Origin of the sequence: Lentisalinibacter sediminis (genome assembly GCF_040706615.1) — a bacterium.
GTDB lineage: Bacteria > Pseudomonadota > Gammaproteobacteria > Steroidobacterales > Woeseiaceae > Lentisalinibacter > Lentisalinibacter sediminis.
This window is the reverse complement of sequence record NZ_JAPDRF010000008.1, coordinates 1-115,343: the sequence shown is the minus strand read 5'-3', so window position 1 is coordinate 115,343 and position 115,343 is coordinate 1. Positions and strand designations below refer to the sequence as shown.

Sequence of the window (115,343 nt, the reverse complement as noted above, 5' to 3'; positions counted from 1 at the left end):
TGCCTACGAAGTCGGTTTCCTGCCGGACTCCATCGCGCTGAGCGCGGACGCCTCGGTGGCCGTGGTCGCGAACGAGGGCGAGCCTCTGGACGACTATTCGGTGGACCCGGAGGGCTCGATCTCGGTGATCGACCTGTCCGCCGGCGTGGCCGGCGCCACGGTGACCGAACTCGGCTTCACCGACTTCAACGCCGGCGGCAGCCGCGCGGCGGAACTGGACCCGTCTGTGCGCATCTTCGGACCCGGTGCCAGCGTGGCCCAGGATCTCGAACCCGAGTACGTGGCCATCGCGCCGGACGGCGCCACAGCCTACGTGACGCTGCAGGAGAACAATGCGGTGGCGGTCGTCGACCTCGCCACGCCTGCCATTGCCGCCATCGTCGCGCTGGGCGCCAAGGATCACGGCGTCATCGGCAACGAACTGGACGCGAGCGACCGGGACGGCGGCATCAACATCCGCAACTGGCCGGTAAACGGCTGGTACATGCCGGATACCATCGCCACCTACGAGTTCCAGGGGCAGACGCTGCTGGTGACCGCCAACGAAGGCGATACCCGCGACTACGACGGCTACTCGGAAGAAGCCCGCATCGGCGATCTCACCCTTGACCCGACGGCCTTCCCGGATGCCGCCACCCTGCAGCTGGACGAAAATCTCGGCCGCCTGCTCACCTCCACGGCGGACGGGGATATCGACGACGACGGCGACGTGGACGTGCTGTATTCCATCGGCGCGCGCTCGTTCGCCATCTGGGACGGCGCCACCGGCGCGCTGCTCTACGACAGCGGCAACGACTTCGAGCGCATCACCGCGAACCGGCTGCCCGCTCACTTCAATGCGGACAACGACGAGAACGACCGGGATACCCGCAGCGACGCGAAGGGACCGGAGCCGGAGGCGGTGGCCGTCGGCAACATCGGCGGGGCCACTTTCGCCTTCATCGGCCTGGAGCGGATTGGCGGCATCATGGTCTACAACGTCTCGAATCCGCAGAGCCCGCGCTTCGTCGAGTACCGCATCGACCGGGACTTCGCCGAGGAGCCCAGCCTCGGCGACACGGACGGCGATGGCATCGATGAGAGCAATCCCGCGGCCGGCGACCTCGCGCCGGAAGCCATCATCTTCATTCCGGCGGCCGACAGCCCGAGCGGCAACGACCTGATCGTGGTCGGGAACGAGGTGAGCGGCACGCTCACGCTCTATCAGGTGAACGTCGTGCCGGAATAGCCTTTCCTCTGCGTACCGTCAGCCGCGGTACCACGGCCGGCGTCGGGTTTCTCCCGGCGCCGGCCATTTTTTTATCCCCCGCCCGCCCGGCGTATACTCCCGGCCTTCCCGCAAGACCTGCCCGATCGCAGACCATGACCTGCCGCCGCCCATGACCGATCTGCCGACCGCCACCGATATCGTGCGCGCCATCGCGGCGAACGAGCTCACCGCGACCGAAGCGGTCGAGGCCTGCCTGGCAGTGATCGACGGCAGTGAGGGGCAGATTCATGCATTCGCCCACGTCGGGGCGGAACCGGCGCGGGAGCGTGCGCGGGAGATCGACGAGGTCTCCCCGGGCGGGCTGTTGCGCGGCGTGCCGGTGGCCGTCAAGGACGTCATCGATACGGCGGACATGCCGACCGAATACGGCTCGCCGCTGTATGCCGGTCATCGGCCGTCCCGGGACGCGGCGTGCGTTGCGATACTGCGGGCGGAAGGCGCCGTGATCCTGGGCAAGGCCCAGACCGTGGAATTCGCCTCCCTCGGACGTACGGCGGAGACGGTGAATCCCCACGACCACGGCCATACGCCCGGCGGCTCGTCCTCCGGCTCCGGGGCGGCGGTGGCCGCCGGCATGGCGCCGCTCGCTCTCGGCACGCAGACCGGGGGCTCGACCATCCGGCCGGCCGCGTTCTGCGGCGTCGCCGGCATGAAGCCCACCTTCGGCACGGTGCCGGTGGAGGGCATGAAGCCGTACGCGCCGAGCCTCGATACGATCGGCTGGATGGCCCGCAGCGTGGCGGATCTGGCGCTGGTCGCCCGCGCGTTCCGCATCGACAGGCGCGGCGACGGGCACGGCGGTGGCGATACGGAGCCCGTGGGGCGCATCGGCTTCTGGCGCACCCCCTACTGGGACGCCGCCGGTCCCGATACCCGCCGCGCGCTGGAAGAGACGGCGGCCGCGCTGCGCCGCGCGGGCATCGAGGTGCGCGATGTCGACGGCCCCGCCGGCGCCGAGCGTCTGAACGAGGCCCAGGACATCATCATGCACGGGGAAGGCCGCACGGCATTCCTGTCGGAGTACCTGCGCTGGCCGCACAAGCTGCACGCGGAGTTCGTGGCGGAGGTAGAGAACAGCCGCGGCATCGACGGCGCCGCGCTCGCCTGGGCGGGGGACTACCTCGGCAGCCTGCGGCCGCGCTTCGACGAGGCCATGGCCGATGACGACGCCTGGCTGGTACCGGCGGTACCCGGCGAGGCGCCCGCCGGCCTCGCCTCCACCGGCGATGCCGTGTTCAACCGGCTTTGGACCGGCCTGCACGCGCCGGCGGTCACGCTGCCCGGGTTCAGCGGCGCGGGGGGGCTGCCGGTGGGCATCCAGCTGGTGGCCGGGCGTTTCCGCGACGCTCGCCTGCTGGCGACGGCCGCGCGGGTGGAGGAGATCCTGGCGCGACGCACAAAGGAGGAAACCAGGTCATGAAGGCGGCATCGGATAAAGCCTACCGCATGCTGCGGGACCGTATCTTCAGCGGGGACTATCCGCCGGGTGCCCGGCTCAAGGAACGTGAGCTCTGCGCCGATCTGGAGGTGAGCCGCACGCCTGTGCGCGAGGCTTTGCGGCGGCTCGAAGCAGACGGTCTGGTGCAGATCGAGCCTCGTCGCGGCGGGGTGGTCAGGCAGGTCGACGCCGCGGAGGTGGAGGAGATCTTCGCCCTCGGCGCCGTGATCGAGGGTTTTGCCGCGAAGCTGGCTGCGCAGAAGGCCGATGCGGCGGGCATATCGGCGCTGGAGGACATCGTCGATGCCATGGGCGAGGTGCTGGAGCGCGGTGATGAACGCTGCCGCTCGGACTACATGAACCTCGACGGCCGGCTGCATGCCCGGATCGTCGCGTTGGCCGAGAGCCCCCGGTTGTCGGCCGCGCTGCAGCAAGTGGTGGGCGTACCCCTCCTGGCGCAGGCTCTGGGGCGCTACAGCCTCGACTATCTGCAGCAGAGTCTCGACCAGCATCGCGTCGTGGTCGAAGCCATCCGGCAGCGGAATCCGGAATGGGCGGAATCTGCCATGCGATACCACATCCTGGCCGCCCGTACCGTCATGCTGGCCAGTATCGAGACCGACTGACGGTGCGGCCCGGGGAGGCTGCGATGAGGCGCGAGTGGGCGTTCTTTGGCGGCACCTGGCGGGGGGCCGGGGAGGGGCTGAACCGCGCTCTTTACGGCGGCCGTATTCGGCGTATGCTAGCGTCCCTCGGCGCCGCGCCGCGGCCGGTCGACTCGCCGCATTGGCAACCAACCTCCAACTCGAAATCGTACCCCAGCCAGACGACCTGACCTGCGGGCCTACCTGCCTGCACGCCATCTACGCCTACTGGGAAGACCCCATCGGACTCGATCGTCTGCTGGCCGAGGTCCGTATGCTGCCGGCCGGTGGCACTCTCGACGTGTTTCTCGCCAATCATGCTCTCGCCCGCGGCTACGACGTGACCATCTTCACCTACAACCTGCACGTCTTCGATCCGTCCTGGTTCCCTGCCGGCGCGGATGCGCTGGTCGAGAGGCTGCGCCGCCAGTGCGAGGTAAAGCGCGACGGCCGGCTGCAGGCGGCGACAGCGGGCTATCTGCGCTTCCTCGAACTCGGCGGAAAGGTGTGCTACGAGGACCTCACGACCAGCCTGATCCGCCGTTACCTGAAGAAGGGGGTGCCGATCATGACCGGGCTCAGCGCCACCTACCTGTACCGCAGCGCCCGGGAGATCCCGGACACGATGGCCGCGGACGACATCCGGGGCGAGCCCTGCGGCCACTTCGTGGTGCTCTCGGGCTACGACCGGCGCGCCCGCCAGGTGAAGGTGGCGGATCCCTACCGGGCCAACCCCTATTCCGCGGACGGCTATTACCCGGTGGATATCCGCCGCCTGATCGGCGCCGTGTTTCTCGGTATCGCCACCTACGACGCCAACCTGCTGGTCATCCGTCCGCGGGGCAAGCGGCCGTGACCAACCTGATCGTCGTCGACGACCGCGAGCACTGGCCCGGGGAGATCGCCGGGGCCCGGGTGGTGGATGCGCTCACCTATCTCACGGCCGAGGAGTTCAGCCGCGGCCGCGGCCTGCGCGTCTTCAACCTCTGCGCCTCCTACCGCTACCAGCAATACGGCTACTACGTCTCGCTGCTGGCGACGGCCCGCGGGCAGCGGCCGCTGCCTGACGTGGCTACCATCCAGGACCTGAAGACGCGCACACTGCCGCGTCTGGCGAGCGACGATCTGGATGCGACCATCCAGCGCAGCCTGCACACCCTGGAGTCGGAGGAGTTCACGCTCAGCGTGTACTTCGGCCGCAACATCGCGCGGCGCCACGAGCGGCTGGCCAGGGCGCTGTTCAACCTGTTCCCGGCGCCGCTGATCCGGGCCTCGTTCCGCCGCCGCGATGGCAAGTGGTTGCTGGAGAACGTGCGCGCGGTACCGGTGGGCGAGATCCCGGAGTCCCACCGGGACTTCCTGCTGGAGTCCATAGAGGCCCACTTCGCCCGGCGCAGGCCGAGCCGCCGGCGCGAGATTCCGGGCGGCTATGACCTGGCGGTGCTCGTGAACGGCGACGAGGCGTCGCCGCCGTCCGATGCGCAGGGGCTGCGCCGCATCACGCGCGCCGCCCGCCGGGCCGGATTCAACGTGGAGCTGATCGGGCGGGACGATTTCGGCCGCCTGGCGGAATTCGACGCGCTGTTCATCCGCGAGACCACCAGCGTGAACCATCACACCTACCGTTTCGCCCGGCGCGCGGAGCTGGAGGGGCTGGTGGTCATCGACGACCCCATCTCCATCATCCGCTGCACGAACAAGGTCTACCTCGCCGAGATGATGCGCCGGCTCGGCGTGCCGACGCCGAAGACGCTGATCGTCAGCCGCAAGAACGCGGCGGCCATCGCCGACGGTCTCGGCTTCCCCTGCGTGCTGAAGCAGCCGGACTCCAGTTTCTCGGCCGGCGTCACCCGTGCCGACGATGCGGCGGAGCTGGACGCCGCCCTGAAGGCCATGTTCGAGAAGTCCGACCTGGTCGTGGCCCAGGCGTTCCTGCCGACGGACTTCGATTGGCGGATCGGCGTGCTGGACCGCCAGCCACTGTTCGCCTGTCGCTACTACATGGTGGAGCGGCACTGGCAGATCTACCAGCGCTCGGATACCGGGCGGGTGAGTTCGGGACGCTGGGATACGATGCCCGTCGACGACGTGCCCGCGGAGGTCACGGACATCGCGCTGAGGGCGGCCAACGCCATCGGCAACGGCCTCTACGGCGTGGACGTGAAGCAGACCGGGAAGCGCTGCTACGTGATCGAGGTGAACGACAACCCGAGCCTCGACGGCGGCGTCGAGGACGCCGTGCTCGGCGATCAGCTCTACGACCGCATCATGGCCGTCTTCCTGGCGCGGGTGGAAGCCCGCAAGCGGAGCCGCACCAATGGCTGATCGGGACACGCTGGGCCTGTTCGAGGGCTACGGCATCGAGATCGAATACATGATCGCGGATGCGGCCAGCCTGGATCCGGCGCCGGTCTGCGACTGGCTGCTCACCGAGGCTGCGGGCGAGCTCACGGACGAGTACGACAACGGCGCCATCGCCTGGAATAACGAACTGGCCATGCACGTCGTGGAGTTCAAGACCAACGGGCCGGTGAAGTCCCTGGACGGGGTGGCCGGTGATTTCCAGGCGAACGTCGCCCGCGCCGGCGAGATACTGTCGGGCCGCGGTATGCGCCTGCTGCCGGGGGCCATGCATCCCTGGCTGGAGCCCGCCACCGACATCCGGCTCTGGCCCCACGGGCAGCGCGACATCTACCGCGCTTTCGACCGCATCTTCGACTGCCGCGGCCATGGCTGGGGCAACCTGCAGAGCATGCAGGTCAACCTGCCTTTCCGCGGCGACCGGGAATTCGCGGCGCTGCACGCAGCGGTGAGGCTGGTGCTGCCGCTGCTGCCCGGTGTGGCGGCCAGCTCGCCCGTCATCGACGGCTTCGTGACGGAGCGCCGGGACAACCGGCTGCGCGTCTATCGCAGCAACTGCGCCCGCGTGCCCTCGGTGACCGGCCATGTGGTGCCCGAGCCGGTCGCGGGCCCGGGCGACTATCGCGAGCGAATACTGGAGCGGATCTACGGCGACCTCGCGCCGCTGGACCCCGAAGGCGTGCTGCGCCACGAGTGGGTGAACGCACGCGGCGCCATCGCCCGTTTCGACCGCATGGCCATCGAGATCCGCGTGATCGACAGTCAGGAGTGTCCGGCGGCCGACCTCGCGATCGCCGATCTCGCCGCCGGCGTGATCCGCGCGCTGGTGGAGGAGACCTGGGCGCCGCTGGCGACAATCGCAGCGTGGCCCCAGGCCGACCTCGTGCGGCTGCTGGCGCTGACCGAGGAGCGGGCGGAGACGCTCGAGATCACGGACTCCCGTTTCCTGCGCTGCTTCGGCTACGACGGCAGCTCGGAGACAGTGAGCCACCTGTGGGGCCGGCTGGCCGAAGACCTGAGCGCCCGCGGCTGGCTGCTGCCCGCGTCCGAGGAGCCGCTCGAGCTGTATCTGCGTCACGGCACGCTGGCGAGCCGTATCCGCAGGGCGCTGCCGCCCGAGCCCGGCCGCAGCGAGCTGCGGGAAGTCTATCGCCAGCTCGCCGACTGCCTCGCCGCCGGCCATGGCTTTGTCCCCTGAGCCCCGTCTCGTCCTGACCAGCGAGCACGGCACGGCGGCGGTGCCGGCGCGCTATGCGGGGCTGTTCCGCGGCGCAGACGAGGTGCTGTCGAGTCACCGCGCCGTGGATCCGGGCACCGCGGAGCTGACCGGTTATCTCGCGCGCCGCACCGGCGTACGGCCGCACCGGGCGCGAGTGACCCGGCTGCTGGTCGACTGCAATCGCTCGCCCGGCCACCCGGGGCGCTTCTCCGAATTCAGCCGCACCCTGCCGGCCGCCGAGAGGGAGCAGCTGCTCGAGCGCTACTATCGGCCCTACCGCGAGGCGGTGGAGGCCGACGTCGCACGCGCCATAGATACCGGTCACACGGCGCTGCACGTCTCTGTACACAGTTTTGCCCGGGTGCTGGACGGGCGGGAGAGGAACGCGGACGTGGGCCTGCTCTACGACCCCGGGCGAGAACGGGAGGTAGCGCTCTGCGGCCAGTGGCAGTCCCTGCTGCAGACCGAGCCCGGCCTGCGCGTGCGGCGCAATTACCCCTACCGGGGCGTGGCCGACGGCCTGGTGACCCGGCTGCGCCGGCGTTTCCCCGCCGGGTGCTATGTCGGCATCGAGCTGGAGGTCTGCCAGGACATCGCGGCGGCCGGCGGCCGCCGCTGGGGTCGAATCAAGGGATTGCTCGGCGACAGCCTGAAGGCCGTCATGGCGAGCGCTTGCTCCGCTTCTGCGCGTACATGAGCGCGTCGGCCTCGCGCAGCATGGCATCGAGATCGCCGTGGCGGTCCGGGTCGAACAGGAGACGCCCGACGCTGTAGGCCAGTCGATAGTCCTGCCCGGGTTCCGCGTTGCACTCCGTCACCCGACGGGCCAGCCGCTCCAGCGGCGCGGCCAGGTCCCCGGCGGAAATGTCCGCCGCGAACACGCAGAACTCGTCGCCGCCCAGGCGTGCCACCACGTCGGAGTGGCGGAACGACTTCAGCAGCAGCCGGGCGAAGGTGCGTATGGCCCGGTCGCCCTGCTCGTGGCCGTGGGCGTCGTTGATCTCCTTCAGTCCGTCCAGGTCGATGACCAGAAGCGCAGCCGGCTTGTCGTGGTTGGCGCACAGACGCATCAGGCGCTCCGCGGTGCGCAGGAAGCCCCGCCGGTTGGCGAGCTGCGTGAGCTCGTCCGTGACCGCCAGGGTCATGTTCTCGAGCTCCGCCTCCACCATCTCGCCGAGTTCGCACAGCATCTCCATGTCCTCCACGGAGAACAGCCGCGGCACCCTGTCCACGGTGAAGAAGGTGCCCACCCGGGAGCCGCTCGCCGCGCACAGCGGATAGCCGGCGTAGAAGCGGAAGGCGGTGCCGTCGGCGAGCAGCGGGTGATCCGCGTAGCGGGGATCCGCCGTCGTGTCGTGGACGACGAAGACGTCGTCAGCGGCCAGTGTGGCCGTCGGGTCCGATGCCGCCGGCTCGCCGTCGATGGCGGCGCGCTCGCCGTCGAGGCGCACCCGGGCCACCGGCGTGCCGAACAGGCGCTTTGCCAGCCGGGTCACCCGGTCGAAGCGCTCGTCCTCCGGCGTGTCCAGCATCCGCAGGGAATGGAACAGCTGCAGGCGCGTCGTCTCGCCGCTGGCATCGGTGGATGTCGGCATCACTCGCGGGCTCTCCGTCTCGGTTGTTGCGGCCACCCTACATAATCGGGCGCGGCGGTGGTGTGATCCGCGGCACAGAAGCGCGCCGGCCGCCGCAGTGGAACTGGGTCACGGTTTCGCGACTCACTTCTCAGGTCCGGTACTGAGCGGCCGCTAAGATTCTCTGCGAGGCGACGAAAGACGATTGACAAGCCGTCGGGGACCGGCAGCCGGGGCAGCATGGAAGAACAGCAACAACAACGTATCGGCCGATTCGAGGTGAAGCAGCGTCTGGGCCGCGGCGCCCAGGGGTCGGTATACCTCGCGCACGACCCGTCGCTGGAGCGGCTGGTGGCCGTCAAACTGCTGAGCGCCAGCAACCCGGAGCTCGCAGCCGTCGACGAGGACGGTCGCACCCCGCTGGAGGGTCGCATCGCGAGTCGGCTGCGCCACCCGAATATCGTCTTCATCTACGACGCCGGCGAGTACAAGGGGCTGCCGTACCTCGTGTTCGAGTACGTGCAGGGCAAGACGCTGCGCCACATCCTGAGTCAGCACGGCGCGCTGCCGCTGGAGCGGGTATGTGCACTGGTCGGCCCCATCCTGGACGGCGTCGCGGCGGCCCACGAGGAGGACGTGATCCATCTCGACCTCAACCCCCGCAACGTGCTGCTGGACAAGGACGAACGGCCCCGCATCATGGACTTCGGACTGTCCCAGGTGGTGGGCCGGGTCAGGCGCAGCAAGGAAACGGCCACCGGCACACTGCGCTACATGGCGCCGGAGCACTTCCGCGGCGGCGAACTCGGGCCGGCGACCGACGTGTTCGCCCTGGGCAGCACCTTCTACGAAGTCGTCGCCGGTCGTCCGGCGATGCAGGGCGATTCCGCGCCCGCCATCATCCACCAGCTCTGCGAGCGGCCCGTGGACATGTCGCCGCTGCAGGGCTGGCCGGCCGGGGAACTCTTCGCGGCCTTCCTGAAGGGGGCGCTGGAGAAAGACCCGGCGGCCCGCTACCGGGATGCCGGCGCCATGCGCGAGGCGTTCCGGCTGTTCCTGCAGGAGTCGGGCCTCGGCGAACAAGCGCAGTCCCAGTCGCACAGCACGGTGGAATTTCTGCTCAGGCGGATGCAGCGCAAGCAGGACTTCCCGACCATCTCGCGCACCCTGGTGGACATCAACCGGCTCACCGCCAGCGGCAGCGACGCACCGGCGGAGAAGCTCGCCAACGTGATCCTGCGCGACTACGCACTGACCAGCAAGCTACTGAAGCTGGTCAACTCCGCCTTCTACGGCCACATCGCCAGCGAGGTCACCAGCATCTCCCACGCGGTGATGCTGCTCGGCTTCGAGAAGGTGCGCATGATCGCCAACAGCCTCACCTTCTTCGGTCGCATGCAGGGCAGCCCGGAGCTGAAAGACGCCACCACCCGCTCGTTCATGTGCGGGCTCATGGCCCGCCACCTGGCGCGGCGCCGGGGACTCGCCGGGGCCGAGGAGGCGTTCATCTACGGCCTGTTCCGCAACCTCGGCGAGAATCTGGTGATCTACTACTTCCCCGAGGAGCACGGCGAGATCTGCCGTCTCATGGTGACCCGCCAGCTGTCGAAGATGGCCGCGTCCCGGGGCGTGCTCGGTGTGAGCTACGAGGATCTCGGCGCCGCCGTCGCCCGGGTTTGGAAACTCCCGGACGCCATCATCGACGTAATCCGCGGGCTGCCCAACGACGAGCCGGAGGAGCCGGCCTCGGAGGCGGACCGGCTGCGGGACATCGCGATATTCGCCGAGGAACTCTGCGACGTGGCCGGCAGGGACGAACACGAGGCCCAGGACGCGGCTCTGGTCCGGCTGGTGGAGCGATTCTCGCCCAGCGTCGAGGTCGATGCCGAATTCGCCGGCAGGCTCGTCGCGGCGGGCGCGGACAAGCTGCGCCAGTACGCCCCGGTCTTCGAGATCGACGTCGCCGGCAGCCCGTTCTGCCGCTCCGCCATCGCCTGGTCGCGCCGCTATTGTGAGGGTGGCGAGGTCGGCACGACGGGCACGGCCGTCCAGCAGCAGGCCGGCTGACCCTGCGGCCATTCATCTGACAGCCGCCGGTTTGATGGTATATTCGTCCGCTCGGACAACCAAAAACCGGAGAAGGAACAGGCAATGGCTGGCAAATTCGAGATCTACAAAGACAAGAAGGGTGAGTATCGTTTCCGTCTGGTGGCGGGCAACGGGGAGAATCTGCTCGCGAGCGAGGGTTACAAGTCGAAGTCGAGCGCCATGAACGGCGCGGAGTCCGTGCAGAAGAACTGCGGCGACGCCAATTGCTTCGTCAAGAACACGACTCCCACGGGCAAATTCCGCTTCAACATGAAGGCGAAGAACCACCAGGTCATCGGCACCAGCCAGAATTACGAGTCGGAGTCGAGCCGCGACAACGGTATCCAGGCCGTTGCGCGCGCCGCCAAAGGGGCGAAGGTCGTCGATCTGACCTGAGCAGGCGGCGGCTATCCTGCCGCCACTGCATCGGACAGGCCGATCGGACGGAGGCGGATCCGGCTGCCGGGTCCGCCTTTTCTTTTTTCGACAGGTCCGCGCTCGGCATGCAGTGTCAGGCGGGCGTGGCAAAATAGCGGATGATTCCATTGCCCGAAACGCTCATGACCCGGACCGCCGCATCGCCCAAGGAACCGCCCCGCCTGATCCCGTTCGAGCGGGCGCCGAATTTTCGCGACCTCGGTGGTTACTCCACGGCCGAGGGCCGGCGCGTCGCCTGGGGCCGCGCATTCCGCAGCAGCCACCTCGGCTGGCTGACGACTGCCGACCGCGAACGCTTCGCCGCGCTGAACATCGGCGAGGTGTTCGACCTGCGGCGCACCGGCGAATCCGAGGCGTATGCCAATCGGATCCCGCCGGGAGTCCGCAGCCACCATTTCGACATCGACGTCGGCAGCACGAAGCGCTACCGCAGGCGGCTGCAGGCCGGAACGGCCACCCGCGAATCCACTCACGACATGATGGTGGACGCCTACCGCAGCTACGTTACCGGGTTCGCGGAGCGCTTCGGCCGCCTGCTGAAACTGCTGGCCACCGCTGACGAGCATGCGGTGGTCATCCACTGCATGGTCGGCAAGGACCGCACGGGCATCGCCGCGGCCCTGCTGCTCGGTGCCCTGGAGGTGCCCCGGGAGGACATCCTCGAGGACTACCTGCTGTCCTCCGCCTATTATCCGCCCGACGAGATCCTCGCTCGCATCCGGCAGACCATCGAGGACTCGCTGGCGGGGCCGTGGGACGACCAGGTGGTGGCGCCGTTCTGCTCCGTCCACGAGGACTATCTCACCGCGGCCTTCGAGGAGATCGACCGGCGCTACGGCGACACGGAGGCCTACCTCCGCGCAGCGCTCGGGCTGGATGATGCGGATCTGGGTCTGCTGCGCGAGCGCTTCCTCGAGTAGCGCGGGAAATCGAGCGGGCGCATCAGCCCAGCATGGCGAACAGCCGCTGCCAGGCAGCGGGATCGGTGACGGCAACGAAGACCAGCCCGGACAGCGCGCCCCAGAGGTGGGCGTCGTGGTTGATCCGGCCCGTGGCGCGCCGCGCGGAATACCAGCTGTAGACGACGTAGGCCACCGCGAACAGCGGCGCCGGTATTGGCACCGGCAGCGGCAGGATGAAGATCGAATAGGTCGGGAAGTAGACGATGAAGGCGAACAGCACCGCGGAGATGGCGCCCGAGGCGCCCAGCGAGGCGTAGGCGGGGTTTTCCCGGTGCTTCACGAAGGTGCCCGCGTGGCTCGCCAGCAGCCCGATTGCATAGAGAATCACGAACGGGACGGTGCCGATATGTCGCTCCAGCGGCAGGCCGAAGAAGAAGAACGTGATCATGTTGAAGGCGAGATGGGGGACGTCGCCGTGGATGAAGCCGCTGGTGACGGCGGTGTGCCAGTCGCGTCCGCGGCGCAGCCGGGCGGGCCGGAACAGGTTCGCCTCGATGATGCGCGGGTTGGCGTACAGGCCCGCCAGGCTGACCGCGAGGGTCAGCACCAGCAGCGCGAGCGAGGCGGGATTGGCGGCTAGTGACATGGGGCGGCTCCGGGCTGGCCCGTATGCTAGCACCCGGGCCGCCACCCCGGAGCGTCCTCCTCGCGGCCAATGGGCATCTGCACAGGGCATCTGCTAGTGTCGACCGGATGGACGAAGGCGACTACACAGACCTGTTCGGGGACTGGCGCGTGCCGCTGCCCCCGGTTGCCGACAACCCGGACGGAGAGCCCCGGCGGGTGGGCGTCGAGCTGGAGATGATCGGCCCCGGCGTGGCCGAGGTCAGCCGGCTGGTCGCGACCCACTTCGACGGTCAGGTCGAGGAGAAGAGCCGCTACGAACACCTGGTGCACGGCGACCCCGCGGGCGACTGGGGCGTCGAGCTGGACTACGAATACCTGAAGCAGAAGGGGCGGGAGGAAGACCCGGAATCCGACCTGGCAGCCTTCATCGACGAGGCCGCCGAGAGTGTCGTCCGCGCCGGCGCCGAGGCGGTGGTGCCGGTGGAGGTGGTCAGCCCGCCGCTGCCGATGGAGCGGCTCGCCGAGGTGCAGTCGCTGATCGCGCGGCTGCGCCATGCGGGTGCCCGGGGGACCGGGGCCGGCATCTCCTACGCCTTCGGCCTGCAGCTCAACCCCGAGCTGCCGTCACTGGATGCCGGCACCGTGGTCGCCTATCTCAAGGCCTTCTTCTGCCTGTACGACTGGCTGGAGAAGCGCTCGGCACCCGATCTCACGCGGCGCCTGACCCGCTTCATGGCGCCGTTCCCTGCCCGCTACGTGCGCAAAGTGGTCGACCCGGATTACCAGCCCGGCCAGGCGCGGCTGATCGACGACTACCTGGCGGATAACCCCACGCGCAACCGGGCGCTGGACATGCTGCCGCTGTTTCTCTTTCTGGACGAGGAGCGAGTGCGCGCGGTCGTGGACGATCCCCGGGTGAAGCCGCGTCCCACCTTCCATTACCGGCTGCCGAATTGCGAGATCGATCGGCCTTACTGGGGCATTCATCTCGCCTGGGCCGACTGGCTGAAGGTGGAGGCGCTGGCGGCGGACCGGGGGAGACTCACGCGCATCTGCAGGGCCTATGTCCGCTGGCTGGACGAGCCGCTCGGGCACCTGCTGGAGAACTGGGCACGGGAGGTCGAGTCTTGGCTGGGTCAGACGGCAGACCGCTGATCGGCATCACCGGCCCGCGCCGGGGGGCGTGGGGACCGCGGGTCTGCGTGCATATGGCGGTGCTGCTCGCCGGCGGCCGGCCGCGTCACCTGCGCCCCGGCGACCGGGTATCCACGGGCGACCTGGACGGCGTGATCGTCACCGGCGGGCACGACGTGGAACCGGTGCTCTACAAAGCCGAGGCCGAGGTGGAGGGCCGCTACGACCCGGAGCGTGACGCCTTCGAATCCGAGATCATCGACTGCGCGCTCGCCGACGGTACGCCGCTGCTCGGTATCTGCCGCGGCGCGCAGCTCCTGAACGTGCGGCTGGGCGGCACTCTGTTCCAGGACCTGCGCGGCCGCCGCCACCGCACCTCCCACCGGCGCACGCTGCTGCCGCTGAAGACGCTGTGCGTGCGCGCCGGCACCCGGCTGGCCGCTCTGCTCGGCGGACAGGAACTGAAGATCAACAGCCTGCACAACCAGAGCATCGACCGGCTGGGCGAGGGCCTGGAGGTGTCGGGCCGGGATCTCGACGAGATCGTGCAGGCGGTGGAGGAGCCGCGGCGGCGTTTCCTCATGGGTGTGCAGTGGCACCCGGAGTTTCTGCTGTATCTGTCCCGCCAGCGGCAGCTGTTCCGCCGCCTGGTGGCGGCGGCGCGGGACTATCGATCCGGAGTCCCGCACGCTTGATCACCTACCTCGGACTCTTCTTCACCGCGCTGCTGGCGGCCACGTTGCTGCCGTTCTACTCGGAGGTCCTGTTCGCCGGCCTGCTGGTGGAAGGCTACGACCCGCTGGCGCTGTGGGTCTGGGCGACGGCCGGCAACACGCTGGGCGGGGCGGTGAACTGGGCGCTGGCCCGTTTCTTCCTGCGCTTCGAGGACCGGCGCTGGTTCCCGTTCCGCGAGAAGAACCTGGGCCGCGCCCAGGCCTGGTTCCAGCGCTACGGCGTGTGGTCCCTGCTGATGGCCTGGGCACCGATCGGCGGCGATGCGCTCACCTTCGTCGCCGGGCTGATGCGGGTGCGCTTCTGGCTGTTCCTGCTGCTGGTCGGCATCGGCAAGGGAGCCCGCTACGCCGTCGTGCTCTGGATGGTGGAGGGCGCGAGCCGGGCCGTCGCCTGACGCCGGCAGAAATTGACAGCCCGGTCGGTATTCTGCATCTTTCGGCGGGCGGCTGACTCGGGGGAGCGCCGCCGGGGGGGTGTGAGCCCGGCACGATCGCGGGGGAGACGATGTGAATGCCCGACCGCCCTTGAGTCTGGCGGACAACCGCTACGCCCGCCGGGTGTTGCTCTGCCTGCTGTATTTCACCCAGGGATTCCCCTGGGGGTTCGCCACCGTGGCCTTGCTCGCCATCCTGAGCGAGGCGGGCCACGACAAGGCCCAGACGGCCACCGTGACGGCCATGGCGATCCTGCCGTGGAGCTTCAAGTTCGTCTGGGCTCCGATGATCGACTCGCTGCGGTTCCCGGCGATGGGGCTGCGCCGTCCCTGGCTCATGTTCGCCCAGACCGCGATGGCCTTGACGCTGCTCGGTGCCGTGTACACGGGTGCGCTGGAGAGTACGGGTACGCTGACCTGGATTGCCTGGGTGTTCTTCATCCACAACTGCTTCGCGTCGATGCAGGACGTGGCCGCGGACGCGCTGGCGGTGGACCTGCTGGACGACAGCGAGCGGGGCCGGGTGAACGGCTTCATGTGGGGCTCGAAGCTCGCCGGCATCGCGGTGGGCGGCGCCGGCATGGGCTTCGTGGCCGCCCGCTGGGGGATACCGACGGCGGTCATCATCCAGGCGGTGATGGTGATCGCCGTGCTGGCGGTGGTCATCGCCTGGCCGGAGCGCGCGGGCGAGAAGCGGCTGCCCTGGAGCGCGGGGCGGGCCCAGGGCGTCGCCGCGGCGAGGGATTTCGGGCCGCTGATCACGCTGAAAGAGCTGAAGCGCGCCTTCTCCAACCGCACCACGGCCACGCTGCTGATATTCGGCATCATCCACGTCTCTACGGAAGGCCTGTTCTCCCCCCTGACCACGGAGTTCTTCGTGCAGGGGCTGGGCTGGAGCGCGGAGCGGTTCTCCACGGCCCAGGGGACCTGGGGCGTGCTCGGCGAGCTGGTGGGTGCACTGGCCGGCGGCTATCTCTGCGACCGGTACGGGCGCCGGCGCATGGCCGCGGTGGGGCTCACGGGACTCGCCGCGTCCATGGGCGGTTTCGGCCTGCTGTTCGCCGGCTCCTTCGATGCCGACGGAGGCCACGTGGTGCTGCTGCCGGCCTTCAAGGGCGCCATGGCATTCTCGACGGTCGCCATGTTCTCGCTCTACATGAAAGTCTCCTGGACGGCGGCCGCGGCCACCCAGTTCACGCTGTACATGGCCATGGGCAACCTCGGTTACGCGCTGGGCGCCAAGCTGCTGACCTGGCTGGACGTCGCCGGCTACGACCTGCGCCTGGACGAGCTCTACATGCTGGGCGGGCTCATGCCGCTGCTGGCGCTGCTGCTGCTGATCGGCCTGGATCCCGACGGCGTCGAGCGGCGCAAGATCGCCGAGCGCGAGGCCCTCGCGGCCAAGGCGGTGACAAGGGCCGCTGCAGCGGGCTGAGTTAGACTGGGGTCATGGACGACGTGGTCCCCAGACCTTCTTCCCAGGGCATCTACATCCTCGCGGTCCTGTGGGCGCTGGTGATGCTGTCGGCGGCGGTCGCGCCACGCCTGGTGCCAGCGGATGGCGCGGCGCCGGGCGCCACGGCCACCCTGGCCGTGCTGGCTTTGCTGAGTCTGGCCGCATTGATCGCCGTGTGGCTGCTGCTGCAGACGCTGCCCCGCCTGCGCGTGCTGGGCCGGCTCGCCCGAGTGCTCGGCATCCTCCCCGCCGTACTGAATATCCTGGCCGTCGCCTGGGTCTGGCACCTCATCACCGTCTGACGCGGGGGCGATTCTTCCGTATCATTGGCGATTGGCCCGGCCCGCCGAAGGGCCCGATAACGAAGAACTCAACGTGGAGAACCCTATGAAGATCGGTGTGCCCCGGGAGACATGGCCCGGCGAGAAACGCGTGGCCACCACCCCGGATGTGGTCGGTCAGCTGATCAAGCTCGGATTCTCGGTGCAGGTGGAAAGCGGCGCCGGCAGCGCCGCGGATTTCTCCGACGCTGCCTACGAGGACGCCGGCGCGAGCGTCGTCGAGAACGCCCACGAACTCTGGAAGACAAGCGACATCGTGCTGAAGGTGCGCCCGCCGGAAAGCGAGGAGGTGGAACTCCTGCAGGAGGGCCAGACGCTGGTGAGCTTCCTGTGGCCGGCCCAGAACGAAGATCTCCTGAACCGTCTCGCCGAGAAGAAGGTGACGGTGCTCGCGATGGATTCCATCCCGCGCATCTCCCGCGCCCAGAAGATGGATGCGCTGTCTTCCATGGCGAATATCGGCGGTTACCGCGCGGTCGTCGAGGCCGCCCAGCATTTCGGCCGTTTCTTCACCGGCCAGATCACGGCGGCCGGCAAAATCCCGCCCGCCAAGGTGCTGGTCATCGGTGCCGGCGTCGCCGGGCTCGCCGCCATCGGCGCGGCCAAGAGCATGGGCGCCATCGTGCGCTCCTTCGACACCCGCCCGGAGGTCAAGGAGCAGGTGGAGAGCATGGACGCCGAGTTCCTGATGCTCGACTTCGAGGAAGAGGGCTCGGGTGAGGGCGGCTATGCCAAGGTGATGAGCGAGGAGTTCATCAAGGCCGAGATGGCGCTGTTCGCCGAGCAGGCGAAGGACGTGGACATCATCATCACCACGGCGCTGATTCCCGGCAAGCCGGCACCGAAGCTCATTACCACCGAGATGGTCGAGTCGATGAAGCCGGGCAGCGTCATCGTCGACCTGGCCTCCGAGCAGGGCGGCAACTGCGAGCTGACCGAGCCGAACGAGGTGGTGGAGCGGCACGGCGTGACCATCATCGGCTACACCGACCTGCCCAGCCGGCTCGCCGCCCAGTCCAGCCAGCTCTACGGCACCAACCTCCGCCACCTGCTGACCGACATGACGCCGGAGAAGGACGGCAACATTGTCGTCGACTTCGACGACGAAGTGGTGCGCGGCGCCACCGTCGTGAAGGAGGGTGAGATCACCTGGCCGCCACCGGCGCCGAAGATCAGCGCGGCACCGCCGCCGAAAAAGGAGGCCGAACCAGCCCCGGCACCGTCCGAGCCGAAGAAGCCGAGTGTCATGGGCCCGATCATCCTGTTCGGCGTTGGCGCGCTGGCATTGCTCGGCCTGGGTTCGGTGGCCCCGCCGTCGTTCATGCAGCACTTCACCGTGTTCGTGCTGGCGTGCTTCATCGGCTACATGGTCATCTGGAACGTGACTGCGTCGCTGCACACGCCACTGATGAGCGTCACCAACGCCATCTCCAGCATCATCATCATCGGCGCGCTGCTGCAGATCTCCTCGCCGGTGGGCTGGATCGCCTGGATGGCGGGCTTCACCGTGCTCATCACCGCCGTGAATATCGCGGGTGGTTTCGCCGTCACGCAGCGCATGCTGCAGATGTTCCGCAAGTAGGAGACAGACATGCCACAGGGAATCGTCACCGTCGCCTACATCGGCGCAACCATCCTCTTCATCCTTGCGCTCGGCGGGCTCTCCAACCAGGAGACCGCACGGCGCGGCAACTATTACGGCATGACGGGCATGGCCATCGCCCTGCTCGCCACCATCTTCGGCATCGTCACCGACAACTACGTGCTGCTGATCGTGGCGCTCGCCATCGGTGGGACGATCGGCCTGATCGTGGCGCGGCGGGTCCAGATGACGCAGATGCCGGAACTCGTGGCCATCCTGCACAGTCTCGTGGGTCTGGGCGCGGTATTCGTCGGCTACGTGAACTTCGGCGACCCGTCGGTGCACTTCACCGGTGTGGAGAAGACCATCCACGACGTGGAGACCTATCTCGGCATCCTCATCGGTGCCGTCACGTTCTCCGGTTCGGTGATCGCCTTCGGCAAGCTCTCCGGGCGCATCGGCGGCAGCCCGCTGCTGCTGCCCGCGCGCCACTGGCTGAACCTGGGGCTCCTGATCGGGGCTGTCTGGTTCGGTGCGGAGTTCGTCCAGCAGTCGGCGGCCGGCGGCGGATTCTGGCCGCTCGTCTTCATGACCCTCATCGCGCTGGCCTTCGGCGTACACATGGTAATGGCCATCGGCGGGGCGGACATGCCCGTGGTGGTCTCCATGCTGAACAGCTACTCGGGCTGGGCGGCGGCGGCCACCGGCTTCATGCTCAGCAACGATCTCCTGATCGTTACCGGCGCGCTGGTGGGCTCCAGCGGCGCCATCCTCTCCTACATCATGTGCCGGGCCATGAACCGCAAGTTCCTGAACGTGATCGCCGGCGGTTTCGGCACCGGCGGCGGCATGGCCGCGGCGGGCGACGGCGAGGAAGGGGAAGTGAACCCCATCACCCCGGAGGACACCGCCGCGCTGCTGGACGATGCGAAGGAAGTGATGATCGTGCCCGGCTACGGCATGGCCGTGGCCCAGGCCCAGCACATCGTCTACGAACTCACCCGTTTGCTGCGCGACAAGGGCGTGAACGTGCGCTTCGGCATCCATCCGGTGGCCGGCCGCATGCCCGGCCACATGAACGTGCTGCTGGCGGAGTCCAAGGTGCCCTACGACATCGTGTTCGAGATGGACGAGATCAACGACGACTTCCCGAACGTGGACGTCTCGATCGTGATCGGCGCCAACGACATCGTGAATCCGTCCGCCCAGGAAGTGCCGGACAGCCCCATCGCCGGCATGCCCGTGCTGGAGGTGTGGAAGGGCAAGACCACGATCGTGCTGAAGCGCAGCATGGCCACCGGCTACGCCGGCGTGCAGAACCCGCTGTTCTTCAAGGAGAACACGCGCATGCTGTTCGGCGACGCCAGGGAGAGCCTGGATGCCGTACTGAAGGCACTCTGAGCGTTCCGTGGCCGGCAAAACGATCACGAAGATCCTCGTCGCGAACCGGAGCGAGATCGCCATCCGGATCGTGCGCGCCGCCTACGAGCTGGGACTCGAGGCGGTCAACGTCTATTCCGACGAGGATCACCTCACCCTGCACCGCTTCGGCGGCCACGAGGCCTACCGCATAGGCCACGGCCTCACGCCCACGGGCGCCTACCTGGACATCGACGAGATGTTGCGGGTGGCGCGCCAGTCCGGTTGCGACGCGGTGCATCCGGGCTACGGCTTCCTGTCCGAAAACCCGGACTTCGCCGAGGCCTGTGCCGAGGCCGGCATCATCTTCATCGGTCCGAAACCGGAGGTGATGCGCCGACTCGGCAACAAGGTACAGGCCCGCCGGATCGCCGAGGCCGCCGACGTGCCGGTGATGCCGGCCACCGCGCCGCTGCCGGGCGACCCGGCCGAGATCTCCCGCCTGGCGGGGGAGATCGGCTACCCGGTGATGCTGAAGGCGAGCTGGGGTGGCGGCGGCCGCGGCATGCGGGTCATCGAGGACGAGCGCGAGCTGCGCAGCCAGATCGACATGGCCCGCCGGGAGGCGAAGGCCGCCTTCGGCAACGACGAGGTGTACCTGGAGAAGCTCGTGCGCCGCGCCCGCCACGTCGAGGTGCAGGTGCTCGGCGACGAGCACGGCAACGTGGTGCACCTGTTCGAGCGTGACTGCAGCGTGCAGCGCCGTCACCAGAAGGTGGTGGAACGCGCGCCGGCGCCCTACCTGGACGACGCGGCCCGGGAGGACATCTGCAACGCCGCGCTGCGGCTCGCCCGCTCGGTTGATTACTCCAATGCGGGCACCGTCGAGTTCCTCCAGGACGTCGATACTGGCGCCTACTACTTCATCGAGGTCAACCCGCGGGTGCAGGTGGAGCACACCGTCACGGAACAGGTGACCGGGCTCGACATCGTCAAGAGCCAGATACAGATCGCCGCGGGCGGGCGCATCGGCGACCCGGACACCTGCGGCATCCCGGCGCAGGCCGACATCGGCATGCGCGGCTCGGCGCTGCAGTGCCGGGTCACCACCGAGGACCCGCGCAACAACTTCATCCCGGATTTCGGCCGCATCGTCGCCTACCGCAGCCCGGCGGGCCCGGGCATCCGCCTGGATGCGGGCACCGCGTATTCCGGCGCGGTCATCACGCGTCATTACGACAGCCTGCTGGTGAAGGTCACCGCATCGGGCCAGGACGACCTGGAGGCCGTCCATCGCATGCGCCGCGCCCTGGGCGAATTCCGCGTGCGCGGTGTGGAGACCAACCTTGAGTTCCTGCAGGGCCTGGTGACCCACCCGCGCTTCCTCGAGGCCGATTACAACACCCGCTTCATCGACGAGACGCCGGAGCTGCTCGATCTGCCGCTGCCGCAGACCCATGCCACCAAGCTGGTGCACTACATCGGCGAGGTCATCGTCAACGGCAACGCCCAGGTGGAAGGCCGCGCGCGGCCGGCGAGCCGCCGGGCGCCGGAGCCGCCGCCACTGCCGGATCTGCCCGTGACCGACGGCGTGCGCCAGATCCTGGAGCGCGACGGCGCCGAGGCGGTCGCCCGCTGGCTCAAGGAGCAACCGCTGCCGGTGGTGACCGACACCACGTTCCGGGACGCTCACCAGTCGCTGCTCGCCACCCGCATGCGCTCGCTCGACATGCTGCGCATCGCGCCGCACTACGCGCGCCTGATGCCGGGCCTGTTCTCGGTCGAGTCCTGGGGCGGCGCCACCTTCGACGTCGCCATGCGCTTCCTGAAGGAAGACCCCTGGCAACGCCTGGCGGATCTCTCCGAGGCCATGCCGAATCTCATGCAGCAGATGCTGCTGCGGGCGTCGAACGGCGTCGGCTACACCAACTACCCGGACAACGTGGTGCGCCACTTCACCCACCGGGCGGCGGAGGCCGGCGTCGACGTCTTCCGCATCTTCGACTGTCTGAACTGGGTGGAGAACATGCGCGTCGCCATCGACAGCGTGCGCGAGACCGGCAAGATCGCCGAGGCGGCCATCTGCTACACCGGGGACATCCTGGACCCGGCGCGGCCGAAGTACGACCTGGCCTACTACGTGGAGCTGGCGAAGGAGCTCGAGGCGGCCGGCGCCCACATCCTTGCCATCAAGGACATGGCCGGACTGCTGAAGCCCGCGGCCGCGACGAAGCTGATCACCGCGCTGAAGCAGGAGATCGGCCTGCCCATCCACTTCCATACCCACGACACCAGCGGGGCCGCGGTGTCCAGCATCCTCGCGGCGGTGGCCGCCGGCGTGGATGCCTTCGATACCGCCATGGACGCCATGAGCGGTCTCACGTCCCAGCCCTGCATGGGCTCGGCGGTGGCCGCGCTCAAGTTCACCGACCACGACACCGGCCTGGACGAGACCCACATCCGCACCCTGTCCAATTACTGGGAGCAGGTGCGCGGCCAGTATGCGGCCTTCGAGCCCGACATCCGCGCCGGCGCCTCCGAGGTCTATCTCCACGAGATGCCCGGCGGCCAGTTCACCAATCTGAAGGAACAGGCGAATTCGCTCGGGATCGGCCGGCGCTGGCACGAGGTGGCCCGGGCCTATGCCGACGTGAACGAGGCCTTCGGCGACATCGTCAAGGTGACACCGTCTTCGAAGGTGGTGGGCGACATGGCGCTCATGATGGTGACCCAGGACATCACCATCGAGCAGGTCTGCGACCCGGAGCGTGACATCTCCTTCCCCGATTCCGTGGTGGCGTTTTTCGCCGGCGAGCTCGGCCAGCCGCCCGGCGGTTTCCCGCGCGACCTGCAGAAGAAGGTGCTGCGAGGCAGGCAACCCTTCACCGATCGCCCGGGCAAGCATCTGGAGCCGGTGGAGCTCGAGACCGAACGCGAGAAGCTGTCGGAGGCCATCGGCCGGCCGGCCTCCGAGGCGGACCTTGCCAGCCACAACATGTATCCGAAGGTCTTCGGGGAGTTCGAGGCCCACTGGCAGGAGTACGGCGACGTGAGCGTCCTGCCGACCCACGTGTTCTTCTACGGCATGGAGCCCGGCGAGGACATCACGGTCACCATCGTCGAGGACGGACGCCAGGCGGTGATCCGTTATCTCACGGCGTCCGAGGCCGACCCCGAGGGCGTACGCCACCTGTTCTTCGAGGTGAACGGCTGGCCGGCGTCGGTGCGCATCGCCGACAATGCGCTGGCCCACGACAAGGTCGTGCGCGAGCGCGCCGACCTGTCCAATTCCAGCCACGTCGCCGCGCCCATGCCGGGACTGGTGGTCTCCGTCGCGGTCGAGCCCGGCCAGAAGGTGGAGCGGGGCGATCCGCTGCTGACCATGGAAGCCATGAAGATGGAGACCGCGGTGTCGGCCGAGCGGGACGGCACCGTGAAGCGGGTGGTCGCCGCCCCCGGCGCCCAGGTCGAGGCGAAGGATCTGCTGATCGAGTTCGAGTAAGTCCGGCTCAGGGGAGGAAGGCGTCGATGCCGGCCAGGCAGGCCGGCTCGTTCAGCATCGGCACGTGGCCCCGGTTCGGCACCTGCAGTACTTCCAGATCCGGTTTGGCGGCGCGCATCTTGTCGACGATCTCCTCCGTCAGGATGTCCGACAGCAGACCATGGATCAGCAACGTCGGCGTGTCCGCCAGGCCTGCGAACAGCACCCAGGGGTCCTCGAGCTCGCCGCCGACCTCACGCAGCGCATCGCCGATCTTCGGGTCACAGTCGAGCTGCGGCACGCCGTGCTCGTCCTCCCGGTAGCCGGTGCGGGCATAGGCGAGCCATTCCTCGTCGGTGAGGTCGGGATAGGCGACGCCGTAGTTCGCCTTCGACAGCGTGACGGCATCCTCCCAGGAGCGGATATCCGGCGTCTTGCCGGCGTAACCCAGGATACGGGTCAGGCCCTCCGGCGCGATCTCCGGGCCGACGTCGTTCAGGATGACCCGGTCCACCAGCGCCGGCCGGCGGTGATTCAGCGCCATGGAGACCAGGCCTCCCAGGGAGGTGCCCAGGCAGACGATGCGCTCGAGGCCGAGTTCGCCGGCGAGTCGCTCCGTGTCCCGCACGTAGGTCAGCGGATGGTAGTTGCGCCATTCGGGGTCGTAGTCGGACAGACCGCGGCCGCGGAAGTCCGGCGAGATGACCCGGCGGCCCGGTGACAGGTCTTGCGACAGGTGATGTGCAATGGCCTCGAAGTCGCGGCAGTTTCGGGTGAGGCCGGGCAGGCAGAAGACGGGCGGTTGATCGTCGTCGCCGCCATGCGGACGATAGTCCCGGTAATGGAGACGCAGGCCGTCCTCGCTCTCGAAGTACTGGTCGCTGTAGTAGCTGGGATCGCTCATTCGTCGGGCCTCAGAGAGTGGTATCCGCGTAGTCCCGGCGCAGCTCGCGCTTCAGGACCTTGCCATTGGGATTGCGGGGCAGCTCGTCCACGAAGGCCACGCCGGCCACCCGCTGCTGCTTGCCCACCCGCTCGTTGATCCACGCCGCGAGTGCCTCGGCCTCGACCCCGGCGCCTTCGCCGCACACCACCACCGCGAGCGGCGTCTCGCCCCACTTTGCGCTCGGCACGCCGATCACCGCCACGTCCGCCACGGCGGGGTGGCGCGTCGCCACCGCCTCGATGTCTGCCGGATAGATGTTCTGGGCGCCGGACAGGATCATGTCCTTCTTGCGGTCGACGAGGTACAGGAAGCCCTCCTCGTCCAGACGGCCGATGTCGCCGGTGCGCAGCCAGCGCCGGCCCCGGTCATCGGTCCAGGTGGATTCCTCGTTGGCGTCGTCCCGGTTCAGGTAGCCGGTCATGAGCAGCCGGCCGTAGCCGACGATCTCGCCCGGCTCGCCCGCCGGCATCACCTCGTCGTCGTCGCCGAGGATCACGATGTCCTGGCCGGGGCAGGGCCGACCGACGGAGTTCATGCGCAGGGCCGCATCCTCGGGTTGCAGCGTCGTGACCAGTCCTTCGGTGAGACCGTACAGCTCGATGAAGTCGGAACAGATCTCGTCGTAGATCCGCTGCTTCAGCGATTCGTGCAGCGGCGAGCCGCAGCACATCAGGGTGTGCAGACTCGAAAGGTCATACTGCCCGAAGGCGGGATGTTCGAGGACGCGCTGGAACTGCACCGGCACCATGGCGGAGTGGGTGATTTCCTGTTCCGCGACCGTCGAGAGGAAGCGCTCGACGTCGAAGGCCGGCATGACCACGATGGTGCCGCCGCACCAGAAGGTGGCCAGCATCGCCACCCAGGTGATGTTGGAGTAGAGCCCCAGCGAGCACAGCGTGCGGGCGCCGCCGTGATAGCGCAGCGCCAGCGCCATGTCGTATGCCCAGGCCGCCCGACACTGGTGGGAATGCACGATGCCCTTCGGCAGGCCGGTGGTGCCCGAGCTGTAGATAATGTTGCACTCGTGATCCGCGCTCACGGGGTAGCCGCTCTCGCGGGGCGGGTGATGATCCCGCCACTCGGCGTACTCGATGAAACCCTCGGCTTCTGCGCCGGGGCCCGTGTGGCCGATCATGCGGCCAGTGAGTTCTTCGGGCAGCTCCTCACCCATGTCGGCCAGCCGCTGCACGTGCTCGTGGGAGGCGATGACTGCTTTCGCGCCGCTGTCGCGGATGAGGGTGAGTATGCCGTCATCGCTCACCGAGACGTTCAGCGGCACGGCCACGAAGCCGCCGTAGATCGTGCCGAACTGGGCCTCGGCCATCTCCAGGCCGTTGCGCATAAGGATGATCACACGGTCGCCGGGCTCGAGACCGAGTGCTGCGAGGCCGGCGGCCACGCTTCCCAGCCGTTCGCGATACCCGGACCAGGAGAGCGTCTCCCCGTTGCAGATCACCGCCGGCTTGTTCGCCAGCCAGCGGGCATTCAGGTCGATGATGCCGGGCAGATAGGCTTCCCCGGCGCTGAACCAGGCCATAGGCGATCCCCCTGCCGCCAATTTCAACGCTCGTTGAAGCGTATTTCAACATTTGTTGAGTTGCAAGGGGGCGGCCCCTAGAATGCGGAAACACTGACAGCACGGTGATCTGGATGGCGAAGAAGCAGCGCAAGACCGAAGCGACCCGGGAACGCATACTCAACGCTGCCGAGGAGTTGTTCGCCCAGCACGGCTTCGACGGCGTCACCGTGCGCCAGATCATGCGCAAGGCCGGGGCCGACGTCGCGCTCGCCTACTACCACTTCAAGTCCAAACGCGACCTCTTCGACGCCGTGCTGCTGCGCCACGCGGAGGTGCTGAACGACATCCGCCTGCAGGCGCTCGAGGAGGTGGAGGCGCGCCACACCGACGACCAGCCGAGCGTGGAGGAGATCATCGCCGCCTTCACCAACCCGCTGCTGCAGCTGCTGGTGGAGGACCACGAGAAGTGGAAGCACTACTTCGCGCTGATCGCCCAGATCAACAACTCGCCGGAGTGGGGCGGCGAGCTCATGACCCGCTTCTTCGATCCGCTGGTGAAGCGCTTCCTGGAGGCGCTGATGCGGGCGAAGCCGGAGTGGTCCGAGGCCGAGATCTACTGGTCCTATCATTTCCTTTCCGGTGCACTGACCCTCACCTTCGCCGAGACCGGCCGCATCGATAACCTGTCCGGCGGCCTGTGCCGCTCCACGGACATGGAGGCCATCAGCGACCGCATGCCACGCTTCGTGTCCGCCGGCTTCCGCGCCCTGGCAGAAGGGTAGGAGGGCCTTCAGGCCCAACCCGGCTTTCTATCGGCGTTGGCCCGCTGACGGGCCCGTAGCGGAAAGGCGTGGTACGAGTCAGCAGGCGCCGCTGACTGGCGCTTCCTTCACGCCACCACGAGGTGGCCGTCATGCGGAGGTATCCATCGCCGCGACCTTTTGTCGGGAGCAAGATGGATACCTCCGCAGGGCGGCCACAAAAGAACGGGGGTCTGGCAGGGCGGGTCGGGCCTGAAGGCCCTCCTACAGCCGTTGGCCTGCGGTCTTGTAATTCAACCAGCGTTGAAATAGGATTCATTCAGCGTTCGTTGAATTACGGCTGCAACGGCCCGAGCGCGGGCAGGCACTACGGTGCCGCTTATTCAACCATCGGGGGGTTTTTCATGTCTTTACGTTACCGCTATGCCCGAAAACTGGGTGCAATCCTGGCCGTCGCGTTGCCGGTGACCGGTTTCGGTCCGGTCGCCCTCGCCCAGACCGACGACGGCGCACGCGCCGTCGAGGAGATCGTCGTGACCGCACGTCGCCGCGAGGAGACGCTGCAGTCGGTGCCGATCGCCATCTCCGCATTCAATGCCAGCGAACTCGAGCGCCTGCAGGCGGATCAGCTCGACGGTATCCAGGGAGCCGTGCCGAACCTGAACCTGGTGCAGGGCCGTGGCTCGGCCTCCAGCGCCAACGTCTTCATCCGCGGTATCGGACAACCCGATGCCCTGCAGACCTTCGACCCGGCCGTGGGCATCTATCTGGACGACGTGTATATCTCGCGTATCCAGGGTGCGCTCTTCTCGCTCTACGATATCGAGCGCATCGAGGTCCTGCGCGGACCCCAGGGTACGCTGTACGGCAAGAACACGATCGCGGGCGCCATTCGCCTCGTGAGTCGCAAGCCGAGCCAGGAATTCGAGGCACGCGGCGAGCTCACCGTCGGCGATTACAGCCGGACGGCGGGTCGCTTCTATCTGACCGGCGGTCTGACCGACACACTTGCAGTGAGTTTCTCCGGCCTGATGGACCAGCGCGACGGCCTGGTCGACGACCCGATCAGCGGCCGCGAGTACAACGATCGCGACAACGCTTCCGGCCGCCTGGCGCTGGCCTGGGATCCGACCGAGAACTTCGAGGCGATCCTGGCCGTTGACGCCACCCGCCAGAAGAACGCGCTGACCATGGGACGGCTGGAGTCCGACCTGGTCCAGACGGATCTGGCGCTCGGGCCGGTGGTCCTGCAGCCAGCGCCTACGGGCGAGTACGATTTCGAGGCGTCCTCGGTACTGCCGAACGATCCGGGTCAGGATCTGACCCACTGGGGCACTTCCCTGACCCTGACCTGGGATCTGAACGACGCCTACACCGCCAAGTCCATCTCGGCCTGGCGCAGGCTCGAGGCCGACTTCTACATCGATATCGATGCCACGCCGTTCGAGGTGGGCGACGTCTTCGTCGGCATCGACCAGGAACAGATCAGTCAGGAGTTCCAGCTGCTGTACGATGCCGGCGGGGATTTCACCGGCGTCGCAGGTCTCTACTATCTGCACGAGAACATTGGCTCCGATCAGGAGGCCTACGCGGATGATTTCCTGGCTTTCGGTGGCCTGCCACTCGATTTCCTGCGGACCATCGGTGACGACCTGACGCTCGACAGCTATGCGCTCTTTGCGCAGGGAACGTATGCGGTCAACGAGCAGCTGTCGGCCACGTTCGGCATCCGCTACACCACCGAGGACAAGGAGTATTTCCGCACGACGAGCACGTTCTCCAACCTGCCCGCATTGACGTTCCCGCCCTTCGTCTACACGGACGACGACAGCTGGGACGCGGTGACGCCGACGCTGGCCCTCGACTACGAGGTCAACGAGCAGCTGATGTACTACGGCAGTATCTCCCGCGGCTTCAAGAGCGGTGGTTTCAACGGCCGTGCGAATTCGCCGGGCGACACCGGTGCGTTCGATCCGGAATACGTCTGGACCTACGAGGTGGGTAACAAGCGTACGATGGCCGATGGCCGGCTGCAGCTGAATACTGCGGTGTTCTTCAGCCAGTACGAGGACTTTCAGGCGCGCGTCGCCGAGGTGGTCGATCCCGACGCGCCGGTGCCGTCGTTCACGTTCCCCGTGCTGAACGCCGGCGAGCTCGACATCTGGGGCGTGGAAGTCGAGGCCAACTGGCTGGTGACCGACGAGCTGAACCTGGCGGCCCAGATCGGTTATCTGGATGCCGACTACAAGGAGTTCATCGACGACAGCCAGCCGGACAACGACCGTTCCGACGACGAGCCTCCGTTCGCGCCGGACTGGACGGCGCGTCTGGCGGCGACCTACACCATGGATCTCGGCGCCAACGGCAGCCTGACCCTGGGCGCGGATGCCAACTACCGCGGCAAGGCATGGCTGTCCGTGGACAACCGCGACGTGCTGACCCAGGACGACTACTGGCTGTTCAATGCGCTGGCCACGTGGACCTCCATGGACGAGCGCTGGAATGTGACGGCGGGCATCAAGAACATCGGCGACGAGGTCTACAAGACCGACGCGCAGGAGTTCTCCAGCGTCGGCAACATCCAGACGGCGTACTACGGCGATCCCAGAACCTGGTCGCTGTCGCTGGGCTTCCGCTACTAACGCCGATGTAGGAGGGCCTTCAGGCCCGATCGGTCAGGCCCGATCGAAACCGGTCGGGGCTGAAGCCCCTCCTACATAAATTCGGTGCGGGCGGCTAAACTGTCGGCCCTATGCGCGAAGACCGCCCCCGCCTGACCGCGTTCCTGCATCCCCGCTATTGGCCGACCTGGTTCGGCATTGGCGTGTTGCGCCTCGCCTGCCTGCTGCCGTACCGCGCCCAGATGCGTCTCGGCCGCACCCTCGGGCGAGTCGCGGCGAGATTGCTGCCCGGCCGCGTCGCGGTCGCCCGGCGTAATATCGAACTGTGTTTCCCTGACAAGTCGCGCGAGGAAGTCGATGCGCTCACTCGCGCCCATTTCCGTTCCCTCGGCATGTCGCTGCTGGAGACGGCGAGCGCCTGGTGGCGTAGCGACGCCTTCATCATGCCGCTGGCCACCATGGAAGGCGCCGAGCACGTAGACCGTGCCGTCGGGGAGGGCCGCGGGGCCATCCTGCTCACGGCCCATTTCACGACGCTGGAGTTCAGCGGCCCGGTGCTGCATATGAACCTGCCGCCCTTCGATGCCGTTTATCGCCGGCACCGCAGTCCGCTGGTTAACGAGATCTGGCGCCGCGGCCGCGAGCGTTCGGCCAGGCGCACGATCGAGAAGAGCGACATAAAGACCATGGTGCGCAGCCTGCGTGAAACGGTGCCGGTGTGGTATGCGCCGGATCAGAGCTACCGGCGCAAGCAGTCGGAGCTGATCCCGTTCATGGGCGAGCCGGCGATGACCAACACGGCCACCAGCGCACTGGCCAAACTCGGCAAGGCCGTGGTGCTGCCCCTGTTCCCGCGCCGGCTGCCCGATGATGCGGGTTACCGGATCACGATCTATCCGCCGCTGGCCGACTTTCCCTCCGGCGATCCGGTGTCGGATGCGACCCGGTACAACGAGATGGTGGCGGAGTGGATACGCGAAGCGCCGGCCGAGTACTACTGGGTGCACCGCAAGTTCAAGGGGCGTCCGGAGTCGATGCCGGACGCCTACAGAGACGACCATAAAACGGCCTAGTCTCGTTCTGAGACGCCGTGCGGTACGGTGCCGTCACGTCGAAAGGACGCGGCGATAGAGATCCATATAGCGGCTGGTCATCGCGTCCGGAGAGTAGGCCTCCGCCGCGGCCTTGCCAGCTTCTGCGTAGCGTTGCCGGAGTTCCGGGTGCCCGGCCAGTCGCTCGACCGCGGCCGTCAACGATTCCGCATCACCGGCAGGGATCAGCATCCCGTTCACATCGTCCGTGATGATGTCCGGGATACCACCGACGTCTGAGGCGACCACGGGCACACCGAGTCGCAGCGCGTCCAGCAGGATGGAACCGAGCCCCTCGTGCAGCGAGGGAAAAGCGAAGATGTCGAAAGACGCGAGATAGCTCGCGACATTGTCGACCTGACCGGCGAACCGGACGTTTTCGAGTCCCGACGCGGCCTCGCGGAACAGGGTCTCGTCCCGCCCGCTGCCGACGAGTACGAAAAGGACATCCGGCAGGGCTCTTGCGGCCGAAATGATCGCCATCTGCCCCTTGTGCGCTTGATCCAGCGCGCCGACGTTACCAACAGTGAAGGCTCCGCCATAGGAGGATCGCAACCCGTGCGTTCGCCGCGGGTCAGGTTCAACAGGGTTCCATGCGCTGGGGATAACCTCGGGCTGCAGTCGCGTATCGAATCGGCGTATCTGCTCGACGATGGCGTTCGAAAGCGCGACCAGTGCTGAGGCTCGCACATACATCCGGCGTGTAAGGAAATTGGACCGGATCGGATTATCGACTCGTCGGGTGACGATGTAGGGTGTGTTGAACAGGGTCTTCGACAGTGCGGCCGCCTGAATGGAACGTCCGTCGTGCACATGAATCAGAGAGGCCAGACGTGATTCATGGCAGGCGCCGAATATCGTGGATACCTCAGCAACATCCAGACTGTCTATATCCCGCAGGCGTTCGCATAGTGGTTGGGAGCGACGGGCGATAAGCTTCTGGCGGATTTTGCGTTTGGCGAGAGCTCGGATCAACAATTCCGTCTGGCGTTCGCCACCACGAAATCCGCGCGCGAGGTTGATGTGCGCAATCTTCAGGTGTTTCAGGGCAGAGTCCATCCGACCTCTCGATCAGCGTTTCTTGGAATCCGGCGATGGCTGGAGGTACCGGGTTTCAATCGGCGGTTCTGACGGAGTGTCAATCCAATCGAAGTACCAGCCTGAAAGGCCTCAAATTTTTGGACGGATTGATCGCGAACACAAGAATAGCTACAGAACGGTGCGTGCTGGAACATGGGCGTCCGACGAGATTTCAGCGGCCGGCATCCACACGCTGACGGGCGGTCGCCTTCATGTACTTGTAGAATACACCGTCCGCCTCGCCCCAGGCGATCACCAGCCCGCGCCAGCCTTCCAGGAAGCCGAGCCGCAGGAAGTAGGTGCGAAAAAAGGCCCACGCCGCACGCAGGAAAATCATGATGGGTGGTTTCGCCGCGGAGGAACGCGCTGCGCGCATCTCTGAGTAACGATCCGCTTTCTGCAGGAAGGCGCCGAGTCGCTCGACCGCTCGGTGTTGTAGCGGTGCCCGCAGACGAACCAGTACCGTCCCCACTCGGGGCTCAATGCGCTCGTGCACGTACGCCTCGTTGTAGTGATGACAATCGCGATGATAGAAGCGCGGCAGCCAATCGTTGCCCCATCCGGCATGACGTACGCGTTTGCCCATCAGGTAGTTGTGGCGGTCCACTTCAAATAGACGCGCATTATCCGAGAGATCCAGCGCATCGAGCTCGGCGATCAGTTCCTCGCTGGCCGCCTCGTCGGCATCGATGGACAGGATCCAGTCGCGCTCGGCGAGCCCCGCCGCGTGGTTCTTGGTCGGCCCGAAGCCCATGAACTCGCCGCTGAACCAGCGCACGTTCTCGTGCGCGCGGGCGATGTCCTCCGTGCCGTCCGTCGAGCCGTTGTCGTAGACCACCACTTCGGGCAGGGAGGCCAGGCTCGCCAGCGTCTCGGCCAGCGTGGCCTCGGCGTCCCGCGTGATGATGACGGCGGCGATGTCTGCGAGCGGCATGGGGGCGGATCCTTGCGTTTCCGGCGAATATTAACCCGGAACGGCCGGCGGCAGGCGGTCCGGGCCCGTCGCGGGCCTGGCGGGTGGGTCCGCGTCCATCGGCGGGCCGATGTCCGTTTTCGGGAACTGCGCATTGGACTGACGCCGCGGCATGGGTTCTAATTCCCGCATGCGCAGGCTGACCGCCATCGCCGTGATCGTGAGCATTCTGGCCGCCTCGGCCGGGGAGCTGGCCCATGCCTGCGCGATGGACCTTGCGCCGCAGCCCGCCGCGCAGACCGCCGGCGCGCTCGCGAACGACGGGGACGCCGCCATGCCCTGTCACGGCGCCCGACCGCAGGCGGCCGCCCAGGCCATGGCTGAGGGCATGGCTCAGAACATGGACTGCTGCGATCAGGATGTCCCTGCGGCCCACTGCATCGATTGTCTCTGCACCGCGGTCAGCATGCCGCTGAGCGCGCTGGAGACGGCGATCCCGCAGGCTCTGCCCGCGCCGGCCCGGCACGCGCTGCCGCTCTCTGCCGCACCGCCGCCGGAACGTCCCCCCGAGTACCTCCTCAGACCTCCGATCGTCCTCTCCTGACCGTCCGCCTGGCGGCGGACCGCTGTCGCACGCCTCCGCGCGGCGACTGGACGAAGACGAATGACGGAGACCTCACATGTTTATCCGACGCTGCGCGGGCATGCTGCTCGCGCTGAGCCTGACGGCAATATTCCTGCCGCGGGGCTGGGCCGCCGAGGAGGCGCCGCTCGCCCTCACGGCGGAGATGCTCACCGAGGAGGTGCTCGCCGCGAATCGGGCGCTGGCCGGGCGGCGTGCCGCCACCGCCGCGCTGCTGAGCGAGGCCGAAGCGGCAGACGACCTCGATGATCCGCGCCTCATGCTGGGCACGGCGCCAAACACCTTCGGCCACCGGGTGGACGGCCGGGGCCTGATCCAGGTCAGCCAGAGCCTGCCCTGGCCCGGCAAGCGCGGGCTGCGCGGCGATGTCGCGCTGGCCGTGGCCGAGGTTGCCGGAGAATCCGAGCGCGTGCTCGCCAGGGAGCTGGCAGCCCGGGCCGAAAGGCTCTGGGCGGAATGGTGGTATGTGCACGAGGCGCTGGCCCGCAGTGCGGAGGAGATTCGCCTGGTCGAAGAGCTGGAGCCCGTGGCCGAGGCGCAGTACGCCGCGGGCATGGGACTGCAACAGGACCTGTTGCGCGTGCAGACCCGGGCGCTGCGGCTCGAGCATCAGCGTCTCGCTCTCGCGCAGCGCCGCACTGCGCTCATCGCCGAGATCAACGCCCTGCGGGGACAACCGGCCGATGCGCCGCTGCCGCACCCGGCACCCATGCCGCCGACGCCTGTGGTGGCGCCGGAGTCCGAGCTGGCCGATGCGCTCGTCGCGAGCCATCCGGCGCTGGCGCGGATCGATGCCTCGCTCGCCGGCGCCCGCGCCCGGCTGCAGCTGGCGCACAAGGACTACTGGCCCGACTTCCGCGTGTACACGGGCTATGTCGGCACGCTGGACCCGGCGCAGAAGCGCTGGCAGGTCGGCGCCGAGATCAACCTGCCGTTCGGCGGCGACAGGCGGCGCTCCGCGGTCTCTTCCGCGGAGCTCGAACAGGACCGCCTGCAGGCCGAGCGGGAGGACTTGGCGTTCCGGCTCCGCGCCGAACTGCGCTCGTTGCTCGCCCGCCTCGACGAGGCGGAGCAGACCGTGGCGCTCTACCGGGACCGGATCGTGCCCCTGTCGCAGCAGGGACTGGACGCCGCCCGCGCCGATTTCGAGTCCGGCCGCGGGGAATTCGCCAACGTGATCGACGCGGAGACGGCTCTGCTCGATGCAAAACTCACGCTCGCCCGCGCGCGCGCCGACCGGCTGATGACCGTCGCCGGCATCGAGGCGCTGACGGGCATCGACGCCGACGTCGGGAGGACATTCCCATGAGACCACAATCCATTTTCTGGGCCATCGTGATTGTCGTGACGGCCATCTCCGGCGCGTTGGGCTTCTGGCTGGGCAGCACGGACGGCGATCAGACGCCCGGCGCCGCGGCCGAAGCCGGCGACAGCGGCGAGAGGGAGATCCTCTACTGGGTCGCACCCATGGACCCGAACTATCGCCGGGACGAGCCCGGCAAGTCGCCGATGGGGATGGATCTCGTGCCCGTCTACGCGGACGGTGCCGGCGGCGGCGACGCCGGCATCGCCGTCTCCTCAGCCGTGCGCCAGACACTGGGCGTGCGCACTGCAAAGGCGAAGCGAGGGGCGTTCGCGCGCCGGCTGGATACCGTCGGCTACACCGTCTGGGACGAGTCCACGGTGACCATGTATCACCCGCGGGCGGAAGGCTGGCTCGAGTCCTTCGCCGTCGCAAGCGTCGGCGATCGGGTCGAGGCGGGGCAGGTGCTCTACACGCTGTTCTCACCCAAGCTGGCCTCCGCGCAGCAGGAACTGCTGACGGCGCGGGCCTCGGGCAATGCATCGCTTGCCCGCGCAGCGCGGGATCGTCTGCGCGCGCTCGGCCTCACCGCGGAGCAGATTGCCGGCATCGAGCGCGGCGGCAGCGTGCAGCAGAACCTGCCCAGGCGCGCGGCGCAGGACGGGGTCGTGATCGCGATGGAGGGCCGGGACGGTAACTACGTCACGCCGGCCACCCATGTCCTGACCATCGCCAATCTCTCGACCATCTGGGCCGAGGTGGAGGTCTTCGAGCAGGACATCGGCTGGATGGCCGAGGGCCTGCCGGCCTATGCCCGCTTCGAGGCCTACCCGGGTGAGACCTGGGAAGGCCGGATCGCCTACATCTATCCGGCTCTCGACCCGAAGACGCGTACGCTCCGGCTGCGTCTGGTCTTCGACAACGCCGACGGCCGGCTCCGTCCGAACATGCTGGCGAAGGTGCGCATCCAGGGGGAGCCGCGGCCGGACGTGCTCCACATCCCGCGCGAGGCGGTGATCCGCTCCGGCGCCGGCGAGCGCGTGGTACTGGATGCCGGCGACGGCCGCTTCCGCGTGCAGCCGGTGGTGACCGGACTCGCGAGCGGCAGCGACGTCGAGGTGCTCGAGGGTCTGGCCGCGGGCGACCGTGTCGTGACCTCGGGGCAGTTCCTGCTGGATGCCGAGGCCGGCGGCGAGCAGGCGCTCGCAAGGCTGGAGGAACCGGATCCGCACGCCGGCCACGATATGGAGGAGATGGACCACTCGGGCCACGACATGGAAGGCATGGACCACGGCGGCCATGACGTGGGCGGCGACGGCGACGCCACGGAGTCCGGGCGATGATCGGCACAATCATCCGCTGGTCGATCAGCAACCGCGGCCTGGTACTCGCCGGCCTCGTTGCGCTGGCCGTTGCGGGCATGCTGAACCTGCGCACCCTGCCCGTGGACGCGATCCCGGACCTGTCCGATGTGCAGGTGATCGTCAAGACGTCCTACCCCGGCCAGGCACCCCAGGTGGTCGAGGACCAGGTGACCTACCCCCTCACTACGGCGATGCTGTCGGTACCGGGAGCGGAGACCGTGCGCGGCTACTCCTTCTTCGGCGACTCGTACGTCTACATCATCTTCGACGACGATACCGACCTGTACTGGGCGCGCTCCCGGGTGCTCGAGTACCTGAGCCAGGTGGCACCGCGGCTGCCCGCGGAGGCGCGGCCCGCCATCGGGCCGGATGCCACCGGCGTCGGCTGGATCTACGAGTACGCCCTGGTGGACCGCACCGGGCAACACGACCTTTCCCAGCTCCGCGCCATCCAGGACTGGTTCCTGAAATACGAGTTGCAGACCGTGCCCGGCGTGGCGGAAGTGGCCACCGTCGGCGGCATGGTGAAGCAGTACCAGGTGGTGGTGGACCCGGACCGGCTGCGTTCGTTCGACCTCACCCTGCCGGCCATCCGCGACGCCATCCGCCGGGGTAACTCGGAGGTGGGCGGCTCGGTCATCGAGATGGCCGAGACCGAGTTCATGGTGCGCGCCACCGGCTACATCGAGGGCCTCGAACAGCTGCGCCAGATCCCGGTGAAGATATCGCCGGAAGGCACGCCGGTGCTGCTCGAGGAGGTGGCGGAGATCCGGCTTGGGCCGCAGCTGCGGCGCGGCATCGCCGAGCTGGACGGCGAGGGCGAGGTCACCGGCGGCATCATCGTCATGCGCTTCGGCGAGAACGCCCAGCGGACCATCGATGCGGTGAAGGCGCGCATCGAGGAGCTGCGCCCGAGCCTGCCCGAGGGCGTGGAGCTCGTACCCACCTACGACCGTTCGGAGCTCATTGGCCGCGCCATCGACACGCTGCAGGGCAAGCTGGTGGAGGAGTTCCTGCTGGTGGCGCTCATCTGCGCCATCTTCCTGCTGCACGCCCGCTCGGCGCTGGTGGCCGTGGCCACGCTGCCGCTGGGCATCCTGGCCGCGCTCCTCATCCTGCGCGCGCAGGGCCTGAACGCCAACATCATGTCGCTGGGGGGTATTGCGATTGCCATCGGCGCGATGGTGGATGCCGCCATCGTCATGATCGAGAACACTCACAAGCACCTGGCGGAGGACAAGTCCGGGCGCAGCCGCTGGGAGATCGTGGCCAGCGCCACCACGGAGGTGGGGCGGCCCATCTTCTTCTCGCTGCTGATCATCACGCTGTCCTTCCTGCCCGTCTTCACGCTGGAGGCCCAGGAGGGCCGGCTGTTCGCGCCGCTGGCCTGGACCAAGACCTGGGCCATGGCCGCCTCGGCGGCGCTGGCCATTACGGCGGTACCGGTACTGATCGGCTATCTCGTGCGGGGCCGCATCCGGCCCGAGGAGGCCAACCCGGTGAATCGTGCGCTCACCGCCGCCTACCGGCCGGTGATCGGCTGGGTCAGCCGGGCGCCGTGGCTGTTCGTCGTGGCGGGTCTGTTGCTGATGCTATCCGCCCTGTACCCGGCCAGCCGGCTCGGCACCGAATTCATGCCACCGCTGGACGAGGGCGACTGGATGTACATGCCTACCACCCGGCCGGGGTTGTCCATCGGCGAGGCCGGGCAGCTGCTGCAGCAGACCGACCGGCTCATCAAGAGCGTGCCCGAGGTGGCCCAGGTGTTCGGCAAGATCGGCCGCGCCGAGACCGCCACCGACCCGGCGCCGCTCACCATGATCGAGACGCTGATCCGCTTCAAACCGGAGAGCGAGTGGCGGGAAGGCTATGACATCGAGGACATCCGTGCCGAGATCCGCGAGCGGGTGCGGCTGCCCGGCGTGACCAACGCCTGGGTGATGCCCATCAAGACCCGCATCGACATGCTGGCCACAGGCATCAAGACGCCGGTGGGCATCAAGATCAACGGGCCGGACTTGGAAGTGATCCAGGGGCTGGGCGTGCGCGTCGAGGAACTGCTGCCCGAGGTGGAGGGCACCGCTTCGGTGTTTGCGGAGAAGGTCGCCGGCGGCCGCTACGTGGTGGTGGACATCGAGCGGGGCAAGGCGGCCCGCTACGGGCTGAATATCGCCGACGTGCAGACGGTGGTCATGAGCGCCGTGGGCGGCATGAACGTGACCGAGACCGTGGAGGGTCTGCAGCGCTTCCCGGTGAACCTGCGTTATCCACGGGCGGTGCGGCAGAACGTGGAGGCCATCCGCGAGCTGCCCGTGGTGACCCCGGGCGGCGCCCGCATCCGTCTCGGCGATGTGGCCAGGGTGGAAGTGGAGGACGGCCCGCCCATGCTGAAGAGCGAGAACGGGCGGCTGACCGGCTGGGTGTACGTGGACATCGAGGGCCGCGACGTGGGCTCCTACGTGGCAGCCGCCCGTGAGCTCCTGCGCGAGCGGCTGGACCTGCCGGCCGGCTATTCGCTGAACTGGTCGGGACAGTACGAGTACATGGAGCGGGCGAAGGAACGCCTGGCGCTGGTGGTGCCGCTGACGCTGGCCATCATCGCGTTGCTGCTGTATCTGGCCTTCCGTGGCCTCACGGAGGTGCTGATCGTCCTCGGCACGGTGCCCATGTCGCTCACCGGCGGCATCTGGCTGCTGTACTGGATGGACTTCGACCTCTCCGTGGCCGTCGCCGTGGGGTTCATCGCGCTGGCCGGCGTCGCCGTCGAGATCGGCGTGCTGATGCTGGTGTACCTGGATCTGGCGTTGGCGCAGCACCGGGAGCAGGGCGGCGGCGTCAGCCGCGAGGAGCTGCGCGAGGCCGTGCAGGAGGGTGCGCTCAGGCGCCTCAGGCCCATCGTGATGACCATGGCATCCATTGCACTGGGGCTGTTGCCCATTCTGTGGGGCGGCGGGACCGGCGCCGAGGTGATGCAGCGCATCGCCGCGCCGATGGTGGGCGGCATGGTCAGCACGCTCGCGCTGGCGCTGCTGGTGATACCCGCGATCTACCTGATCTGGAAGCGCCGGGGTGCGACCACCGCCTGATCCTCGTCCGACGGAGACCGTGGAAGCGTCAGGCGGCGGCGCTCTCGCGCCGGCCGGGATGGCGGCTCAGGAATTCGGCGATGCGGCCGATGGCCTCCCGCGCCTCGGCGGAGACCGGCTCGAACAACTGCCAGACATGCACCATGTCCGGCCAGAGCTGCAGCTCCGCCGGGGAACCCGCCTCCCGCGCCTTGTTGACGTAGCGGCGGCAGTCGTCGGTGAGCATCTCGCTGGTCGAGGCCTGGATCAGCGTCGGCGGCAGGTTCGAGAGGTCGCCGAAGATGGGCGAGATCAGCGGATTCTGCGGCTTCATGCGAGCCAGGTAGAGCGTGGCGTAGGCCAGCGCCCAGCGCGGCACCCGCATCAGCGGGCCGAGCATGGGCCCCAGCATCTCGTCGGTAACGATATTCGAGCGCATGCTGGGGCTGGAGTAGGTGCTGTCCGTGATCGGCGAGAGCGCCACCGCGGCATCCGCCTGGCGCAGTCCGTGGTCGCGGATCCAGGCGATCAGTGTCAGCGTGAGATTGCCGCCGGCGGAATCGCCGGCCACGTAGGCATCGGCAGGCGGGCTTTCGCCGTCCGGCCCGTGCTCCAGCATCCAGCGCCAGGCCGTCTGGCAGTCCTCGATGCTCGCCATGCGGGGATGCTCCGGCATCAGGCGGTAGTCGATGGCCAGTACCGAGACGCCCGCGCTACGGGACAGCGCCGCGGTCAGTGTGCGGTGGCTCGAGGGGCTGCCCACGTAGAAGGCGCCGCCGTGGATGTAGAGAAGGCGGCGGGTCGGGTCCGCGTCCGGCGCCACAACCCATTCGGCGGGGACGCCGCCGGCATCGACAGTCTTGCGCTCGACGCCCAGGTCCTGGTCGGGGATGACGTCGGTGAAGCCCTTGTCCACCAGTTCCCGGATCGTCTGCAGCCGTCCCTTGCGCGGCGCCGCCTGGATCTTCCCCTCCAGGTCCTTCAGCAGCAGGCTGATCTGCTTGTTGTCCTCGCCGGGCCGGTCGGCTGCACTCGCGAGCTTGCCGGCGGGCTGATCGTAGCGGCCGAGGTCGGGACCGCGCAGAAAGACGCGGGCGCCCGCCCACAGCAGCGCGATGACGAGAATGATGTAGAGCAGGACTTGCAGCAGGGTGTCCATGAGTTCTCCGACGGCGATGAATACCGACAGTTTACCGGAACCGAACCAGTGACTTCAGTGGTCACTCCAACATGGGTGAGATCCGCTCGTCGAAGCTGTTTGTGCGTGAATCATCGAGATTCGCGTATCGCACGCCGCGGGCTGTTAGGAGAAGATGGTCGGTATCTTGGGCACCCGCGCATGATCGATCCGTGTCGCGAGCAACTACGTACTACGCTCTACAGCGGATATCCCACGAGGTAGAGGATCGTCGAATTAACTTGAGCGTGTGACTTCAAGTCGATTCCAGAAGATGTTTCCGGTGAAATGCCGAAAGGCATAAAAAGGATCGAGCGAAAAAGTCATCGCCCAGCTCTCGTTCGTTCTCAACCAAGGACGAGAAAACGAGCCTTCATGTTCTGTCGAACCGGATCGGAAGTCGTCACCATCGATAATGAAACGTCAGTTCCAAACCGTCGAACTTCCTACCGCCATGCTTGACGTCCGTTCCCGGCGGCTGGACGTTTCTAGACGACTCACGTGCAGCAAGAACCGGACGCAAATTGACTGACAGCGTCGACCCGCTATTGGTTTCGATGCCGAACAATCTGGCAACACCCTGATTCAAGGCGCCAAGAGGGTCGGTAACGCCAAGTATGAATTTCTCGGTCCAACGTAGCTCTCGACTTCGCGACCGAATTCGGCCACGGATATTGTCGAACCAAAGTCCCAATGCTACTCCTGCTACCGGTGTGACGATAAGATCTTGAACAGAAGGCTGCTCCAAGAAGGACTCGACACCGAATTCGTAGACTGAAGAGTAGAACACGGCTATCCAGAATGAGCCCTGGCGAGAGAAACCTCGTTCGCGACCACGAACGTAATAACCGGCCCCCCAATAGGGATGCAGTACGTAGTTGACGGCCCAGTGGTCTTTATCCCATGTTGGGTCGGTTACGTTTTTCCGCCACTGTTCGAAACCGAGATTGTCTTTTTCTTCTTCGTTCCAGTTCGAATATTCGAACGGGGCATGATAGATGATAGCGGTCGCTGCAACCTGCCAGCCAATGAGGCTATATAAGTCGCGCCGCATTCCCACCCAATCGGGTTCTGCATAAGCTTCGTCCTTGGCGATCGCCAGGCCAGTCGTGCATGACATGGACAGCAACGTGATCGCATTGATCGATAGAATGAATCGCGACCGGGCAATTAACGCTGTCAGTAGACTAATCACCGACTTGCAGAGTAAACAGGGGAATCACTTGTTTTATTCTCCCGGCGCGGTTACCTCGAGCAATCTGAGGATCTCTTATTCTATTCCGAAAGAACATACGTACATGAAGAAGCTGCTCTAACTCGATCGAGGCCCTGCTCCGCATTCCTAATCGGCCTATCACTATTGAGTTCGGCCTCCTCTTGCCCCTCGGCTTGCGCGACATTCTTTCCCTCCGTATCGCCTCCGGAAATCGAAAGGGTGTGTTGACCGAGTCCGGTTTGCTATCGTCTTACCTGCAAGATCAATCGGTACGAAAAAAGGGTAAATCTAATGACCACGAATGTTGATCTGTACGATAGTTCTTACAGTAATTATTCGCTGGAAACATATAGCGAAATCCGGCGCGAAACCTATGGGGAGGACTACGGGCAAACGAGTTGGGTTTCAACTGCGGAGTCTCATGAAATACCTGAGTTACTTCAGCTGTCAGCTGATTCATCGGTCCTGGAAATTGGATGTGGATCCGGGGGGTACGCTGTAGGCTTGGCGAAACGTATCGGCTGTCGGATCGTAGGGTTCGAGATAAATGCATCGGGCGTCAAAACAGCCACTGCTCTGGCTGAAAATGAAGAAGTCAGCGATATCGTAGAATTCGAACAACATGATGCGTCCAAAAAACTACCCTATGAAGATAATTCGTTCGACGCCATCTATTCCACTGATGTCCTGTGTCATGTTCCTCTTCGAAAACAAGTTCTAACCAACACGCAACGGTTACTCAAAACCGGCGGGCGATTCGTTTTCAGTGATGCCCTGGTCATTGGTGGGGTAGTTTCCAACGAAGAGATCGAGACTCGAAGCTCGGTGGGAATGTATTTCTTTAGTCCCCCGGGTGTGAATGAGCAACTAATCGAAGAATCCGGCCTCACGCTCCTTGAAGCTCGTGATACCACGGAGAATTCTGCTCGATTGTCTAAACGTTGGCATGATGCGCGCGAAAAAAGAAAAGACGCGCTAATCGAATGTGAAGGCAATGAAAATTTTCTAGGAGTGCAGCGATTCCTGGAATGCGTTCACACTCTGACTTCAGAGAGGCGTTTGTTGCGGTTCTTATATACTTGTGAGAAGTAGACAAGCGATTACTGCCCGAATACCGGGCATAGAAACGTGCAGTGATCTCTCTCTTATGGTCGTCAAATTGCGAGCGGGTGGTTAGCGCCACACCCGGCTATGCGGGCGGCATTCTCTCGTATCGCGGCAGCGAATCTCCCAGCTCCACCCAGGGTTGCTTCGACGTCGTGAAAATGTGCATGTCGGGCCTGACCCATCCCGCGTCGTCGAGGGCGCCCGCCTTCAGGAAGACATACCCCGGGTCGGAGTCGCATTCCACCCAGAGGCCCGATCCGCACTCGGGGCAGAAGTGCCGGTGTACCTCCTTGCCGGAGTTGCCGTCGACCGTGTAGGTCTGCGTCTTGCCCTGCACGTCGAACGACTCCGACGAGACCATCAGTTCCACGGAGAACGGACTGCCGCCGGTGCGCTGGCAGTCAGTGCAGTGACAGAAGAACGTGTACTCGGGATTCGCGCTGCAGGAGAAGCGGATGTTTCCGCAGAGGCATCCTCCGGTGTATTCAGTGGCCATGTCGATCTCCTCGGTCAGATATTGCCGTTGACCCGATCCCAGAACTCCTCCCGGTGATTGGTGCGGGGGAATTCTTCATCCGGCACCGGCATGCCCAGAAAGGCGCAGAGCGGTTCCCACCCCTGCCTGACCTCGAAGACGAGCAACTGGTCGGCCGGGATGGCCTCTCTGACCGCGTCGTTATGCGCTGTGAAGGCCGCGACCAGCCCGTCGCGATCGAGGCCGGGCGGAAAACCCGTCCTGGCGATTACGCTGGCGGCCATGTCCAGCCAGGCACGCATCTCCTCGGGAGCCTGGTCTCTGCCGGCAAGCAGGGTATAGATCGTCGCACCGAAGCTGTCGGCCCATCTTTCCGGGTCACGCAGCGTCAACACGAATCGGGCGGAGGGATATTCCCCTGCCAGTTCGCGGAAGAAGCCGGCGGTGGGCCAGTCCACCGCGCTGCCGTAACCCTCGTAGATCTGCGACCAGTCCGGCTTCCCGGCGGTGGCCGCCGACCAGAGCGGCACCTGGGCCGGCATGTTGTGGAGGACTTCCTCCATGTGATGACACGGGCCCACGCCGAGGCGGTTCAGTGCCAGCTTCAGCGAATAGGTACCCGTGCGGCCGACGCCGGCGCCGATGACTTCCAGTCCCATGATCTTCCCCCGCCACTGATGGATGTGGTGCCCGCCACTGCCTGGCGGCGGTCGTGCTCAAGTATAGGCGAGGAATGATGCCCGCGCCTGATTCGATGTCAGCAATATCCGAGGCGTTAATGCAGGCGACGCTGCCGTAGAATGACCCAATGAGCGCGGACAGCCCGGCCGTCGACGATCGTGTCGCCTCTTACCAGCTCCCCGACGGGGCGGGGCGGATTGCAGTGGTGCTGGGCGCGAGCGGCTACATGGGCTCCAACCTCACGCCGGCACTGGCCCGCCAGGGCTGGCACGTGCGCGCCGTCGCGAGGAATGCCGCCGTGCTGGAGGCGCGTGAATGGGAGGGCGTCGACTGCCTGTCCGCGGACGTGCTCGAGCCGAAGACTCTCGCGCCGGTGCTCGAGGGCGCCGACGTCGTCTACTACCTCGTGCACATGATGTGGACCGGCGGCGACTTTGTGCCCGTCGAACGGCGCGCCGCAGAGAACGCCCGCAGGGCCTGCGAGGCCGCCGGCGTGCGCCGCATCGTCTACCTCGGCGGCATCATGCCGAAAGAGGAGCGATCCCGGCACATGGAAGGCCGCGCCGTGGTGGGCGATGCGCTCCGCGACGGCGATATCCAGGTCATCGAGCTGCAGGCTGCGATGATCGTCGGCCCGGGGTCGGCCGCGTTCGAGGTCATCCGCGACCTCGTGAACTACCTGCCGTTGATGATCACGCCGAAGTGGGTGCGGAGGCGCTCGACGCCGATCGCGCTGGACAATGTTCTCACCTATACGATCGCCGCGGCAGACCTGCCGCTCGAGGGCGATCAGACATTCGAACTGGCGGGACCCGACGTCCTGACCTACCAGGAGATCATGGACATCTACGCCGGGTTCGTCGGCAAGAACCCGCTGGTCATCCCGGTGCCGGTGCTGACGCCCAAGCTATCGAGCTACTGGCTCTACTTCGTGACCTCGGTGCCGCCGACCACGGCCATGTCGCTGGTCGAGGGCCTGGCCCACGATTACGTTGGCGACGACGAAGAGATCCGCCGCCTCGTCCCGCAACGGCTGCTCACCTTTCGCGAATCTGTCGCTGCCACGCTGGAGGCGGAGAAGAACCACGACGTGCCGGCGCGCTGGGTGGAGGGGTCGATCGCCTGCCGGGACTGGAACCCGGAATACTCGTTCTACGCCAAGCGCTATTGCGGGGAAGCGCAGACCACGGCGAGCCGGGAGTCGATCTTTCGCGTGCTGCAGGGATTCGGCGCCGACGGCGACTTCTTCTCGTACCGCTTCCTGTGGTGGCTGCGTCGCGTCTTCGACTGGCTGATCGGCGGACCCAGTTTCCGTACGGGTCGGCGCGACCCCGACGCCGTGCGCATGGGCGATGTGGTCGATGGCTGGCGCGTGCTCGGGATCGAGCCGAACGAGCGGATCACCTGGTCGATGCTGATGCGGGCGCCGGGCTCGGGCCTGCAGGAATTCACCATCCGGGAGCGGGACGGCGAATCGTGCGGCAAACGGGTCGTCGAGCTCTGCTGCTACTGGCACCCCGCCGGCATCTGGGGGCTGCTGTACTGGTACGCGCACCTGCCATTCTACGGGCCGCTCGTCGGTGGCGCCGTGCGGGAGATCGTGCGCCGGGCCGAACGGCTCGAGGGGTGACGCCCCGGGCCGGCGCGCGGCCGGTCAGGCCTTTGATTCCTCTCTCATCGGCAGCACGAGGATATTGCAGTAGAGGCCGTCGATGACCCTCTCGGCGGTGTGCCCGAGCTTCGTCTCGGTGTCCGGCTGCGATACGCGTGCGATGACGACCAGATCCGCCTCCAGTTCCCTAGCCGCCGTGGCAATCGCCTCTTCGGGCTTGCCCATCTCCGCCCGGACCTGGTTGCGGGGCAGGCCGCAGCGATCCGCGAAGCGTTGCCGGTCCGGGTAGTCGCTCGTGTCCGGGTAAACCGTGACGACATTGAGTTCCGCGCCGACGTTGGTGGCGATCCGGCGTCCGGCTTCGAGCAGTCGATCGTTCGCGGCGCGATAGGTGTCGGTCTCCGGTCGATGCTTGATGGCGACGAGAACCTTTTTGATGTGCCGGCGAGCATAGGACTTCACGAGCAGCACCGGACACTTTGCGTCACGCAGCAGCCGCCAGTCCGAGGTCTCCTTGAGCCAGCGCCGGAGACGCGACTGATTGGTCATATTCTTGACCGCCAGCGTGCTTGAGCCGCGCGCGATCGCATCCACGATTGCCTGGCGCCAGTCCGCCTTGACCTCCACCTCGGTGCCGACCTGCAGGCCCTTCGAACGGCCATGCTCCGCCAGCCGTTCCACCCAGCTCTCGATGCGGGACAGTTCCTCGGCGATGGCCGTCGCATCGTCGAGATTCGGCGGCCGCCGAACCTCTTCTTCCGCTATGCAGCAATAAAGGTGCAGCGCGACGTCGGCCGCGCCCGAAGCCTGCTCGTCGGCGGCGATGGTCTCGGCCATGACCAGGGACGGCTGGTTCATGGTGGTGGGGTCCAGGATGACGAAAATCTTCTGCCGGTCAGCCATGTTTACTCTCCCGAAATGACGCTGCGAAGGATAGCAAAATCGCGCTCGGAGGGCTGAAGGATCGGTCTGCGAACCGCTGTGGGAGGGCCTTCAGGCCCGATACGCCCTGCCAGACCCCCGTTCTTTTATGGCCGCCCTGCGGGGGTATCCATCTTGCTCCCGACAAAAGGTCGCGGCGATGGATACCCCCGCATGACGGCCGCCTCGCGGTAGCCGAGAAGATCCGCCAGTCAGTGACGCCTGCTGACTGGTGCCAGACCTCTCGGCTAGGGGCCCGTCAGCGGGTGGGCAAGGGTTGCGGGGTCGTCCGGGCCGACTGGAGCCAGGACGGCGGGAAGGAGGCCTGGCCGAAGCGAAGGAGGACAGGACGTCCGACTGAGCGTCCCCGCGACCCTTGCCCACCCGATGGCGGGCCTGCGCCAATAGAAGGCAAGTTCGGGCCTGAAGGCCCTCCTACAGTCTTCAGGCGAGGCCATCCACGTTGCCGTCGGCGTCGATGCGCATGTTGCGCGCGGCGGGGCGGCGGGGCAGGCCGGGCATGGTCATGATGTTGCCGCAGATGGCCACCAGGAAGCCGGCGCCATTGGCCAGCCGCACCTCGCGGACGGGTACCACGTGGTTCTTCGGAATGCCCTTGACGTTGGGGTCCGTGGTGAAGCTCAGGGGTGTCTTGGCGATGCACACCGGGAAGTGGCCGTAGCCGGTCTCCTGGTAGCGGGCGATCTGGTCGCGCACCTTCTGGTCGGCGATGATGCCCTGCGCGCGGTAGATGTTCTGAGCCACCGTGCGGATCTTGTCCCACAGCGGCATGTCCTCGGGATAGAGATAGCGGAACTCGGCGCCGTCCCGCTCGACCAGGTCGACCACCGCCTCGGCGAGTTCGACGGCGCCCGCGCCGCCTTCCGCCCAGTGGTCGCAGGCCACGCACAGGATGTCGAGTTCGGCGCAGGCCTGGCGCACCATGTCGAACTCCGCCTTCGTGTCGGTGGAGAAACGGTTCAGGGCGACGACCACCGGCACGCCGAAACCGCGGGTATTCTCCACGTGCCGGGCCAGGTTGTCGAAGCCCTTCGCCACCGCCACCAGGTTCTCGTGGTCGAGCTTGTCCTCGGTGACGCCGCCGTGCATCTTCAGCGCCCGGATGGTGGCGACGATCACGGCGCAGTCGGGTTTCAGGCCGGCGCTGCGGCATTTGATGTCGAAGAACTTCTCGGCGCCGAGATCGGCGCCGAAGCCGGCCTCGGTCACCACGTAGTCGGAGAGTTTCAGCGCCGTGCGCGTGGCCAGCACCGAGTTGCAGCCGTGGGCGATGTTCGCGAACGGGCCGCCGTGGATGAAGGTGGGCGTGTGCTCCAGCGTCTGCACCAGGTTCGGCTGGATGGCTTCCTTCAGCAGCACGGTCATCGCGCCGTCGGCCTCCAGGTCCGCCGCATGGACCGGATTCATGGCGCGGTCGTAGCCCACGATGATGCGCCCGATGCGCTGGCGCAGGTCGGTGAGACCCTCGGCGAGGCAGAGGATGGCCATCACTTCCGAGGCCACGGTGATGTCGAAGCCGTCGGTGCGGGGATAACCGTTGGTGACGCCGCCGAGGCCCGCGGTGATCTCCCTGAGCGCCCGGTCGTTCATGTCCATGACCCGGCGCCAGACGACCCGGCGGCTGTCGATGCCGCACTCGTTGTCCCAGTAGATGTGGTTGTCGACCAGGGCCGCCAGCAGGTTATGGGCCGCGCCGATGGCGTGCATGTCGCCGGTGAAGTGGAGGTTGATGTCCTCCATGGGCACCACCTGGGCGTAGCCGCCGCCGGCCGCACCGCCCTTCATGCCGAAGCAGGGGCCCAGCGACGGCTCGCGCAGGCAGATCGAGGCCTGGCGGCCGATGCGTCGTAGTGCGTCGCCCAGGCCCACCGTGGCCGTGGTCTTGCCTTCGCCCGCCCTGGTGGGGGTGATGCCGGCCACCAGGATCAGCTTGCCGTCGGGGCGGTCTCCGAGCGTGCGGATGTAGTCCAGCGAGACCTTGGCCTTGTCGTGGCCGTAGGGCAGGAGGTTCTCCTCGCCGATGCCGAGCTCGCCGGCCACCTCCACGATCGGACGCAGTTCGGCCTGACGGGCGATCTCGATGTCCGACTTCGGTGATACGTGCTGTTCGCTGCCCATGACCGCTACTCCGACGCCATCCCGCTGCCGGCCCCGTCGCCGGGCCTAGCAGATACGCGGCAGGGGATCGTCTTCCAGTTCTTCCAGATAACGCTCGCCGCCCAGCTCGGTCTCCAGCACCACGCGCTTTGCCGCATCGGTGACGTGGCCGATGCGCGCGGCCATGTCGCCGCCGGGCAGCGCTCTCAGCGCCGCCACCGCCTCGTCCGCCTGGTCCGGGTCGACCACGGCGACCACCCGGCCCTCGCAGGCCAGGTAATAGGGGTCGTAGCCCAGCATTTCGCAGACCGCCTGCACCGGCTCGCGCACCGGTACGTCCTGGGCGCGGAGCCGCACCCCCAGGCCGGTGATGGAGGCGATCTCGTGGGTGACCGTCGCCAGGCCGCCGCGGGTGGGGTCGCGCATGAAGCGCAGCCCGTCGAACTCCAGCAGCTGCGCCGCCAGGGGCGCGATGCTGGCCGCGTCCGACTGGAGATCGCCGCGCAGGCCGAAGTCCTCCCGCGCCAGCATCACCGCCGTGCCGTGATCGCCGATGGGCCCGCTGACGATGAGCGCATCGCCGGCGCGGATGTTGTCGAAGGAGGGCTTCACGCCGGGCAGGCGCACGCCGACGCCGGTGGTGGCCAGATACAGCCCGCCGCCCTCGCCGCGGCGCAGCACCTTGGTGTCGCCGGCGGCGACACGCACGCCGGCCTCGGCCGCCGCCCGCGCCAGACTGGCAATGATCCGGTCGAGCACCGCGATCTCCAGCCCCTCCTCGATGAAGGCGTTCAGGCTCAGGTAGCAGGGGCGGGCGCCGGCCACGGCCAGGTCGTTGCAGGTGCCGTGCACGGCCAGCGCGCCGATGTCCCCGCCGGGGAACTCCAGTGGCTGCACGGTGAAGCCGTCGGTGGTGAACAGCACCTCGCCCTCGTCGAGCTTCAGCGGCACGGCGTCCGCGCGCACGTCCAGATCGTCGTTGGCAAGGTGGCGCGCGAAGATCTCGTCGATGAGTTCGCGCATGAAGCGTCCGCCGTTGCCGTGGGCGAGACTGATGCGATCGTCTTCCATTGTTCTCCCATCGGGCTAGTGCCCGCTTTTTCTGGATCAGGGCCAGTGCCCGTATTCGTTACCAGGGCCAGTGCCCGTATTCGCTACCAGGGCCAGTGCCCGTCTTAACGGTGTCTGACTGACTATCCCGCCCGGGCCGCGAACTCCGCGGCCTGCCCGTAGCAGATGGCGGCGTCGTTCGCCGGCAGCGCCATGCCCATGACTGCCGTGTGGCCCGCGGCCGCGAGGCGCTCCAGCACTGCGTCGGCGAGGACCCGGTTCTGGAATACGCCGCCGGTGAGGCCGATGCGTTCGAAGCCTTCCCTTGCCGCGATCATACCTGCCTGGACGGTCAGTGCCTCGGCCATCGAGGCGTGGAAGTCGGCCGCGCGCTCAGCGGCGGTGCGCCCGGCGTCGCAGAGCATCGGTAGCAGGGGCGCCCAGTCGGTGCGCAGGACGCCGGCCCCGTCGGCGGCCACCGGCAGCTCGACGGCCTTGCCCGGGCCGCCGGCGGTACCGGCGGCAATGGATTCCAGCATCATCGGCCCCTGGGCCTCGAAGCTGGCGGTGCCGACGCCGCAGACCATGGCGGCGGCGCCGTCGAAGAGTCGGCCCACCGCGCTCGATACGGGGCAGTTCAGCCCCTGTTCCCAGGCGATGCGCGCGAGATCCATGTGCTCAGGACCGTCAGTGTAGTCGAGGCCGCAGGCCCAGTGCATGGCGGCGGCGCTGCGCCAGGGCTCGCGTCCGGCCTTGTCGCCGCCGGGAAGTGCGATGCTGCGCAGGCTCGCCACGCGGCGCCAGGCGCCGGGCCGGCCGACGAGCGCCTCGCCGCCCCACAGGCTGCCGTCCTCGCCGTAGCCCACGCCGTCCCAAGCGAAGACCAGCCAGGATCCGTCGCCGCCGTGCTCCGCCGCCACGGCCGAGGCATGGGCATGATGGTGCCAGACGGTCTCCACGGGCAGGCCCGATCGCCGCGCCCAGCGGTGGGTGTCGTAGCCGGGATGAGCGTCCGCCAGCAGCCGGCGGGCCTCCACGCCATAGAGCGACTGCAGGTCGCCGGCCACCTGCTCGAAGACCTGCATGCTGCGCGGCGTCCCCATGTCGCCGATGTGGGGCGAGACCACCACCCGGTCGTCCCAGGCCAGCGCCAGGGTGTTCTTCATGTGGCCGCCGACGGCCAGCACCGGCTCGGGCTGGCGCCAGGGCAGGGTGAGCTCCCGCGGCGCGCAGCCGCGGCCGATGCGGATGGGCCGCACCCGGCCGCCCACGCGCCGGAGTACCGGGTCGTCGGCGGGCCGGACGATGGGCCGGTCGTGCTGCACGAAGGCATCGGCGATATGCTGCAGGCGGCGCTCCGCCTCCCCGGGATCCGTCAGCACGGGCTCGCCGCTGACGTTGCCGGAGGTGGCCACGAGAGGCGCGTCGAAATCGCCGGTGAGCAACTGGTGCAGCGGGCTGTAGGGCAGGAAGACGCCGAGTTCGCCGAGGCCGGGCGCCAGGTTGTCCGCCAGCGGGCAGTCGGCACGGCGGGCGGCGAGCACGATGGGACGCACGGGGCTCAGAAGCTCGGCGGTCTCCTCCGGCCGCAGGTCCACCGAGCGGCGCACCGCCTCGAGGCCGTCCGGGCCTGCCAGCGGGAACATCACGGCCAGCGGCTTGTGGGGCCGGGGCTTGCGCTCGCGCAGGCGGGCGACCGCGCCGGCGTCGCCCGCCGCGCACATCAGGTGATAACCGCCGATGCCCTTCACTGCCAGAATCTCGCCGGCACGCAGGCGATCCACCGCGTCGGCAATCGCGTCCTCGCGCGCCGCCAGGGTCCGGCCACCGGCGCGCAACGTCACCGAGGGCCCGCAGACCGGGCAGGCGACGGGCTCGGCGTGGAAGCGGCGGTCTGCCGGGTCCAGGTATTCGCGTTCGCAGTCCGCGCACAGAGGGAAGGCCGCCATGCTGGTATTGGGCCGGTCGTAGGGGAGGGCCTCGATCAGCGTATAGCGGGGCCCGCACTGGGTGCAGTTGATGAACGGATAGCGGTGGCGCCGGTCTGCGGGGTCGGCCAGCTCGCGCCGACAGTCCTCGCACATGAAGTAGTCCGGCGGCACGAAGATGCGCGGGGATTCGGAGGCGGCGCTCTCCAGGATGCGGAAGCCGTCGAACTCACCCTCGTCCACGGCCTCGTCGGCGCTTAGCTCCGGGCGGGACAGGGGTGGTGCGTCGGCGATCAGGGCGTCGCGGAAGCGGGCGACCGCGCCGGGCGCGCCCTGAGCCCGCAGCTCCACTTCGCCCAGTTGGTTGCGGACCCATCCGGCGATGCCGTGTTCGTGCGCGAGTCGGAAGACGAACGGGCGGAAGCCCACGCCCTGGACGTGGCCCGTGAGGCAGATCCGGCGCGTCTCACGGGCGGCAGCGGGCGCCACCCGCTCAGCCGGCGGCGGTGCCGGCTTTCTTGCGACCTTCCCAGACATTCTCGCGCATGCCGGCGGACCACCAGATGCGGCAGGCACCCTCGTCGGAGACCATGCACGGTCCGATTGGCTTGCGCGGTGTGCAGGCGGCGCCGAACAGGCGGCACTCGTTGGGATAGATCTTGCCGAGCACCACCTTGGCGCAGTCGCAGCCCGGCGGCATCTCGCCCACCCGCTTGCGCGAGTCGTCCGCGTAGGAGGGGAATTGCAGCCGTGCGTCGCACTGCTCGTACTCCGGTCGCAGGCCATAGCCCGACTTCGGTATCACGCCGATGCCGCGCCAGGTGGCGTCCTGCACGTGCATGACCCGGTCCAGGCACTCACGGGCCACGGCATTCCCGCCCGGGCGCACGACTTCGGGGTAGCAGTTGTCCAGGAAGCGCTTGTCTTCGATGAGCTGGCGCAGTACCGAGTACATCGCGGCCAGCAGCGTGTCGGCGCGGAAGCCGGCGATCGCGGCCGGGATGCCGTGCTTCTCCGGCACGAAGGCCCATTCCTCCGGCCCCATCACCGTGGAGACGTGGCCGGGTGCGATGAGGGCGTCGAAGCCGGGCTCGCCGGACTCGAGCAGCATGGCCACCGCCGGCCACGTGAGCCGGCCGGAGAGCAGCACGCTCAGGTTGTCCGGCGCGCCCTCGGCCAGCATGGCGGCCACCGGCGCAGTGGTGGTCTCGAAGCCGGCGGCAAAGAAGACCACCTGCCGGTCCGGGTTGTCCCGGGCGACGGCGGCCACCTCCGTGGGGCTCGCGATGGGCCGGATGTCGGCGCCTGCGGCCTTGGCCTGTTCCAGCGATCGCGGTTCGCGCTTCGGCACGTTGACCGGCACCCGCAGCATGTCGCCGAAGGCCACCAGTATCACGTCCTCGTTCAGAGCGAGCTGCATGGCCTCGTAGACGTCTTCCTCGGGACAGATGCACACGGGGCAGCCGGGCCCCGGGATGAGCTCGATCTGGGGCGGGATGGCGGTACGCAGTCCCGCGCTCGTGATGGAGCGCTCGTGGCCGCCGCACACGTTCATGATGCGGACGCGATCGGGCAGCGGGAGGGCCTTCAGCCGGTCCAGCCAGTAGCGCGCGTCGTGTGCCATGTCGGTATCCCCCTGCTCGTCGCGATTGCGGTCGAACTGTTGGCGGTTGACGGGTTAGCGTTAGCGGGCGGTGGCGCCGGTGTCGGCGTGCAGATGGGCGCCGTCGGGCTGCACCGCCGGGCGGGCCGACTCGCCCCTTGCCACCCGCTCGCTCTGAGCGGCGTGCTCGGCACGGAGCCACTCCAGCCACTCGCTGATGCCTTCGCCGCTCTTCACGGAGACGGTCTGCATGACGGCGGGTGTGGCGAGATCCCGTACGCAGGCGCGGGCCCGCTCCGGATCGAAGTCGTCCAGCACCGGCAGCAGGTCGCTCTTGGTGAGCAGGATCCGGTCGGCGGCGCGGAACATCACCGGGTACTTGGCCGGCTTGTCGTCGCCCTCGGGCACGGACAGCAGCGTGATGTTGCGATGCTGGCCGAGGTCGAAGCTGGCCGGGCACACCAGGTTGCCCACGTTCTCGATGAAGACGATGTCGAGCTCGTCCAGCGACAATTCGTGCACGGCGTCGTGCACCATGTGTGCGTCCAGGTGGCAGGCGGTGCCGGTGGCGATCTGGATGGCGGGGACGCCGTGGCGGCGGATGCGCTCGGCGTCGTTCTCGGTCTCGAGGTCACCCTCGATGACCCCCACCCGGAGTTCCCCGGCCAGCGCCTGGATGGTCGCCTCCAGCAGCGCGGTCTTGCCGGCGCCCGGCGAGGACATGAGGTTGACCGCCAGCACGCCGTGGCCGTCGAAATGCTCCCGGTTGTGGGTCGCCTGGTGGTCGTTCTCGCTCAGGAGCCCCCGCAGTACGTCCACGGACTCGGCGCCGCTCGCCGTGCGCTCGAACTTGCCGCCGGGGCGGATGAGGTGCTGATTGCCGGCCGTGATGTTGCAGCCGCAGGTATCACACATGTCTGGAGTCCTCCGTGGTGGCGCCCGTGTCTTCCTGTTGGACGCCGCCGGTGCGTTCGAGTTCTAGGCGGGTCAGCAGCATCTCGTCGCCACTCACCAGCCGGGTGCGCCAGTCGCCGCATTCACCGCATAGCAGCCGATTGGCCTTCGCCGCGGACTCGGCGCCGCAGACCGAGCATTCTACCCGGATATCGGCTGCCTCGATAAGGAGTTCCGCCTCCTCGGCGATGGTGGCGCCGGCCGCCAGGGGCCAGGCGCGGCGCAGCAGTTCGGGTTCGATGCCCGAGAGCGGGCCGATGGCGAGGTGGATGGCGGTTACGCGGGCCGCGGATTCACGCCGGGCGATGGTCTCGACCTGCCCGATGAGAGCCTGGCAGACGGACAGCTCATGCATCGGCTGCCGCGAGGACCTGGTCGAAGAGCTCCCAGCTGGAAGCCGCCTCTTCTGCCGTGACTTTCTGGATGGCGTAGCCTACGTGTACCAGGACGTAGTCGCCCGGCTCCACGCTCTCGTCCCGGAGCATGAACAGGCTCACCTCGCGCTCGACGCCCTTCGCCTCGCAGCGAGCGCTGAACTCGTCCATGGACTTGATCTGCATCGGGACTGCGAGACACATGCGTAAACCCCCTTCGCGCGGCGTTGGATTACCGATGACGCAAGACTGCGCCGAGTGCCGAGGATAACCATACGGGGCCCCGCTAACCGTAAGTAATAACGCCTATTCTCATACGCGCAGCGGCCGGTAAGTTTAGGCAGCGGAGGGGTGAATCCGTGGTTCCCCAGGTCGTCGGCGGGGTGATGCCGGGCCGGTTGGTACGCGAAATCCATTACACTGTGCCGCGCGCCGCCGGGCGGGAGGCTCAGCGGCCCGTTTTTTGCGGAGGAACCGGGTAATGGACAGAGGCAGGATGTGTTTTCGGGGGGTATGGAGATGAGCGCGGACAAGACGGCTGTGATCGAGCCGCGCGCCGCCGATTTCGGCGACAGCCGGCTCAAGCGCCTGTTCCACGCGACCCGCCCGAAATTCTTCCCCGCGTCCGTCCTGCCGGTGGTCGCGGGCACGGCCTGGGGCGCCGTTCAGGCCGGCGGCATCGATGTCGTGGTGGCCCTGCTCGCCCTCGTCGCGACCATGCTGGTGCACGGCGCCGGCAACGTGCTGAACGACGTCGGCGACGAGACCGGTGGCAGCGACCGGCGCAATACCAGCCGGATTTATCCTTATACAGGCGGCTCGCGCTTCATCCAGAACCAGATCATGTCCGCGGGCGAGATGGCCCGCTGGGGCATCCAGCTGCTGGCGATCGCGGCGCTGATCGGTCTCGCACTGATGTGGCTGCGGGGCATCGGCGTGCTGTGGTTCGGTCTCGCGGGCATTGCCCTCGGCATCGTCTATTCCCTCGGGCCGGTGCGGCTGTCCTCGCTGGGCCTCGGGGAGCTGGCGATCGGCATTGCATTCGGCGTGCTGCCGGTGAGCGGCGCCGCCTGGCTGCAGACGGGGGTGGTCGACCTCCCGCTGATCGTCTTTGCCCTGCCGGTCAGCGCCTGGGTGGCGGCGATCGTGCTCATCAACGAGGTGCCGGATCTGGATGCCGACGCCGCCGTGGGCAAGGCCACCCTGCCGGTGCGCTTCGGGCGCACGGCGACGGCGGGCATCTACGTGGGCCTGCACCTGATCGCGGCGGCTGCGACGCTGTGGCTCACGGTGGCAGGCCAACTGCCGCTGCTGGCGCCCGCGGTGCCATTCGTGCTGCTGGCGCTCTCGCTGCGGGTGGCCGGCGCTGTGCGCCGTTCCGGCTCGGACCCGGCCGGCGTGCTCGGCGCCATCGAGTTCACGCTCGCCAGTCATACGATCGGTTGCCTGTGGGCGACCGCCTGTGTCCTGTTCACAATCTGGTGGTCATGATCCCGTGACAGAACGTCTCTCATTCCAGATCCGCAAGGGCCTGGACATCCCCCTGGCCGGCAAGCCGGAACAGGTGATCGAGTCCGCCCGGCCCGTCGGCAGCGTTGCGCTGCTCGGCCTCGACTTCATCGGCCTGAAACCGCGGATGGCGGTCAAGCCCGGCGACCGGGTGCGGCTCGGCGATCCGCTGTTCAGCGACAAGCAGACGCCGGGCGTGACCTACACGGCGCCCGGTGCCGGCGTCGTGCGGGATGTGAACCGGGGCATGCGCCGGGTGCTGCAGTCGGTCGTGATCGATCTGGACGGCGACGAGGCGGTGGACTTCGGCAGCGTCGCGGCCGGCGATCGGGACGGCCTCGACGGCGAAGCCGTGGAGGAGAAATTGCTGGCCGCCGGTCTCTGGCCGGCTTTCCGTACCCGGCCCTACAGCAAGGTGCCGGCGCCGGGTTCGCGCCCGCACGCCATCTTCGTCAAGGCCACGGACACCCACCCGCTGGCGCCGGATGCCGAGGTGATCGTCGCGGACGCCGCCGACGAGTTCGCCGCGGGCCTGGGCCTGGTGGCGAAGCTGACCGACGGGCCGGTCTACGTCTGCACCGGACCGGATTCCCGCATCGCGGTGCCGGCTGAGGAGCCCTTCGTGCATGCCGAGTTCTCCGGGCCTCATCCGGCCGGTCTGCCGGGCACCCACATCCATTTCCTGGACCCGGTCAGCGAGAACAAGACCGTCTGGACCATCGGCTCCCAGGACGTGATCGCCGTGGCCCGGCTGTTCGGGACCGGGCGCCTGCCCACCGAGCGCATCGTCTCCATCGCCGGCCCCATGGTGCGGCGGCCGCGGCTGCTGCGCACCCGCGTGGGCGCCAGCACCGAGGATCTCATCGCGGGCGAACTGGACGACGACACCGATACGCGGGTGATCTCCGGCTCCGTGCTGAGCGGCCGGCGCGCCAGCGACTGGGGCGCGTGGATGGGCCGCTATCACAACCAGTTGACGGCCCTGCCGGAGGGCCGCAAACGGGAATTCCTCGGCTGGGCGCTGCCGGGCACGAAGAAATTCTCGGGCATCCGTGCCTATGCCGGTCCCGTGCTGCAGAAGGCCGGGTTCCGCCTGACCACCTCCCAGAACGGCAGCCCGCGGGCCATGGTGCCCATCGGCAACTTCGAGAAAGTGATGCCGCTGGACATCCTGCCGGCGCCGCTGCTGAAGGCGCTGGTGGTGGGCGACACCGAGACCGCGCGCAAACTCGGCTGCCTGGAACTGGACGAGGACGACGTGGCGCTGCTCTCGTTCGTGTGCTCCGGCAAGTATGACTACGGCCCCGCCCTGCGCGAGAACCTGACCGACATCGAGAAGAACGGCTGATGAAACCACTGCGGCGATTCCTGGACCGGCTGCACCCCTTGTTCGCCAAGGGCGGGCGCTACGAGAAGTACTACGCCCTCTACGAGATGGTGGACACGCTGCTCTATACCCCTTCGGACGTCACCCGCAGTGCGCCCCACGTGCGCGATGCGCTGGACCTGAAGCGGGTGATGATCATGGTGGTGTTCGCCGTGACTCCCTGCGCGCTGGTGGGCATGTGGAATCTGGGACTGCAGGCCAACACCGCCATGGCGGAAATGGGCGTGGCCGGGCTGGACGGCTGGCGCGGCGCCGCGCTCGCGCTGCTCGGTGCGGGCTACGATCCGGCGAGCTTCTACGACAACTTCATGTACGGCATGGCCTTTTTCCTGCCGCTGTACGTTGTCACGCTGGCCGCCGGCGGCCTCTGGGAAGTGATCTTCGCCGGCATCCGCAACCACGAGATCAACGAGGGTTTCCTCGTCACCTCGCTGCTGTACGCGCTGATCCTTGCACCCACCACCCCGCTCTGGCAGGCCGCGCTCGGCATCAGCTTCGGTGTCGTGATCGGCAAGGAAGTCTTCGGCGGCACCGGCAAGAACTTCCTCAACCCGGCGCTCACCGGCCGCGCCTTCCTGTACTTCGCGTACCCGGTGCAGATGTCCGGCGACGCCGTCTGGACCGCGGCGGAAGGCTTTACCGGCGCGACGGCGCTGGGTCTCGCCGCCATAGACGGCATGGCGGGCATCGCCGAGGCGGGCATCACCTGGACCCAGGCTTTCGTCGGCTCCATCCAGGGCTCCATCGGCGAGACCTCGGCACTGGCCTGCCTGATCGGCGCAGCGATTCTGATCTACACCGGCATCGCCTCCTGGCGGATCATCGTCGGCTGCATCATCGGCCTCATCGTGCCGGTGCTGCTTTTCAACCAGATGGATGCGAGCTCGAACCCGATGCTCGCCATGCCCTGGCACTGGCACCTGGTCACGGGCGGCTTCCTGTTCGGCGCCGTGTTCATGGCCACCGACCCGGTGAGCGCCGCGCAGACCGATACCGGGCGCTGGATCTACGCGATTCTCATCGGCGTGCTGACGGCGCTGATCCGGGTGGTCAACCCGGCCTATCCGGAAGGGATCATGCTGGCCATCCTGTTCGGCAATATTTTCGCGCCTGTCATCGACTATTTCGTCGTGCAGGCCAACATCAAGCGGAGGTTGAAACGCAGTGTCTGAGGAGCGCAAGGCCCAGGACGCCGGCCGCGGCGCCCGCAAGGGGTTCAACCGGGAGAGCATCAAGAACGTGCTCATCGTCGCGGTGAGCCTGTCTCTGGTCTGCTCGGTGCTGGTCTCCGCCACGGCGGTGATACTGAAACCGATGCAGGAGCGCAACGAAGCGCTGAACATGAAGAAGAACGTACTGCTGGTGGCGGGCCTGCTGGAGCCGGGTATCGACATCGAGGAGCGCTTCGGGATGGTCGAGACCCACATCGTGGATCTGGCCACCGGCGATTACCACGACGAGATCGATCCGGCCGAGTACGACATGATCGAGGCGGCCAGCGACCCTGCGATGTCCGTCGATATCCCGGCCGCGAAAGACATCGCCGGCATCGGCCGCAGGGCCAAGTATGCCGAGGTCTACGTCCTGCGCGACGAGGCGGGCGGAGTGGAGACGGTGATCCTGCCGGTCTACGGCATGGGGCTGTGGTCCACCATGTACGGCTTCATCGCCCTCGGCCCCGACGGCAGCACGGTACAGGCCCTGAAGTTCTACAAGCACGCCGAGACGCCGGGGCTGGGCGGCGAGGTGGACAACGAGCAATGGCTCGCCAACTGGCCCGGCAAACGGATCTATGACGAGGAGGGCGACATCCGCATCCGTGTCGCCAAGGGCACGGTGGGCGCTGCCGCCGGCTGGACGGGCGCCACCGCGAGGGGCGGTGCCGCCATATTCCAGGTGGACGGCATCTCGGGGTCGACGCTGACTTCCCGCGGCGTCACCAACCTGCTGCATTACTGGATGAGTGATGACGCCTACCGGCCCTACCTGGAGAAGGTCTGGAGACGCAGCGTGGAGCAGTCATGAACGGAGAAGCGAAGAAAGTCATACTCGATCCGCTGGTCGACAACAACCCGATCACGCTACAGGTGCTCGGCATCTGTTCGGCGCTGGCGGTCACCACGTCGCTGGCGCCGACGCTGCTGATGTGCCTCGCGCTCACCAGCGTTGCCGCGTTCGCCAACGCGGGCGTGAGCCTCATCCGCAACCGGATCCCGTCCAACATCCGCATCATCGTGCAGATGACCATCATCGCCTCGCTGGTGATCATGGTCGACGAGGCGCTGAGGGCCTTTGCCTTCGACGCCAGCCGCCAGCTCTCGGTATTCGTCGGACTGATCATCACCAACTGCATCGTACTGGGCCGCGCCGAGGCGTTCGCCATGAAGAATGGCGTCGGCATGAGCTTCCTGGACGGGCTCGGCAACGGGCTCGGCTACAGCATCATCCTGATCGCGGTGGCCGTGGTGCGCGAGCTGTTCGGTGCCGGCACGCTGCTCGGCGTGCAGATACTGCCGCTGATCAGCGAAGGCGGCTGGTACGAGCGCAACGGCATGATGCTGCTGCCGCCGAGCGCATTCTTCATTATCGGCATGCTGATCTGGGCCATCCGCAGCTGGAAACCGGAGCAGAAGGAGGAACCGGAGTTCCAGATCCATGAAGTGCACCGGACGGAGGTGATGTGATGGAAGCCCATCTCAATCTCCTCGTCAAAGCGATCTTCGTCGAGAACCTGGCGCTCGCCTTCTTTCTCGGCATGTGCACCTTCCTGGCCGTCTCGAAGAAGATCGAGACGGCGCTCGGGCTCGGCCTGGCCGTGGTCGCGGTGCAGAGCATCACGGTGCCGGTGAACAACCTGATCTACAACGTCTTCCTGGCCGAGGGGGCGCTCGCCTGGGCCGGCCTGCCCGAGGTGGACCTGTCGTTTCTGGGCCTCGTGAGTTACATCGGCGTGATCGCCGCGCTGGTGCAGATCCTGGAGATGACGCTCGATCGCTACGTGCCCGCCCTCTACAACGCCCTCGGCATCTTCCTGCCGCTGATCACGGTGAACTGCGCCATCCTCGGCGGCACGCTGTTCATGGTGGAGCGCGACTACACCTTCTCCGAGTCTGCCGTTTACGGCTTCGGCAGCGGCGTCGGCTGGGCGCTCGCCATCGTGGCGCTGGCCGGCATCCGGGAGAAGCTCAAGTACAGCGACGTGCCCGACGGGCTGCAGGGCCTCGGCATCACCTTCATCATCACCGGGCTGATGTCGCTCGGTTTCATGGGCTTCTCCGGGATACAGCTCTGATGGCGGCTTCCAGCGCGACACTGCAGATCTCATTGGGGGTAGCCCTGTTCACGGCCATCATCCTGGTACTGGTCACGGTCATCCTGCTCGCCCGGCGCAAACTCGTCGCCACGGGGGAGGTGGATGTCCTGGTGAACGGCGAGCGCCACCTGGACATGCCGGTGGGCGTGAAGCTCCTCGGCGGGCTGGCCGACTCCGGGCTGTTCATCGCCTCGGCCTGCGGCGGCAAGGGCACCTGCGGTCAGTGCAAGATCCAGGTAGTCTCCGGCGGCGGCGCCGTGTTGCCCACCGAGGCCTCGATCCTGTCCCGCCGGGAGATGGACGAGGACTGCCGCCTGTCCTGCCAGGTCACGGTAAAACAGGACATGAAGGTGCGCGTGCCGGACGAGGTGTTCGGCGTGCGCAAGCTCGACTGCAAGGTGATCTCGAATCACAACGTGGCCACCTTCATCAAGGAGCTGAAGCTCGCCTTGCCCGAAGACGAGGAACTCGACTTCCGCGCCGGCGGCTATGTCCAGATCGAGTGCCCGGCCCACGACGTGAAGTTCAGCGACTTCGAGGTGGAGGAGCGCTTCCGCGAGGACTGGGACCGTTACGACCTGTGGCGCTACGAATCCCATACGAAGGAGAAGGTGGAGCGGGCCTACTCCATGGCCAACTTCCCGCTGGAGAAGGGCATCGTGATGCTGAACGTGCGTATCGCGACGCCGCCACCCGGTGCCGACAAGGACATCCCGCCCGGCATCGTCTCCTCCTGGATCTTCTCGCTGAAGCCCGGCGACCCCGTCACCATCTCCGGGCCGTTCGGCGATTTCTTCGCCAAGGAAACGAAGGCGGAGATGGTCTTCGTCGGCGGCGGCGCCGGCATGGCACCCATGCGCGCCCACATTTTCGATCAGCTGGAACGCATACATACCGATCGCAAGATGAGCTTCTGGTACGGCGCCCGCAGCAAGCGGGAGATGTTCTACGTGGAGGACTTCGACCGCCTGGCCGCGGAGAACGACAATTTCGACTGGCACGTGGCGCTCTCCGACCCGCTGCCCGAGGACGAGTGGGATGGGCCCACCGGCTTCATCCACGAAGTGCTCTACGAGCGCTACCTGAAGGACCATCCGGCCCCGGAGGACTGCGAGTACTACCTGTGCGGTCCGCCCATGATGAATGCGGCCGTGATCAAGATGCTGGAGGACCTCGGGGTCGAGCGCGAGAACATCATGCTCGACGATTTCGGCGGCTGAGCCGGTGGCCGCGAGGCTACAGCGCTCCGCACTGTTGCCCCTCCTGCTGGCGGCGCTGGCGCTGGCCGGCTGCGGCCGGGACGAGGGCTCGCCGGAGGCGCACATCACCGGCGCCACCATGGGCACCACCTACAGCGTGCGCGTCGTCGACCCGCCGGACGGCATGGCCATCGACGAGGTCACCCGGCGCATCCAGCTCGCGCTTGAGGACGTCAACCGGCGCATGTCCACCTGGCGGGACGACTCCGAGGTGTCGCTGTTCAATGCCGCGCCGCCGGGGGAGTGGTTCCCGGTGTCGGAAGACACGGCGGCCCTGGTCGCGATGGCCGAGGCGGTCAGCCGCATGAGCGACGGCGCCTTCGATGTCACCGTCGGCCCGGTGGTGGATCTCTGGGGTTTCGGTCCCGACCCGGTGCGGGTGACCCCGCCCGCGGAAGCCGAGATCGCGGCGGCGCTGGAGCAGGTGGGCCACACGGCGCTGGAAAGCCGGGAGGAGCCACCGGCGCTGCGCAAGACCGGCCCCGAAGTCGCCGTCGACCTCTCCGGCATCGCCAAGGGGCATGCCGTGGACCGGATCGCGGCGGTGCTCGAGCAAGCGGCGATCGACAATTACCTGATCGAGGTGGGCGGCGAGCTGCGCGTGGCCGGCCGCAACCGCCGCGGCGAGCGCTGGACCGTGGCCGTGGAAGACCCGCTGGCGGCGGGCCGGGAAGTGCACCGGGTGCTCAATGTCACCGACACGGCCATTGCAACTTCGGGGGACTACCGCAACTTCTTCGAATATGAAGGAGAGCGCTATTCCCATACTATTGACCCACGCACCGGCTGGCCTGTATCACATGATCTGATATCCGTGACGGTGCTGGACGAGAGTGCGGCCCTGGCGGACGCGCTGGCCACGGCCCTGCTGGTGCTGGGGCCGGAGGCCGGCGGCGAACTGGCCGAACGGACCGATATCGCGGCGTATTTCGTCGTGCGCAGTGGCGACGGCGTGATGGCCCGGTGGACATCGGCCTTTGCCGCGAGAGAGGTAATGTGATGTCGACGATACTGGTGACACTCGTGAGCTTCCTGGTGATCCTCGTCGCGATGCTCGCGATGGCGGTCGGCGTGATGGCCGGCCGCAAGCCGATCAGCGGCAGCTGCGGCGGGCTGAACAGCGGCGGCAGCTGCGAGCTCTGCTCCAACCGGGGCGAGTGCCGGCGCAAGAAGAACGAAGCCGGCGCCTGAGAGGCGCCGGGAGGGGGAGACGCACATGCCTTTGAGATCGGTACTGGTGAAGGACTGGATGGCCGCCAACCTGGTCACCCTGAAACCGGACATGGACGTCATGGACGCCCTGGTCCGACTGGTGGAGGCACGCATCGCCGGGGCGCCCGTGGTGGACCATCACGGCAACCTGGTCGGGATGCTCTCCGAGTTCGACTGCATGAAGGTGGCGCTGGACTCCAGCTACCACGGTGAATGGGGCGGGCGCGTCAGCGAATTCATGACCAGGGAGGTCATCACGGTACCCGCCGACATGAGCATCATCGACCTGGCGCGGCGCTTCCAGGAATCGCGGCTGCGGCGCTTCCCGGTGATGGACGATACCCGGCTCGTGGGTCAGATCAGCCGCAGGGACGTGCTTCGGGCATTGATGTCCATCGCCGACGCGCCGCGCCGGGCCTGAGTCAGTCGCCGAATCTCCCGCGCAGTTCGATTCCCCAGCTGCGCGGCCGATTGAGGACCAGGTAGCGGGTACCGAGTACCTCCGACTGACGACGGATATAATCCTCGTCGAGCAGATTCTTCGACCACAGATAGATGCCGTAGCGCTCGCCAGGGCTCCTGACGCCGATACGGGCGTCGACGAGGGTACTCTCTTCGCCGGTGAAGTCCGGGTCATTGGAGGGGCGGTTGAAGACTTCGTCTTCGTAAGCGACGTCGACCCGTGCCATCCAGGCCCAGCCGTTCGCCAGTTCGCGGTCCACCTGCGTGAAGAAGGCGCCGGTCCACTCCGGGATGTCGGCCAGCTCGTTGCCCGAGTAGTCCGTTCCGGCGAGCGGGTCGACGTAAGCGTCATACTCGGCGCTCTGGTAGCCGAGGGCACCGCCGATCGTCAGCCAGTCCGTCGCCAGCAGGCTGAGATCGGCCTCGAAGCCCGTAATCTCGGCGGCCGCGGCATTCGACGTCACCTGGATGATGCCGTTGAAGAACTGCTCCTGCTTGTCCTCGTAGTCGCTGTAGAATGCGGCGACGTTCAGGCGCGCCCTGCCGTCGGCGAACTCGCTCTTCAGCCCGGCCTCGTAGCTGACGACTGTCTCGGCGTCGAACTGCAGGCTGCCCGGGTCGGCGACGGGGGAGGCCGTCGAGTCGAAACCGCCGGCCTTGAAGCCACGGGCGATCTTTGCGTAGCCGCGGACACGGTCGCTGAAGCGATAGCCCAGACTGATGTCACCGGACCAGTCATTATCGCTGAGGCTGTCACTGAAGGGTGCCACGGGCGGGTTGAAAGCCAGTATGATGCCGACGGGGACTCCGGGCGCCACCTCGAATACCTCGACATCCTGCCGGTAGTCCAGGTCCTTGTCTTCCCGGGTATAACGCAGCCCGGCCGTGAGGGACCAGCGATCGGTCAGCTGATACGTGCCGGAGAGGAACGCGGCGATGCTCGTCGTGTCGATGGAGGACCGAGTCCGGGCGCTTTCGTTGTAGCCCGGTATGGCCGGAGCGCCGAGGACCGGCGGCAGGTCCTCGTCGACGAACACGAGATCCAGGCCGTCCTGGCTCTGATCGAAGTAATAGAGACCCGCGACCCAGTTGAAGGCTTCGTCGCCTCCCACCAGGCGCAGCTCCTGGCTTATCTGATCCTGATCCTCGGTGCGTCCCGTCTCGAAGAGTCGCAGGACGCTGTAGTCCTGATCATTGCGGCCGGTCCAGTCCACGCCGCGGGCGGCGGAGACGGACACCACTTGCTGGTCGTTCCAGCTCCAGTCCAGCGTCAGCGACACGCCGTAGATCTCGCGTTCGAACAGGTCGTTCTCGCTGGTGCCGATGGTCCGGTCGAACGGGTCTCCGTCGAGGGGTGCCAGCGCGCCATCCAGGATGTCATTGAAGTTCTCGACCGAATCGTCCTCGCTGTATTCCGCCGTGAGCAGCCACGAGAAGCGGTCGGAAGGCGTGCCCATCAGCTGGCCACGCAGCCCCCAGAAGTCGACGGACATGAGGTCTGATGCCACCGGGTTCGTGTTCTCCACCCAGCCGTCCCGTTGTTTCACCGTGGCGGAGATCTTGCCATTAAGGCCGTCCTGGAGGATCGGGCCGGTCACATAACCGCGGAACTGGCGCAGATCATCGTCGCCGAAGGTCACGTCTGCTTCGGCGCCGAACTGGTCTTTGGGCTTGCTGGTTACGACGTTAACCAGTCCGCCTACTATGTTCTTGCCGAAGAGTGTGCCCTGGGGGCCGCGCAGAACCTCCACCCGCTCGATGTCGATCAGGTTGGCGCTGAATGCCGACGGGCGGCCGATATAGACCTCGTCCACGACAACGCCGACGCCGGATTCGATGCCGATATTGTTCACGTTGCTCGAAATGCCGCGAATGGCGATCCGCGGTATGGAGGACACGTTCTGGTCGATGGTGGTGTTCGGCATCAGATCGAAGAGTTCGGTGAAATCGCTGATGGAGCGGTCCTCGATCTCCTTCGCCGAGACCACGGAGAGCGCGATCGGCACATCCAGGGCGGCCTGCTCGCGCTTCTGTGCGGTGACGATGATCTCCTCGACGAACTGTGCGTCCTGGGCGAGCGCAGTGGCAGCGCAGTGGGAGGCCAGAAGGGCGAACAGCAGAGCTTGCAGAGAGCGTGTCCGGCCCTCACCGGTCACGGAAGTCGATTCAGGCATTAACTTATACTCCAACCAAGTAAACTGACTAAGAGTCAAATTTTTATATGCCCTTACTAACCCCTGAAAGAGCGGATGTCAATCTTTTTTCGTCGGGACCGTGTTCATTTGCATCGATTGCCAATGCCCGGGTTTTTGACTAGTCTACAAAAAATTGGACTAAAGTATAAAAGACCTGCAGGGAACTGTCGCATGAAGAGGATCATCGGTTTGGGCCGTCCAGTCGCGGCCTTTCTGGCACTCGCCCTTGGAGCGGTTGCAGTTGCGAAGGGTGGCGCAGCCATTGAAGGGCAGCGGACACTCAGCGACGCTCAGCGGTCGGCGATCGACACGATTGTCGACAATGCCAAGGACGGCGCGGGATTCCCCTCGCTGGTCGTCCTGATCGACCGGGGCGGAAAGACGATCTACTCGCGTGTGCTCGGTAACGCGGATCTCAGCTTCGAAATGCCGGCAACCATGGAGACCGCCTACGCGATCGGCTCGATTACCAAGTCGTTCACCGGTCTCGCCGCCGTGAAGCTCGCCTACGAGGGCGCGCTGGACCTGGACGCTACGGTGGGTGACTACCTGCCGGAGTACGAGGGACCCGGTGCCGGCGTCACGGTGGCGCGGCTGCTCGATCACACATCAGGCATACCGAACTACACGAACGAGATCCCGGGGATACGGTCGAGTCTCGAGCGGCGCGCCTATACCAGGGAGGAGATGGTCGCGCTCTTCGAGGACCTGCCGCTGAACTTCGAACCGGGAACGCGCTGGAGCTACACGAATTCCGGTTATTACCTGCTCGGGCTCATCATCGAGACCGTATCGGGGATGGACTACTACGAATATCTCCGCGAGCACGTCTTCGCGCCGCTTGGCATGGAGCGGACCTACAGCGGTGACTATGCGGAGGTGATTCCCCGTCATGCCCGAGGCTACGCCCGGACCGAGACCGGCTACGTCAACGCGGCGCCATGGCATTACCTCGTCCCGTTCTCTGCCGGCTCCCTGGTGTCTACCGCGGCCGACGTCGTCCGGTATCGCCGCGGCGTTTTCCATTCAGAACACTTCCCGCCGGGGCTGCGGGCGATGGTGCTGGAGACGCGGCCGCTCGCGGGGGGCGAGGAGAGCCTCTACTCTCTCGGCGGGCTGATCATCTCCGAGTTCGCCGGCCGCAGGAAGATATCCCATGCCGGTGACATCTGGGGCTACACGTCCGATCATGCCTATTATCCGGAGGACGATCTCACGATCGTGATGCTCGGCAATCGACAAGCCGATGCGCCGGCGATGTCGTCCTTCGAACAGAAGATCGCGCGCGTCGTCTTCGACGTGCCTCAGCCCGAGGTCCGGGATCTTTCGCTAAGCGAGGAGGAGCTGGCGAGATACACCGGCGACTTTCGTTTGAGCCCCTATCTCGTGGGCGCCGAGATCTACGGGTTCCTCGGCAGGGACGGCAAGCTCTTCATCCGTTTCGGTGGCAGCGACGCGGAGGGCCCTGCAATCCCGCTGCTCGCGCAGGGCGACGGGACGTTCCGCGCGATATTCGACGACGAGTGGGTATTCCGCTTCGCCAGCGAGCCGGGCGCGCAGAGGGCGGGGGCGCTGACGATGGAATACCGGGGTGGTACGTTCTACGCGGAGCGCATGGAATGAGGGCCGCTCGCCGGCTGCTGCTGTGCACGGCGCTGGCGCTCCTCGCCGCCTGCCGGCAGGAGCCGGCCCCGCCGACGGCGGCGGGGCCGGCCTTCGACCTGCTGATCACCAATGCAACAGTGGTGGACGGCACCGGAGCAGAGCGATACGTGGCCGACGTCGCAATCACCGACGGGCGCATTGCCGCTGTCGGATCACTGGCGGACGAGCGGGCAATCGAAGTGATCGACGCTGCCGGCATGATCCTGGCACCCGGCTTCATCGACGTCCACAGCCACGCGGACCGGGCCTTCGCGAACCCGGCGACGGCCGGCATGGAGGGCTTCCTGCGACAGGGTGTCACCACCGCTGTCTATGGCATCGACGGCTTCATGAGCCTCGACGATCTCGACCGGTATGTCGCCATCGCGGAATCGGGTGGCACGGGCATGAATTTCATGGCATTCATCGGTCACAATTCCGTCCGGCGGGCGGTGTTGGGCGACGAGGATCGCTCCCCGAGCGCGGCCGAGCTCGAGCGCATGCGAGACATCGTCGGTGAGGCAATGGAGCGCGGGGCGCTGGGGCTTTCCAGCGGACTGATGTACCTGCCCGGCCGCTACGCGACGAGCGAGGAGCTCATCGAACTTGCGAGTGTCGTGGCGCCTTACGGCGGCATCTATGATTCCCACGTCCGTGATCCTGCCAACAACCTGCTCGCCTCCCATCAGGAATGCCTGGATATCGCCTATGCCGCGGGCGTCCATGCCCACCCGGCGCACGTGAAAGCGGTCGGCGCGAAGAACTTCGGCAAGGGCCCCGAGTTCGTCGCACTGATCGAGACCGCCATCGAGAGGGGGCAATCGGTAACCGTCGACCTCTATCCCTACGATGGCGCAGCCACCCGGCCGGTGATCGCACTCCTGTATCCTGCGGACGACGACAGGGGCCGCACGCTGATGCGGCAACTGTCCGCGCTGCTGGCCGGGGAAGAGACGGATACCGACATCCCGACGCTGACCGCGGGTCTGAAGGCCTACTGGCAGGAGATCACCGACGACCCCGCCCGCTACGAGCAGGCCAGGCGGAACAGCGAAGAGCCCGCAGAGGGCGTCTTCAGCTGGATAGACACGGTGGGCTACGAGTCCATGCGCATCGTGGTGAGCGCACGCGATGGCTACGAGAGCCGTATGGTCACGGAACTGGCTGCCGATCTGGGTATCAGTCCGTTCGAGCTGTTCCGGCGTCTGGCGGTGGAGGAGGGGGCCGGTGCGGTCGTCACGCTCGGCGCCATCCGCGAAGACGATCTACGGGTCATCCTGAAGCAGCCCTGGGCGATGATCGCGTCAGACGGCGAGGAGCTTGCCCCGTCTCATCCGCGCGGTCGGGGTACGTTCGCGCGAGTCCTGGGACGTTATGTCCGGGAGTGGAATGTTCTCACTCTCGAGGAAGCCGTGTACAAGATGAGCGGCCTCCCCGCGAGTTATCTGCAGCTGCCGGACCGCGGCGTCATCCGGGAAGGTGCCGTCGCCGACATCGTCGTGTTCGATGCGGAACGGATCATCGACCATGCCACCTGGTCGGAACCGTCGCGTTACGCAGAAGGGGTCGTACACGTGCTGATCGGCGGCGAGTTCGTACTCAGGGCCGAGACATCCACGGGATCGCGAGTGGGGCGCTACATTCCCTTCGTCGCCGAACCGGGGAGCGGAGCGGCGGATCCTCAGGCCGCGATATGATTCTCGATCATGTCGCGGAAGATCCGTCGGCATCCCGCTATGTCGATGCCGTCCGGCTCGGCGGCGATCTGGCCCTGGATGCCGTCGACCATGGCCTGTACCACGTCGGCGAGATTCCGCGTCGAAACGCGCTTTCGTATCGTGCCCTCGCTCTTCGCCTGTTCGATGATCTCCGTCAGCAGTTCGCGGGTGCGGCTATTGACGAATTCGAGCATCGAGCGCTTCTCCTGCGCCGTGCCGAAACACCCCTGGACGTCCAGGTACACCATATAGAAGTCGCCATTGTCGGCGATGAAATCGAGGCAGGCGTTCACGAACTCGAGCAACTTCTCCCTGCCCGTCGATTTCCGCGCGATCCGCTCCTGCACGTAGGTGCCGTATTCGCGGAGACTTCGGCGGATGACCTCCTCACCGAGATCCCGCTTGCCGTCGAAGTGGTAGGAGATGACGCCCTTGCTGACGCCGACCGCATCGGCGATTTCGGCCAGGGAGGTCTGATCGAAGCCGTTCCGCGCGAAGAGTTGCATGCTCGCATCGAGGATCTGCCTGCGGCGAGCCTCCTCGATGAAAGTGGGTTTCGTTCGGCCCCCGCGCCGCTTCCCCTCGCCGCCGGCGCGGCGCTTCCTGGTTTTGCTGGCCATCGTGTCTCCCGGCATGATGCTGCCGTCAAGAGCGGATTCTGGCATATCGGCCGGACTAAATGGGACACGGCTGTCGGAGTGGCCACCCGATGAACCGGGATGACGGCATGACGCGGAGCGTCGGCGCCCTCGGTGCGGCGGTAACGCTGATCGGGTTCGTGATAGGCATCTCGATATTCATACTGCCGGGCTCACTGGCGGCGAGCACCGGGCCTGCCGTGGTCCTCTCCTACCTGATCGCGGCGGTACTGGCCGTATTCACGTGCGTGGTCGCGGCACAGCTCGGTGTCATATTTCCGGTGAGTGGCGCGAGCTTCGTCGCCGTGAGTTCGCTGGTATCTCCCTTCTGGGGCTTCGTGCTGGTCTGGATGATGTTCGGCGGGGTGGCGGTGGGCGCTGCGCTCCTCGCGTTCGGCTTCGCCGACTATCTCAGGGTGTTCGTGCCATCCGTCGACCGGAGCGTTGCGGCGGCCGGCATCATCCTCGGTCTCGGTGGCCTCAATCTTCTGGGTATTCGCGATACGGTGATCGGGCAGACGCTGATGGTCGCCGCGTTCATGATCGCGCTCGCCGCTTTCTGTGCGGCCGGTCTCTGGCATATGGACACTGCTCTACTGCAGCCGTTTGTGCCGAACGGCCTCGGCCCTGTCGTTCTGGCGGCCATCCCGGCGGCTTTCTCGTACAGCGGTTTCGTTCTGATCATGGAGATCGGTGGCGAAATCAAGGAGCCGGTGAGGAACATACCCCGCGCGCTCGCGCTCAGCTTCGGAGTCGTCCTGGTAACGTACACACTGGTATCGCTCACATTGACGGGCATCCTGCCGTGGCAGGAGCTGGGCGCAAGTGAAGCGCCGGTCAGTGAAGCTGCCGCTCGCATGCTCCCGGACTGGCTGGCGCAGTACATCACGCTGACCACGATCGCTGCCGCAGCGACGTCCATCAACGCTTTGTTGCTTGCTTACTCCCGTGATGTGCTGGCGCTCGCCAGAGTACGGCTGCTGCCCGCGCCGCTGGGCCGGATTTCGGCGCGGCATGGCGAGCCCGTTTACGGGGTCATCTTCCTGACTGCCCTCGCGCTGTCTGCCCTGTCCCTGGGCGGCAACATCGCCGAGTACGCCACCCTGGCCGTAGTCAGCATGCTGGTGCTGCAGATTCTGATCGGTGTGGCGGTGCTGCGCTTGCCCTGGCGCATGCCCGAGCGCTACGCCGCATCGGCTTTCCGGCTTCCGCTCTGGCTGGTCGTGTTCTTCTCTGCAGGTCTCGTCCTGCTGTCCGTCGGTTTCCTGGTGATTGCGCTGCGCGGCAGCGTGCAGGTGCCGACGGCTGCCGGTGCCTTTTTCGTGGTTGGCGCCTGCTACTACGGGCTGCGCGCTCGCTGGCTGCGTCTGCAGGGATTGCCACCCGGCGGCACGCCCGATTCAGGGATTTGACCAACGGCCAGAAAAATATAATGATGTACTAACCGGTAGATAGAAAAAGATATGACCGACACAACGGTAATCGCGGAACAGAAGGGCGCGGTGCGCCTCATCACTCTGAATCGACCGGAGAGGCTGAACGCGATCAACGTCGCGCTGATCACAGGGCTTCGTGATGCGCTGGCCGAGGCCAATGCCGAAGGAGACGTCGGCGCGATCGTGCTGAGAGGTGCCGGGAAAGCCTTCTGTTCCGGTGACGATCTCAGCGACAAGACGGCCATGCCCGCGAATAGGGAAGAGGGGATGGAGATCATCGAGGCGCTGCAGGACGTCAGCCGGCAGATACTCTATGGTGAAAAAGTCGTCATTGGCGCTGTCCATGGCTGGGCCGTGGGCGGCGGTTTCGAGTGGGTGGTCAACTGTGACTTCTCGGTGTGGGCAGAGGACGCAAAGGCGTTCTGTCCGGAGATGAGATGGGGAATGTCTCCGACCGGTGGAGTGACTTCATTACTGGGCAGAATCGTCGGCCTGCATCGGGCGCGAGCCATCCTGATGCTGGGCGACAAACTCACCGCGGATGACTTGCGGGACATCGGTATTGCCTGGCGCGTAGTGCCCGAGGAGCAGGTCCTCGCCGAGGCAATGACGCTCGCCGAGCGCATCACCGAGCTACCAACGCGAGCCGTGCGTGATCTGAAGCGCGGACTGAACGCGGTGTTCCGTGAGGAGCTCGATCTCGCGATCCGTCTGGAGACCGAATCGACTGCATTGTCGATTGCGGATCCCGATACTTTCGAGCGTATCCAGACGTTTTCAGGGTCCTGAGGCCGGGGAGGGCAGCTTTGGCCAGGAAACCAGCCACATATTCCGGTCAGGACATTGCGTCGGATGCGCATCGGCCGCGGCGAAAGAAGAAGACCGGTGCGCCTACTTTCATCGAGAGAGAGCGGCGGCGACAGATTCTCGACATAGCGGCCCGCCTGTTTGCGGAGCAGGGATTCGACAAGACTTCTCTGGAGGCGATTGCGCGGAAGGCCCGTATCAGCCGCGGCGTGATCTTCTATTACTTCGAGGGCAAGCGGGATCTCGGCGAGCAGACCGTACGCAGAGGGCTGCGCGACTACAGTCGGTATGTACGTGAGCGTGTCGCGGCACGCGATCCGGGTATCGGCCAGCTCTTCGAGTTCATCGATGCCTGTCTCGACTATCAGCGCGAGCACCGCGAGATCTACCTCCTGTACATCGATCTGATCGGCTGCTTCGGCGATGCAGAGGACAAATATGCCCTGACCGTATCCATGAATCGGCGTACACGCGAATGGCTGGTCGACATCATCGAGGCCGGCCAGGACAGCGGGGAGATCGGTCCCGTGCCCACCCAGGAGTTGGCCGATGTCATCCAGGGTTTCGTCGACGGCCTGATGGAGATGTGCGCCCTCGAACCCGACGGCATCGACGTGGACGGCTGCAAGGCACTGATCCGGACGATGATCTCGAAAACCGTAACGCAGTGATGGCCCTGCGCCGTCTCCAGGAGCGATCGCCATGACTGTACGGCTGCTTATCTTGATTCTTGCCGCCGCGTTGCCGTCCCTCGTCATGGCGGATGCGCCTCCACGCGCACGCGACCTCGGCGTCCCCTTCGACGGCACTCCGGGACCGCGCAATGCCATCACGGATGTCGATGGCGTGCTGGTTGGGCACGTGACGCTCATCGAGGGCGAGGGTGCCCTGGAGCCGGGCAAGGGCCCGGTCAGAACCGGCGTTACCGCGATCCTCCCCCTTGGCCGCGACATGTCGCGGAGCGTCGCCGCCGGTCGCGCGGTGATCAACGGCACGGGCGAGATGACGGGCAGCTGGCTCATGGACGAAGTGGGCATGATCTCCGGCCCGATCATGCTTACCGGCACGTCCAGCGTCGGTATCGTGCACCATGCGACGAGCCGGTGGATTCGCGACAACGCGCCGCCGGAACACTGGGTGGCGGGCCTCATCCCGGTCGTCGCCGAGACCCTCGACCTGCACCTGAACGACGTCTGGGGCTATCACGTCAAGCCGGAGCATGTCTATCGGGCGATCGACACGGCCGCCTCGGGCCCGGTGGCGGAAGGCAACGTGGGCGGCGGCACCGGCATGGTCGCCTACGCGTTCAAGGGTGGTATCGGTACGTCTTCCCGGCTCGTGAGCGTCGGTGAGCAGACCTACACCGTGGGTGTACTCCTGCAGGCCAATCATGGCGGCCGCGACCGGCTGCGTATCGCCGGCGTGCCCGTGGGCCGCGAGATCCAGGATCTCATGCCGTCCCGCGCTCAGGCCGCCAGCGAGAAGAACTCGCTGGTGATCGTCATCGCTACAGACGCGCCGCTGTCCGCGACGCAGCTGGAACGACTCGCACGGCGCGCCGCCCTCGGAGTGGGACGCAACGGCAGCGTTGCGAGTTTCATGTCAGGCGAACTCGCCGTGGCCTTCTCGACGACAAACACGATCGCTATCGGCCAGCAGACGAACAGCATCGAGACGCCGACGCCGTGGACCGGCGCGATGCTCAATCCTCTCTTCCTTGCCACGGTGGAGGCGGTGGAGGAGGCGCTCGTCAATTGCCTCGTAGCTGCGGAGACGATGACGGGAGCGAACGGGCTGACGGTGCACGCGCTGCCGGAGGACCGGCTGCAGGAGATTCTGCGGAAGTACAACCGGCTGCAGGAGACCGCAGAACCCGCGGCTGTGGCCCCCGGCTATTGAGACCGCGGTGGGCGCCGCGGCGGCGAAGCCGTCGGGCGGATCTCCGGCGTCATCCGGGCAGGGAAATGTGAGAGCGATGACCGGCGAATTGCGCAAGCTGGCGATAGCCAACCGCGGCGAGATCGCCGTGCGGATTCTGCGGACTGCGGCAGTCCGTGGGCTGCAGACCGTTGCGCTTTTCTCGGACGACGAGCCCGACAGCACGCACGTGCGGCTGGCCGACGAAGCGGTGCCACTCGCCGGCAGCGGCCCCGCGGCATACCTCGACATGGACCGTATTATCGCTGCGGTAAAGGGAGCGGGCGCCGATTGCGTGCACCCGGGCTACGGCTTTCTCAGCGAAAGCGCCGAGTTCGCGAGGCGCTGCGAGGCGGCCGGGATCGTATTCATCGGGCCCGGCCCGGATCAGCTGGAATTGTTCGGTGACAAGGTTGCGGCGAGGCAGCTCGCGCTGGACTGCGGCATCCCCTGCCTCGGCGACGGCAAGGTGGTAACGCTCGGGGAGGCGCGGGACTGGTTCGACGCGTTGCAGGACGGTGCCGCGATGGTGATCAAGGCCGTGTCCGGAGGCGGCGGACGGGGGATGCGGGTCGTTCGGCGGCGCGAGGACATCGACGAGGCCTACGCACGCTGCCGGTCCGAGGCGCAGGGTGCTTTCGGCGACGGCCGCCTCTACGTCGAGCGCCTTCTTCCGCGCGCGCGACACGTCGAGATTCAGGTGATCGGAGACGGGCAGGGTGCGTGGAGTCATCTCTACGAGCGCGAGTGCAGCATCCAGCGGCGCCACCAGAAGGTGGTCGAAATCGCTCCCAGCCCCGTGCTATCGGATGCGCTCAGGGAGAGGCTGTTCGAGGCCGCCCTCGCGCTGGCCTCACGGGCGGGCCTGCGGAGCCTCGCCACCGTCGAGTTCCTCGTCGACAGTGCGGCGGGCGATGACTCCGACTACTACTTCATCGAGGTGAACCCGCGGATACAGGTGGAGCACACGGTCACCGAGGAGGTGCTGGGGATCGATCTTGTCGACGCGCAGCTCGCGATTGCCGAGGGAGTCACCCTGGAGCGGATCGGCCTCGATACCGGTTCGGTACCGATGCCCGCGGGCCATGCCGTCCAGTTCCGCGTCAACGCGGAACGCGTGCATCCGGACGGCACGACCACGCCGGGGAGCGGGCGGGTGGAGAGCTGGAATCTGCCGGCCGGTCCCGGCATCCGCGTCGACACCGGAATCCGTGCAGGCGACACGGTGAGTTCACGCTTCGATTCTCTCCTTGCGAAAGTGATCGTGCACTCGCGCACGGGAGATTTCGGCGACGTGATCCGCCGCGCCCGGGTCGCGTTGCGGGAGCTGCGCATCGATGGCGTCCCGACCAATCTCCGCCTGCTCCGGCGCCTGACCGAGGACCCTGAGTTTCTTGCCCAGGAGGTGGACACCGGTTTCCTGGACAGGCGCCTGCACGAACTGCTCGCGGGCGAGCCCGGAGAGACGTCCGGAGAGCGCAACGTCTCGCCGACCGACCAGGCGGTGCGCGAGGAACCGCTGGCGGGGGACGAACAGGCGGTCGCCGCGCCGCTGCAGGGCATGGTGGTCGAGGTCATGGCCGAGCCCGGACAGGCCGTGCAGCGGGGCGAGGCACTGCTCGTCCTGGAAGCGATGAAGATGGAGCACGTGATCGCCGCCGACACTGCAGCGTTCGTGCGGCGCGTGACCGTATCCGTGGGCGAGCAGGTAATGGACGGTCAGACGCTCGCCGTGCTGGAGGCCTTACAGGACGGAGAGCAGGAAGAGAGCGAGGTGGCGCGGGTCGACCCGGACCTGATCCGACCGGAGTTACGGGAAGTCCTCGACCGGCGTGCACTGACGAGAGACGAGGCGAGACCGGAAGCGGTAGAGCGGCGTCACCGCCGCGGCGGACGTACCGCCAGGGAGAACATCGCCGATCTGGTGGACGAGGGGACCTTCACCGAGTACGGGTCGCTGATCGTCGCGGCGCAGACCGCCCGGCGCCCGGAAGAGGCGCTGCAACGCATCAGCCCGGCCGACGGCGTGATCACCGGAATGGGCAACGTCAACGGCGGGATCTTCGGCGAACGCCCGACGCGGTGTCTCGTGGTCGCCTACGACTACACGGTAATGGCGGGCACTCAGGGTCTGCGGGGCCATCAGAAGAAGGATCGGGTATTCGAGCTGGCCTGGAAGTGGCGCCTGCCCGTGGTGCTGTTCGCCGAAGGGGGAGGCGGCCGACCGGGTGACACGGACATCGAACTCGTACTCGAGTCACCGAGCTTTCTGCGTTATGCCCGTCTGAGCGGCAGGGTACCGCTCGTCGGTATCGTTTCCGGCTATTGCTTCGCAGGCAATACCGCGCTTCTCGGCTGCAGCGACGTGATCATCGCGACGCGGGGCTCGAACATCGGCATGGCCGGCCCGGCGATGATAGAAGGAGCCGGACTGGGCCGCTGCGAGCCCACGGATATCGGCCCGGTGGAAATGCAGGCGCGCAACGGCGCGGTGGATATCGTGGTCGAGGACGAGCGAGAGGCGGTGGCAACGGCACGGCGCTATCTCGCCTATTTCCAGGGCGATCTCACCGAGTGGCGCTGTGCCGACCAGCGACTTTTGCGTCATGCGGTCCCGGAGAACCGGACACGAGCCTATGACGTGCGGCACCTGATCTCGCTGCTGGCGGACGAGGAATCGGTGCTGGAGCTGCGCCGCGATTTCGGCCGCGCGGTGCTGACGGCTCTCGCGCGCATAGAAGGCCGCGCGGTCGGCATCATCGCGAGCGACAACGCGCGTATTGGCGGCGCTATCGACAGCCCGGCGGCCGACAAGGCGGCGCGCTTCATGCAGCTGTGCGATGCCTTCGGCATCCCGATCCTGAATCTCCTCGATACGCCCGGTTTCATGGTGGGGCCGGAGGCCGAGGAGAAGGCCCAGGTGCGGCATCTCGCGCGTATGTTCGTCACGGCTTCGCATTGCGAGGTGCCGGTATTTACCGTCGTGCTACGCAAGGCATACGGGCTCGGCGCTCTGGCCGCCGCGGCCGGTAGTTTTCACGCTTCCGTTTTCAGCGTCGCCTGGCCCACCGGTGAGTTCGGTCCGATGGGTCTGGAGGGGGCGGTACGGCTCAGTCACAGGCGTGAGCTGGAGGCACTGGACGACGAGGCCGAACGCAAGGCACTGTTCGACCGACTGGTCGGGGAGCATTATCAGAGAGGCAAGGCGGTACGGATCGCCGGCCAGCTGGAGATCGACGAGGTGATCGATCCGGCGGAGACTCGCGCGTGGATCGTGCACGGCCTCGAGACCGCCGACATGGACGCCCGCGCCGGCGGGGGTAGCGGTCGTTTCGTGGATCCCTGGTAGGGTTGTGCCGGAACGGTTCGGCCCGAGTGCGTGCCGGCCGCAGAGGCGCAGGAGAGTATCCGAAACATGATGGAAGTCAATCGCGTCGAGCTTCATCCGCCCTATGTCATCCTGCTCGGCGACGTGCAGGACGCGATGTACGCGAAGACGGGGCTCGGCATCGTGCAGTGGCGTCCGGACCGGGTGGCGGGCCAGATTCGCTTCCCGGGATGCCCGGTGGATCTCGGCGTGCCCGACATGAGCGTCGCCGAGGCATCCGCGGCCGGCGTCGGCAGCCTGATCGTCGGCGTCGCACCGGTGGGCGGCGTCATCCCCGAGCGCTGGTGGCAGGTGATCGAAGCGGCGGCGGAGGCCGGACTCGACATCGTCTGCGGCCTGCATCTGCGCCTGGCCGATCGTTCCGCCGTGGTCGACGCAGCCCGCCGCTCCGGTGCCCGGCTGATCGACGTTCGCGTCCCTCCGCCCGATCTGCCGGTCGGCAGCGGCCGGCGGCGCAGTGGCCGGCGGGTGCTGACGGTGGGCACCGACTGCGCGGTGGGCAAGAAGTACTCGGCGCTGGCGCTGGAGCAGGCCTTGCGCGAATCCGGCAGGAAGGCGACCTTCCGCGCCACCGGCCAGACGGGGATCATGATCGCGGGCGCCGGAATCCCCATCGACGCCGTGGTCGCGGACTTCATCTCCGGCGCCGCGGAGCTCATCTCGCCGGACAACGACGAGAATCACTGGGACGTGATCGAGGGTCAGGGCTCGCTGTTCCATCCCGGCTATGCCGGGGTCAGCCTGGGCCTGCTGCACGGGTCCCAGCCCGACGCGATCGTCGTCTGTCACGCGGCGGGAAGGGAAGCGATCGGAGCCTGGCCGGATTTCCCGACGCCTCCGATCCCCGAATGCATCGAGCGCAATCTGCTGGAGGGACGGACCACCAATCCTGAGATCCGCTGTGTGGGGGTCTCGGTCAATACCTCGGGGCTGCCGCCGGAAGACAGGGCCGATTACCTGGATCGCCTGCGTGAGCAGACAGGCCTGCCCTGCGTGGATCCGCTGGCGGATGGATGCGCCGATATCGTCGACTACCTGGACCTTAGCTTTCCGTGAGCGTGAAACTCAGCGCACATCTCGAGCACTGGCAGCTCGCGCAGCCATTCCGGATCGCCGGCAAGGAGTGGCGGATGTCGCCGGCGCTGGTGGTCGAGCTGGAGCAGGAGGGCGTCGTCGGCCGCGGGGAGGGGCAGGGCGTGTTCTATCTCGGCGAAACCGCCGAGAGCATGCTCGCCGCAGTCGGGGGCGTGGCGGCGCGGATCGAGTCGGGAATCTCCCGGGAGGAGCTCCTGGAGGTGTTGCCCCCGGGCGGTGCCCGTAATGCCATCGATTGCGCCCTCTGGGACCTCCAGGCCAAGCGCGAGGGCAGGACGATCTGGGAGCTGACCGGCATCGAGCCGCGCGCCGTCACCACGGTTTATACCATCGGCATCGAACCGACGCCCGAGGCCATGGCCGGGAAGGCCGCCGCTGCGGAACAGTATCCCGTCCTGAAGATCAAGCTGGATGCCGACCGACCCGTGGAGCGCCTGACGGCCATACGCGGCGCGAGGCCGGACGCACGACTCGTTGCCGATGCCAACCAGGCCTGGACCCCCGCCTTGCTGGAGGAGGTGCTACCGGCCTGCCGTGAGCTCGGGCTCGATATGCTGGAGCAGCCGCTGCCGCGCGACGACGACGAGGCGCTGGCCGATCTCGATTCGCCCGTCACACTGGCTGCCGACGAGTCCTGCCTGCACTCAGGCGAGCTGGAGATGGCGGCCTCCCGCTACGGCATGGTCAATATCAAGCTGGACAAGACCGGCGGGCTGACCGAGGCGCTGCGCCTCGCCCACGGTGCGCGCGAACGCGGGCTGCAGCTCATGGTCGGCAACATGGTCGGGACTTCCCTGGCCATGGCGCCTTCCTTCGTGATTGCCCAGCTGTGTGATTTCGTGGATATCGACGGACCGCTGCTTCTGAAGCATGATCGTCCCGGCGGGCTCTCGTACCGGGGCGGTATCGTCGACGTGTTCGCGCCGTCCCTCTGGGGCTGATAGCGGGCGCTGCCGCTGGCAGGGCGGCCCTGTGCGGGTGCCACTTTCCCTCAATTGTCGTACCCTCTCCCGACCGGTTGCGATCGACCCGCCCATCGGGGGCCGTAAACCCATGCCACGGCAAACAGAAAGCTACACCAGGCGACTGACAGCAGAGCTGAAGTCCAATCCTCCAAAGCGCAAGGGTGAGCGCACCCGTCGTCGTCTGGAACTCGCCGCCGCCAGGGTACTGGAGCGCAACGGATTCCATGGCTTGCGCGTCGGAGACATCACCAGCGCCGCGGATGCGTCCGATGGCTCTTTCTATATCTACTTCAAGGACAAGAAAGAGATCACCCTGTCGGTCCTGGAGGACTTCCTGACGAGTTCTCCGCTCGGCGCCGAGGGTGGCGGCGCCCGGCATGGCGGACCGTTCGAGGCCATCCGTGAAGCCAACCTTCTCTGGATCCGGCACGTCCGTGCGAATGCGGGCCTGATGCGCTGCGTTTTCCAGGTCAGCGATGAGGATACGGAGTTCAGCCGCCTCGTCCATTCCACGAACCGGACATGGTATGAACGGGTGGCGAGGAGCGTCATACGCAACCACCCGGACGCCGCGGTGCAGCCGGATGCCGCCCTGTTCGCGGCCTGGACGCTCGGCAGCATGACCGACGAACTATTGCGACGTATCGTCGTTTACCCGGACCCCAACCTGGTGGGCTTCCTGGGGGACACGGCAACCGACGACGAAGCGCTCGCGACCGCCATCGCCGTGATCTGGTATCGGGTGCTGTATCCCGGCTGGCCGCTCCCCGCCGACCTCGACGGGCTCGCACTCGATCTCGCCGGATTCAGCGACCGGGCCGTCGCCGAAGCACGAGCGGCCGCAGGCGACTGAACGACCCGCCCCTTCTTCGCGTTCCCCTGCCCGATTGACAGCTTCGAGAGCTTGCTCATAGAATAAAAGTGAGGATGAATTCATTTTCATTAATTGCGGGGGACCAGAATGATGAAATGGGGGTTTGGCCTCTGTGCAGGCGTCGTATTGGCCTTGCTGGCGGGGCCTGCGCCGGTAGTGGCGCAGGAGACGCAGGACGACTCCAGCAGCCGTGTGCTGGAAGAGATCATCGTCACCGCACGCAAGCGTGAGGAGTCGCTCCAGGATGCGCCGGTCTCGGTCACGGCCTTCACTAGCGAGATGATCACGAGAGCAGGGATCACGGACATCAACGACGTCGCGTTGCGTACGCCCGGCCTGACGTACGGCAACTTCGGTGACGAGAAGCTGTCCCCGACGTCGCTCCGAGGCGTGATCAGCGGTTCCGGCTCCGCCGGCGCTGACCCGGCGGTGGGGTTCTACCTCGACGAGGTATTCCTGGGTCAGGGTGTCGGCGCCACTATCGACCTGTTCGACCTCGAGCGTATCGAAGTTCTACGAGGACCCCAGGGCACCCTGTTCGGCCGCAACACCATCGCCGGCCTGATCCATTATCGGACCGCTGCTCCCACCGAGCAGTTCGAGGCCTATGCGGATGCCGAACTCGGGAACCTCGGTTACCGTCGCTTCGGCGGCGCCGTCAGCGGTCCGATCGCAGGCTCGTCCGTGCTCGGTCGTCTCTCCTTCGTGAGTAACCAGCGGGACGGAACGGCCGATAATGTCGTGCTCGATCGCGAGGTGAACTCGCAAGACAGCTGGTCGGCCCGTGGCCAGCTGCAATTCGTTCTCGGCGAGACCGCTGAGTGGCGGGTGTCCGGTGACTACCGCGAAGTCGATCAGGATTCGCTCGTGTTCGAGACGCTCAGCTACAACGATGCTACGACGTTTGCGCAGGTGCTCGACCTCTTCGGTCTCCCGCGGAACTCCGATCCGTTTGATCGTAACGTCTACGCAGACGACGTGACCTACGAGCGTTCGGAGGCATGGGGAATTGCCTCGCACTTCATGACGACGATCGGTGGCGCGGAGCTGGTGAATATCACCGCTTACCGCGATCACGACTACGAGAACCGCACCGATACAGACCGCTCCGCACTGCGCTGGGGTTACGACGGGGACCCGGAGGACGTGTCCCGGTTCTCGAACGAGCTCAGGGTCTCGTCTTCGGCGGGCGCTCTCGACTGGGTCGCCGGCCTCTACTACTACGAGCAGGAAACCGCCAACCTCAGCTTCATCGAGCTCGGCCCCGACCTGCTGACGCTCCTCGGTGTACCTCTCGATAGCCTGCTGGCCGGTTCCGACGCCAAGATGGATACCACGAGCGTCGCGGGTTTCGGGTCCCTGACCTGGAATTTCTCCGACCGTCTGGCCGCTACTCTCGGTGGACGTTACACCTGGGAAGAGAAATCCATCGATTATTCCCAGTCGGATCCGGTGGGCTTGCTGGGCGGTGATTTCGCCATCAGCGCGGAGGATGACTGGGCCGAGTTCACGCCCAGTCTGAACATTGAGTACGACTATTCCGACACGCTGATGCTCTACGGGACAGTGAGCGGCGGGTTCAAGAGCGGCGGCTTCAACGATGCCCTCGGTGATGCCAACGGAATCTCCTTCGATCCGGAGACGCTGTGGAACTACGAGGCCGGCCTCAAGAGCACGCTGTTCGAAGGTAGGGTGCAGGCCAACGTCGCCGTGTTCTACATGGACTGGGAGGACATCCAGATTTCCGGAGACAATCCGAACACTCCCGTATTCGACCCGATCATCATCAACGCGGGTGCCGCCCACAGCACGGGCATCGAATTCGAGCTGTTGAGCCAACCCACCGATAACCTGACTATCGGGTTGAACTTCGCCCTGCTCGAGGCCGAGTACGACGAGGGTTCGCTGCCCGACGGCACACCGCTCGCCGAGATACCGCGCGCGCCGGATTACACGGCGAATCTGAATGCGGAGTACCGTGCCTCGCTTTCGCAGAACATCGACTGGTTCATCGGCGGAGAGGTGCTGGCGCGTGGCGAGAGTTTCCTCACCGTCGACAATCAGGAGGACGGTCGTGTGGATGCCTATGCGCTGGTGAATCTGCAGGTTGGACTCGAAGCGCCGGACGGACGCTGGCGACTGAGTGTCTGGGGACGCAACATAGGCGACGAGACAGTGAAGGAGCGCCTGTTCGATCTGTCCGGCCAGGACGTAATCGGACAGAAGTTCATCATCCTGAACGACCCGGACACCTACGGCTTGAGCGTCCGGCTCCGTTACTGAGACGAGAGCAATGCGCCCTGGTCGCTCCGCAAGCAGAGCCCTCGCAGTCTCGGTGCTGCTCGCTGCCGGCCTTCTGTCGGCTGCCTGTCAGAATCCGCCGGAGACAAAGCGGCCTCAGTCGGAGGACCAAGAGTCTCCGGTGCGAGAGGGTCTTCGGCAGGCGGATCGATCCTACTACGTGGAGATGCGCGACGGCGTCCGGGTGGCCATGAGCCTCTGGTTCCCCGGCGGCGAACGGCCGGCGGAGCCTGCCCCGACGATCCTGGTACAGACCCGCTACGGCCGGGCGCGGATGTTTCCGCGGTTCCGGCGCTTCGTCAACGAAGGCTACGTCCTTGCCGCGGTGGATACGCGCGGTTCGACTGCGTCATTCGGTCCACGACGCGTCGATATCGGTCCGGGGGAGATCGGGGACATGGACGAGTTGATCTCGCATCTCGCATCACGACCTTGGTCGAACGGTGAGGTGTTCGCGCAAGGCACGTCCTACATGGCGGATACGGCTGATATCGCGACCAGTCGGCCGGCGGAGTCACTCAAGGGTGCCATCATCCGTCAGGTGGATTTCGACGTGTTCCTCCATCTCTTCTTCCCTGGCGGCGTAGCGAACCAGTGGTTCCTGGATGGCTGGGGCGGCGCGACCAAGGCGATGGATGAGGGTCGCTCGCCGGATCCGGAAGCCGACCTGAACTGTCTCGAGCGCATCGCCGACTGCGCCGCGCTGTGGCCACTGCTTTCGCCGGTGGATGAGGATGCCGATTTCGTTATGCTGCGTCAGGCCCTCGCCGGACGGCAGCGGTGGGAGGCCGACGACTACGCGGTCACGGAGTTCCACGACGACGCCGGTCGAAACGGCTTCGGCTTCTTCGACTCGGCTCCCGCTGCGCAACTCGATGGAATCCGGCGTGAGGCGAAGCCCGCGCAGGTCTGGGGGAGCTGGCTGGATGGCGGGACCGCCGAGGCTGCGCTCGCGCGATACCGTTCAGCGCCCGGCGTACCGATGGAAGTCTGGATAACCGGTAACGATCACGGCAACGCGCAGCTTGCTGATCCGTTCATGCCGGCGGGAGATGCCCCGAGGCCGTCGATCGATGAACAGCACAGAATCATGGCGGAGTTCTACGCTTCGGTCTCGGAAGGTGGATTCGACCGGCGCGTGATCAATTATTACGTCCTGGGTGCCGGTGTCTTCCGGCAGAGTTCGGTCTGGCCGCCGGCGGACACGCAGGAGGATATCCTGTACTTCGACGCTGCGGGCGCTCTCGTGCGGGAGCTGCCGGCTCCCGGTGTGGACACGTACGAGGTCGACTTCTCCGCGAGCACCGGGCCGGAGACGCGCTGGTCAACGCAGTTCGGTACCCCGCCCGACTATCCTGACAGGCGCAGGGAAGACGAGAAGCTTCTGGTCTATGACAGCGCGCCGTTCCGCGACGCCGCCGAAATTGCGGGCACGCCGGTGGTCGAGTTGCACGTGGCCTCCGCAACGGCCGACCCGGTCTTTCACGTCTATCTGGAGGACGTCGCGCCGGACGGACGCGTGACCTACCTTACGGAGGGGCTGTTTCGGGCTGTCCACAGGGCGGAGGCAGATCCTGCCGGCCTGCCCTACGATATGGGGCCCGCTCCGCACAGTTTCCGGAGAGCGGATGCGATGCCCGTGAGGACGGGTGAGAGGATGGAGGTGCGCTTCGGTTTGTTCCCTGTCGCGGCAAGGATCCGCTCGGGCCACCGCCTGCGCGTTGCTATCGCCGGAGCCGACAGGGCCTACTTCCGGCGCTATTCGGAAGGGAGGGAGGAGACGTACAGGGTGAGCCGCGGAGGCGAGGCGGCAAGTCTCGTCTCTCTGCCAATTCGGATGCCGGTCCCGTCGCAATAGCAGTGCCGCCGACACGAGGCAGGTCAAAGGTCGGACGTTAGCATTCGGGCGCCGTGGCACTCCAGCTCAGGGCTGGTAGTCGTCTTCCGCGCGCTTCGTGAGTGTCACCTTGTCTACCTTGCCGATCGGCAGAAGCGGCAGCTGCTCGACGATGACAAACAGCTTCGGCAGCTTGTAGTTGGCGAGGCGCTGCCGGCACCAGGCACGCAGCGTCTCGATGCTGATGTCAGCGCTGGGCAGGACGTAGGCGACGCCGACCTCCTGCCAGACCGGATCCTTCGTGCTGACCACGGCAGCCATATCCACGGCGGGGTGGCTTTCGATCACCTGCTCGACCTCGCGCGGATAGACGTTGTAGCCCCCCGATTTGTACATCTCCTTCACGCGGCCGACGATGCTGTAGCTGCCATCGGGATTCCGCCGTCCCAGGTCGCCGGTCGCGAGCCACCCGTCGGGAGTGAGCGTCTCGGCCGTGGCGTCGGGCCGCCGCCAGTAACCCAGCATGTTGTAGATCGAGCGGGACTGGATCTCACCGGCTTCGCCGTCGGCAACGGGCTCGCCTTCTCTGTCGACCAGACGGACTTCCGTGCCGCGGAAAGGCCAGCCCACGGTCGTCTCGAGAAGATCCGCATCCCGGGTAGGGGGGATCACGGTGATCGCGCTGCCGGATTCGGTCAGCCCGTAGTTGGTGGCCAGCGGGCGATCGAAGTCGAGCAGGCGTGTGATGAGTTCACGCGGCATGGCGGCGCCGCCCCACATGATCATCTGCACCGCCGACAGATCGAACGATTCGAAGTCGGGCTCCGAGAACTGCAGCTGGAAAGTGCTCGGGACCGATCCCCACAGCGTTACCCGTTCCTGTTCCATCAACTCCAGCGACCGGCGGGGCGAGAAATCCTCGAGGAACACGATCGACCCTCCGACCACCAGTGTCGGACAGGACAGGTCGACGACGCAGCCGATATGGTTGATCGGGAAGTAGTTCAGCGCGCGCATCGGCGAGACCGGCCAGACGCGGTTCTGCTCGAGGCTGAATGCGACGATCCCCTCGTGGTGCAGCAAGGCGCCCTTGGGTCTGCCGGTAGAGCCGGACGTATAGACGATCATGCAGGGATCGCGTCCGCCACACGCTTCGCGGGCCGACTCAAGCGCAGCGTCACTGCATCGTTCCCCGTCCGCGATGAACCCGGAGTACGGCTGCGCGAATCCGGGCGAATGTTCCGCGTCGCGCTCGAACACCACCACCGAGCGCAGCGAGGGGGTCCGCTCCCTCAATGCTGAGATCTCGGCCGAATAGTCCCTCGCGCCGATCACCGCACGCGTGAGCAGCACCGACGGTTCGCTGTCACCCGCCGCATAGCAGAGTTCCTCGAGCTGATAACGGGGGTTCAGGCCCAGCCAGATAGCGCCGATGGAGGCCGTTGCCAGGAAGCTCTCGAAGTACTCGGGACTGGGTGTCGCGAGCGTAGCGACGCGGTCGCCTTTTCGTACCCCCGCCGCGAGCAGCGCCCGCGCCAGCGCGTCGACCCGCGCCTCGAGCTCCGCATAAGTGGTGCGAACGCCGCCGAGTACCATCGCCTCCGCATCCGGGGTCCGCTCCGCGAACCAGGATACGTAGTCGCTTATCCGGGGCAGCAGGGGAGGCGCTGAGGTATTCGTGTCGGTCTCTTCGGCCATCGTGCGGGGCTTCTGGTCGGGCTCCGTAATCAGTGTTTCTCGGGCGGCATCCATATCGCCAGCCACTCGGCGACGAGGGCGGGACGTTCGGCCCCTTCGATCTCAACCTGGCAGCCGTACTTCACGATATCGCGGCCTTTGTCATCGCTGCGCTTCTCCAGGACCTCGAAACGCCCCCGGATGCGACTGCCGACCCGGATCGGCGATATGAGCCGCAGGTAGTCCATGCCGTAATTGAGGAAATGGCCGTTCTCACCCGTGTCGCGCGCCGGGTCCGTGCCCATGGCGCCATGGAGCATGTGCGTCAGCAGCGACACGGTCAGGAAGCCGAATGCGATCGTGCCGCCGTACGGGCCGTTCCGGCCAGCCCATGCCGGGTCCACGTGCATCGGGTCCGGATCGCGGGTGACTCGGCCGAAGTCCGAAATCATGGCCTGGTCCACTTCGATCCAGGGCGAGCAGCCGATCTCCTGTCCCTCGCAGAGACTGGCAAAGTTGACGATCTCGCTCCCTGCAGCGGTCATGGCAAGCTCCCCTTAAGGTCAAAAATGATTTTGGCTTCAGTTTCATTTTTAGTCAATATGACAACGTCCGCGGCTATGGTTTGCCGCTGCGCCGATCGCGAGGAGCCGCGGGGTTGCGTATCAGCCTCGCGCCAGCCCCGCCCCCAGCATCTTCCTCCGCAGGAAGCTGTAGACCTCCAGCAGGGAGAGTTCCTTCGGGCAGACGTCCTGGCAGGCCATCAGGCCGAGGCAGCCGAACACACCGTCCTCGTTGGCGATGACCTCGAACCAGTCCGCGTCCTCGCGGGTGTCCCGCGGGTCCAGCATGAAGCGGGCCACCCGGTTCAGGCCGGCGGGACCGGCGAAGTCGCTGTTGACGTTGGCGACGCCGCAGGCGGCGATGCAACAGCCGCACTCGATGCAGCGGTCCGCCTCGTAGATGGCCTGGGCCACGTCGTCGTCCATGCGTTCCTCGACGGCATTCTCGTCGAAGGGCAGGCGCTCGTGCACCCAGCTCTCTACCTGCTCGGCCATCTGGCGGAACCAGGTGCCGGTGTCCACCGACAGGTCGCCCACCAGCTTGAAGACGGGCAGGGGATACAGGCGGATGGTGTCCGGCAGGTCCCGGGTCAGCGTGCGGCAGCCCAGCGCCGGGCGGCCGTTCACCATCATGGCGCAGGAGCCGCACACGGCCGAGCGGCAGACGAAGTCGAACTGCAGGCTCGGGTCCTGTTTCTCGCGGATCTCGTTCAGCGCGAGGAACAGCGACATGTAGGGCGCCTCGTCCAGCTCGAAGGTGTCGATGTGCGGTTCGGAGGCGGGATCCTCCGGGTTGTAGCGGAAGATCTCGAAGGTGAGCCGCCGGCCCCGGGGAATGGTCTGTGGGGAGACGGTTTGTGCGGCCTGCTCGCTCATGCGCTCACTCCGGTCTGCTTCCAGTGGCCCCAGTTCATGCGGCTGCCGAGTTTCTCCCGCGTGGGCAGGCTGCCCTCGGCAGCCTGCGTTGCGGCCACGGTGTCGTTGTAGGCCTCGACGGTGTCGCTCATGGCCACGCGGTCGTCGCTGCCGTAACCGCGGTGACCCGGCGGCAGGTCGATGAGGCCGACGGGTTCGTAGGACAGCGCGGGTTCATTCGTTCCCTCGGGCCAGCGTGCGAGCGTGCGGTTCAGCCACTCGGCGTCGTTCCGCCGGGGGTAATCAGTGCGGTAATGGGCGCCGCGGCTCTCGGTGCGCGCCAGCGCCCCTTCGGCGGCGATGAGGCAGAGGCGCAGCATGCCCTCCAGCTTCAGCGCGAAGGTGAGTTCCGGGTTCATGCCCGGGGTCTTCGTGCGCAGCACGGCGTGACGGCAGTCGTCCAGCAGCCGGCGGAAGGTCGCGACGGCCTCCTCCAGTTCCCCGCCGTGCCGGAAGATCCCGACCTTGTCCATCATGGTGTCGCCCATGGCATCCCGGATGGCGAACACGCCGGGTCCGTCGCCGCTGCGCTCCAGCCACTCGCGTGCGGTGGCCTCCGCCGCCGCCACGCCGTCGAGGGCGAGGCGGGTGCTGGCGTCCAGCGACTCCGCCGCCGCGAACTCGGCCACGCGCCGGCCGACGATGCGCCCGGCCACGATGGTCTCGGCCAGGCTGTTGCCGCCGAGCCGGTTGAAGCCGTGCATGTCCCAGCAGGCGGCCTCGCCGGCGGCGAACAGCCCGCGCATGCCGTAGGCCTCGCCGTCCTTGTTGGTGCGGATGCCGCCCATGGAGTAGTGCTGGGTCGGCTTGACGGGGATCAGCTCCTCGGCCGGGTTCACGCCGACGAAGTCCCGGCAGATGTCCCATACCTCGCGCAGCTTCGTGCGCAGGTGCTGCTCGCCGAGGTGGCGCAGATCCAGCCACAGGTGCTGGCCGTAGGGCGTGTCCACGCCCTTGCCGTCGCGCATGCGCTGCATCATGTGGCGGGAGATCACGTCCCGGCTGGCCAGTTCCTGCTTCTCCGGCTCCGCCTCCACCATGAAGCGCTCGCCGTCCCGGTCCAGCAGATAGCCGCCGTCACCCCGGCAGCCCTCGGTGATCAGGATGCCGCTCGGCGCGAGCCCGGTGGGATGGAACTGGATGGCCTCCATGTTACCGAGAGGCACCCGGCCGGTGGCCAGCGCGATGGCCGCGCCGGTGCCCTCGTTGATGGTGGCGTTGGTGGTGTGCTGGCCGTAGACACGGCCGAAGCCCCCGGTGGCGATCACGGTGGCCTTCGCCAGGAAGGCGAGGTGGCGCCCGGTGCGCAGGCAGCGCGCCACGGCGCCCCAGCAGCGGTCCTCGTCGTGGAGCAGGGCGACGGCCTCGATGCGGTCGCGCACGGTGATGCCGAGACGGACCACCTCGCTGTCCACCGCGTACAACACCGCGTGGCCCGTGCCGGCCGCGGCATAGCAGGCCCGCCACTTGGCCGTGCCGCCGAAGTCCCGGTGCATGATAAGGCCGGCCTTGTCGGCGGGCTCGTCGATCTCCACCCGCTCGCCCTTGATGAAGTAGGTGTTGCGGCCCGGACGCACGCGGGTCCAGGGCACGCCGAAGTGGGCGAGTTCGCGCACGGCGACGGGGGCTTCCTCGGCGAACAGGCGCGCCACCTCCTGGTCGGCGCCCCAGTCGGAGCCCCGCACCGTGTCGAGAAAGTGCCAGTCCGGGTTGTCGCCCTCGGCCTTCACGCAATTGCCGAGCGCCGCCTGCATGCCGCCCTGGGCCGCGCAGCTGTGGCTACGCCGGGGAGGGACGAGGGAGAGCACGATGACCTCGTGACCGGCCGCCGCCGCCTCGATGGCGGCGCGCTCGCCGGCCAGCCCGCCGCCGATCACCAGTACATCGGTGGTGACGATGCGCTCGGCGCTCATGAGCCTTCCAGCAGGAATGCGAACGGCGGGTCGATGACACCCGCGAGCACGGCGATGGTGACGACGCCGACGACCAGCACGCCCCAGAAGATCAGCTGTTCCAGCCGGTAGAGCGTGCGCCGGCTCAGCCAGCGGTCGGCGCCCCACTTCACGAACAGCCGGTACAGCCCCACCGCGAGGTGGAAGGTGACCGCCAGCACCAGCGCGGCGTACAGCACCCACAGGCCGGCCCGGACCCGCTCCATGGAGACGTCGGCCTCGATGCCGCGTATTTCGCCATAGAGCGGCGTAAATACGTCCATTACCACCAGCACGAGGTGGAAACTGCCGAGCACCAGAATGATCATGCCGGTGCGCACCTGCCAGATCCACAGCATGGACTCCACGTGTGGACGGAAGGCCTCGCCGCCCACGGCGCCGGACTCGCGCAGTCCTTTGGCCAGCGCGATCATGCGCTTGCGTTCGGCGAGCTGGGCCGGGATCTTGCGGCTGGCCATGACGGCGTGGACGAGGAAGAGCACGATGACACCGATGACCGTCGGCTGTGCGATCCAGAACTCCTCCAGCAGTATGGCGATCTCGTCATAGGCCACGGTGCCGAACAGGATCGACGCCTCGAAGGTCATGTGGCCGAACATGAACAGCGCCAGGGCGAGACCGGTCGCGCCGCTGGCGATCTCGTAACGCAGCTGGGACCGGGCTTCGCGCCCGGGGTCGCGGACCCCGCCTGTCAGTGTGTTCGATCGCAAATGGAGTGCCTCCCTCGCGCCGTTTATCCCGATACCGCCAGCGAGGGTCAATACGTAGGTTCCGGCACCCTCAGCCGGTGCGCAGGCGGGCCCGCTGCTCGGCGGCCTCCGCACGGCGCGCCAGCTCACGGGTGGTGCCGCGGAACAGGAACAGGTGGGCGGGCAACAGGGCGTACCAGTACATCAGGCCCCATACGCCGGCCGGGTGCCAGTAGGCGGTCATCCGCACCCGGCTGCCGGTGTCCGTGGCCCCGACCTCGAATTCCAGCACGCCGCCGCCCGGGGCTCGCATCTCCATCAGCAGCGTCAGGCGCTCCCGCGGGATCAGGCCGATCACGCGCCAGCCGTCAAAAACGTCGCCCACTCTGAGCTGGGTGGGATGACGCCGTCGACGGCGCATCGACGTACCGCCCACCATCCAGTCCAGCAGACGCCGCAGCCACCACAGCCAGTTGGCGTAGAAGAAGTCGCCACGCCGCCCGATCAGGAGTACCTGCTGCCACATGGCTTCCACCGGGGCCGTGGAGTCGGCGACGTCCGTGGCGCGCTTGGCGTAGTAGGCGTAATCCGGATTCCACTCCCGGCAGGCGAGTGAGCCCTCCACCCAGCGGCCTTCCACCGTGTGGGTTTGCTCGGCCTCCAGAGCGGCCTCCGCCGACTCGCGGAAGGTGAGCAGGCGCTGGGGGATCAGCTCGCGGATGGGGGCGTCTTCGGCGATGTAGTCATGGGACAGACCCTCGATCAGCGCCGCGGCGATCTTCGTGGGGACCGCGGTGATGAGCCGCAGCCAGTAGCTGGAGAGCCGGGTGGTCAGCACCGGCAGCGTGAGGATGCGTATGCGCTTGCCGCGGATGTCTGCGTAGGTGCGCATCATCTCCTCGTAGGTGCAGATCTCGGGGCCGCCCACCTCGAAGACCGGGTGATGGTCCACTTCCGCATCCGCCACGCCGATGAGATAGGTCAGCAGGTTCTCCAGCGCGATGGGCGTCGAGCGGGAGGCCACCCAGCGCGGCGTCACCATCACCGGCAGGTGATTGACCAGGTCGCGCATCACTTCCCAGGCGGCCGAGCCCGGCCCCACGATCATGGGAGCGCGGATCTCCACCACCTGGCAGGCGGCCGTGCGCAGGATCTCGCCCGTATCCAGGCGCGCCTGCAGGTGCTGGGACTTGGGCTCGTCCGGCGCCAGCCCGCCCAGATAGACGATGCGTTCGACGCCGGCCTCGTCGGCCGCGGCGACCATGTTGTGCGCGCCGCGCCTCTCCAGCTCCGCGAAATCACCTCCGGCCGCCATGAGGTGCACCAGATAGAACACCACATCCGCGCCCTCGACGGCACGGCGCAGTGACTCCGGGTCGAGTACGTCCGCCGCCATCAGTTCGACGCTCTGCCAGCCGCGAGCGGCCAGCACGTCCGTGTTGCGGGACGTGGCGCGCACGCTCCAGCCCTCCGCGAGCAGGCGGGGTACGAGGTTGGTGCCGATGTAGCCGCTGGCCCCGATGACCACCGCCCTGCGTCCTGAGGCCCGCCGCTGCTGTTCCTTTTCGTGTTCCATGCTGCGTAGTCTATCGTTCCCGGCGCTTCGTGATACGCCGTTCGACCGCGCTGGCCAGGCGTTGGTCGTGATCCGGCGACTCGGTGTCGACCATCAGGACATGGTCGATTTCCGCCGCCGTCGGCGGCTCCAGGGCGCCGAGCTGGCGGCGCATGACGGCGACGCCGGCCTCGGAGGCTTCCCGTCTCTCCCGGCTGCGCGCCGTGAGGCGGCGCTCCAGCTCGGCTTCGTCCGCGGTGCAGTGGACGATCAGCAGTGGCAGACCGTGTCGTGCAGCGAGCTGCCGGAAAGGCTCCCGGCGTTGCTGCTCGATGAAGGTGGCGTCGACCACCACCGGCAGGCCGGCGGACAGCAGATGATCGGCGAGTCCGGCCAGCCGCGCGAATACCCGGTCGCTGGTCCCGGCCCGATAGAGCTCCTGCTCCAGGCCTTCGGCGGCGCTGTCGGCGTCCGGCGCCAGGCCGAACAGCCGCTTGCGCTCCACGTCGGAGCGCAGCCGGATGGCCGAGAACCGTGCCGCCAGCGCCTCGGCGACCGTCGACTTGCCGCTGCCGGAGACGCCCATCATCAGACACAGGAAGCCGGGCAGCCGCCGCCGGCCCGCGGCCGCCAGCGCCAGGTAGCGCCGGTAGCTTGCCAGGTCGGGCTCCCCGTCGGTGGAGGCCAGCGCGGAGATGAGGCTGATCTTGGCCCGTACCATGGCCAGGTAGACGTCATAAAAGGTGTGCAGTGCGAGGCCGGCGTAGTCCCCGGTGTACTCGAGCCAGGTGTTCAGCACCCGGTTGGCCAGGCCGGGCAGCTCCCGGCTGTCGAGGTCCATGACCACGAAACCGATCTCGCACTGGATGTCGATGAGGCGGAAGTCCGGGTTAAATTCGATGCAGTCGAAGGCGAGTACGCGGTCATCCATCAGCACGATGTTGTCGAGGTGCAGATCGCCGTGGCATTCGCGTACGAAGCCGTCCGCCAGGCGCCGTTGCATGAGCGGCTCGATGCGGCCGAAGTCCGCCAGCGCCGCTTCCTCGAGTTCCCGCAGCACCTGCCGGTCCGCCTCCGGCGGCAGGGCGTCGTCGATCTGACGGAAGTTCTGCCGGGCGGCGGCGAAGATGGCGGCTGGCGTGCCGGGGCCGTCCGGCGCGTCCGGGCGGACGGGCTCCAGAGCGTTATGGAACCCGGCGATGGTGCGCCCGATGTCGCGGCAGCGGGCAGGCGTGAGGCGGCCCTCGGTGGCCGTGCGGCTGGCCAGGCGCCGCTGGTCGAACTGGCGCATGCGCACGGCGTAATCGATCACCTCGCCAGCGCCGCCGATCACCGCCTTCCCGTCGTCCCGGGTGATCTCGGCCACGTCCAGGTAGAGTTCCGGCGCCAGACGGCGGTTCAGGCGCAGCTCCTCGCGGCAGAAGTGTTCGCGCGATTCCAGGCCGGAGAAGTCGAGGAAGCCCATCTCCATCGGTTTCTTGATCTTGTAGGCGAAATCCCCGGTCAGCACGACCCAGGAGATGTGAGTTTCGATCAGCCGCAGGTCTCCGACCGGATGCGGGAAGGCTCCGGGGCGCAGGAGTTCTCGGACCTGGGCGCCATCCATGTCGATATCTTCCGTAGCGAGGGTCCGTCGGCAGGTTTTTCGGCGGTCGGTCTGCCGGTGCTTCAGTCAGCGTACAGCGGATTCAGGTCGGCGTAGATGCTGTAGCGCTGGATCAGCCCGTCGCTCAGCACGAAGACGTTGCAGAAGGGCAGGGTGATCTCGCTCCCGTCGAGCCGGCGGTAGGTGACAGAGCCTTCGCAGACGACACTGTCTTCGTCCTGCCAGCTGCGGTGCAGGCGGTGGCTGAGTCCGGCGATGGTGGTGAAGAATCCGACTGTCGCCTCACGAATGGCGGCGTGGCCCCTGAGCGGCGCTGCCGAGCCGAAACGGTAGGTACAGTCCGACGTCATGAACTGCACGAAGGCGTCCGCGTCGGTGTCGTCTATGGTGCGGAACAGTTGCTCCAGCCAGTCGGCAAGGTCGTCTGCGTATCTCATGGTGGGCGGCTTCCTCCTGTTTCGCGCCGCGGCCGGGCCGGCGGCCGGCCGCGTGTGGCGATTCTGCCACAAGTGTATTGCGGGGTCCGCGATTCTGCTCCCTGCGAACCGTGTCACGGTTGCAACAGCTATAGGTATATCCCGGTATGAAAGCGGCAGTATCCATCTGTTAGAAATGACGCGCCAAAGTCGAATTTGGCACGCATTCGTGTGCCACTCAATGCAGCATAGGGGACGGTAGCGATGAAAGGCATCAACAGCACTGCAAACCGCCTTGCAGTCATCCTGTTCTCGGCATTCCTGATGTGGGGATGCGAGGGCGACGACGGCGAACCCGGTCCGCAGGGACCCGCGGGTGAACCGGGTATACCGGGTCCGCCCGGACCACCGGCTCCGCCGTCTTCGAATACGGTGCCTGTCGATAGCGCAGAGCGGATCAACATCGAGGTCACCGAGGTCACCGTCCCCACGGGCGGCGGCGCGCCCACTGTGGAGCTGCGCCTCACCGACGACCTGACCCGGGGCCTCACGGGACTGCCCGCCGGCGACATTCGCTTCGTGCTGGCGCAGCTGTCGCCGCCGCCGGCAGGCACCGGCGAGTCCGCGGAGTGGCAGAGTTACGCCACCGCCGACGATGGCGGGGTACCGAACGCCGCGGCGACGGCGGAGCGCGGCAGCGCGGGCGTCTTTAAGGACAACAGCGACGGTACCTATACCTATACGTTTGCCTCGGCGCTCGACGACTACCCCGCAGGTCCGGCCTTCGATGCCACGAAGACTCACAGGCTGGGCATCGAGATCCGCGGACAGGCGCCGATCTCCTCGAACGGCATCTACAACTTCGTGCCCGCGGGCGGTGCGCCCACCTTCACCTATGACGTGGTGGACAACGACACCTGTAACGCCTGCCACGACATCCTCGAGTTCCACGGCGGCCCCCGTACCGACGTGGCGTACTGCGTGACCTGCCACAACCCGTCCTCGATCGACGGTAACACCGGCAATACGGTCGACATGAAGGCGATGATCCACAATATCCATGTGGGCCGGGACGGCTACGTGGTCATCGGATTCCGCGATACCGTCTACGACTACTCGGATATCGAGTTTACCCAGGACGTGCGCAACTGCCAGACCTGCCACGAAGAGAGCGATGCGAATACCCCGCAGGCCAGCAACTGGCGCCAGGTCGCGAACCGCGCCGCCTGCGGCACCTGCCACTACGACGTGGACGGCGCCGGCGACGGCGACGACCAGTGGGCGATCGAGGAGGGCGAGCATCCGCCGGGCATCAACTTCACGGACGATTCCCAATGCCTGGCCTGCCACGGCCCGAACTCGAACACGACGAACCCGGAGGGTCAGCTCGTGCGTACCGAGGAGATCCACAGGATCCCGGCTCTCGAGGCGAGCGACGACTTCGTCTACAACATCGTCGACGCGCGTAACGTCGTGACCGGCGGGCTGGTCGAGGTGGACTTCTCGGTCACCGACCCGGGCGGCGCACCCTACGATCTGGCCAACGACCCGGCATTCACCACTTGCGCCGCCGGTGCGAGCCGCCTCGCCATCGCGATCGGCTGGACGACGGACGACTTCGATAACCAGGACAACGGTGTCGAGAACGCCGAACCGATCTCCATCAACGCCCTGGTCGCCTGCGGTGGCAGTGCCACGGATCCGGACGGCGACGGCATCTACACCGTGTCGTCGCCGACGGCGATCCCGGCCGGTCTCGGCGGCTCCGAGACCATAGCCGTGGCGCTGGAAGGCCATCCGGCCGGCGATCTCGACGGCGACGGCGTGTTCACCGATCGCATCGCGGTCACCAACGCCATCGAGTACTTCGGTATCGACGGTGCCGACGCCGTGCCGCGTCGCAATGCGGTCGCCATCGAGAAGTGCGACGAATGCCACAAGCAGCTGTCGCTGCACGGCAATAACCGCACCGACAAGCCGGAAGTCTGCGCCGTCTGCCACAACCCGAATGCCACCGACATACCGGTGCGGGTTGCCGGCACGGAGTGCGAGACGGTCCTCGGCCTGGATGACGAGACCATCGACATGAAGTACATGGTCCATGCCATCCACGCGGGCAACACCGGTATCTGCGGTTTCCGCAGTTCGGCGCACCCGTACTTCGACGTGGTCTACCCGGGCAGGCTGAACAACTGCGAGGGCTGCCACGAGCCGGGTGCCTACTATCCGGTGGATCCGGGCGAGATCCTGGGTACGACGGTCGACTCCAACGACCCGACTACGCCGGTCGACGACCGGGTGATCTCGCCGAACAGCGCGGTCTGCTCCAGCTGCCACGCGAGCGACCTGGCTCGCCAGCACATGGTGCAGAACGGCGGCGACTTCAACGCGACGAAGGCGGCGGATTCCTCGCTGATCTCCTCCGGCGTCGAGACCTGCAACGTCTGTCACGGCCCCGGCCGCTCGGCTGACGTGGCCGAGGTCCACGGCGTCGGCGAGTTCCAGTTCAACTGACGGAACGGGGGGCGTCCGGTGACGGGCGCCCCCCTGATCCCGATGTCCGCTGCCCTCGTAACCCGCAGCCGCAGAGACGTAACGCAATGAAAGCATCCATCCTCATCCGCCTGGCCGTCCTCGGCACGGTACTGGCGTTCCCGTCGTTGTCGTCCGCACAGGACGAAGCCGGCGCCGAACCCGAATACAGCCGCGACGGTGCCGATACCTGTCTCAGGTGTCACCGCGACCAGGAGACCCTGGGTGTGTTCCGCACGCCCCACGGCGTGCCCACCGACGAGCGCAGCCCGTTCGGGCACAACCAGCTCCAGTGCGAGGCCTGCCACGGTCCTGGCGGCGAGCATACCGGGCGCGTGCGCCGGGGCGATCCGCGCCCGCCGGTGGTCTACTTCGGCTCCGACGAGAAGGCCGCGCCGGTGGAGAAGCAGAACGCCATGTGCCTCGGCTGCCACGAGTCCACGGTGCCCGTCACCTGGCACGGTACGCCGCACGACGCCAACGAGGTGGCCTGCGCGGACTGCCACAGTTCGCACAAGCCGAACGACCCGGTGCTCGCCACTTCCTCCCAGGCCCAGGTGTGCTACGACTGCCACCGCACCCAGGAAATCGCGGCGATGAAGCCCTATTCCCATCCGGTGGACGAGGGCAAGATGGACTGCAGCTCCTGTCACAGCCCGCACGGCACCACCGCCGAGCTGCAGATGGCGCGCCAGTCGGTGAACGACACCTGCTGGCAGTGCCACGCGGAGACCCGCGGCCCGTTCATCTGGGAGCACGCCCCGGTCTCCGAGGACTGCACCAACTGCCACGAGCCCCACGGCTCGAGCCACCCGGGCATGCTCAGCCTGCGCGGGCCGATGCTCTGCCAGAGCTGTCACTCCCAGGCGGGCCACCCCAGCGTGACGAGCACGCCGGACGGTCTGCCGGGTGGCACACCTTCACGCCTGCTGCTGGGCCAGAACTGTCTGAACTGCCATACCCAGGTGCACGGTTCCAATCATCCTTCGGGATCCAAGTTGATGCGGTGACGTGATGAGCAAGCTCCCCAGAATACCAACCCTCGCGCCGGCCCTCGCGACCCTGCTGGCGCTCTCGGTCCCCGGCGGACCGGCGCTTGCCGCACCGGATACCAGTTCGTGGGAATGCAAGCGCTGTCCGTTCGAGAAAGGCTATACGGCAGACACCGAGGTGGGTGCTACCAGCGTGGGTGACGACGCCTTCCGCCACGGTAACTTCACCGGCTACGACGAGTCCGGCGTCTATCCGAACCTCGATGGCCAGGGCCGCTACGCGAGCGACGGCTATCAGTTCAAGTGGATGGCGGAGGACCTGGGCCTCGACTCGCGGGTCTTCGGCCTGGAAGGCGGCCGCCAGGGCACCTTCGGTTTCGACCTCGGCTACCAGGAGATCCCGGAGCGGGTGTTCGACACCACGGTGACGCCCTACGTCCAGAGCGGCGACAGCCTGCTCACGCTGCCTTCCGGCTGGGTGGATGCGTTCAGCACGGACGGCATGACGGCGCTGCCCGGTGCGCTGCGCAGTCAGAACATCGAGAGCGACCGCCAGATACTGACGGTGGGCGGCGAGTATCTGCCGTCGCCGCGCCTGAGCCTGTTCGCCGACTACCGGCGCCAGGAGCAGGACGGCACCGCCATCTCGACCGGTTCGCTGTTCACCAACGCGGTCTATCTGCCGCGCCCGTTCGATTACTCCACCGACGAGGTGGACCTGGGCGCGCGCTACAGCCTCGGCGCCGGTCAGGTGACGCTGGCCTATTACGGTTCGTTCTTCCAGAATCAGGGCGTCGGCCTCACCTGGGACAATCCTTTCACCGGGGTGGATCAGGGCAGGAACGGCGAGCCCGCCGACAGCAAATTCCAGCAAGTGAGCCTGTCCGCCAGCTACGCCTGGGTGGACTACGCGACCACCGCGAGCTTCGTCGCCGCGCTGGGTCGGGGCGAGCAGGACGACTTCCTGTTGCCATATACCGTCAACGGCGATCTGCAGGCGCCGGCGCTGCCGACGCGCTCGCTCAACGCGGAGGTGGACACCACCAAGCTCGGGCTCACGCTTACCTCCCGGCCGCTGCCGAAGGCGAGCGTGCGCTTCGCCTGGCACTACGACGAGCGTGACAACCAGACGCCGCAGTTCACCTGGACCCGGGTCATCACGGACCTGTTCCCGACCAACGACGCCGAGACGAACACGCCCTACAGCTTCGAGCGTTCCCGTGTCTCTCTGAGCGGCGACTACGACCTGCTGGACAGCCTGACGCTGGCCGCGGGCGTGGAACGCTACACCATCGACCGGACCTTCCAGGAAGTGGAGTCCCAGGACGAGGACACGGGCTGGGGCAAGCTCGCCTGGCGTCCGAAGGCCTGGTTCGAGCTGAGTGCGAAGGGCGGTGTGGCCGAGCGCGAGGCGGACGGCTACGACACCAGTGTCGCGGCGAGCTTTGGCCAGAACCCGCTGCTGAGGAAGTATCACCTGGCTTATCGCTATCGCGAGTTCGGCGAGGTGTCGGCCATGGCCACGGTGCCGGAGAAGCCGATCTCGTTCGCCGGCACGGCCTTCTATGCCGAGGACAGCTATACGAAGTCGCTGCTCGGCCTGCGCGAGAGCACCGACGTGCGCCTCGCGGGTGACGTCAGCTGGGCGGCCACGGATAAGGTGGCGCTGTACCTGCACGCGGGCTATCAGGAGATCGAGTCCGACCAGGTGGGCAGCGAGGCCTTCGATATCCCCGACTGGCAGGCACTCCATCAGGACGAATTCACCACGATGGGTGTGGGCTTCAGCGCTGCCGAGCTGACCGAGAACGTCGACCTCACGCTGGACTACACCCGTGCCGACGGCAGCACGTCCATCACGGTGGACGGCGGCGGCTTCCCGGACCTCGAGTCCACGCTGGACTCGGTGCGCCTGGAGCTGGCGTGGCGCTCGTCGGAGCGGATGGTGTGGAGCGCAGAGGTGCGCTACGAGAGTTTCTCCACCGAAGACTGGGCCATCGCCGGCCTGGAGCCGACCACCCTGCCGACGGTCCTGACCTTCGGTGCGGACCCGTATGACTACGATGTCTTCCTCTTCGGCCTCGGCTTCCGCTACCACATCGGCGAGCTGGAGATCGGAGGCGACTAGGAGCGCAACGGGGGTGTGACATGGTCGGCAAATCCGCGCAGCCACTGACGGGCGACCTCTCGACCCTGCTGGCGGATCTGCCGTTCGACGAAAACGCCGAAGCGCCATCGCTTGCCCAGCAGGCGGTGGCGCTCGCACGTCTGCTCCAGCGCCGCGCCACGGCGCTGCAGACCCCGGCCGAGCGCAAGCAGCAGCACGAACTCGCCCGCATGATGGCGTCGCCTCACGACAAGGCGACGCTGATGCAGATGACCGATCAGTCCATGCGCTCGGACCGCGCGCGCCGCGCGGTCGATCAGCTCACCCATATCCTCGACGTGCAGGGCGTGCCCCGGTTCTTCACACCCTTCGATCGCGCGATGCTGCGCGGCTTCCAGTCCTTCGGCGGCTGGCTGCCGGGCGTCGCCGTGCCGCTGGTGCAGGACAAGATGCGCCAGGAGACGGCCAACGTGATTCTGCCCGCCGAGGAGGACGTGCTGCCGAAGCACCTGCAGGCCCGGCAGAAGACCGGCCTGCGCATGAACGTGAATTTCCTCGGCGAGGCGCTGCTCGGCGAGGAAGCGGCCAGCGCCCGGCTCGCCGGCTACCTGGCGGCCCTGGCCCGGCCGGAGATCGAATGCATCTCCGTGAAAGCGTCCACCATCTACTCTCAGGTTTCCTCGCTCGCCTTCGAGAACACCGTCGAGGTCCTGAGCGAGCGGCTGGAGAAGCTCTACCGGGAGGCCTCGGCGCGGCGCTTCACCCGCAGTGACGGCACCGAGGTGCCGAAGTTCGTCTACCTGGACATGGAAGAGTACCGGGACATGAGCGTCACTTCCGAGGCGTTCATGCGAGCGCTGGAGCGCCCGGGCCTGGAGCAGACGGGTGCCGGCATCGCGCTGCAGGCCTATATCCCGGATTCATACCTCGTGCAGAAGCGCATCAACACCTGGGCGAGGCGGCGGGTGGCGGCCGGCGGCGCGCCGGTGACCATCCGGCTGGTGAAGGGCGCGAACCTCGAGATGGAGCGGGTGGAGGCCTCCATCCGCGGCTGGCCCCAGGCGCCCTACAAGACCAAGGCCGAGGTGGATGCCAACTTCAAGCGCATGCTGCACGAGGGCATGGTGCCGGAGAGCCTGGTGGCCGTGCATCTCGGCGTCGCCTCCCACAACCTGTTCGACGTGGCCTATGCGCTGATCCTCGCCGCCCGTGAGGGCGCGCTCAGCCGGGTGCAGTTCGAGATGCTCGAGGGCATGGCCAATCACCAGCGCCGGGCTCTGAACGAGCTCACCGAGAATCTGCTGCTCTACGCGCCGGCCACGAAGCGCGAGGACTTCATCCACGCCATCGGCTACCTGGTGCGCCGGCTCGACGAGAACACCGGCCCGGACAATTTCCTGGCCCATTCCTTCCGCATCGAGGTGGGCAGCGAGGAGTGGCATGAGCTGGAGCAGCAGTTCCTGGCCTCGTTCCTGCTGATCGACACCCTGTCCGACGGGCCGCGCCGCACCCAGGACCGCCGCGTCGAGGAGCGGGGGCCGGTGACGTCGGCACCGGAGCTCGTCACGTTCAACAACGAGCCCGACACCGACTTCTCGCTGCCCCAGAACGTCGAATGGGCGAAGACGCTGATCGCCGAGTGGTCGCAGGTGCGCGGCGATGCCGCCATGGACCTCCCGCTGGTGATCGCCGGCGAGGAGCGGCGCGGCGATCGCGCAGCGAAGGAATGCCGCGACCCCTCCCGGCCCGGCGAGGTGGTGGCGCGCTATCCGGACGCCACGGAGGCCGATCTCGAGGATGCACTCGCCTGCGCCGAGGCGGATCCGGCCGGCTGGCGGTCGCGCTCGCCGGAACAGCGCTGCGCGATCCTCGGCGAGGTGGCCGGCAACCTGCGGCTGGCCCGCTCGCGCCTGATTGGTGCCGCCATGGCGGACGGCGGCAAGACCATCCCGGAGTCGGACCCGGAGGTCAGCGAGGCCATCGACTTCGTGGAGTTCTACCGCCGCAGCGCGCTGTACTTCCATCGCCTGCCGGGGGTGGAGGCGAAGCCGAAGGGCGTGGTGGCCGTGGTGCCGCCGTGGAATTTCCCCATCGCCATCCCCTGCGGCGGCGTGGCTTCCGCGCTCGCCGCCGGCAACTGCGTCATCCTGAAGCCGGCCTCGGCCACCGTGCTGGTGGCCTGGGAACTCGCGCAGGCCTTCTGGGCCGCCGGCGTACCGAAAGAGGCGTTGCAGTTCATGCCCTGCCGGGGCTCGGGCGTGGGCGCGCAGCTCGTCGCCGATGCGCGGGTGGATGCCGTCATCCTCACCGGCGGCACGGATACGGCGCTCACCATGCTGGATGCCCGCCGCGACATGAATCTCATGGCGGAGACCGGCGGCAAGGACGCGACGATTGTTACCGCCCTGGCCGACCGGGACCAGGCGGTCGCGAACATCCTGCACTCCGCGTTCAGCCACAGCGGCCAGAAGTGCTCGGCCACGAGCCTGCTGGTCCTGGAGGAGGAGGTCTACGCCGACGAGGAATTCCGGCGCATGCTGAGCGATGCGGTGGAGAGTCTGCCGGTGGGCCCCGCGTGGGATCGTCGTACGCGGGTCGGTCCCCTGGTGACGCCGCCGGGCGAGGACCTGCACCGCGCGCTGACCACGCTGGAACCCGGCGAGGAGTGGGCGGTGGAGCCCAGGGTGGATGCGGACAACCCGCAGCTGTGGTCGCCGGGAGTGAAGTACGGCGTGACGCCGGGCAGCTATACCCACATGACCGAGTTCTTCGGGCCGGTATTGGCGGTGATGATGGCTCGTGATCTCGACGAAGCCATCGAGTTCGTGAACCAGACCGGCTACGGACTGACCTCGGGCATCGAGAGCCTGGACGACCGCGAGCAGGCCGAGTGGAAAGACGCCATAGCGGCCGGCAACCTGTACGTGAACCGCGTGACGACCGGCGCGGTGGTGCTGCGCCAGCCGTTCGGCGGCTTCGGCAAGTCCGCCTTCGGTCCCGGCATCAAGGCCGGCGGCCCGAACTACGTGGCCCAGCTGATGGACTTCAGGGACCGTGACCTGGAGGAGACGGCGGTGACGGAGGGCCCGGTGGCTGAGTTCCAGCAGGCCCTTGCGGACGTGCGTGGCGGCTCCTCGTTCCCGGACCACGAGATCGACCGGCTCATCCGTGCCTGCGCCAGCTACCAGCGCAATTACCGCGAGGAATTCGCCCGCGAGCATGATCACTTCCGGCTGCTCGGCCAGGACAACATCCGCCGCTACCTGCCGGTGCCGGTGGTGCGCATCCGCGTGCATCCCGACGACAGCGTGTTCGAGGTCTATGCGCGCGCGGTCGCGGCGCACGTTGTCGGCGCGAGAGCGGTCGTGAGCGTGCCGTCCGGGACGGAAAGCACCGTGGTGGAGCGGCTGGAGACGCTGACGGAATCCTGGGCCGGCGGCATCGAGTTCGTGCGCGAGTCCGACGAGGATCTGGTGCGGATGATGCGGGCCGGTACCGTGGGCCGGTTACGCTACGCGCGCCCGGAGCGCGTGCCGGAGACACTGCTGCGCGCATCCGCCGAGACCGGTGTCTACATCGTGCGCACGCCGGTGCTGGCCGAAGGCCGCATCGAGCTGATCGGGTATCTGCGCGAACAGAGCATCAGCGACGACTATCACCGCTACGGCAATCTCGGCGAGCACGGGGCAGAGAACCGCGCCGAACCGCTGTAGGAGGGCCTTCAGGCCCGATCCTGGATTCTTCGACAATACCTGTCCACTGGCCGACAGCGCCGCCGCCACTCATCCGGCGCAACCTCTCCGTCGAAAAGCGAATCAAGTAACCGCCAGGGTGCCGGTTCCTCGCGGATTCGTTGTCGGGGCCGGTGTCCACTTCCAGAGGCATCCATGACCACAGCCATCGCATTCCTGCTGGCCGCCACCTTCCTGATCTCGGTCGGCGGACTGGCGCTCCTGATCTGGGCGCTGGCCAACGACCAGTTCACCATGGGGCCACGTGCCGCGCGCACGATCTTCGGGCCGGGCGAGGTCGGCCGGGTGGAGGATCCGGCGACGCCGCAGGCCGCGCGCCGTGAGATGCAGCGCGAACGCGGCGCCGTCGAGGAGCCCGGGCGGGAGGGTCAGCAGGAAGAACTCGAGGCCCGGGCACAGGCGGATCGATCATCCCGCGTGCCTGTGGTCTGGTGGCTGTCGTCTTCCCTGGTCTGGCTGCTGGTCGGCTCCGCGCTCGGCATGATCGCGTCGCTGAAGCTGCACATCCCGGAGTGGCTCGTCGGGGACGCGGCGCTCACCTTCGGTCGGATACGGCCCGCCCACCTGAATGTGGTCGCCTATGGCTGGGCGTCGATGGCCGGTGTCGGGGTCGGCATCTGGCTTATCCCGCGACTGTTCAAGGTCCGGCTGCAGGGTGCCACCTACGCGACGAGGGGCGCGATCATCTGGAATCTCGGCGTCCTGGCCGGCACGGCGGCGCTCCTGGCCGGTTACACCGATGGCATGGAATGGCTGGAGTTCCCCTGGCCCATCGACATCGCCCTCGTCATTGGCGGCGCGCTGGCCGCGGTGCCGCTGATCCTCTCCCTGCTCGAGCGGCGTGTGCAGCATCTCTACGTCAGCAGCTGGTACCTGCTGGCCGCGCTCATCTGGTTCCCGATGCTGTTCGTCACCGCGAACGTCCCGGACCTGTTCAACGGCGTCGAGCAGTCGATGCTGAACTGGTGGTATGCCCATAACGTGCTCGGCCTCTGGATGACGCCGCTCGGTCTCGCCGCGGCCTACTATTTCATCCCGAAGATCGTCGGCACACCGATCTACTCCTACAGCCTGTCGCTGATCGGTTTCTGGGCGCTCGCGCTGTTCTATTCCCAAGTGGGCCTGCATCACCTCATCGGGGGGCCGGTGCCCACCTGGGCCGTGACTATTTCCATCGTGCACAGTGTGATGATGGTGATACCGGTGCTGGCCGTCGCCATCAATCACCACATGACGGTGGCGCGACACTGGCGGCTGCTCGTGTATTCGCCGACGCTGCGCTTTGTAACACTCGGCGCCATCGCCTACACGCTGTCGTCGGTGCAGGGCTCGCTGCAGTCGCTCCGTGAGGTGAACACGATCACCCACTTCACGCATTACACGGTGGCCCATGCGCATCTTGGCCTCTACGGTTTCTACTCGCTGATCATGTTCGGCAGCATCTATTTCATCCTGCCGCGTCTCACCGGGCGTGAATGGCCGTACCCCCGCGCGATTGCGGCGCACTTCTGGCTCGTCTTCGTCGGCTTCGGCGTCTACTTCATCCCGCTCAGCATCGGCGGCTGGCTGCAGGGAGTCGCGATGCTCGATGCCACGCGGCCGTTCATGGAGTCCGTCAATCTCACCAAGCCCTATCTGTTCTGGCGCTCGGTCGGCGGTGGACTGATGACCCTCGGGCACATCGTGTTCGTTGTGCATGCCCTGGTGGCGCTGCTGCGCGGCCGGCCGGTCCGTGAAGAGGCGACGCTTTTCCGGCCCCTGCCGGCCGACGCCGCGGGGAGGACGACATCATGACCCGCGCGCTCGGTATCGTCGCCGCAGCCGCCATGATCCTGCTCTTCGCAGCGCTCATGATCGTGGTCATGCCGGCCATCCAGCTGCAGGGCAGCACCCGCGCACCGGAGGGCCTGCAGCCTTACTCCGAGCGGGCCGAGCGCGGCCGCGAGGTCTATGTCAGCCTCGGCTGCGTCTATTGCCACAGCCAGCAGCCCCGTGATCCCTCGGTCGCGCCCGATGGCCAGCGCGGCTGGGGCCGGGCGGCCGTGCCCGCGGACTTCATCTACGACTCGCCGCACCTGCTCGGCTCCATGCGCACCGGGCCGGATCTCCTGAATATCGGCGCGCGCCAGCCGAGCCTCGACTGGCATCTCGCGCATCTGTATAACCCGCGGGCGGTCTCGCCGGGCAGCACCATGCCCTCTTATCCGTTCCTGTTCCAGGTCGTCGATGCGCCCGCCGCAGACGACGTCACCGTGCCGCTGCCTCCGGACTATGCACCGGCGAACGGCGTTGTCATCGCGAAACGCGACGCGCTGGCCCTGGTCCAGTACCTGAGGGAACTCGACAGGACCTATCCGGTGGACGTACTGCCCGTCAGCGAGGAAGGCGATGAGTGATCGGGACGATAAGGTCAGACGGCGCGAACGCGACGAGCCTGAGGAATTGCAGAGTCCGGTCCCCCGCGAGCTGGCTGTCATCTCCATCCTGCTGCTCGCCTGGGGTGCCTGGTACTACTTCCAGAACACCGGCTATCCGGTGGCCGCAGGCGACCGGCGCACCGCGGTCGCGACCGTCGCCGGACGCGGCGTTGACGGCAGCGTCGTCTATGCCGGCAACTGCGCCGCGTGCCATCAGGCCAACGGCATGGGACTTGCCGGCGTATTCCCGCCGCTGGTGGAGTCGCGCTGGGTGCTCGAGAACGACGAGCGGCTCGTCCAGATCCTCCTGCACGGCGTCCAGGGCGAAATGGTCGTGAAAGGCGAGGCCTACAACGGCGTGATGCCGGCATTCCCGCAGCTGAGCGACGCCGAGCTGGCCGCCGTGCTCACTTACATCCGCACGTCCTGGGGCAATGCGGGCGCTCCCATCAAGGCGGATCAGGTCGGCGCCGGCCGCGACCGATTACCGGAGCGCGGCACCTGGCAGGGCGGCGCGGAACTCGACGAAGTCTTCCCGCCGGACGGAGGACCGTAGTTGAGCGCGGCGCGTCGCGACGTACTCACCGTCGACGGCATGTTCTGTGCGGCCTGCGCGGCCAGTGTCGAAGCGGTACTGGCACGGCAGCCGGGGGTCGCCAGTGCTGCCGTGAATTTCGCGGCCGATGCCGCCGTGGTGGAGTGGCAGCCGGGCGCGCACGACACGGCGCCGCTCGTCGATGCGGTGCGCAGGCTGGGCTACGACACGCGGCTGATCGGCGACGATAGCGCCGCCAGGTCACCCGCGGGCGATCCGGCGCGGGATCTCGGTCTGCGCCTCATCGTGGCGCTCTTCTTCGGCATGTGGGCGATGCTGCCATCGATCGTGCTGTATCTCGACGTGGTAACGGATCCATCGTCCCGTTACGGGCTCGCGCTTGCGGCCGGCCTTTTTTCCCTGCCCGTCGTACTCTATGCCGGTTTGCCGTTCTACCGGATGGGTATCGCGACGCTGCGGCACGGTGTCGCAGGTGTCGATGCGCTGGTGACTGTCGGCGTGGCGGGCAGCCTCATTCTCTCCGGGATCGCGTTGCTGTCCGGCGGGGCGGAGGTGTATTTCGAAGTGGCGGTCGCGCTGGTCAGCCTGCAGCTGATCGCCCGACTGCTGGATCTGCGCGTGCGGCGCAAGGCCCGGGATGCCGTCGTGGGTCTGCTCGAACTCGCTCCGACGAGGCTGACGGTCGTGGATGACGACGGCGTCAGCCGCCGTGTCGCCCTGAAGGAGGTCGGCCCGGGCGATGCGGTCCGCGTCGGAACGGGCGAACGGCTCGCCGTGGACGGGCGCATCTTCGCCGGCCGCGCCCGCATCGATCGCAGCCTGCTGACCGGCGAGTCCGATCCGGTCACGCTGGGTCCGGACGACAGCCTGCACGCCGGCGAGTACGTGATAGACGGTGCCTGCGACCTCCGTGTGACCGCTTCCGCCGGCAAGCGCCGCATCGACGGCCTCGCGCGCCAGGTGCGAGAGATGCTGGCCGCCCGTCCCGCCTGGCAGCGGGCCGCGGACACCGTCGCACGTCACTTCCTGTGGTTGTCCGTCCTGGCGGCAGCGGCAGGCGCAGCCCTCGTGCTCACTGCGGGCGGCACGCCGTCGGAAGCTGCCGTCCGTGCGCTCGCGGTGTTCGTGATCGCCTGCCCGTGCGCCTTGTCGCTGGCGGCCCCCATCGTCGGCCTCACGGCGTCGGCGGCTGCCGCACGCCGCGGCATCATCCTGCGCGATCTGAATGCGGTGACCGCCGCGGCGGTGCCCGATTGCGTCTTCATCGACAAGACGGGCACGCTGACCCTCGGCAGGCCGGGGGTGGTCGCCATGCACGTTTGCGGCGGCGCCGATGAGCGGCAGGTGCTGCGTGCCGCGGCCACGGCGGAGCACGCCTCGCCGCATCCGATTGCGCGCGCGCTGGTGGCTGCCGCGGAGGAATCCGGCATGTCCGCTGCGGCGCTCGCCGCAGCGGCAGCCGAGGGCGAACTCCACGAGTCACCGGGCCGCGGTGTCCGCTGGGCGCGGGGCGAGGGAACGATCGTCGTGGGGAGCATCGACTGGCTGCGGGCCGCCGGCGTCGATATCCCCGCACTGCCCGCAACGTCCGCGACACGCGCGGGTGTCGCCCGCAACGGTCGCCTCATCGGTGTCGTCGATCTGGAAGACGCACTGCGCCCGGGTATCGAAGAGGGGATCCGGTCCCTGCGGTCGCGCGGACTGGCGCCGGTCATACTGAGCGGCGACGGTCAGGGCCCGGTCGCTCGTATCGGCGCCCGGCTCGGCTGTGAGGCGCACGCAGGGCTGACGCCGGAGGAAAAGGTCCGCCGCATCGCGCAGGCGCGCAAGGCGGGTGCGACGACGGCGTTCGTCGGTGACGGCATCAACGACGGCCCCGCACTGGCCGCGGCCGACCTGGGTGTTGCCGTCGGTCAGGCCACCGACGCGGCGCGCTCGGCGGCAGCGGTATCGCTCGTCGAAGCCGATGCGACGGCGCTGCCGGCGCTGTTCGACCTGACCCGCCGTGCGCGCAGGATCGTCCGCGAGAATCTGACCTGGGCGATCGCTTACAACAGCGTCGCCATCCCGGCAGCGATGGCGGGATGGGTCCATCCGGCCGTGGCCGCGCTAGCCATGGCGCTGTCATCCGTCACCATCGTGCTGAACGCGCTCCGCGCGGGTTAGCTGTCGACCTTTCGTGCGATGTAGTACCCGTAGCTGACGAAGGACCGGTAGCGCTCGTAAAGCGAAATCTCGGTCTCCTCGGCGGCCACGATCGCCTGTGCCGCCTCCGAATTGCCGTGCCGATCCAGGAATGCCGGGAAGCGCTCCTGCATCGGTCGATAGTAGTTATCGAGCCAGCAGTGTTCGGGTAGTGGAAAATACCCGATCGGAGAGAAGCCGAGGCGCTCCAGGACAGCCATCTTGGCGGAGGCCGTGTCCACCTCGGGGTATTCCCGTTCCCAGTGTTTCTGCAGTTCTGCGGGGCGCCGGTTGGTCAGCCAGGTCAGCTCCGATATCGCGAGGATGCCGTCCGGTTTCAGATACGCGCGCCACGCCTCCACCCCTGCCGCGAAGCCCATGTTGTAGATCGCGCCCTCCGCCCAGATGGCGTCGTACGCGCCTTGTTCGAAGGGCAGCGACTCCATGGAGGCGGACAGAGTCGTGATGCGACCCGCGACGCCGGCGCGGTCAGCCGCCTCCTCGAGTCCGGCCAGGAACTCCGGCAGGAAATCGACGGCCGTGATGTCAGCGTCGAGAGTGCCGGCCAGCAAGAGCGTGGAGGCGCCGGTCCCGCACCCGATGTCCGCGATCCTCAGGTCCTTGGATCCTTTCAGGCCGGAGAGGGCAACCGCCAGACGGGTTTCGGCGTCTCCGCCCGGCCCCTGGCGTTGGCCGTCCTTGTGCAGGTCGATCAGGAGTTGGAGGTCGTCCATCGCTTTCTCTATCCGTGGTTCGGAGTCTCGATCCGAGTCAGCTGCTACGCCGCTTTTCGAGTCTCCAGCAGATCCAGTACAAGAGGATCGGCAGCCATAAAGCCAGAAAGACTGGATTCAGGACGCCTCTGGCGCTGAAGCCACCTGAGACGTTTCCGGGGAGCAGTCCCAGGAACATGATTATGAAGAAGCACCCGAGAACGATCGTGCCGAGGAAAGAGCTTGTGCGTTCCCATTTGAGCGCCAGGAACATCGCAACGATGTATGCGCCCATCAGCGCCAGTCCGATTGCTGCGAATGGCTCCAGTGGGCCGGATAGTGGATTACGTTCGCCCAGGGAGTATCCAAGGAACATAAACAGCAGGAAACCGGCGAGCACTACCCCGAGTATCCGGGCCGACCGTCTGATCACCACTATTGCAGCTCTTGTCCCTTCTCCGTCCGGCATTATGGCGTCGTCCATTCACGCAGAGCCGTAGCGCACTTCGTCGCTCAACCTTATTCGGAATGTGACAAAAGACGTAATCGTGGGTAACCGCGAAGATCGACGGCAGCGACCTCCCGGTAACCAGTGGTTGTCGGGGCGCTCACTATGGCACTTGGCTACCGTCAGCCTGACGGTCCGCTCGTACATCACTCCGATCGTGGCCCGCAGTATACGAGTGACGACTTCCGCGATATCTGCACGGATAACGGCATCGAGTGCAGCATGAGCGCTCGTGGCAGCTGCTACGACAATGCAGTGGTGGAGAGCTTCTTCGCCTCAATGAAGCGGGAGCGCTGCAAGTGGATGAAGTACAAAACCGGGGAGGAAGCAAAGGCAGATATCTTTGATTACATCGAGCGGTTTTATAACTCCAGACGTTCACATGCTTACCTGGGCTATCTCAGTCCCGTACAGTACGAAAACCGGCCCATGGGGACCTAATCAACTGGTCCGAAATATCGGTGCCAAACCATTCCGCCGCATCACCGCAGCCGTCGCACCCACACCGCCATGGCGATGCACACGGCCGCGAGGGACCAGAGCGGATAGCGATAGTCGCCGGTGGCGTCCACGAGCACGCCGAAGAGCACCGGCCCCAGCACGCCGCCGACCTGGGCGGCGGTGAAGAACAGGCCGCCGGCCGCGCCCATGTTGTCGCTGTTGATGCGCCGGCTTTCCATGAGCAGAAGCATGGCAATGGGGAAGATGCAGCTGCGCGAGATGCCCTGCAGCACCAGGCTGGTGGTCATCAGCGCCCGTGACTCGCTGTAGAGACCGAGCAGCGATATCGCGCCGACAATGCAGAGCAGCGCGAACAGGGTAACCCGGCGCGGCCCGACCGCCAGCCGGGGGATGACGAGCGTGGCGACGATGCCGACGGCGACCGGCACGGCGGACCAGGCGCCCGCGGCGGCCAGGCTGTAGCCCAGCGAATGCAGGGTCTCCGGCAGCCAGGCGCCCATGGAGTGGGCGAACAGGAAGACGCCGGCGGCCAGCAGGAGCACGTTTCGCACCGACGGAAAACGCACGAGTTCGACCACCAGGCCGATGTCGATCATCGAAGCGCCCGGTCTGCGGCGCTGGCCGAGGCGGCTCGTCGGCCGCGTCATGATGGCGAACCAGATGAGCGCGGCCGCCAGCAGGACCGCGGCGTAGATGAGGAAGACCGTGCGCCAGCGGTAATCCACCAGCGGCATCAGCACGGCGTTACTGAGGGTGAGGCCGAGGATGCTGCCGATGGCGGTGCTGGAGGTGTAGATGCCCATCGCGAAGCCGCGGGAGCGGTCATCGAACCACCGCCGGACCAGCTTCGGGGCGCCGATGGAGATGAGCGGCCCGCCGACCCCGTAGACCATCATTGCGATCAGCAGGGTCCAGTAGTCGTCGGCGAGCGCCCGCAGCGCGGCCGAGGCGGCAAGGATCAGAGCGGCGGCCAGCAGGCAGGGACGAAGCCCGAAGCGGTCGAGGAGTGAACCCGCCGGGATGGCGGTGAAGAGATATACGAACTGCCAGGCGCCGAGGATGGTGCCCATCGCCGCGCCGGAGAGGCCGAGGTCGGCGCGGATGGGTGTCACCAGCACCGCCGTGGCCGCCATCAGCAGGCCGAAGCAGCCGTACAGCAGGGAGACCCCGGCCAGCATCACCCAGCGGAAGCCGCTGCGCTCGGGCGAGACGGCATCGGCTGGCGTTACGGTCTGGTTTCCGGGTTCCGGTGAAGTCAGGGTCTGGGGTCCGCGTCGATGGCAGCCCGATGATAGCCGGGACGGCGGGACCGTGCCGCGGGCGGGCCGGCTTCCCCGTATTTATCGCTGCGGCGGCGGTATGCCACAGTGCGGTCAACGTTAGCGACGGAGAACCCGCCCATGGCCTATCGGCTGCTGGAGAACGAAAGCACCGAGGAGTTCCTGAAGCGTGTGGCCAGCGAACAGGTGGCGAAAGCGATAGAGGACCTCGAGGGCGCGGACGATGACCTGCACGAGGCCGTGCACGAGTTCCGCAAGCGTTGCAAGAAGATCCGCGGACTCATCCGCCTGGTACGGCCGGGCTTCCCGGACTATTCCGCCGAGAACGCCTGGTTCCGGGATCTGGCCGGCGAGCTCTCCGCGCTGCGCGATGCGACCTCGATGCAGGAATCCGTCGCGGCTCTGTTGCAACACTACGCCGACGATCTGGACGAGGACGCCTACAGCGGCATCGATGCATGGCTCGGCAAGCGGCGCGAGACCATGACGCAGGAGTGCGACGCACGGGAAAAAGTGGACGTGATCCGCGCAGAGCTGCCGGCGGCGCTGGCACGCATCGAAGGCTGGCGGCTCGATTCGGTCGGGGTGGACGCGCTGGAGGCGGGACTTGCGAAGACCTACAAGCGGGCGCGCAGGGCCATGGGGGTGGCGGCAGACGACGGCACGTCACGCGACTTCCACGAGTGGCGCAAACGGGTGAAATACCACCGCTACCACCTGCGGTTACTGACGCCGATCTGGCCGAAGGTGATCAAGGCACGCTACAAGGAGACGAAACACCTGAGCGATCTCCTCGGCGACGACCATGATCTTGCGGTGCTGCGCGCGACGCTGGAGGAGGAGGCCGGCGGAGCCGCCGCCGAGCGTGCCGCGCTGATCGCCCTCAGCCGGCGCCGCAGCGGCGGGTTGCGGGCGGAGGCGTGGAGCCTCGGGCGCCGGCTCTTCGTCGAGGAGCCGGAACGGTATGCGGCGCGCATGCTTGCGCTGATGGAGATCCGCAACGAGGAATCCCTGCGCTGAGACCCCTTGGCGCGCCCTCAGTTTCTGTCGCCACTCCCGAGCAGCCAGCGCAGCCACATGGGCGAGGCCACCGTGGTCACCACCGCCATGATGACGATGGCCGAGAAGAGGCTGCCCACCACCTCGGGCACCGGCTCCGGATGGGAGAACAGGCCTGCCTCCAGCGCGATGCCGGCCACGATCAGTTCGACGGCACCGCGGGCATTCATGCCGACACCGGTGGCCAGCGAATCGCGGTTGGAGAGACCGGTGAGTCGCGCGGCGACACCGGCGCCTGCCAGCTTGCCGAGGAAAGCCACGGCGATCATGGCCAGCAGGAAACCGGGCACGGCGGTGAGCGCTTCCAGCTTGATCGCCATGCCGATGGAGGCGAAAAAGATGGGTGCGAGGAAGCCGGCGGAGAAGGTCTCGATGCGGCGATAGAGCACCTCATGGACTTCCGGGTCGATGGTGTCGCGCTTGAAGAACAGGCCTGCCGCGTAGGCGCCCAGGATGAAATGCATGCCCAGCGACTCGGCCAGCACCGCGAAGCCGAGGCCCCAGGCCATGAGCACGCTGAACTCAATGTGGCCGATATGCAGCCGCTCGCTGAGCCGCCCGCTCAGCGGCATCAGGTAACGGCCCGCTAGGGTGACCAGCACGAAGAAGGCGAGCACCTTGCCGCCGAGGACGAGCAGGGTGTCCGCCGTCAGGCCGCCGCCGCTCTGCAGGAGTGCTGTCAGTATCGCGAGCAGGAACAGGCTGATGACGTCGTCGAACACCGCCGCCGAGACGATGATCTTGCCCACGGCGGTGTTCTGCTTGCCGAGATCCATCAGTGTTGCGATGGTGATCGGCACCGCAGTCACCGACAGCGCGACGCCGATGAACAGCATCTGGGCGAAACGCCAGTCCGACTCCGGCAGCCAGAGCCAGCCGAGCCCCATTCCCAGGGCCAGCGGCAGCGCCATGCCGCCGATGGCGACCGCCGCCGCGGATCCGGACGCCTCAGTGAGATCCTTCGGCCGCATCTCCATGCCGGCGAGCAGCATCAGGAAAAAAATGCCGAGCTCGGTGATGGCCTTGAAGACCTCGTTGTGGCTCACGTCGGCGAGTACGGGGAAAGTCTCGCTGAAGCTGGTGGCGAGGATGCCGAGGATGACGCCGGCGAGGAGTTCGCCCACCAGGACGGGCTGGCTGAAGCGTTTCGCGCACTCGCCGAAGACACGGGTGACGAGCAGCAGTACGAGCAGGATGTAGAAGAGTTCCATAGGCCCTCTTGTGACGCGATCGTGCTCATTATGGCATGAGCAGACTGCGGCCGCGCTGCGACGACGCATTATCGCCGGGCCCCGAATTCGGTAGACTGGCGGCCTATGGAGACCGAACAGCCTGCAAGCGAAGGGGCGCCATGCGCATCGCCATAGTCGGTACCGGTTTCTCCGGTCTGTGCATGGGCATCAAGCTGCGGGAGGCCGGCTTCGAGGACTTCACCCTGTTCGAGAAGGCCGATGCCATCGGCGGCACCTGGCGAGACAACACCTATCCGGGTGCCGAGTGCGACATCCCCTCGGCGCTGTATTCCTATTCCTTCGAGCCGAACCCGCGCTGGGCCCACAAGTGGTCCCACCAGCCCGAGATCCTGCGCTACATGGAGTATTGCGCGGCGAAGTACGGGCTGTATCCGCACATCCGCCTCAACACCGAAGTGGAGGAGGCGCGCTGGGACGACGGCGAGTGCCGCTGGCATCTGACGCTTGATGACGCCTCCGAGGAGGTCTTCGACGTCTTCGTGACCGGCGTCGGTCAGCTCAGCCGGCCCTTCGTGCCGGAGTTACCAGGCCTCGATGATTTCGCCGGACCCTCGTTTCACTCCGCCCGCTGGGAACACGACGTCGAGCTTGCCGGGCGCGACGTCGTGGTGGTCGGCAACGCGGCCAGCGCGGTGCAGTTCGTGCCCCAGATCGCGCCGAAGGTGCGCTCGCTCACCGTCTTCCAGCGCACGGCGAACTGGATGCTGCCGAAGAACGACCGTGAGTACACCGAGTTCGAGAAGTGGCTGGGCCAGCGCGTGCCGTTCCTGCAGCGGCTCTATCGTCTGCGCATCTGGCTGATTAGCGAGCTGGTGCTCTACCCGATGATGGGGCTGAACCGGCTGTACAAATGGTGGGGCAGGCGGCAGACGCGAAAGTACGTCGAGGAGACCATCCGCGACCCGGCGCTGCGCGAGAAGCTCATACCGGACTACCCGTTCGGGGCCAGGCGCATCCTGTTCTCGGACGACTACTACGAGGCGCTGGACCGGGACAACGTGGAACTGGTGACGGAGTCCATCGAGCGGATCACGGCGAGCGGCGTGCGCACCCGGGACGGGCGCGAGATCCCGGCCGATGTGCTGATCCTCGCCACCGGCTTCTGCACCAACCCATTCCTCGCGCCGATGGAGATCACCGGTGCGAACGGCCGCGCGCTGCGCGATGCCTGGAGTGAGGGCGCGCAGGCGTACCTCGGCATCACGGTGGCCGGTTTCCCCAATCTGTTCATGACCTACGGCCCGAACACCAATCTGGGCCATTCCTCCATCATCATCATGATCGAGTGCCAGACGCGCTATATCGTGGAGTGCCTGGAGCTGATGCGCGAGCGGGGCGCCGAGCGCGTGGAGGTACTGGAGGACGTGCAGCGGCAGTACAACGAGAAGCTGCAGCGGCGCCTGGAACACAAGGCCTGGGCGCTGGTGGGACGCAGCTGGTACATGGACCACGGCCGCATAACCAACAACTGGGCCGGCACCACGCCGGAGTACTGGTGGCGGACCCGCCACTTCGACGAACGTAACTATCGCCTGGCACACTGAGCGGGCGGCAACGCAGAGGAAGACAGCATGAAGATCAAGCTCGAATTCGACCTGACCCCGAAGGAATTCCGCGACAGCCTCGGGCTGCCGGACGTGAGCGGGCTGCAGAAGAAGGCGGTGGACGCGCTGCAGAAGCGGGTGGAGAACGACATCAAGAATTTCGATGCATCGAAGCTCTTCAACGCCTGGGTCAGCCAGGGTCTGGAGACCTCGGCGCAGGTGCAGCGCTTCCTCGGCAAAGCCGTGGGCACGGCGCTGCGCGGCCGCCAGGCGCCCGATGCGACGATGGAGACGGAGGAAGACGAAGAGGCCTCCCGGCCGCCGCGGACGACGAAGAAGAAGAAATAGCCACCGACCGGCGGCTGACCGCGCGGACCGCAATTCTCCGAAGGCGGATGATAAATAAATCTGGTGTGGCGACAGCACCGGGAGTACACTGCGACGGCGTATGACGGGATTCCGTGTATTTCACGGTCCGCTCTGCGCAGCGTGAAGTGGGCCGAACCCCGGCCCGGTTTCCGTCAGAAGCTCGGCGGTCTGGCTGCCCTGACGGTGTTGTTCTACGGACCGCAGAGTGATTGAAAGATGACGAATATCTATGTCGGTAACCTGGCCTACAGCGTGACCTCCGACGACCTCCGCGAGGTCTTCTCCGAGTATGGTGAAGTCTCCAGTGCAAACGTGATCATGGACAAGTTCTCGGGCCGTTCCAAAGGATTCGGGTTCGTCGAGATGCCGGATTCGAGCGCTGCTTCGACAGCCATCGAGGCGCTCAACGAGCAGGACCTGCAGGGTCGGAACATGCGTGTGAACGAGGCGCGCCCGCGCGAGGACCGACCCCAGCGTCGCGACCGCTACTGATCGAGGCTCGCGCTTCGCGAGATCCCGTGACGCGAAAAGGCCGCCCCCGCAGGGTGTGTCAAAACCCCTGACAAAGAGGCGCAGGCGATAGAAAATACCCGTCACGCAAGTGGCGGGTATTTTTTTATGAGCTACGTACGGGGCGAGTCGCGCACGCAGGGGACGCTTTTCCCGACCTCACTGGACGAG

At 66.8% G+C, this 115,343-nt stretch carries 94 protein-coding genes (1 of these 94 running past the window's edge); 62 read left to right on the top strand and 32 right to left on the bottom strand.

Annotated features, from left to right (window positions below; all coding sequences use genetic code 11):
- The 7 genes from ACJMKX_RS17025 to ACJMKX_RS16995 all read left to right on the top strand — a co-directional run.
- On the top strand, nucleotides 1-1,228 hold the 3' portion of the coding sequence (locus ACJMKX_RS17025) for a choice-of-anchor I family protein (protein WP_405228059.1). 527 nt of this gene lie to the left of the window's left edge; only the last 1,228 of its 1,755 coding nucleotides appear in the window; its start codon lies off the left edge, out of view; its stop codon occupies nucleotides 1,226-1,228.
- A gap of 151 nt (nucleotides 1,229-1,379) precedes the next feature.
- Entirely contained in the window at nucleotides 1,380-2,690 is a 1,311-nt protein-coding gene (locus ACJMKX_RS17020; RefSeq protein WP_405228058.1) for an amidase, read from the top strand.
- Nucleotides 2,687-3,334: a GntR family transcriptional regulator gene (locus ACJMKX_RS17015; RefSeq protein ID WP_405228056.1), complete on the top strand. Its 648-nt coding sequence runs from the start codon at nucleotides 2,687-2,689 to the stop codon at nucleotides 3,332-3,334. Before ACJMKX_RS17020 ends, ACJMKX_RS17015 begins: the two co-directional genes overlap by 4 nt.
- A 160-nt stretch (nucleotides 3,335-3,494) precedes the next feature.
- Nucleotides 3,495-4,208 carry a C39 family peptidase gene (locus ACJMKX_RS17010; RefSeq protein WP_405228054.1) on the top strand — a complete coding sequence of 238 codons (714 nt, stop codon included), beginning with the start codon at nucleotides 3,495-3,497 and terminating at the stop codon, nucleotides 4,206-4,208.
- On the top strand, nucleotides 4,205-5,677 hold the full coding sequence (locus ACJMKX_RS17005) for a RimK family protein (protein WP_405228052.1): 1,473 nt from the start codon (nucleotides 4,205-4,207) through the stop codon (nucleotides 5,675-5,677). Before ACJMKX_RS17010 ends, ACJMKX_RS17005 begins: the two co-directional genes overlap by 4 nt.
- Nucleotides 5,670-6,911, top strand: a complete 1,242-nt coding sequence (locus ACJMKX_RS17000; protein ID WP_405228050.1) for a carboxylate-amine ligase — start codon at nucleotides 5,670-5,672, stop codon at nucleotides 6,909-6,911. The genes ACJMKX_RS17005 and ACJMKX_RS17000 overlap by 8 nt, the downstream gene beginning before the upstream one ends.
- Nucleotides 6,901-7,629, top strand: a complete 729-nt coding sequence (locus ACJMKX_RS16995) for an N-formylglutamate amidohydrolase (protein WP_405228048.1) — start codon at nucleotides 6,901-6,903, stop codon at nucleotides 7,627-7,629. Before ACJMKX_RS17000 ends, ACJMKX_RS16995 begins: the two co-directional genes overlap by 11 nt.
- Here the strand turns inward: ACJMKX_RS16995 and ACJMKX_RS16990 are convergent.
- Complete coding sequence (locus ACJMKX_RS16990) at nucleotides 7,592-8,527, bottom strand: sensor domain-containing diguanylate cyclase (RefSeq protein WP_405228079.1); 936 nt, start codon at nucleotides 8,525-8,527, stop codon at nucleotides 7,592-7,594. The genes ACJMKX_RS16995 and ACJMKX_RS16990 overlap by 38 nt on opposite strands.
- 219 nt (nucleotides 8,528-8,746) lie before the next feature.
- Here ACJMKX_RS16990 and ACJMKX_RS16985 point away from each other — a divergent pair, with 219 nt between their 5' ends.
- The 3 genes from ACJMKX_RS16985 to ACJMKX_RS16975 all read left to right on the top strand — a co-directional run bounded on the left by ACJMKX_RS16985 (nucleotide 8,747) and on the right by ACJMKX_RS16975 (nucleotide 11,952).
- Nucleotides 8,747-10,573, top strand: coding sequence for a protein kinase domain-containing protein (locus ACJMKX_RS16985; RefSeq protein WP_405228046.1), 1,827 nt, complete (start codon nucleotides 8,747-8,749; stop codon nucleotides 10,571-10,573).
- A gap of 84 nt (nucleotides 10,574-10,657) precedes the next feature.
- Nucleotides 10,658-10,990 (top strand): YegP family protein, encoded by a 333-nt coding sequence (locus ACJMKX_RS16980; protein WP_405228044.1) that lies wholly within the window; start codon nucleotides 10,658-10,660, stop codon nucleotides 10,988-10,990.
- A 164-nt stretch (nucleotides 10,991-11,154) separates the two neighbouring features.
- Entirely contained in the window at nucleotides 11,155-11,952 is a 798-nt protein-coding gene (locus ACJMKX_RS16975) for a tyrosine-protein phosphatase (protein ID WP_405228042.1), read from the top strand.
- A 22-nt stretch (nucleotides 11,953-11,974) separates the two neighbouring features.
- Here the strand turns inward: ACJMKX_RS16975 and ACJMKX_RS16970 are convergent, their stop codons facing one another.
- Nucleotides 11,975-12,580: a rhomboid family intramembrane serine protease gene (locus tag ACJMKX_RS16970; protein ID WP_405228040.1), complete on the bottom strand. Its 606-nt coding sequence runs from the start codon at nucleotides 12,578-12,580 to the stop codon at nucleotides 11,975-11,977.
- A gap of 107 nt (nucleotides 12,581-12,687) precedes the next feature.
- Here ACJMKX_RS16970 and ACJMKX_RS16965 point away from each other — a divergent pair, with 107 nt between their 5' ends.
- The 8 genes from ACJMKX_RS16965 (at nucleotide 12,688) to ACJMKX_RS16930 (ending at nucleotide 23,103) form a co-directional block, all read left to right on the top strand.
- The gene (locus ACJMKX_RS16965; RefSeq protein WP_405228038.1) at nucleotides 12,688-13,716 is read left to right on the top strand and encodes an amidoligase family protein; all 1,029 of its coding nucleotides are present in this window, start codon (nucleotides 12,688-12,690) and stop codon (nucleotides 13,714-13,716) included.
- The gene (locus tag ACJMKX_RS16960; protein ID WP_405228036.1) at nucleotides 13,689-14,390 is read left to right on the top strand and encodes a gamma-glutamyl-gamma-aminobutyrate hydrolase family protein; all 702 of its coding nucleotides are present in this window, start codon (nucleotides 13,689-13,691) and stop codon (nucleotides 14,388-14,390) included. Before ACJMKX_RS16965 ends, ACJMKX_RS16960 begins: the two co-directional genes overlap by 28 nt.
- Nucleotides 14,387-14,824: a YqaA family protein gene (locus tag ACJMKX_RS16955; protein WP_405228034.1), complete on the top strand. Its 438-nt coding sequence runs from the start codon at nucleotides 14,387-14,389 to the stop codon at nucleotides 14,822-14,824. Before ACJMKX_RS16960 ends, ACJMKX_RS16955 begins: the two co-directional genes overlap by 4 nt.
- A 112-nt stretch (nucleotides 14,825-14,936) precedes the next feature.
- Nucleotides 14,937-16,298, top strand: coding sequence for an MFS transporter (locus tag ACJMKX_RS16950; RefSeq protein WP_405228033.1), 1,362 nt, complete (start codon nucleotides 14,937-14,939; stop codon nucleotides 16,296-16,298).
- A 14-nt stretch (nucleotides 16,299-16,312) separates the two neighbouring features.
- A complete protein-coding gene (locus ACJMKX_RS16945) occupies nucleotides 16,313-16,621 on the top strand; it encodes a hypothetical protein (protein ID WP_405228031.1) in 309 nt (102 codons plus the stop codon).
- 85 nt (nucleotides 16,622-16,706) lie between these two features.
- Nucleotides 16,707-18,242: a Re/Si-specific NAD(P)(+) transhydrogenase subunit alpha gene (locus ACJMKX_RS16940; RefSeq protein WP_405228029.1), complete on the top strand. Its 1,536-nt coding sequence runs from the start codon at nucleotides 16,707-16,709 to the stop codon at nucleotides 18,240-18,242.
- 9 nt (nucleotides 18,243-18,251) lie between these two features.
- Entirely contained in the window at nucleotides 18,252-19,643 is a 1,392-nt protein-coding gene (gene pntB / locus ACJMKX_RS16935) for a Re/Si-specific NAD(P)(+) transhydrogenase subunit beta (RefSeq protein WP_405228027.1), read from the top strand.
- Between the two features lie 7 nt (nucleotides 19,644-19,650).
- Nucleotides 19,651-23,103 (top strand): pyruvate carboxylase, encoded by a 3,453-nt coding sequence (locus ACJMKX_RS16930; RefSeq protein WP_405228025.1) that lies wholly within the window; start codon nucleotides 19,651-19,653, stop codon nucleotides 23,101-23,103.
- 7 nt (nucleotides 23,104-23,110) lie between these two features.
- On the opposite strand, the gene ACJMKX_RS16925 is transcribed toward ACJMKX_RS16930, so the two are convergent.
- Both ACJMKX_RS16925 and ACJMKX_RS16920 read right to left on the bottom strand, forming a co-directional pair.
- A complete protein-coding gene (locus ACJMKX_RS16925) occupies nucleotides 23,111-23,986 on the bottom strand; it encodes an alpha/beta fold hydrolase (protein ID WP_405228023.1) in 876 nt (291 codons plus the stop codon).
- Nucleotides 23,987-23,996: 10 nt separating this feature from the next.
- Nucleotides 23,997-25,565 (bottom strand): class I adenylate-forming enzyme family protein, encoded by a 1,569-nt coding sequence (locus tag ACJMKX_RS16920; RefSeq protein ID WP_405228021.1) that lies wholly within the window; start codon nucleotides 25,563-25,565, stop codon nucleotides 23,997-23,999.
- A gap of 113 nt (nucleotides 25,566-25,678) precedes the next feature.
- Here ACJMKX_RS16920 and ACJMKX_RS16915 point away from each other — a divergent pair, with 113 nt between their 5' ends.
- The 3 genes from ACJMKX_RS16915 to lpxL all read left to right on the top strand — a co-directional run bounded on the left by ACJMKX_RS16915 (nucleotide 25,679) and on the right by lpxL (nucleotide 30,002).
- Nucleotides 25,679-26,329 carry a TetR/AcrR family transcriptional regulator gene (locus tag ACJMKX_RS16915; protein ID WP_405228019.1) on the top strand — a complete coding sequence of 217 codons (651 nt, stop codon included), beginning with the start codon at nucleotides 25,679-25,681 and terminating at the stop codon, nucleotides 26,327-26,329.
- A gap of 383 nt (nucleotides 26,330-26,712) precedes the next feature.
- Nucleotides 26,713-28,950 carry a TonB-dependent receptor gene (locus ACJMKX_RS16910; protein WP_405228017.1) on the top strand — a complete coding sequence of 746 codons (2,238 nt, stop codon included), beginning with the start codon at nucleotides 26,713-26,715 and terminating at the stop codon, nucleotides 28,948-28,950.
- Between the two features lie 110 nt (nucleotides 28,951-29,060).
- Entirely contained in the window at nucleotides 29,061-30,002 is a 942-nt protein-coding gene (lpxL, locus tag ACJMKX_RS16905) for an LpxL/LpxP family Kdo(2)-lipid IV(A) lauroyl/palmitoleoyl acyltransferase (RefSeq protein ID WP_405228015.1), read from the top strand.
- A 33-nt stretch (nucleotides 30,003-30,035) separates the two neighbouring features.
- On the opposite strand, the gene ACJMKX_RS16900 is transcribed toward lpxL, so the two are convergent.
- A complete protein-coding gene (locus tag ACJMKX_RS16900) occupies nucleotides 30,036-31,079 on the bottom strand; it encodes a glycosyltransferase family 4 protein (protein WP_405228013.1) in 1,044 nt (347 codons plus the stop codon).
- A gap of 193 nt (nucleotides 31,080-31,272) precedes the next feature.
- Nucleotides 31,273-32,034 (bottom strand): glycosyltransferase family 2 protein, encoded by a 762-nt coding sequence (locus tag ACJMKX_RS16895; RefSeq protein ID WP_405228011.1) that lies wholly within the window; start codon nucleotides 32,032-32,034, stop codon nucleotides 31,273-31,275.
- 151 nt (nucleotides 32,035-32,185) lie between these two features.
- Here ACJMKX_RS16895 and ACJMKX_RS16890 point away from each other — a divergent pair, with 151 nt between their 5' ends.
- From ACJMKX_RS16890 to ACJMKX_RS16875, 4 genes are all read left to right on the top strand, one after another.
- Nucleotides 32,186-32,617 carry a hypothetical protein gene (locus tag ACJMKX_RS16890; RefSeq protein ID WP_405228009.1) on the top strand — a complete coding sequence of 144 codons (432 nt, stop codon included), beginning with the start codon at nucleotides 32,186-32,188 and terminating at the stop codon, nucleotides 32,615-32,617.
- A gap of 76 nt (nucleotides 32,618-32,693) precedes the next feature.
- Nucleotides 32,694-33,965, top strand: a complete 1,272-nt coding sequence (locus ACJMKX_RS16885) for a TolC family protein (RefSeq protein ID WP_405228007.1) — start codon at nucleotides 32,694-32,696, stop codon at nucleotides 33,963-33,965.
- A complete protein-coding gene (locus ACJMKX_RS16880; protein ID WP_405228005.1) occupies nucleotides 33,962-35,302 on the top strand; it encodes an efflux RND transporter periplasmic adaptor subunit in 1,341 nt (446 codons plus the stop codon). The genes ACJMKX_RS16885 and ACJMKX_RS16880 overlap by 4 nt, the downstream gene beginning before the upstream one ends.
- Complete coding sequence (locus tag ACJMKX_RS16875) at nucleotides 35,299-38,409, top strand: efflux RND transporter permease subunit (RefSeq protein ID WP_405228003.1); 3,111 nt, start codon at nucleotides 35,299-35,301, stop codon at nucleotides 38,407-38,409. The genes ACJMKX_RS16880 and ACJMKX_RS16875 overlap by 4 nt, the downstream gene beginning before the upstream one ends.
- A gap of 28 nt (nucleotides 38,410-38,437) precedes the next feature.
- On the opposite strand, the gene ACJMKX_RS16870 is transcribed toward ACJMKX_RS16875, so the two are convergent.
- Both ACJMKX_RS16870 and ACJMKX_RS16865 read right to left on the bottom strand, forming a co-directional pair.
- Complete coding sequence (locus ACJMKX_RS16870) at nucleotides 38,438-39,547, bottom strand: alpha/beta hydrolase (RefSeq protein WP_405228001.1); 1,110 nt, start codon at nucleotides 39,545-39,547, stop codon at nucleotides 38,438-38,440.
- Between the two features lie 421 nt (nucleotides 39,548-39,968).
- Nucleotides 39,969-40,760, bottom strand: coding sequence for a DUF3943 domain-containing protein (locus ACJMKX_RS16865; RefSeq protein ID WP_405227999.1), 792 nt, complete (start codon nucleotides 40,758-40,760; stop codon nucleotides 39,969-39,971).
- Between the two features lie 312 nt (nucleotides 40,761-41,072).
- Between ACJMKX_RS16865 and ACJMKX_RS16860 the strand changes: the two genes are divergently transcribed.
- A complete protein-coding gene (locus tag ACJMKX_RS16860) occupies nucleotides 41,073-41,873 on the top strand; it encodes a class I SAM-dependent methyltransferase (protein WP_405227998.1) in 801 nt (266 codons plus the stop codon).
- Nucleotides 41,874-41,970: 97 nt separating this feature from the next.
- Here the strand turns inward: ACJMKX_RS16860 and ACJMKX_RS16855 are convergent, their stop codons facing one another.
- Together ACJMKX_RS16855 and ACJMKX_RS16850 are read right to left on the bottom strand one after the other, a co-directional pair.
- Nucleotides 41,971-42,384, bottom strand: a complete 414-nt coding sequence (locus ACJMKX_RS16855) for a GFA family protein (protein WP_405227996.1) — start codon at nucleotides 42,382-42,384, stop codon at nucleotides 41,971-41,973.
- 14 nt (nucleotides 42,385-42,398) lie between these two features.
- On the bottom strand, nucleotides 42,399-43,022 hold the full coding sequence (locus ACJMKX_RS16850) for a sulfotransferase family protein (RefSeq protein ID WP_405227994.1): 624 nt from the start codon (nucleotides 43,020-43,022) through the stop codon (nucleotides 42,399-42,401).
- Between the two features lie 149 nt (nucleotides 43,023-43,171).
- On the opposite strand from ACJMKX_RS16850, the gene ACJMKX_RS16845 reads away from it, so the two are divergent.
- A complete protein-coding gene (locus tag ACJMKX_RS16845) occupies nucleotides 43,172-44,674 on the top strand; it encodes a DUF2867 domain-containing protein (RefSeq protein WP_405227992.1) in 1,503 nt (500 codons plus the stop codon).
- 24 nt (nucleotides 44,675-44,698) lie between these two features.
- Here the strand turns inward: ACJMKX_RS16845 and ACJMKX_RS16840 are convergent, their stop codons facing one another.
- The 8 genes from ACJMKX_RS16840 to ACJMKX_RS16805 all read right to left on the bottom strand — a co-directional run bounded on the left by ACJMKX_RS16840 (nucleotide 44,699) and on the right by ACJMKX_RS16805 (nucleotide 53,808).
- Nucleotides 44,699-45,559, bottom strand: coding sequence for a universal stress protein (locus ACJMKX_RS16840; RefSeq protein WP_405227990.1), 861 nt, complete (start codon nucleotides 45,557-45,559; stop codon nucleotides 44,699-44,701).
- Nucleotides 45,560-46,021: 462 nt separating this feature from the next.
- A complete protein-coding gene (locus ACJMKX_RS16835; RefSeq protein ID WP_405227988.1) occupies nucleotides 46,022-47,716 on the bottom strand; it encodes a formate--tetrahydrofolate ligase in 1,695 nt (564 codons plus the stop codon).
- 45 nt (nucleotides 47,717-47,761) lie between these two features.
- Nucleotides 47,762-48,766: a hydrogenase expression/formation protein HypE gene (hypE, locus tag ACJMKX_RS16830; RefSeq protein WP_405227987.1), complete on the bottom strand. Its 1,005-nt coding sequence runs from the start codon at nucleotides 48,764-48,766 to the stop codon at nucleotides 47,762-47,764.
- A gap of 122 nt (nucleotides 48,767-48,888) precedes the next feature.
- Nucleotides 48,889-51,210 (bottom strand): carbamoyltransferase HypF, encoded by a 2,322-nt coding sequence (gene hypF / locus ACJMKX_RS16825; RefSeq protein WP_405227985.1) that lies wholly within the window; start codon nucleotides 51,208-51,210, stop codon nucleotides 48,889-48,891.
- Nucleotides 51,167-52,297: a hydrogenase formation protein HypD gene (gene hypD / locus ACJMKX_RS16820; RefSeq protein ID WP_405227983.1), complete on the bottom strand. Its 1,131-nt coding sequence runs from the start codon at nucleotides 52,295-52,297 to the stop codon at nucleotides 51,167-51,169. The genes hypF and hypD overlap by 44 nt, the downstream gene beginning before the upstream one ends.
- 60 nt (nucleotides 52,298-52,357) lie before the next feature.
- Complete coding sequence (gene hypB, locus ACJMKX_RS16815) at nucleotides 52,358-53,191, bottom strand: hydrogenase nickel incorporation protein HypB (protein ID WP_405227981.1); 834 nt, start codon at nucleotides 53,189-53,191, stop codon at nucleotides 52,358-52,360.
- Nucleotides 53,184-53,585, bottom strand: a complete 402-nt coding sequence (locus ACJMKX_RS16810; protein WP_405227979.1) for a hydrogenase maturation nickel metallochaperone HypA/HybF — start codon at nucleotides 53,583-53,585, stop codon at nucleotides 53,184-53,186. Before ACJMKX_RS16810 ends, hypB begins: the two co-directional genes overlap by 8 nt.
- Nucleotides 53,578-53,808, bottom strand: coding sequence for a HypC/HybG/HupF family hydrogenase formation chaperone (locus ACJMKX_RS16805; protein WP_405227977.1), 231 nt, complete (start codon nucleotides 53,806-53,808; stop codon nucleotides 53,578-53,580). The genes ACJMKX_RS16810 and ACJMKX_RS16805 overlap by 8 nt, the downstream gene beginning before the upstream one ends.
- A 315-nt stretch (nucleotides 53,809-54,123) precedes the next feature.
- On the opposite strand from ACJMKX_RS16805, the gene menA reads away from it, so the two are divergent.
- Genes menA through ACJMKX_RS16755 form a run of 10 tightly spaced genes read left to right on the top strand, consistent with a single transcriptional unit; the run spans nucleotide 54,124 to nucleotide 62,705 of the window.
- Nucleotides 54,124-55,095, top strand: coding sequence for a 1,4-dihydroxy-2-naphthoate octaprenyltransferase (menA, locus tag ACJMKX_RS16800; RefSeq protein ID WP_405227975.1), 972 nt, complete (start codon nucleotides 54,124-54,126; stop codon nucleotides 55,093-55,095).
- Between the two features lie 4 nt (nucleotides 55,096-55,099).
- The gene (locus ACJMKX_RS16795) at nucleotides 55,100-56,461 is read left to right on the top strand and encodes a Na(+)-translocating NADH-quinone reductase subunit A (RefSeq protein WP_405227973.1); all 1,362 of its coding nucleotides are present in this window, start codon (nucleotides 55,100-55,102) and stop codon (nucleotides 56,459-56,461) included.
- Nucleotides 56,461-57,672 (top strand): NADH:ubiquinone reductase (Na(+)-transporting) subunit B, encoded by a 1,212-nt coding sequence (locus tag ACJMKX_RS16790; protein ID WP_405227971.1) that lies wholly within the window; start codon nucleotides 56,461-56,463, stop codon nucleotides 57,670-57,672. Before ACJMKX_RS16795 ends, ACJMKX_RS16790 begins: the two co-directional genes overlap by 1 nt.
- On the top strand, nucleotides 57,665-58,525 hold the full coding sequence (locus ACJMKX_RS16785; protein WP_405227969.1) for a Na(+)-translocating NADH-quinone reductase subunit C: 861 nt from the start codon (nucleotides 57,665-57,667) through the stop codon (nucleotides 58,523-58,525). The genes ACJMKX_RS16790 and ACJMKX_RS16785 overlap by 8 nt, the downstream gene beginning before the upstream one ends.
- On the top strand, nucleotides 58,522-59,184 hold the full coding sequence (locus ACJMKX_RS16780) for an NADH:ubiquinone reductase (Na(+)-transporting) subunit D (RefSeq protein ID WP_405227968.1): 663 nt from the start codon (nucleotides 58,522-58,524) through the stop codon (nucleotides 59,182-59,184). The genes ACJMKX_RS16785 and ACJMKX_RS16780 overlap by 4 nt, the downstream gene beginning before the upstream one ends.
- Nucleotides 59,184-59,792 (top strand): NADH:ubiquinone reductase (Na(+)-transporting) subunit E, encoded by a 609-nt coding sequence (gene nqrE, locus ACJMKX_RS16775; RefSeq protein ID WP_405227966.1) that lies wholly within the window; start codon nucleotides 59,184-59,186, stop codon nucleotides 59,790-59,792. The genes ACJMKX_RS16780 and nqrE overlap by 1 nt, the downstream gene beginning before the upstream one ends.
- Entirely contained in the window at nucleotides 59,792-61,033 is a 1,242-nt protein-coding gene (gene nqrF, locus ACJMKX_RS16770) for an NADH:ubiquinone reductase (Na(+)-transporting) subunit F (RefSeq protein ID WP_405227964.1), read from the top strand. Before nqrE ends, nqrF begins: the two co-directional genes overlap by 1 nt.
- 4 nt (nucleotides 61,034-61,037) lie before the next feature.
- Nucleotides 61,038-62,072, top strand: coding sequence for an FAD:protein FMN transferase (locus tag ACJMKX_RS16765; protein WP_405227962.1), 1,035 nt, complete (start codon nucleotides 61,038-61,040; stop codon nucleotides 62,070-62,072).
- Nucleotides 62,072-62,263, top strand: a complete 192-nt coding sequence (gene nqrM, locus ACJMKX_RS16760; protein ID WP_405227960.1) for a (Na+)-NQR maturation NqrM — start codon at nucleotides 62,072-62,074, stop codon at nucleotides 62,261-62,263. Before ACJMKX_RS16765 ends, nqrM begins: the two co-directional genes overlap by 1 nt.
- 25 nt (nucleotides 62,264-62,288) lie before the next feature.
- Complete coding sequence (locus ACJMKX_RS16755; protein ID WP_405227958.1) at nucleotides 62,289-62,705, top strand: CBS domain-containing protein; 417 nt, start codon at nucleotides 62,289-62,291, stop codon at nucleotides 62,703-62,705.
- A gap of 1 nt (nucleotide 62,706) precedes the next feature.
- Here ACJMKX_RS16755 and ACJMKX_RS16750 read toward each other — a convergent pair whose 3' ends face one another.
- A complete protein-coding gene (locus ACJMKX_RS16750; RefSeq protein WP_405227956.1) occupies nucleotides 62,707-64,920 on the bottom strand; it encodes a TonB-dependent receptor in 2,214 nt (737 codons plus the stop codon).
- 192 nt (nucleotides 64,921-65,112) lie between these two features.
- Between ACJMKX_RS16750 and ACJMKX_RS16745 the strand changes: the two genes are divergently transcribed.
- Nucleotides 65,113-66,564 (top strand): serine hydrolase domain-containing protein, encoded by a 1,452-nt coding sequence (locus tag ACJMKX_RS16745; protein ID WP_405227954.1) that lies wholly within the window; start codon nucleotides 65,113-65,115, stop codon nucleotides 66,562-66,564.
- Nucleotides 66,561-68,282, top strand: coding sequence for an N-acyl-D-amino-acid deacylase family protein (locus ACJMKX_RS16740; RefSeq protein ID WP_405227952.1), 1,722 nt, complete (start codon nucleotides 66,561-66,563; stop codon nucleotides 68,280-68,282). Before ACJMKX_RS16745 ends, ACJMKX_RS16740 begins: the two co-directional genes overlap by 4 nt.
- On the opposite strand, the gene ACJMKX_RS16735 is transcribed toward ACJMKX_RS16740, so the two are convergent.
- Entirely contained in the window at nucleotides 68,267-68,923 is a 657-nt protein-coding gene (locus tag ACJMKX_RS16735) for a TetR/AcrR family transcriptional regulator (RefSeq protein ID WP_405227950.1), read from the bottom strand. The genes ACJMKX_RS16740 and ACJMKX_RS16735 overlap by 16 nt on opposite strands.
- Nucleotides 68,924-69,030: 107 nt before the next feature.
- Here ACJMKX_RS16735 and ACJMKX_RS16730 point away from each other — a divergent pair, with 107 nt between their 5' ends.
- The 10 genes from ACJMKX_RS16730 (at nucleotide 69,031) to ACJMKX_RS16685 (ending at nucleotide 83,582) form a co-directional block, all read left to right on the top strand.
- Complete coding sequence (locus ACJMKX_RS16730; RefSeq protein WP_405227948.1) at nucleotides 69,031-70,353, top strand: APC family permease; 1,323 nt, start codon at nucleotides 69,031-69,033, stop codon at nucleotides 70,351-70,353.
- A 51-nt stretch (nucleotides 70,354-70,404) separates the two neighbouring features.
- On the top strand, nucleotides 70,405-71,166 hold the full coding sequence (locus ACJMKX_RS16725) for an enoyl-CoA hydratase/isomerase family protein (RefSeq protein WP_405227946.1): 762 nt from the start codon (nucleotides 70,405-70,407) through the stop codon (nucleotides 71,164-71,166).
- Nucleotides 71,167-71,183: 17 nt separating this feature from the next.
- Nucleotides 71,184-71,855: a TetR/AcrR family transcriptional regulator gene (locus ACJMKX_RS16720; protein WP_405227944.1), complete on the top strand. Its 672-nt coding sequence runs from the start codon at nucleotides 71,184-71,186 to the stop codon at nucleotides 71,853-71,855.
- Between the two features lie 31 nt (nucleotides 71,856-71,886).
- Complete coding sequence (locus ACJMKX_RS16715) at nucleotides 71,887-73,083, top strand: DmpA family aminopeptidase (RefSeq protein WP_405227942.1); 1,197 nt, start codon at nucleotides 71,887-71,889, stop codon at nucleotides 73,081-73,083.
- 76 nt (nucleotides 73,084-73,159) lie between these two features.
- Nucleotides 73,160-76,450 (top strand): carboxyl transferase domain-containing protein, encoded by a 3,291-nt coding sequence (locus tag ACJMKX_RS16710; protein ID WP_405227941.1) that lies wholly within the window; start codon nucleotides 73,160-73,162, stop codon nucleotides 76,448-76,450.
- A gap of 66 nt (nucleotides 76,451-76,516) precedes the next feature.
- Nucleotides 76,517-77,545, top strand: coding sequence for a DUF1611 domain-containing protein (locus ACJMKX_RS16705; protein ID WP_405227939.1), 1,029 nt, complete (start codon nucleotides 76,517-76,519; stop codon nucleotides 77,543-77,545).
- Nucleotides 77,542-78,525, top strand: coding sequence for an N-acetyl-D-Glu racemase DgcA (dgcA, locus tag ACJMKX_RS16700; RefSeq protein WP_405227937.1), 984 nt, complete (start codon nucleotides 77,542-77,544; stop codon nucleotides 78,523-78,525). Before ACJMKX_RS16705 ends, dgcA begins: the two co-directional genes overlap by 4 nt.
- 112 nt (nucleotides 78,526-78,637) lie before the next feature.
- Nucleotides 78,638-79,402: a TetR/AcrR family transcriptional regulator gene (locus tag ACJMKX_RS16695; RefSeq protein ID WP_405227935.1), complete on the top strand. Its 765-nt coding sequence runs from the start codon at nucleotides 78,638-78,640 to the stop codon at nucleotides 79,400-79,402.
- A gap of 177 nt (nucleotides 79,403-79,579) precedes the next feature.
- The gene (locus ACJMKX_RS16690) at nucleotides 79,580-81,706 is read left to right on the top strand and encodes a TonB-dependent receptor (protein ID WP_405227933.1); all 2,127 of its coding nucleotides are present in this window, start codon (nucleotides 79,580-79,582) and stop codon (nucleotides 81,704-81,706) included.
- Nucleotides 81,707-81,890: 184 nt separating this feature from the next.
- Entirely contained in the window at nucleotides 81,891-83,582 is a 1,692-nt protein-coding gene (locus ACJMKX_RS16685; RefSeq protein WP_405228077.1) for a CocE/NonD family hydrolase, read from the top strand.
- A 66-nt stretch (nucleotides 83,583-83,648) separates the two neighbouring features.
- On the opposite strand, the gene ACJMKX_RS16680 is transcribed toward ACJMKX_RS16685, so the two are convergent.
- The 8 genes from ACJMKX_RS16680 to ACJMKX_RS16645 all read right to left on the bottom strand — a co-directional run bounded on the left by ACJMKX_RS16680 (nucleotide 83,649) and on the right by ACJMKX_RS16645 (nucleotide 92,955).
- Nucleotides 83,649-85,259 carry a class I adenylate-forming enzyme family protein gene (locus tag ACJMKX_RS16680; protein ID WP_405227931.1) on the bottom strand — a complete coding sequence of 537 codons (1,611 nt, stop codon included), beginning with the start codon at nucleotides 85,257-85,259 and terminating at the stop codon, nucleotides 83,649-83,651.
- A 29-nt stretch (nucleotides 85,260-85,288) separates the two neighbouring features.
- Nucleotides 85,289-85,783 carry a MaoC/PaaZ C-terminal domain-containing protein gene (locus tag ACJMKX_RS16675; RefSeq protein WP_405227929.1) on the bottom strand — a complete coding sequence of 165 codons (495 nt, stop codon included), beginning with the start codon at nucleotides 85,781-85,783 and terminating at the stop codon, nucleotides 85,289-85,291.
- 120 nt (nucleotides 85,784-85,903) lie between these two features.
- Nucleotides 85,904-86,677: a fumarate reductase iron-sulfur subunit gene (locus ACJMKX_RS16670; protein WP_405227927.1), complete on the bottom strand. Its 774-nt coding sequence runs from the start codon at nucleotides 86,675-86,677 to the stop codon at nucleotides 85,904-85,906.
- Nucleotides 86,674-88,629 (bottom strand): fumarate reductase flavoprotein subunit, encoded by a 1,956-nt coding sequence (locus ACJMKX_RS16665; protein WP_405227926.1) that lies wholly within the window; start codon nucleotides 88,627-88,629, stop codon nucleotides 86,674-86,676. Before ACJMKX_RS16665 ends, ACJMKX_RS16670 begins: the two co-directional genes overlap by 4 nt.
- Nucleotides 88,626-89,378 carry a hypothetical protein gene (locus ACJMKX_RS16660; protein WP_405227924.1) on the bottom strand — a complete coding sequence of 251 codons (753 nt, stop codon included), beginning with the start codon at nucleotides 89,376-89,378 and terminating at the stop codon, nucleotides 88,626-88,628. Before ACJMKX_RS16660 ends, ACJMKX_RS16665 begins: the two co-directional genes overlap by 4 nt.
- Before the next feature lie 70 nt (nucleotides 89,379-89,448).
- Nucleotides 89,449-90,933 carry a DUF2867 domain-containing protein gene (locus tag ACJMKX_RS16655; RefSeq protein ID WP_405227923.1) on the bottom strand — a complete coding sequence of 495 codons (1,485 nt, stop codon included), beginning with the start codon at nucleotides 90,931-90,933 and terminating at the stop codon, nucleotides 89,449-89,451.
- A gap of 10 nt (nucleotides 90,934-90,943) precedes the next feature.
- A complete protein-coding gene (locus tag ACJMKX_RS16650) occupies nucleotides 90,944-92,518 on the bottom strand; it encodes a bifunctional aminoglycoside phosphotransferase/ATP-binding protein (protein WP_405227921.1) in 1,575 nt (524 codons plus the stop codon).
- 62 nt (nucleotides 92,519-92,580) lie between these two features.
- A complete protein-coding gene (locus tag ACJMKX_RS16645) occupies nucleotides 92,581-92,955 on the bottom strand; it encodes a nuclear transport factor 2 family protein (RefSeq protein WP_405227919.1) in 375 nt (124 codons plus the stop codon).
- A gap of 411 nt (nucleotides 92,956-93,366) precedes the next feature.
- Here ACJMKX_RS16645 and ACJMKX_RS16640 point away from each other — a divergent pair, with 411 nt between their 5' ends.
- The 8 genes from ACJMKX_RS16640 (at nucleotide 93,367) to ACJMKX_RS16605 (ending at nucleotide 107,456) form a co-directional block, all read left to right on the top strand.
- Complete coding sequence (locus tag ACJMKX_RS16640; protein WP_405227917.1) at nucleotides 93,367-95,448, top strand: OmcA/MtrC family decaheme c-type cytochrome; 2,082 nt, start codon at nucleotides 93,367-93,369, stop codon at nucleotides 95,446-95,448.
- Nucleotides 95,449-95,534: 86 nt separating this feature from the next.
- Nucleotides 95,535-96,476, top strand: a complete 942-nt coding sequence (locus ACJMKX_RS16635; protein ID WP_405227915.1) for a DmsE family decaheme c-type cytochrome — start codon at nucleotides 95,535-95,537, stop codon at nucleotides 96,474-96,476.
- 4 nt (nucleotides 96,477-96,480) lie between these two features.
- Nucleotides 96,481-98,586, top strand: coding sequence for an MtrB/PioB family decaheme-associated outer membrane protein (locus ACJMKX_RS16630; protein ID WP_405227913.1), 2,106 nt, complete (start codon nucleotides 96,481-96,483; stop codon nucleotides 98,584-98,586).
- Between the two features lie 20 nt (nucleotides 98,587-98,606).
- Entirely contained in the window at nucleotides 98,607-102,278 is a 3,672-nt protein-coding gene (locus ACJMKX_RS16625) for a bifunctional proline dehydrogenase/L-glutamate gamma-semialdehyde dehydrogenase (protein WP_405227911.1), read from the top strand.
- Between the two features lie 174 nt (nucleotides 102,279-102,452).
- Nucleotides 102,453-104,111 carry a cbb3-type cytochrome c oxidase subunit I gene (locus ACJMKX_RS16620; RefSeq protein WP_405227909.1) on the top strand — a complete coding sequence of 553 codons (1,659 nt, stop codon included), beginning with the start codon at nucleotides 102,453-102,455 and terminating at the stop codon, nucleotides 104,109-104,111.
- On the top strand, nucleotides 104,108-104,713 hold the full coding sequence (locus ACJMKX_RS16615) for a cbb3-type cytochrome c oxidase subunit II (RefSeq protein WP_405227907.1): 606 nt from the start codon (nucleotides 104,108-104,110) through the stop codon (nucleotides 104,711-104,713). Before ACJMKX_RS16620 ends, ACJMKX_RS16615 begins: the two co-directional genes overlap by 4 nt.
- The gene (locus ACJMKX_RS16610; protein WP_405227905.1) at nucleotides 104,706-105,290 is read left to right on the top strand and encodes a c-type cytochrome; all 585 of its coding nucleotides are present in this window, start codon (nucleotides 104,706-104,708) and stop codon (nucleotides 105,288-105,290) included. The genes ACJMKX_RS16615 and ACJMKX_RS16610 overlap by 8 nt, the downstream gene beginning before the upstream one ends.
- A complete protein-coding gene (locus ACJMKX_RS16605; RefSeq protein WP_405227903.1) occupies nucleotides 105,291-107,456 on the top strand; it encodes a heavy metal translocating P-type ATPase in 2,166 nt (721 codons plus the stop codon).
- Here ACJMKX_RS16605 and ACJMKX_RS16600 read toward each other — a convergent pair.
- Nucleotides 107,453-108,208, bottom strand: coding sequence for a class I SAM-dependent methyltransferase (locus ACJMKX_RS16600; RefSeq protein ID WP_405227901.1), 756 nt, complete (start codon nucleotides 108,206-108,208; stop codon nucleotides 107,453-107,455). The genes ACJMKX_RS16605 and ACJMKX_RS16600 overlap by 4 nt on opposite strands.
- Nucleotides 108,209-108,245: 37 nt before the next feature.
- Nucleotides 108,246-108,671 (bottom strand): DUF7670 domain-containing protein, encoded by a 426-nt coding sequence (locus tag ACJMKX_RS16595; RefSeq protein ID WP_405227899.1) that lies wholly within the window; start codon nucleotides 108,669-108,671, stop codon nucleotides 108,246-108,248.
- A gap of 108 nt (nucleotides 108,672-108,779) precedes the next feature.
- On the opposite strand from ACJMKX_RS16595, the gene ACJMKX_RS16590 reads away from it, so the two are divergent.
- The gene (locus tag ACJMKX_RS16590) at nucleotides 108,780-109,136 is read left to right on the top strand and encodes an IS3 family transposase (RefSeq protein WP_405227898.1); all 357 of its coding nucleotides are present in this window, start codon (nucleotides 108,780-108,782) and stop codon (nucleotides 109,134-109,136) included.
- 41 nt (nucleotides 109,137-109,177) lie between these two features.
- Here ACJMKX_RS16590 and ACJMKX_RS16585 read toward each other — a convergent pair whose 3' ends face one another.
- Nucleotides 109,178-110,335: an MFS transporter gene (locus tag ACJMKX_RS16585; protein ID WP_405228075.1), complete on the bottom strand. Its 1,158-nt coding sequence runs from the start codon at nucleotides 110,333-110,335 to the stop codon at nucleotides 109,178-109,180.
- Nucleotides 110,336-110,557: 222 nt separating this feature from the next.
- On the opposite strand from ACJMKX_RS16585, the gene ACJMKX_RS16580 reads away from it, so the two are divergent.
- A complete protein-coding gene (locus tag ACJMKX_RS16580) occupies nucleotides 110,558-111,457 on the top strand; it encodes a CHAD domain-containing protein (protein WP_405227896.1) in 900 nt (299 codons plus the stop codon).
- A gap of 17 nt (nucleotides 111,458-111,474) precedes the next feature.
- On the opposite strand, the gene ACJMKX_RS16575 is transcribed toward ACJMKX_RS16580, so the two are convergent.
- The gene (locus ACJMKX_RS16575; protein WP_405227894.1) at nucleotides 111,475-112,707 is read right to left on the bottom strand and encodes a cation:proton antiporter; all 1,233 of its coding nucleotides are present in this window, start codon (nucleotides 112,705-112,707) and stop codon (nucleotides 111,475-111,477) included.
- A gap of 140 nt (nucleotides 112,708-112,847) precedes the next feature.
- On the opposite strand from ACJMKX_RS16575, the gene ACJMKX_RS16570 reads away from it, so the two are divergent.
- From ACJMKX_RS16570 to ACJMKX_RS16560, 3 genes are all read left to right on the top strand, one after another.
- Entirely contained in the window at nucleotides 112,848-114,293 is a 1,446-nt protein-coding gene (locus ACJMKX_RS16570) for a flavin-containing monooxygenase (RefSeq protein ID WP_405227892.1), read from the top strand.
- Between the two features lie 27 nt (nucleotides 114,294-114,320).
- Nucleotides 114,321-114,641, top strand: a complete 321-nt coding sequence (locus ACJMKX_RS16565; protein ID WP_405227890.1) for a DUF6489 family protein — start codon at nucleotides 114,321-114,323, stop codon at nucleotides 114,639-114,641.
- Between the two features lie 237 nt (nucleotides 114,642-114,878).
- The gene (locus tag ACJMKX_RS16560; protein ID WP_405227888.1) at nucleotides 114,879-115,154 is read left to right on the top strand and encodes an RNA recognition motif domain-containing protein; all 276 of its coding nucleotides are present in this window, start codon (nucleotides 114,879-114,881) and stop codon (nucleotides 115,152-115,154) included.
- Nucleotides 115,155-115,343: the final 189 nt, after the last annotated feature.

Coding starts and splice junctions, on each gene's coding strand:
- ACJMKX_RS16610 (WP_405227905.1), top strand. CDS start 104,706: ATGAGTGATCGGGACGATAAGGTCAGACGGCGCGAACGCGACGAGCCT.
- ACJMKX_RS16790 (WP_405227971.1), top strand. CDS start 56,461: ATGAAACCACTGCGGCGATTCCTGGACCGGCTGCACCCCTTGTTCGCC.
- nqrE (WP_405227966.1), top strand. CDS start 59,184: ATGGAAGCCCATCTCAATCTCCTCGTCAAAGCGATCTTCGTCGAGAAC.
- lpxL (WP_405228015.1), top strand. CDS start 29,061: ATGCGCGAAGACCGCCCCCGCCTGACCGCGTTCCTGCATCCCCGCTAT.
- ACJMKX_RS16665 (WP_405227926.1), bottom strand. CDS start 88,629: ATGAGCGCCGAGCGCATCGTCACCACCGATGTACTGGTGATCGGCGGC.
- ACJMKX_RS16845 (WP_405227992.1), top strand. CDS start 43,172: ATGAGCGCGGACAGCCCGGCCGTCGACGATCGTGTCGCCTCTTACCAG.
- ACJMKX_RS16835 (WP_405227988.1), bottom strand. CDS start 47,716: ATGGGCAGCGAACAGCACGTATCACCGAAGTCGGACATCGAGATCGCC.
- ACJMKX_RS16575 (WP_405227894.1), bottom strand. CDS start 112,707: ATGGAACTCTTCTACATCCTGCTCGTACTGCTGCTCGTCACCCGTGTC.
- ACJMKX_RS16985 (WP_405228046.1), top strand. CDS start 8,747: ATGGAAGAACAGCAACAACAACGTATCGGCCGATTCGAGGTGAAGCAG.
- ACJMKX_RS16970 (WP_405228040.1), bottom strand. CDS start 12,580: ATGTCACTAGCCGCCAATCCCGCCTCGCTCGCGCTGCTGGTGCTGACC.
- ACJMKX_RS16615 (WP_405227907.1), top strand. CDS start 104,108: ATGACCCGCGCGCTCGGTATCGTCGCCGCAGCCGCCATGATCCTGCTC.
- ACJMKX_RS17015 (WP_405228056.1), top strand. CDS start 2,687: ATGAAGGCGGCATCGGATAAAGCCTACCGCATGCTGCGGGACCGTATC.
- pntB (WP_405228027.1), top strand. CDS start 18,252: ATGCCACAGGGAATCGTCACCGTCGCCTACATCGGCGCAACCATCCTC.
- ACJMKX_RS16915 (WP_405228019.1), top strand. CDS start 25,679: ATGGCGAAGAAGCAGCGCAAGACCGAAGCGACCCGGGAACGCATACTC.
- ACJMKX_RS16600 (WP_405227901.1), bottom strand. CDS start 108,208: ATGGACGACCTCCAACTCCTGATCGACCTGCACAAGGACGGCCAACGC.
- ACJMKX_RS16855 (WP_405227996.1), bottom strand. CDS start 42,384: ATGGCCACTGAATACACCGGAGGATGCCTCTGCGGAAACATCCGCTTC.
- menA (WP_405227975.1), top strand. CDS start 54,124: ATGAGCGCGGACAAGACGGCTGTGATCGAGCCGCGCGCCGCCGATTTC.
- ACJMKX_RS16895 (WP_405228011.1), bottom strand. CDS start 32,034: ATGCCGCTCGCAGACATCGCCGCCGTCATCATCACGCGGGACGCCGAG.
- ACJMKX_RS16695 (WP_405227935.1), top strand. CDS start 78,638: ATGCCACGGCAAACAGAAAGCTACACCAGGCGACTGACAGCAGAGCTG.
- ACJMKX_RS16805 (WP_405227977.1), bottom strand. CDS start 53,808: ATGTGTCTCGCAGTCCCGATGCAGATCAAGTCCATGGACGAGTTCAGC.
- ACJMKX_RS17020 (WP_405228058.1), top strand. CDS start 1,380: ATGACCGATCTGCCGACCGCCACCGATATCGTGCGCGCCATCGCGGCG.
- ACJMKX_RS16980 (WP_405228044.1), top strand. CDS start 10,658: ATGGCTGGCAAATTCGAGATCTACAAAGACAAGAAGGGTGAGTATCGT.
- hypD (WP_405227983.1), bottom strand. CDS start 52,297: ATGGCACACGACGCGCGCTACTGGCTGGACCGGCTGAAGGCCCTCCCG.
- ACJMKX_RS16990 (WP_405228079.1), bottom strand. CDS start 8,527: ATGCCGACATCCACCGATGCCAGCGGCGAGACGACGCGCCTGCAGCTG.
- ACJMKX_RS16730 (WP_405227948.1), top strand. CDS start 69,031: ATGACGCGGAGCGTCGGCGCCCTCGGTGCGGCGGTAACGCTGATCGGG.
- ACJMKX_RS16710 (WP_405227941.1), top strand. CDS start 73,160: ATGACCGGCGAATTGCGCAAGCTGGCGATAGCCAACCGCGGCGAGATC.
- ACJMKX_RS16565 (WP_405227890.1), top strand. CDS start 114,321: ATGAAGATCAAGCTCGAATTCGACCTGACCCCGAAGGAATTCCGCGAC.
- ACJMKX_RS16745 (WP_405227954.1), top strand. CDS start 65,113: ATGAAGAGGATCATCGGTTTGGGCCGTCCAGTCGCGGCCTTTCTGGCA.
- ACJMKX_RS16630 (WP_405227913.1), top strand. CDS start 96,481: ATGAGCAAGCTCCCCAGAATACCAACCCTCGCGCCGGCCCTCGCGACC.
- ACJMKX_RS16740 (WP_405227952.1), top strand. CDS start 66,561: ATGAGGGCCGCTCGCCGGCTGCTGCTGTGCACGGCGCTGGCGCTCCTC.
- ACJMKX_RS16750 (WP_405227956.1), bottom strand. CDS start 64,920: ATGCCTGAATCGACTTCCGTGACCGGTGAGGGCCGGACACGCTCTCTG.
- ACJMKX_RS16965 (WP_405228038.1), top strand. CDS start 12,688: ATGGACGAAGGCGACTACACAGACCTGTTCGGGGACTGGCGCGTGCCG.
- ACJMKX_RS17000 (WP_405228050.1), top strand. CDS start 5,670: ATGGCTGATCGGGACACGCTGGGCCTGTTCGAGGGCTACGGCATCGAG.
- ACJMKX_RS16675 (WP_405227929.1), bottom strand. CDS start 85,783: ATGACCGCTGCAGGGAGCGAGATCGTCAACTTTGCCAGTCTCTGCGAG.
- ACJMKX_RS16560 (WP_405227888.1), top strand. CDS start 114,879: ATGACGAATATCTATGTCGGTAACCTGGCCTACAGCGTGACCTCCGAC.
- ACJMKX_RS16900 (WP_405228013.1), bottom strand. CDS start 31,079: ATGGACTCTGCCCTGAAACACCTGAAGATTGCGCACATCAACCTCGCG.
- ACJMKX_RS16975 (WP_405228042.1), top strand. CDS start 11,155: ATGACCCGGACCGCCGCATCGCCCAAGGAACCGCCCCGCCTGATCCCG.
- ACJMKX_RS16810 (WP_405227979.1), bottom strand. CDS start 53,585: ATGCATGAGCTGTCCGTCTGCCAGGCTCTCATCGGGCAGGTCGAGACC.
- ACJMKX_RS16620 (WP_405227909.1), top strand. CDS start 102,453: ATGACCACAGCCATCGCATTCCTGCTGGCCGCCACCTTCCTGATCTCG.
- ACJMKX_RS16685 (WP_405228077.1), top strand. CDS start 81,891: ATGCGCGACGGCGTCCGGGTGGCCATGAGCCTCTGGTTCCCCGGCGGC.
- ACJMKX_RS16580 (WP_405227896.1), top strand. CDS start 110,558: ATGGCCTATCGGCTGCTGGAGAACGAAAGCACCGAGGAGTTCCTGAAG.
- ACJMKX_RS16875 (WP_405228003.1), top strand. CDS start 35,299: ATGATCGGCACAATCATCCGCTGGTCGATCAGCAACCGCGGCCTGGTA.
- ACJMKX_RS16920 (WP_405228021.1), bottom strand. CDS start 25,565: ATGGCCTGGTTCAGCGCCGGGGAAGCCTATCTGCCCGGCATCATCGAC.
- ACJMKX_RS16840 (WP_405227990.1), bottom strand. CDS start 45,559: ATGGCTGACCGGCAGAAGATTTTCGTCATCCTGGACCCCACCACCATG.
- ACJMKX_RS16680 (WP_405227931.1), bottom strand. CDS start 85,259: ATGGCCGAAGAGACCGACACGAATACCTCAGCGCCTCCCCTGCTGCCC.
- ACJMKX_RS16850 (WP_405227994.1), bottom strand. CDS start 43,022: ATGGGACTGGAAGTCATCGGCGCCGGCGTCGGCCGCACGGGTACCTAT.
- ACJMKX_RS16670 (WP_405227927.1), bottom strand. CDS start 86,677: ATGAGCGAGCAGGCCGCACAAACCGTCTCCCCACAGACCATTCCCCGG.
- ACJMKX_RS16625 (WP_405227911.1), top strand. CDS start 98,607: ATGGTCGGCAAATCCGCGCAGCCACTGACGGGCGACCTCTCGACCCTG.
- hypE (WP_405227987.1), bottom strand. CDS start 48,766: ATGGAAGACGATCGCATCAGTCTCGCCCACGGCAACGGCGGACGCTTC.
- ACJMKX_RS16860 (WP_405227998.1), top strand. CDS start 41,073: ATGACCACGAATGTTGATCTGTACGATAGTTCTTACAGTAATTATTCG.
- ACJMKX_RS16655 (WP_405227923.1), bottom strand. CDS start 90,933: ATGGAACACGAAAAGGAACAGCAGCGGCGGGCCTCAGGACGCAGGGCG.
- ACJMKX_RS16585 (WP_405228075.1), bottom strand. CDS start 110,335: ATGCTGGCCGGGGTCTCCCTGCTGTACGGCTGCTTCGGCCTGCTGATG.
- ACJMKX_RS16635 (WP_405227915.1), top strand. CDS start 95,535: ATGAAAGCATCCATCCTCATCCGCCTGGCCGTCCTCGGCACGGTACTG.
- hypF (WP_405227985.1), bottom strand. CDS start 51,210: ATGTCTGGGAAGGTCGCAAGAAAGCCGGCACCGCCGCCGGCTGAGCGG.
- hypB (WP_405227981.1), bottom strand. CDS start 53,191: ATGTGTGATACCTGCGGCTGCAACATCACGGCCGGCAATCAGCACCTC.
- nqrF (WP_405227964.1), top strand. CDS start 59,792: ATGGCGGCTTCCAGCGCGACACTGCAGATCTCATTGGGGGTAGCCCTG.
- ACJMKX_RS16705 (WP_405227939.1), top strand. CDS start 76,517: ATGATGGAAGTCAATCGCGTCGAGCTTCATCCGCCCTATGTCATCCTG.
- nqrM (WP_405227960.1), top strand. CDS start 62,072: ATGTCGACGATACTGGTGACACTCGTGAGCTTCCTGGTGATCCTCGTC.
- ACJMKX_RS16870 (WP_405228001.1), bottom strand. CDS start 39,547: ATGGACACCCTGCTGCAAGTCCTGCTCTACATCATTCTCGTCATCGCG.
- ACJMKX_RS16725 (WP_405227946.1), top strand. CDS start 70,405: ATGACCGACACAACGGTAATCGCGGAACAGAAGGGCGCGGTGCGCCTC.
- ACJMKX_RS16885 (WP_405228007.1), top strand. CDS start 32,694: ATGTTTATCCGACGCTGCGCGGGCATGCTGCTCGCGCTGAGCCTGACG.
- ACJMKX_RS16735 (WP_405227950.1), bottom strand. CDS start 68,923: ATGGCCAGCAAAACCAGGAAGCGCCGCGCCGGCGGCGAGGGGAAGCGG.
- ACJMKX_RS16755 (WP_405227958.1), top strand. CDS start 62,289: ATGCCTTTGAGATCGGTACTGGTGAAGGACTGGATGGCCGCCAACCTG.
- ACJMKX_RS16890 (WP_405228009.1), top strand. CDS start 32,186: ATGGGTTCTAATTCCCGCATGCGCAGGCTGACCGCCATCGCCGTGATC.
- ACJMKX_RS16650 (WP_405227921.1), bottom strand. CDS start 92,518: ATGGATGGCGCCCAGGTCCGAGAACTCCTGCGCCCCGGAGCCTTCCCG.
- ACJMKX_RS16945 (WP_405228031.1), top strand. CDS start 16,313: ATGGACGACGTGGTCCCCAGACCTTCTTCCCAGGGCATCTACATCCTC.
- ACJMKX_RS16570 (WP_405227892.1), top strand. CDS start 112,848: ATGCGCATCGCCATAGTCGGTACCGGTTTCTCCGGTCTGTGCATGGGC.
- ACJMKX_RS16715 (WP_405227942.1), top strand. CDS start 71,887: ATGACTGTACGGCTGCTTATCTTGATTCTTGCCGCCGCGTTGCCGTCC.
- ACJMKX_RS16925 (WP_405228023.1), bottom strand. CDS start 23,986: ATGAGCGATCCCAGCTACTACAGCGACCAGTACTTCGAGAGCGAGGAC.
- ACJMKX_RS16910 (WP_405228017.1), top strand. CDS start 26,713: ATGTCTTTACGTTACCGCTATGCCCGAAAACTGGGTGCAATCCTGGCC.
- ACJMKX_RS16645 (WP_405227919.1), bottom strand. CDS start 92,955: ATGAGATACGCAGACGACCTTGCCGACTGGCTGGAGCAACTGTTCCGC.
- ACJMKX_RS16780 (WP_405227968.1), top strand. CDS start 58,522: ATGAACGGAGAAGCGAAGAAAGTCATACTCGATCCGCTGGTCGACAAC.
- ACJMKX_RS16595 (WP_405227899.1), bottom strand. CDS start 108,671: ATGGACGACGCCATAATGCCGGACGGAGAAGGGACAAGAGCTGCAATA.
- ACJMKX_RS16940 (WP_405228029.1), top strand. CDS start 16,707: ATGAAGATCGGTGTGCCCCGGGAGACATGGCCCGGCGAGAAACGCGTG.
- ACJMKX_RS16880 (WP_405228005.1), top strand. CDS start 33,962: ATGAGACCACAATCCATTTTCTGGGCCATCGTGATTGTCGTGACGGCC.